Source organism: Sanguibacter inulinus (assembly GCF_013415325.1).
Taxonomy (GTDB): Bacteria; Actinomycetota; Actinomycetes; order Actinomycetales; family Cellulomonadaceae; genus Sanguibacter; species Sanguibacter inulinus.
The window spans coordinates 1-115,343 of record NZ_JACBYE010000005.1 but is presented as its reverse complement, the minus strand read 5'-3'; the positions used below and the strand labels follow the sequence as shown (position 1 = coordinate 115,343).

General features: G+C 70.4%; 105 protein-coding genes and 1 riboswitch (1 of these 106 running past the window's edge). Of the genes, 21 read left to right on the top strand and 84 right to left on the bottom strand.

From position 1 onward, the window contains the following. Positions 1-1,128: the 3' portion of an apolipoprotein N-acyltransferase gene (gene lnt, locus HZZ10_RS03720; RefSeq protein WP_179912455.1), read on the top strand. Its footprint begins 489 nt before the window's first position; 1,128 of the gene's 1,617 nt are visible here — the last part of the coding sequence; the start codon falls outside the window, past its left edge; it ends in the stop codon at positions 1,126-1,128. Between the two features lie 136 nt (positions 1,129-1,264). Beyond that, a complete protein-coding gene (locus tag HZZ10_RS03715; RefSeq protein ID WP_056132805.1) occupies positions 1,265-2,080 on the top strand; it encodes a polyprenol monophosphomannose synthase in 816 nt (271 codons plus the stop codon). Between the two features lie 80 nt (positions 2,081-2,160). On the opposite strand, the gene HZZ10_RS03710 is transcribed toward HZZ10_RS03715, so the two are convergent. The 3 genes from HZZ10_RS03710 to HZZ10_RS03700 form a co-directional block, all read right to left on the bottom strand. Further along, positions 2,161-2,619, bottom strand: a complete 459-nt coding sequence (locus HZZ10_RS03710) for a GatB/YqeY domain-containing protein (RefSeq protein ID WP_179912454.1) — start codon at positions 2,617-2,619, stop codon at positions 2,161-2,163. Between the two features lie 156 nt (positions 2,620-2,775). Beyond that, complete coding sequence (locus HZZ10_RS03705) at positions 2,776-3,120, bottom strand: RNA polymerase-binding protein RbpA (RefSeq protein ID WP_056132797.1); 345 nt, start codon at positions 3,118-3,120, stop codon at positions 2,776-2,778. Between the two features lie 485 nt (positions 3,121-3,605). Then, positions 3,606-4,121, bottom strand: a complete 516-nt coding sequence (locus tag HZZ10_RS03700; RefSeq protein WP_179912453.1) for a hypothetical protein — start codon at positions 4,119-4,121, stop codon at positions 3,606-3,608. A gap of 198 nt (positions 4,122-4,319) precedes the next feature. Between HZZ10_RS03700 and HZZ10_RS03695 the strand changes: the two genes are divergently transcribed. Continuing rightward, on the top strand, positions 4,320-4,634 hold the full coding sequence (locus HZZ10_RS03695; protein ID WP_056132791.1) for an ArsR/SmtB family transcription factor: 315 nt from the start codon (positions 4,320-4,322) through the stop codon (positions 4,632-4,634). Positions 4,635-4,798: 164 nt separating this feature from the next. On the opposite strand, the gene HZZ10_RS03690 is transcribed toward HZZ10_RS03695, so the two are convergent. The 3 genes from HZZ10_RS03690 to HZZ10_RS03680 all read right to left on the bottom strand — a co-directional run bounded on the left by HZZ10_RS03690 (position 4,799) and on the right by HZZ10_RS03680 (position 7,773). Next, positions 4,799-5,398, bottom strand: a complete 600-nt coding sequence (locus HZZ10_RS03690; RefSeq protein WP_179912452.1) for a DUF1349 domain-containing protein — start codon at positions 5,396-5,398, stop codon at positions 4,799-4,801. A gap of 59 nt (positions 5,399-5,457) precedes the next feature. After that, a complete protein-coding gene (locus HZZ10_RS03685; protein WP_179912451.1) occupies positions 5,458-6,432 on the bottom strand; it encodes an LLM class flavin-dependent oxidoreductase in 975 nt (324 codons plus the stop codon). A 66-nt stretch (positions 6,433-6,498) separates the two neighbouring features. After that, positions 6,499-7,773: an MFS transporter gene (locus tag HZZ10_RS03680; protein ID WP_228086968.1), complete on the bottom strand. Its 1,275-nt coding sequence runs from the start codon at positions 7,771-7,773 to the stop codon at positions 6,499-6,501. Positions 7,774-7,831: 58 nt separating this feature from the next. On the opposite strand from HZZ10_RS03680, the gene HZZ10_RS03675 reads away from it, so the two are divergent. The 8 genes from HZZ10_RS03675 to HZZ10_RS03640 all read left to right on the top strand — a co-directional run bounded on the left by HZZ10_RS03675 (position 7,832) and on the right by HZZ10_RS03640 (position 18,461). Further along, entirely contained in the window at positions 7,832-8,374 is a 543-nt protein-coding gene (locus HZZ10_RS03675; RefSeq protein ID WP_179912450.1) for a TetR/AcrR family transcriptional regulator, read from the top strand. Between the two features lie 48 nt (positions 8,375-8,422). Continuing rightward, entirely contained in the window at positions 8,423-8,884 is a 462-nt protein-coding gene (locus tag HZZ10_RS03670; protein ID WP_179912449.1) for a helix-turn-helix transcriptional regulator, read from the top strand. A 5-nt stretch (positions 8,885-8,889) separates the two neighbouring features. After that, a complete protein-coding gene (locus HZZ10_RS03665; RefSeq protein ID WP_056132771.1) occupies positions 8,890-9,300 on the top strand; it encodes a VOC family protein in 411 nt (136 codons plus the stop codon). A gap of 293 nt (positions 9,301-9,593) precedes the next feature. Further along, positions 9,594-11,987 carry an ATP-binding cassette domain-containing protein gene (locus HZZ10_RS03660; protein ID WP_179912448.1) on the top strand — a complete coding sequence of 798 codons (2,394 nt, stop codon included), beginning with the start codon at positions 9,594-9,596 and terminating at the stop codon, positions 11,985-11,987. Positions 11,988-12,131: 144 nt separating this feature from the next. After that, positions 12,132-13,592, top strand: coding sequence for a glucuronate isomerase (uxaC, locus tag HZZ10_RS03655; RefSeq protein ID WP_228086965.1), 1,461 nt, complete (start codon positions 12,132-12,134; stop codon positions 13,590-13,592). Between the two features lie 102 nt (positions 13,593-13,694). After that, the gene (locus HZZ10_RS03650; protein WP_179912447.1) at positions 13,695-15,140 is read left to right on the top strand and encodes a glycoside-pentoside-hexuronide (GPH):cation symporter; all 1,446 of its coding nucleotides are present in this window, start codon (positions 13,695-13,697) and stop codon (positions 15,138-15,140) included. Positions 15,141-15,204: 64 nt separating this feature from the next. Next, positions 15,205-16,878: a UxaA family hydrolase gene (locus HZZ10_RS03645; RefSeq protein WP_308507472.1), complete on the top strand. Its 1,674-nt coding sequence runs from the start codon at positions 15,205-15,207 to the stop codon at positions 16,876-16,878. A 95-nt stretch (positions 16,879-16,973) separates the two neighbouring features. After that, positions 16,974-18,461 carry a tagaturonate reductase gene (locus HZZ10_RS03640; RefSeq protein WP_179912446.1) on the top strand — a complete coding sequence of 496 codons (1,488 nt, stop codon included), beginning with the start codon at positions 16,974-16,976 and terminating at the stop codon, positions 18,459-18,461. Between the two features lie 33 nt (positions 18,462-18,494). Here the strand turns inward: HZZ10_RS03640 and HZZ10_RS03635 are convergent, their stop codons facing one another. Together HZZ10_RS03635 and HZZ10_RS03630 are read right to left on the bottom strand one after the other, a co-directional pair. After that, positions 18,495-19,502: a LacI family DNA-binding transcriptional regulator gene (locus HZZ10_RS03635; protein ID WP_179912445.1), complete on the bottom strand. Its 1,008-nt coding sequence runs from the start codon at positions 19,500-19,502 to the stop codon at positions 18,495-18,497. An 87-nt stretch (positions 19,503-19,589) separates the two neighbouring features. Then, a complete protein-coding gene (locus tag HZZ10_RS03630) occupies positions 19,590-20,387 on the bottom strand; it encodes a CPBP family intramembrane glutamic endopeptidase (RefSeq protein ID WP_179912470.1) in 798 nt (265 codons plus the stop codon). A gap of 206 nt (positions 20,388-20,593) precedes the next feature. Here HZZ10_RS03630 and HZZ10_RS03625 point away from each other — a divergent pair, with 206 nt between their 5' ends. Genes HZZ10_RS03625 through HZZ10_RS03615 form a run of 3 tightly spaced genes read left to right on the top strand, consistent with a single transcriptional unit; the run spans position 20,594 to position 22,272 of the window. After that, positions 20,594-21,373, top strand: a complete 780-nt coding sequence (locus HZZ10_RS03625; protein WP_179912444.1) for an alpha/beta fold hydrolase — start codon at positions 20,594-20,596, stop codon at positions 21,371-21,373. A gap of 57 nt (positions 21,374-21,430) precedes the next feature. Further along, the gene (locus tag HZZ10_RS03620; protein WP_179912443.1) at positions 21,431-21,766 is read left to right on the top strand and encodes an ArsR/SmtB family transcription factor; all 336 of its coding nucleotides are present in this window, start codon (positions 21,431-21,433) and stop codon (positions 21,764-21,766) included. Further along, complete coding sequence (locus HZZ10_RS03615) at positions 21,763-22,272, top strand: SRPBCC domain-containing protein (protein ID WP_179912442.1); 510 nt, start codon at positions 21,763-21,765, stop codon at positions 22,270-22,272. Before HZZ10_RS03620 ends, HZZ10_RS03615 begins: the two co-directional genes overlap by 4 nt. Positions 22,273-22,347: 75 nt before the next feature. Here the strand turns inward: HZZ10_RS03615 and HZZ10_RS03610 are convergent, their stop codons facing one another. From HZZ10_RS03610 to HZZ10_RS03600, 3 genes are all read right to left on the bottom strand, one after another. Beyond that, positions 22,348-22,914: a dihydrofolate reductase family protein gene (locus HZZ10_RS03610; protein WP_179912441.1), complete on the bottom strand. Its 567-nt coding sequence runs from the start codon at positions 22,912-22,914 to the stop codon at positions 22,348-22,350. 243 nt (positions 22,915-23,157) lie between these two features. Then, positions 23,158-23,898 carry a hypothetical protein gene (locus HZZ10_RS03605; RefSeq protein WP_179912440.1) on the bottom strand — a complete coding sequence of 247 codons (741 nt, stop codon included), beginning with the start codon at positions 23,896-23,898 and terminating at the stop codon, positions 23,158-23,160. Positions 23,899-24,073: 175 nt separating this feature from the next. Continuing rightward, positions 24,074-24,730 (bottom strand): hypothetical protein, encoded by a 657-nt coding sequence (locus tag HZZ10_RS03600; protein ID WP_179912439.1) that lies wholly within the window; start codon positions 24,728-24,730, stop codon positions 24,074-24,076. A gap of 99 nt (positions 24,731-24,829) precedes the next feature. On the opposite strand from HZZ10_RS03600, the gene HZZ10_RS03595 reads away from it, so the two are divergent. Beyond that, the gene (locus HZZ10_RS03595; protein WP_228086963.1) at positions 24,830-26,158 is read left to right on the top strand and encodes a phospholipase D-like domain-containing protein; all 1,329 of its coding nucleotides are present in this window, start codon (positions 24,830-24,832) and stop codon (positions 26,156-26,158) included. Here the strand turns inward: HZZ10_RS03595 and HZZ10_RS03590 are convergent. The 3 genes from HZZ10_RS03590 to HZZ10_RS03580 all read right to left on the bottom strand — a co-directional run bounded on the left by HZZ10_RS03590 (position 26,142) and on the right by HZZ10_RS03580 (position 30,356). Beyond that, positions 26,142-26,582: an SRPBCC family protein gene (locus tag HZZ10_RS03590; protein WP_179912438.1), complete on the bottom strand. Its 441-nt coding sequence runs from the start codon at positions 26,580-26,582 to the stop codon at positions 26,142-26,144. The genes HZZ10_RS03595 and HZZ10_RS03590 overlap by 17 nt on opposite strands. Positions 26,583-26,624: 42 nt before the next feature. Next, a complete protein-coding gene (locus HZZ10_RS03585; RefSeq protein WP_056132738.1) occupies positions 26,625-26,807 on the bottom strand; it encodes a hypothetical protein in 183 nt (60 codons plus the stop codon). 150 nt (positions 26,808-26,957) lie between these two features. Then, a complete protein-coding gene (locus HZZ10_RS03580; protein WP_179912437.1) occupies positions 26,958-30,356 on the bottom strand; it encodes a pyruvate carboxylase in 3,399 nt (1,132 codons plus the stop codon). Positions 30,357-30,541: 185 nt separating this feature from the next. Here HZZ10_RS03580 and HZZ10_RS03575 point away from each other — a divergent pair, with 185 nt between their 5' ends. Then, entirely contained in the window at positions 30,542-31,315 is a 774-nt protein-coding gene (locus tag HZZ10_RS03575) for a ParA family protein (RefSeq protein ID WP_179912436.1), read from the top strand. Positions 31,316-31,439: 124 nt separating this feature from the next. Here the strand turns inward: HZZ10_RS03575 and HZZ10_RS03570 are convergent, their stop codons facing one another. The 7 genes from HZZ10_RS03570 to clsA form a co-directional block, all read right to left on the bottom strand. After that, complete coding sequence (locus HZZ10_RS03570) at positions 31,440-32,018, bottom strand: MerR family transcriptional regulator (protein ID WP_179912435.1); 579 nt, start codon at positions 32,016-32,018, stop codon at positions 31,440-31,442. Positions 32,019-32,235: 217 nt separating this feature from the next. After that, positions 32,236-33,015 carry a transcriptional regulator FtsR gene (ftsR, locus tag HZZ10_RS03565; RefSeq protein WP_056132726.1) on the bottom strand — a complete coding sequence of 260 codons (780 nt, stop codon included), beginning with the start codon at positions 33,013-33,015 and terminating at the stop codon, positions 32,236-32,238. After that, positions 33,012-33,515 carry an FHA domain-containing protein gene (locus HZZ10_RS03560; RefSeq protein ID WP_056132722.1) on the bottom strand — a complete coding sequence of 168 codons (504 nt, stop codon included), beginning with the start codon at positions 33,513-33,515 and terminating at the stop codon, positions 33,012-33,014. Before HZZ10_RS03560 ends, ftsR begins: the two co-directional genes overlap by 4 nt. Positions 33,516-33,696: 181 nt before the next feature. After that, a complete protein-coding gene (locus tag HZZ10_RS03555; RefSeq protein WP_179912434.1) occupies positions 33,697-34,926 on the bottom strand; it encodes a DUF881 domain-containing protein in 1,230 nt (409 codons plus the stop codon). Further along, complete coding sequence (locus tag HZZ10_RS03550; RefSeq protein WP_012866819.1) at positions 34,923-35,255, bottom strand: small basic family protein; 333 nt, start codon at positions 35,253-35,255, stop codon at positions 34,923-34,925. Before HZZ10_RS03550 ends, HZZ10_RS03555 begins: the two co-directional genes overlap by 4 nt. 45 nt (positions 35,256-35,300) lie before the next feature. Continuing rightward, the gene (locus HZZ10_RS03545) at positions 35,301-36,167 is read right to left on the bottom strand and encodes a DUF881 domain-containing protein (protein WP_056132717.1); all 867 of its coding nucleotides are present in this window, start codon (positions 36,165-36,167) and stop codon (positions 35,301-35,303) included. Further along, positions 36,164-36,742: a cardiolipin synthase ClsA gene (gene clsA, locus HZZ10_RS03540; RefSeq protein WP_308507471.1), complete on the bottom strand. Its 579-nt coding sequence runs from the start codon at positions 36,740-36,742 to the stop codon at positions 36,164-36,166. The genes HZZ10_RS03545 and clsA overlap by 4 nt, the downstream gene beginning before the upstream one ends. A gap of 330 nt (positions 36,743-37,072) precedes the next feature. On the opposite strand from clsA, the gene HZZ10_RS03535 reads away from it, so the two are divergent. After that, positions 37,073-38,905, top strand: coding sequence for a DEAD/DEAH box helicase (locus HZZ10_RS03535; protein WP_179912433.1), 1,833 nt, complete (start codon positions 37,073-37,075; stop codon positions 38,903-38,905). 155 nt (positions 38,906-39,060) lie between these two features. Here the strand turns inward: HZZ10_RS03535 and HZZ10_RS03530 are convergent, their stop codons facing one another. The 7 genes from HZZ10_RS03530 to ribD form a co-directional block, all read right to left on the bottom strand. Then, positions 39,061-39,531, bottom strand: coding sequence for a PH domain-containing protein (locus tag HZZ10_RS03530; protein ID WP_179912432.1), 471 nt, complete (start codon positions 39,529-39,531; stop codon positions 39,061-39,063). Positions 39,532-39,568: 37 nt separating this feature from the next. Further along, the gene (gene hisG / locus HZZ10_RS03525; RefSeq protein WP_056132708.1) at positions 39,569-40,417 is read right to left on the bottom strand and encodes an ATP phosphoribosyltransferase; all 849 of its coding nucleotides are present in this window, start codon (positions 40,415-40,417) and stop codon (positions 39,569-39,571) included. 38 nt (positions 40,418-40,455) lie between these two features. Next, positions 40,456-40,719, bottom strand: coding sequence for a phosphoribosyl-ATP diphosphatase (locus HZZ10_RS03520; RefSeq protein ID WP_012866813.1), 264 nt, complete (start codon positions 40,717-40,719; stop codon positions 40,456-40,458). Between the two features lie 76 nt (positions 40,720-40,795). Continuing rightward, entirely contained in the window at positions 40,796-41,263 is a 468-nt protein-coding gene (ribH, locus tag HZZ10_RS03515; RefSeq protein WP_056132700.1) for a 6,7-dimethyl-8-ribityllumazine synthase, read from the bottom strand. After that, entirely contained in the window at positions 41,260-42,633 is a 1,374-nt protein-coding gene (ribA, locus tag HZZ10_RS03510; RefSeq protein ID WP_179912431.1) for a GTP cyclohydrolase II, read from the bottom strand. The genes ribH and ribA overlap by 4 nt, the downstream gene beginning before the upstream one ends. After that, the gene (locus HZZ10_RS03505) at positions 42,630-43,232 is read right to left on the bottom strand and encodes a riboflavin synthase (RefSeq protein WP_179912430.1); all 603 of its coding nucleotides are present in this window, start codon (positions 43,230-43,232) and stop codon (positions 42,630-42,632) included. The genes ribA and HZZ10_RS03505 overlap by 4 nt, the downstream gene beginning before the upstream one ends. A gap of 131 nt (positions 43,233-43,363) precedes the next feature. Continuing rightward, complete coding sequence (ribD, locus tag HZZ10_RS03500; protein WP_179912468.1) at positions 43,364-44,425, bottom strand: bifunctional diaminohydroxyphosphoribosylaminopyrimidine deaminase/5-amino-6-(5-phosphoribosylamino)uracil reductase RibD; 1,062 nt, start codon at positions 44,423-44,425, stop codon at positions 43,364-43,366. A 151-nt stretch (positions 44,426-44,576) separates the two neighbouring features. Then, a riboswitch (FMN riboswitch) is annotated at positions 44,577-44,700 on the bottom strand. Positions 44,701-44,807: 107 nt separating this feature from the next. On the opposite strand from ribD, the gene HZZ10_RS03495 reads away from it, so the two are divergent. Beyond that, positions 44,808-45,398 (top strand): GNAT family N-acetyltransferase, encoded by a 591-nt coding sequence (locus HZZ10_RS03495; protein WP_179912429.1) that lies wholly within the window; start codon positions 44,808-44,810, stop codon positions 45,396-45,398. Between the two features lie 20 nt (positions 45,399-45,418). Here the strand turns inward: HZZ10_RS03495 and rpe are convergent, their stop codons facing one another. From rpe to HZZ10_RS03250, 49 genes are all read right to left on the bottom strand, one after another. After that, positions 45,419-46,081: a ribulose-phosphate 3-epimerase gene (rpe, locus tag HZZ10_RS03490; RefSeq protein WP_056132690.1), complete on the bottom strand. Its 663-nt coding sequence runs from the start codon at positions 46,079-46,081 to the stop codon at positions 45,419-45,421. A gap of 151 nt (positions 46,082-46,232) precedes the next feature. Next, positions 46,233-47,786 carry an RsmB/NOP family class I SAM-dependent RNA methyltransferase gene (locus tag HZZ10_RS03485; RefSeq protein WP_179912428.1) on the bottom strand — a complete coding sequence of 518 codons (1,554 nt, stop codon included), beginning with the start codon at positions 47,784-47,786 and terminating at the stop codon, positions 46,233-46,235. Further along, on the bottom strand, positions 47,783-48,730 hold the full coding sequence (gene fmt, locus HZZ10_RS03480; protein WP_179912427.1) for a methionyl-tRNA formyltransferase: 948 nt from the start codon (positions 48,728-48,730) through the stop codon (positions 47,783-47,785). Before fmt ends, HZZ10_RS03485 begins: the two co-directional genes overlap by 4 nt. 85 nt (positions 48,731-48,815) lie before the next feature. After that, positions 48,816-49,475, bottom strand: coding sequence for an HAD family hydrolase (locus HZZ10_RS03475; protein ID WP_179912426.1), 660 nt, complete (start codon positions 49,473-49,475; stop codon positions 48,816-48,818). Then, the gene (locus tag HZZ10_RS03470) at positions 49,472-51,748 is read right to left on the bottom strand and encodes a primosomal protein N' (protein ID WP_179912425.1); all 2,277 of its coding nucleotides are present in this window, start codon (positions 51,746-51,748) and stop codon (positions 49,472-49,474) included. Before HZZ10_RS03470 ends, HZZ10_RS03475 begins: the two co-directional genes overlap by 4 nt. Before the next feature lie 185 nt (positions 51,749-51,933). Further along, on the bottom strand, positions 51,934-53,127 hold the full coding sequence (metK, locus tag HZZ10_RS03465) for a methionine adenosyltransferase (RefSeq protein WP_179912424.1): 1,194 nt from the start codon (positions 53,125-53,127) through the stop codon (positions 51,934-51,936). Between the two features lie 43 nt (positions 53,128-53,170). Beyond that, entirely contained in the window at positions 53,171-54,487 is a 1,317-nt protein-coding gene (locus tag HZZ10_RS03460) for a bifunctional phosphopantothenoylcysteine decarboxylase/phosphopantothenate synthase (RefSeq protein WP_506344872.1), read from the bottom strand. Between the two features lie 33 nt (positions 54,488-54,520). After that, the gene (rpoZ, locus tag HZZ10_RS03455; protein WP_056132679.1) at positions 54,521-54,808 is read right to left on the bottom strand and encodes a DNA-directed RNA polymerase subunit omega; all 288 of its coding nucleotides are present in this window, start codon (positions 54,806-54,808) and stop codon (positions 54,521-54,523) included. Positions 54,809-54,929: 121 nt separating this feature from the next. Beyond that, positions 54,930-55,529 carry a guanylate kinase gene (gene gmk / locus HZZ10_RS03450; RefSeq protein ID WP_179912467.1) on the bottom strand — a complete coding sequence of 200 codons (600 nt, stop codon included), beginning with the start codon at positions 55,527-55,529 and terminating at the stop codon, positions 54,930-54,932. Positions 55,530-55,531: 2 nt separating this feature from the next. Then, complete coding sequence (gene mihF, locus HZZ10_RS03445) at positions 55,532-55,843, bottom strand: integration host factor, actinobacterial type (protein ID WP_056132673.1); 312 nt, start codon at positions 55,841-55,843, stop codon at positions 55,532-55,534. Between the two features lie 190 nt (positions 55,844-56,033). Further along, a complete protein-coding gene (gene pyrF / locus HZZ10_RS03440; protein ID WP_218928397.1) occupies positions 56,034-56,930 on the bottom strand; it encodes an orotidine-5'-phosphate decarboxylase in 897 nt (298 codons plus the stop codon). Between the two features lie 65 nt (positions 56,931-56,995). Further along, positions 56,996-60,319, bottom strand: coding sequence for a carbamoyl-phosphate synthase large subunit (gene carB / locus HZZ10_RS03435; protein ID WP_179912421.1), 3,324 nt, complete (start codon positions 60,317-60,319; stop codon positions 56,996-56,998). A gap of 3 nt (positions 60,320-60,322) precedes the next feature. Continuing rightward, positions 60,323-61,585 carry a glutamine-hydrolyzing carbamoyl-phosphate synthase small subunit gene (gene carA / locus HZZ10_RS03430; protein WP_179912420.1) on the bottom strand — a complete coding sequence of 421 codons (1,263 nt, stop codon included), beginning with the start codon at positions 61,583-61,585 and terminating at the stop codon, positions 60,323-60,325. Beyond that, entirely contained in the window at positions 61,582-62,148 is a 567-nt protein-coding gene (locus HZZ10_RS03425) for a PH-like domain-containing protein (RefSeq protein ID WP_179912419.1), read from the bottom strand. Before HZZ10_RS03425 ends, carA begins: the two co-directional genes overlap by 4 nt. Next, positions 62,145-63,482, bottom strand: coding sequence for a dihydroorotase (locus tag HZZ10_RS03420; protein ID WP_056132657.1), 1,338 nt, complete (start codon positions 63,480-63,482; stop codon positions 62,145-62,147). The genes HZZ10_RS03425 and HZZ10_RS03420 overlap by 4 nt, the downstream gene beginning before the upstream one ends. Then, positions 63,479-64,546: an aspartate carbamoyltransferase catalytic subunit gene (locus HZZ10_RS03415; RefSeq protein WP_179912418.1), complete on the bottom strand. Its 1,068-nt coding sequence runs from the start codon at positions 64,544-64,546 to the stop codon at positions 63,479-63,481. Before HZZ10_RS03415 ends, HZZ10_RS03420 begins: the two co-directional genes overlap by 4 nt. Continuing rightward, complete coding sequence (gene pyrR, locus HZZ10_RS03410) at positions 64,543-65,196, bottom strand: bifunctional pyr operon transcriptional regulator/uracil phosphoribosyltransferase PyrR (RefSeq protein WP_218928386.1); 654 nt, start codon at positions 65,194-65,196, stop codon at positions 64,543-64,545. The genes HZZ10_RS03415 and pyrR overlap by 4 nt, the downstream gene beginning before the upstream one ends. Positions 65,197-65,412: 216 nt before the next feature. After that, the gene (locus HZZ10_RS03405; protein WP_179912417.1) at positions 65,413-66,798 is read right to left on the bottom strand and encodes an MFS transporter; all 1,386 of its coding nucleotides are present in this window, start codon (positions 66,796-66,798) and stop codon (positions 65,413-65,415) included. 70 nt (positions 66,799-66,868) lie between these two features. Next, on the bottom strand, positions 66,869-68,593 hold the full coding sequence (locus HZZ10_RS03400; protein ID WP_179912416.1) for an AMP-binding protein: 1,725 nt from the start codon (positions 68,591-68,593) through the stop codon (positions 66,869-66,871). 171 nt (positions 68,594-68,764) lie between these two features. After that, the gene (nusB, locus tag HZZ10_RS03395; RefSeq protein ID WP_056132643.1) at positions 68,765-69,181 is read right to left on the bottom strand and encodes a transcription antitermination factor NusB; all 417 of its coding nucleotides are present in this window, start codon (positions 69,179-69,181) and stop codon (positions 68,765-68,767) included. Between the two features lies 1 nt (position 69,182). After that, a complete protein-coding gene (gene efp, locus HZZ10_RS03390) occupies positions 69,183-69,746 on the bottom strand; it encodes an elongation factor P (protein ID WP_179912415.1) in 564 nt (187 codons plus the stop codon). Positions 69,747-69,868: 122 nt separating this feature from the next. Next, on the bottom strand, positions 69,869-70,501 hold the full coding sequence (locus tag HZZ10_RS03385) for an RAD23 family protein (RefSeq protein ID WP_228086959.1): 633 nt from the start codon (positions 70,499-70,501) through the stop codon (positions 69,869-69,871). Positions 70,502-70,592: 91 nt separating this feature from the next. Continuing rightward, a complete protein-coding gene (locus HZZ10_RS03380) occupies positions 70,593-71,216 on the bottom strand; it encodes a SatD family protein (RefSeq protein ID WP_179912414.1) in 624 nt (207 codons plus the stop codon). Between the two features lie 161 nt (positions 71,217-71,377). Next, positions 71,378-71,812 carry a type II 3-dehydroquinate dehydratase gene (locus HZZ10_RS03375; RefSeq protein WP_056132634.1) on the bottom strand — a complete coding sequence of 145 codons (435 nt, stop codon included), beginning with the start codon at positions 71,810-71,812 and terminating at the stop codon, positions 71,378-71,380. 72 nt (positions 71,813-71,884) lie between these two features. Continuing rightward, positions 71,885-72,448 carry a hypothetical protein gene (locus tag HZZ10_RS03370; RefSeq protein ID WP_179912413.1) on the bottom strand — a complete coding sequence of 188 codons (564 nt, stop codon included), beginning with the start codon at positions 72,446-72,448 and terminating at the stop codon, positions 71,885-71,887. Between the two features lie 206 nt (positions 72,449-72,654). Continuing rightward, a complete protein-coding gene (gene aroB / locus HZZ10_RS03365) occupies positions 72,655-73,824 on the bottom strand; it encodes a 3-dehydroquinate synthase (protein WP_373367312.1) in 1,170 nt (389 codons plus the stop codon). Then, complete coding sequence (locus HZZ10_RS03360; RefSeq protein ID WP_218928391.1) at positions 73,821-74,393, bottom strand: shikimate kinase; 573 nt, start codon at positions 74,391-74,393, stop codon at positions 73,821-73,823. The genes aroB and HZZ10_RS03360 overlap by 4 nt, the downstream gene beginning before the upstream one ends. Further along, on the bottom strand, positions 74,390-75,577 hold the full coding sequence (gene aroC, locus HZZ10_RS03355) for a chorismate synthase (protein ID WP_179912411.1): 1,188 nt from the start codon (positions 75,575-75,577) through the stop codon (positions 74,390-74,392). Before aroC ends, HZZ10_RS03360 begins: the two co-directional genes overlap by 4 nt. A 104-nt stretch (positions 75,578-75,681) precedes the next feature. Then, a complete protein-coding gene (locus HZZ10_RS03350; protein ID WP_179912410.1) occupies positions 75,682-76,362 on the bottom strand; it encodes a hypothetical protein in 681 nt (226 codons plus the stop codon). Next, on the bottom strand, positions 76,359-77,087 hold the full coding sequence (locus HZZ10_RS03345; protein ID WP_179912409.1) for a fimbrial assembly protein: 729 nt from the start codon (positions 77,085-77,087) through the stop codon (positions 76,359-76,361). Before HZZ10_RS03345 ends, HZZ10_RS03350 begins: the two co-directional genes overlap by 4 nt. After that, entirely contained in the window at positions 77,084-78,151 is a 1,068-nt protein-coding gene (gene pilM / locus HZZ10_RS03340; protein ID WP_179912408.1) for a type IV pilus assembly protein PilM, read from the bottom strand. Before pilM ends, HZZ10_RS03345 begins: the two co-directional genes overlap by 4 nt. A gap of 102 nt (positions 78,152-78,253) precedes the next feature. Next, positions 78,254-79,039, bottom strand: coding sequence for a prepilin peptidase (locus HZZ10_RS20000; RefSeq protein ID WP_179912407.1), 786 nt, complete (start codon positions 79,037-79,039; stop codon positions 78,254-78,256). Continuing rightward, positions 79,036-80,880: a hypothetical protein gene (locus HZZ10_RS03330; protein ID WP_056132610.1), complete on the bottom strand. Its 1,845-nt coding sequence runs from the start codon at positions 80,878-80,880 to the stop codon at positions 79,036-79,038. The genes HZZ10_RS20000 and HZZ10_RS03330 overlap by 4 nt, the downstream gene beginning before the upstream one ends. Beyond that, positions 80,880-81,671 (bottom strand): PulJ/GspJ family protein, encoded by a 792-nt coding sequence (locus tag HZZ10_RS03325; protein ID WP_162246147.1) that lies wholly within the window; start codon positions 81,669-81,671, stop codon positions 80,880-80,882. Before HZZ10_RS03325 ends, HZZ10_RS03330 begins: the two co-directional genes overlap by 1 nt. Then, positions 81,668-83,242, bottom strand: a complete 1,575-nt coding sequence (locus tag HZZ10_RS03320; RefSeq protein WP_179912406.1) for a type IV pilus modification PilV family protein — start codon at positions 83,240-83,242, stop codon at positions 81,668-81,670. The genes HZZ10_RS03325 and HZZ10_RS03320 overlap by 4 nt, the downstream gene beginning before the upstream one ends. A 110-nt stretch (positions 83,243-83,352) precedes the next feature. Continuing rightward, entirely contained in the window at positions 83,353-83,772 is a 420-nt protein-coding gene (locus HZZ10_RS19790) for a prepilin-type N-terminal cleavage/methylation domain-containing protein (protein WP_179912405.1), read from the bottom strand. Between the two features lie 153 nt (positions 83,773-83,925). Then, positions 83,926-84,363: a type II secretion system protein gene (locus tag HZZ10_RS03310; RefSeq protein WP_056132601.1), complete on the bottom strand. Its 438-nt coding sequence runs from the start codon at positions 84,361-84,363 to the stop codon at positions 83,926-83,928. Next, entirely contained in the window at positions 84,360-85,586 is a 1,227-nt protein-coding gene (locus HZZ10_RS03305; protein WP_056132598.1) for a type II secretion system F family protein, read from the bottom strand. Before HZZ10_RS03305 ends, HZZ10_RS03310 begins: the two co-directional genes overlap by 4 nt. A gap of 1 nt (position 85,587) precedes the next feature. Next, positions 85,588-86,736 carry a type IV pilus twitching motility protein PilT gene (locus tag HZZ10_RS03300; RefSeq protein ID WP_156382753.1) on the bottom strand — a complete coding sequence of 383 codons (1,149 nt, stop codon included), beginning with the start codon at positions 86,734-86,736 and terminating at the stop codon, positions 85,588-85,590. 766 nt (positions 86,737-87,502) lie between these two features. After that, positions 87,503-89,176: a GspE/PulE family protein gene (locus HZZ10_RS03295; protein ID WP_179912404.1), complete on the bottom strand. Its 1,674-nt coding sequence runs from the start codon at positions 89,174-89,176 to the stop codon at positions 87,503-87,505. Positions 89,177-89,320: 144 nt separating this feature from the next. Then, positions 89,321-90,277: a shikimate dehydrogenase gene (locus HZZ10_RS03290; RefSeq protein WP_179912403.1), complete on the bottom strand. Its 957-nt coding sequence runs from the start codon at positions 90,275-90,277 to the stop codon at positions 89,321-89,323. After that, the gene (gene mltG / locus HZZ10_RS03285; RefSeq protein WP_179912402.1) at positions 90,256-91,425 is read right to left on the bottom strand and encodes an endolytic transglycosylase MltG; all 1,170 of its coding nucleotides are present in this window, start codon (positions 91,423-91,425) and stop codon (positions 90,256-90,258) included. The genes HZZ10_RS03290 and mltG (HZZ10_RS03285) overlap by 22 nt, the downstream gene beginning before the upstream one ends. Before the next feature lie 158 nt (positions 91,426-91,583). Further along, the gene (gene mltG, locus HZZ10_RS03280; protein ID WP_179912401.1) at positions 91,584-92,636 is read right to left on the bottom strand and encodes an endolytic transglycosylase MltG; all 1,053 of its coding nucleotides are present in this window, start codon (positions 92,634-92,636) and stop codon (positions 91,584-91,586) included. A 353-nt stretch (positions 92,637-92,989) separates the two neighbouring features. After that, the gene (ruvX, locus tag HZZ10_RS03275) at positions 92,990-93,493 is read right to left on the bottom strand and encodes a Holliday junction resolvase RuvX (RefSeq protein WP_179912400.1); all 504 of its coding nucleotides are present in this window, start codon (positions 93,491-93,493) and stop codon (positions 92,990-92,992) included. Further along, a complete protein-coding gene (alaS, locus tag HZZ10_RS03270; RefSeq protein ID WP_179912399.1) occupies positions 93,490-96,177 on the bottom strand; it encodes an alanine--tRNA ligase in 2,688 nt (895 codons plus the stop codon). The genes ruvX and alaS overlap by 4 nt, the downstream gene beginning before the upstream one ends. Positions 96,178-96,423: 246 nt before the next feature. Further along, on the bottom strand, positions 96,424-96,783 hold the full coding sequence (locus HZZ10_RS03265; RefSeq protein WP_179912398.1) for a hypothetical protein: 360 nt from the start codon (positions 96,781-96,783) through the stop codon (positions 96,424-96,426). Further along, positions 96,783-97,157: a DUF948 domain-containing protein gene (locus HZZ10_RS03260; RefSeq protein ID WP_056132571.1), complete on the bottom strand. Its 375-nt coding sequence runs from the start codon at positions 97,155-97,157 to the stop codon at positions 96,783-96,785. Before HZZ10_RS03260 ends, HZZ10_RS03265 begins: the two co-directional genes overlap by 1 nt. 291 nt (positions 97,158-97,448) lie before the next feature. Next, positions 97,449-98,075, bottom strand: coding sequence for a 30S ribosomal protein S4 (gene rpsD / locus HZZ10_RS03255; RefSeq protein ID WP_056132569.1), 627 nt, complete (start codon positions 98,073-98,075; stop codon positions 97,449-97,451). 220 nt (positions 98,076-98,295) lie between these two features. Further along, positions 98,296-99,696: a replication-associated recombination protein A gene (locus HZZ10_RS03250; RefSeq protein WP_179912397.1), complete on the bottom strand. Its 1,401-nt coding sequence runs from the start codon at positions 99,694-99,696 to the stop codon at positions 98,296-98,298. A gap of 89 nt (positions 99,697-99,785) precedes the next feature. On the opposite strand from HZZ10_RS03250, the gene HZZ10_RS03245 reads away from it, so the two are divergent. After that, positions 99,786-102,044 carry an MMPL family transporter gene (locus HZZ10_RS03245; RefSeq protein ID WP_179912396.1) on the top strand — a complete coding sequence of 753 codons (2,259 nt, stop codon included), beginning with the start codon at positions 99,786-99,788 and terminating at the stop codon, positions 102,042-102,044. An 83-nt stretch (positions 102,045-102,127) separates the two neighbouring features. On the opposite strand, the gene HZZ10_RS19995 is transcribed toward HZZ10_RS03245, so the two are convergent. The 3 genes from HZZ10_RS19995 to hisS all read right to left on the bottom strand — a co-directional run bounded on the left by HZZ10_RS19995 (position 102,128) and on the right by hisS (position 106,166). After that, positions 102,128-102,937, bottom strand: coding sequence for a GNAT family N-acetyltransferase (locus HZZ10_RS19995; protein ID WP_056132560.1), 810 nt, complete (start codon positions 102,935-102,937; stop codon positions 102,128-102,130). Beyond that, entirely contained in the window at positions 102,934-104,706 is a 1,773-nt protein-coding gene (aspS, locus tag HZZ10_RS03235; RefSeq protein WP_056134110.1) for an aspartate--tRNA ligase, read from the bottom strand. The genes HZZ10_RS19995 and aspS overlap by 4 nt, the downstream gene beginning before the upstream one ends. A 65-nt stretch (positions 104,707-104,771) precedes the next feature. After that, on the bottom strand, positions 104,772-106,166 hold the full coding sequence (gene hisS / locus HZZ10_RS03230) for a histidine--tRNA ligase (RefSeq protein WP_179912395.1): 1,395 nt from the start codon (positions 106,164-106,166) through the stop codon (positions 104,772-104,774). 283 nt (positions 106,167-106,449) lie between these two features. Between hisS and HZZ10_RS03225 the strand changes: the two genes are divergently transcribed. Next, on the top strand, positions 106,450-108,177 hold the full coding sequence (locus HZZ10_RS03225; protein WP_179912394.1) for a DUF349 domain-containing protein: 1,728 nt from the start codon (positions 106,450-106,452) through the stop codon (positions 108,175-108,177). 104 nt (positions 108,178-108,281) lie between these two features. Next, on the top strand, positions 108,282-108,887 hold the full coding sequence (locus tag HZZ10_RS03220; protein ID WP_179912393.1) for a hypothetical protein: 606 nt from the start codon (positions 108,282-108,284) through the stop codon (positions 108,885-108,887). Positions 108,888-109,021: 134 nt separating this feature from the next. On the opposite strand, the gene HZZ10_RS03215 is transcribed toward HZZ10_RS03220, so the two are convergent. Genes HZZ10_RS03215 through secD form a run of 4 tightly spaced genes read right to left on the bottom strand, consistent with a single transcriptional unit; the run spans position 109,022 to position 115,248 of the window. Next, positions 109,022-111,349 carry a RelA/SpoT family protein gene (locus HZZ10_RS03215; RefSeq protein ID WP_056134107.1) on the bottom strand — a complete coding sequence of 776 codons (2,328 nt, stop codon included), beginning with the start codon at positions 111,347-111,349 and terminating at the stop codon, positions 109,022-109,024. Positions 111,350-111,395: 46 nt separating this feature from the next. Further along, positions 111,396-111,935: an adenine phosphoribosyltransferase gene (locus HZZ10_RS03210; RefSeq protein ID WP_179912392.1), complete on the bottom strand. Its 540-nt coding sequence runs from the start codon at positions 111,933-111,935 to the stop codon at positions 111,396-111,398. Further along, positions 111,932-113,047, bottom strand: coding sequence for a protein translocase subunit SecF (gene secF / locus HZZ10_RS03205; RefSeq protein ID WP_179912391.1), 1,116 nt, complete (start codon positions 113,045-113,047; stop codon positions 111,932-111,934). The genes HZZ10_RS03210 and secF overlap by 4 nt, the downstream gene beginning before the upstream one ends. After that, positions 113,047-115,248 (bottom strand): protein translocase subunit SecD, encoded by a 2,202-nt coding sequence (gene secD, locus HZZ10_RS03200; RefSeq protein WP_179912390.1) that lies wholly within the window; start codon positions 115,246-115,248, stop codon positions 113,047-113,049. Before secD ends, secF begins: the two co-directional genes overlap by 1 nt. Positions 115,249-115,343: the final 95 nt, after the last annotated feature.

Below are 115,343 nucleotides of genomic sequence, written 5' to 3'. Positions count from 1 at the left end.
CTCGTCTCCTTCGCCGTCGCGGCGGCCGGTGCGCTGCTCGCCGTCGCCGTGCTCGCCATGCTCCGCGTCCAGCTCATCACTGTCGGGGCGTCGCTGATCGCCGCCGTCGCGATCCTCGCGGTCGGCCTCGCGGTGCCTCTCGGCACGCAGGCAGAGTCCGGCACGCTCGCCGTCGGCGCCGTCCAGGGCAACGTGTCCAAGCCCGGCCTAGACGCCTTCGAGAACCGCCGAGAGGTGCTCACCAACCACGTCGACGGGACGTACTCGCTGCTCGACTCGGTCGACCAGGGCGACCTGGACATCGTGCTCTGGCCCGAGAACGGCAGCGACTACGACCCCCAGGTCGACGCCGAGGCCGCGCGCGACATCGACGACGCGGCCGCGGCTGTCGGAGCACCCATCCTCGTCGGCGCGCAGGAGTTCCCCGAGAGCGGCGGCCGGTACAACGTCGGGCTGCTCTGGGAGCCCGGGGTCGGCGTCGTCGACAGGTACGCCAAGCAGCACCCGGCGCCCTTCGCCGAGTACATCCCGATCCGTGAGCTCGTCCGGCCGTTCTCGTCGGCCGTCGACCTCGTGACGAACGACATGATCGCCGGGACTGAGGTCGGCGTGGTCGACCTCGACTCCGAGCGGTTGGGCCGTACGGTCTCGATCGGCGACGTCATCTGCTTCGAGATCGCCTACGACGGCCTCGTGCGCGACTCCGTGGCAGCCGGCGCCGAGATGCTCGTCGTGCAGACCAACAACGCGAGCTTCGGCCCCACGGCCGAGTCCACCCAGCAGCTCGCCATGTCCCAGATCCGGGCGATGGAGACGGGCCGCGCGACAGTCCAGATCTCGACCGTCGGAGTCAGCGCCGTGATCGCCCCGAACGGGACGATCGTCTCGCGCACGGGTCTGTTCACCCACGAGCAGATGATCGAGGACGTCGCTCTGCGGACCTCGACGACGCCCGCCGTCGCCATCGGTCCTGCGGTCCCGTGGGTCGTGCTCGCCGCGACGCTGGCACTCCTCGTGGCCGCGGTCGGTGCCGGTGCCCAGCGCCGCCGCGAGCGGGCCGCCGAGGTCACCGGCCGAGGAGCTCCGCGGTCTCGCCCGTCCGCAGGCCGCTCGGCTCCGAAGAAGTAGTGACAGGGACGACTCGCGGCCGGCGGGCGCGCGAGGGCGCACCCCCGGCTACAGTCCTGGGGGTGCGCACAGCGCGCACGGCCTCGGGAGCGTCACCGAGCACGACCGAGAGCCGGCACGGCGAGCAGGGAGCAGGATGGATCCGCAGGTAGACCGCGTCCTCGTGGTCGTCCCCACGTACGACGAAGCACTCACGGTTCCCACGCTCCTCGCAGGGATCCGCGAGCACGCACCCGGCGTCGACGTGCTCGTCGTCGACGACGCGAGCCCCGACGGGACAGGGGACATCGCCGAGGCCCTCGCAGCGCAGCGCACGGCCGACATCGCGGCGGCCGACCTCACGTCCGAGGGGTCGCTCGGTGCCGTCCACGTCCTGCACAGGCAGGGCAAGCAAGGACTCGGGACCGCGTACATCGCCGGGTTCCGCTGGGGCCTCGAACGCGGGTACGACGTCGTCTGCGAGATGGACGCCGACGGGTCGCACCGCCCCGAAGACCTCCCACGGCTGCTCGCGGCGTCGTCCGCCCAGCCGCACCCTGCCCTGGTGCTCGGGTCACGCTGGGTGCCGGGCGGGTCGGTCGTCAACTGGCCGCGGCACCGCGAGGTGCTCTCTCGCGGCGGCAACACCTACGTGAGGGTTGCGCTCGGGCTCCGCCTCGGCGACGCCACAGGCGGCTTCCGCGCCTACAGGGCCGAGACCCTGCGAGGACTCGACCTCGGCTCCGTCGCGTCGCAGGGGTACTGCTTCCAGGTCGACATGGCGTGGCGGGTCGCCCAAGCCGGCGGCCGCGTCGTCGAGGTGCCCATCACCTTCGTCGAACGGACGGCGGGGGAGTCGAAGATGAGCCGCGGGATCGTCCAGGAAGCACTGCTGAAGGTCACCGTGTGGGGTGTCGCGCACCGCGCGCAGCAGCTCCGCGGGCTCGTCACCGGACGCCGACGCAGCAGGTGAGGCGTGGCGGCAGGTGAGACGACCGCCTACGCCGCGTCTCCCGGCGGCGTTAGTGCGGGACGCCGCCGGGACGTGCGCCGTCAGCTCGTGAGGGCTGCGCGCACCTTCTGCGACAGGGCCTTGCCGTCGACACGGCCGAGCCCGGCTGCGGCCGCCTGCACGGCCTTCATGACTGTGCCCATGTCCTTGGGGCCGCTCGCCCCGGTCGACGTGATGGCGTCGGCCACGAGGGCGTCGACCTGCTCGGCGGAGAGCGAGGCGGGCAGGTAGCCCTCGATGAGGTCGGCCTCGGCAGTCTCGTTGGCGGCGCGGTCGTCAGCCTTGGCGTCGGCGAAGATCTGCGCGCTCTCGCGGCGCTTCTTGACCTCCGAGGTGAGGACGGCCTGCACCTCCTCGTCGGAGAACTCCCGTGCCACAGAACCCGACTTCTCAGCCGTCCGGACGGCTCCGATGATCTGGCGGAGGGTGCCCGTCGTGAACGTGTCACGGGCCTTCATGGCGGTGGTCAGGTCTGAGGTGAGGCGCTCGAGCGTGGTCATGTGACTATCATGCCCGGCTGCGGCAGGGTCCGGGGACGACGAAGGCCGCACCCTCACATGTCGTGACGGTGCGGCCTTCGTCGTGCGGTGCTGCGGGCCAGCGCTCTCGACGACTGCTCTCGATCGACGCTGCCGACCTCGGCGGGTGCCTGGTGCTCAGGCGCTGCGGCGGAGCTTGCCAGCGCGCAGCAGTGCGAGACGCTCGTCGAGGAGCTCCTCGAGCTCCTTCATCGAGCGACGCTCGAGCAGCATGTCCCAGTGGGTGCGCGGCGGCTTGCCGGACTTCGCCTCGGGCCTGTCGGCGTCGCGGAGCAGAGCCTCTTCGCCGCACCGGCACTCCCAGACGACCGGGACCTCAGCCTCGGTCGAGAACGGGAGGATGATGGTGTGCCCGTTCGGGCAGTCGTAGTGGGCCTGGAACCGCGGGGCGAAGTCGACGCCCTCGTCAGATTCCATGCTCTTGGCGCCGATGCTCATGCCGCGCAGCGAGCGGTCTGCCATGTGTCCTCCAGATGTCTGCGGTCCCGGTCGTGCAGCTGACGGGTCAGCGTGCGTCCGGGCGGGTGTCCTGCTGAGTAGAACGGGTCGTGTGGTCGAGATGTTCCTGACGCGCGTGAAGGTCTCGTGAACCAGCAGACTGTGCAGCAGCGAGGCTGCGAGCCGGTGGGGGAGAGACCAGGACGACGCCGAGGTCAGCGTGCGGGCCTGGGCTCCTGGTGCGGCGTCGCGCGACTCGCGCCCGCCTGGCACTCAGGTCTCAGAACCGAACCACTGTACCGTGCCTGCGGTCGCTCTCGCATGCTGGGAGCGAGTCGCACCGGTCACAGCATCGGCACGGTCACGGTATCGACCCGGCAGCGCCAGCACGGTCACGGTATCGACCCGGCAGCGGCAGCACGGTCACGGTATCGGCCCGGCGCAGCGCCGGCTCGATCGCAGCATCCGCTCAGGCAGAGTCCCAGCTCATGGTGCCGACCGACCGCTCGTCATCGGTCGCAGCTCGCCCGGTCGAGCGGCACGGCGCGGTCGCTCCCGACCGCGGCCATGAGGTCGACCGTCCAGCCGGCGTCGTCTGCGACCTTCCACAGGGCCCTCGCCCACCGCTTCTCGAAGGCTCCGAGCCCACCACCCGAGGGTCGGCTGATCGCGACCAGGACTATCAGACCGTCGGGGTGCTGGGCGAGGACCGTCGAGACGACGTCGACGATCTCGGCGACGGGTCCCGACGAGGGCAGCCCGGGGAGGCCGTCGAAGGGGATCGCGAGAGGGACGACCTGCCGCGCCCCGTCGAGGAAGGTGAACCACAGCACCGGTGACGAGGACAGTCGCGGTCCGACCAGACCGACCAGGTGGTCGAGGACCTCTCTCCCGGTGATCAGCGTCGTCCCCGGCTGGCAGGGAACCTCTGGCCTCGGCCGGGTCAGCAGATCGGTGCTCTGGGTCGCAGGGAGCCGTGCGTCGTAGCCGGTGTCGTGGATGGGACGTGCGTCGTCGTGTGTCATGCGGTCGACCCTGCTGTGGTCGGGCCCTCCGGGACCACGACGAGTCGGCCCCCTGTGTAAGGACACCTCCGTCCACAGCTCTCGCGCGACCAGAATTGCCTGGAACCCGCCTGAGCAGAGGTGGCCAGCGTCCGGACGCTGGTCAGGCACTGCGTACGATGGAGCGCCCACCCCGCACCACCCAGGAGACGCTGACCCATGACCGAAAGCAGCGGCGAGTCCGCTCTCGCACGGTCTTTCAAGGCCCTCTCCGACCCGAGCAGGCTCCGGCTGCTCTCGCTCGTCGCCGCTCACGACGGGGGAGAGGCGACTGTCGTCGACCTCACCGAGCCGCTCGGGCTCAGCCAGCCGACGGTGTCCCACCACCTGAAGATCCTCGTCGAGGCCGGCCTGCTGACTCGCGAGAAGCGCAGCGTGTGGTCGTACTACGCGCTCGTCCCGGGCGCGCTGGGCACGCTCGGGCGGTATCTGCGGGACGCGGACGCCGCCTGGTCGCCAGCCGAGAACGGCTGAGCCACCCGGCACAGGGCTGACCTCTGCGGCACGAGGCTGATCTCAGCGGCACACGGCCGATCCCTCGAGCCGCCCGACCACCGCTCCGACCGCGCGCCTCCGACTCAGCGCGGAGACCGCTCGGCCGGTCGACCGCCTCCCCTCGAAGACCTGCGCCGCCATCGTCAGCTGCCGTCGCGCAGGTCGGCGAGCCTGTCTTCCCTGTAGACGATCTCGTCGAAGCGCGCGACGCACCGCTCACCCATCGGGGCCTGGGACAAGAACCCGACAGTCGGGACCTGCGTCGAGCCGATGCGGAACACGCGGACGAAGTCCCACCTCGTCCCGTCGACCGAGGAGTGGAAGGCCCAGGCCTCGCCGACACGGCTGAGCCGCAGGTAGACCTCACCACCGGTGACCAGCACGGAGTTGCAGTCGTCGGAGTATCCGTCGGTCACGACGCTGACGACCATCACGTCGCCCTGCGGCGACCGCTCGAAGCAGAGCTTTGCCCAGTGGTCGGCGTCGATCCACAGGCACAGCGCACCGGCGTCGAAGGTCGACCGGGGCGCGTCGACCCGGACCCTCGCCGAGAGCGTGAGGTCGCCGGTCGGCTGGAAGCCGAGCGCGGCCGCTCGGTGCTGCTGCGGTCCTCCGGTCGGGTCGTTGCTCCAGTCGACACCCGCCGCGGCGGTCAGGACGAGGGTGCCGTCGTCGTCGATGTGGGCGTCGCCCTCGAGAGGCGCCCAGGAGAGCGGTGGGAGGCCGGGGATGTGGAGTGCCACGGTGCAGTCCTTCGTACGGTCGGGTGATCGGTGCGGCGAGCCCGCGTACGGGTCGACGCCTAGAGGATGCTAGCGAGCGAGCCCAGTGCCTGGACAGGGTCGTCCCCGACGGGCTGCAGGACCACGCAGTCAGCCCCCGCCGCACGCATCCGGGCGAGCGACGCCCTGGCGTCGTCCCTGGTCCCGCTGACCGTCAGGGCGTCGACCCACGCGTCGGGGAGCGCGGCGACGAAGTCTGCCCGGGAGGCGGAGCGAGCCCGCAGCGCGACGATCTCGTCGGCGAAGGGCAACGGCCGCAGGTGGGCTTCCCAGCCCGGCTCGCCGATCCACTCGAGCCCTGGACGGACCGCCTGACGAGCAGCGTGGGCGTCGACGTCGACAGCGGCTGCGTTGTACGCGACGACGCGGTGCTCAGCCGTGCCGATCTGCTGGCGGGCCTGGGCGATGTACTCGGGTGCCGACGGCTCGGCGAGCACGGTCCCGTCGGCCACCCGTCCGGCGAGCGCGAGGGAACGCGGACCACGGACCCCGGCGAGGATCGGCGGCGCCGTCCGCGGCCCACCCTCGAGCTGCACGGCGTCCAGGTGCACGTAGCGTCCGTCGACGCTCACCGACTCGCCGGACAGCAGACCGCGCAGCGCGGTGACGTGCTCCTCGAAGGAGGTGAGGATGCTCTCGGGCCAGGCGCCCACGCTCTGCATCCACGCAGGCATGCCGTGCCCGATCCCGAGGTGCAGGCGGTCCCCGAAGAGGTCGACGAGCGTCGCTGCCTCCATCGCCGTGAAGGCGACGTTGCGCGCCGAGGCTGGCAGGATCCCGACCCCGACCCGGATGCGTGAGGTGACCGCGAGCGCGGCCGAGGCCTGCGCGATCCCGCCGCGGAACCCGAGGTCTTCGACGACCCAGAGCTCGTCGAAGCCTGCGTCGTCTGCGGCGCGGGCGAAGTCGAGGATCTGGTGGGCCGGGAGGTCCCGGGGGAGCATGATGCCGATCTCAGGGAGTGCGCTGTCCGGGGTCGCGTCGTCACGAGTCATGGGTACTACCGTACACATGGTGGCGGGGGCCGGGAAGGGCTCTGGGCACCACCCGCGACCTCGCCCTCAGCCGGGCGAGTCTCCGGTCTCGGCAGAGGCGACGGCCGCTCCGGGAGGCACCGGCGCCCCGTCCGACGTCGCCCGGCCCCGAGGCCTCGCGGCCGACGTGAGCAGCGAGGCGAGGGCCACGACGACGAGCACGACGACCATCGCCCCACGGAGCCCGTAGTGCTCTCCGAGGAAGCCGAGCAGGGGTGGGCCGACCAGGAAGGCGACGTAACCGGCCGTCGCGACGGCGGCGACCGAGGAGGTCGGGTCGTCGCTGTCGCCTGCGGCCGAGAGCGTCACGGGGAACCCGAGCGCGGCACCGAGGCCCCAGAGGATCACGGCGCAGCCTGCGACGACCACGTTGTCGGCGAACACCACGAGGGCGATGCCGGCGGCCGAGACGAGGGCGCTGACGCGCAGGACCGCGACGTTGCCGAAGCGGGCGAGCAGCGGCTCGCCCGAGAACCGGCCGATGGTCATGGCGGCCGCGAAACCCGTGAAGATGACGGACCCGAGGGTCTCGGACATGCCGTGGCCGTCGACCATGAGCAGCGGCAGCCAGTCGCTCGCCGAGCCCTCGGCGAGGGCGAGGGCGAGGACGATCAGCCCGAGCATGAGGATGCGGCTCTGCTTCCAGACGGAGAGCTGCTCACGCCAGGTGGACGAGGCTTCTGTGCCCTTGCGGGCGAGCCCCGTCGTGGCCGGTACGGTCGGAACGGCCCACAGGGCGGCCGCGGCGCCTGCCACAGCGATCGCGGTGAGGTGCCAGACGACCGGGAAGTCGACAGCGGTGAGACCGATGCCGACGGTGGCCCCGACCACCGTGCCGAGGCTGTAGCACCCGTGCAGCATCGGCAGGACAGACCGGCCCGAGGCGTTCTCGATGTCGGCACCCTCGATGTTGATCGCGATCTCGGACATCCCCACGCCACCGCCGACGAGGGCGAGGCCGACGAAGACGCCCGCCGTGAGACCCAGGCCTGACGCGATGCCCACGAGCGCGAGCCCCACGACGAGGCTGGTGCCCCCGATCGCGATGGTCCGCCGGGCGCCGTGCGCCCTGACGACGGAGGCAGAGGACAGGACACCCGTCATCGAGCCGACCGAGAGCCCGAAGAGCACGAGGCCCATCTGCCCGGTCGAGGCGTCGAGCAGGTCGCGCACGGCCGGGGTGCGGACGACCCAGGAGGCCATCGAGACGCCGACGACGAGCATGAACACGAAGACGGCCGTCCGTCGACGGCGGAGCTCGGGGCTGAACGGCGGGCGGGTGCCGACGGGGGTGCTGTGCATGTGTACGAGCGTACCGTCGGGGTCGTGGCTGCGAGGGCGGGTCTGAGAGGATGGCCCGATGGCCAGGCGATTCGACCCCACACGACGAGACCGGATCGTCGACGTGACCATCGAGGCCGTCGCCGAGCTCGGGGTCGCCGGCATCTCGGCGAGGCGCATCGCCGCCCGCGCGGACGTCCCCCTCGGGTCGATGACCTACCACTTCACCGACATGGACGAGCTGCTGCACGAGGCGTTCACGCGCTTCTCGCTGTCTGTCGCGACCCGCTTCGAGGCTCGGCTCGTGGCCGCGACCACCGTCGACGAGGCGAAGCAGGCCGTCGCGACGCTCGTCCTCGACGACCTGGCGCAGTCGCCGCGCGAGCTGGTGCTGACCCACGAGCTCTACACGCTGGCCGCCCGGGACGCGAGGTACCGGAGCATCACGCGCGAGTGGATGCGCCGCAGCCGCTCGGCGCTCGAGCGGCACTTCACCCCGGACGTCTCGCGCCAGCTCGACGCCCTGATCGAAGGGCTGACCATCCACCAGGCTCTCGACACCGAGCCTCACGACCCGCAGGTCACCGTCTCGGCGATCGACGCGATCTGCCGCGGAGCCTGACGGACCGGTCCTTCCCGCCGCCACCTCGGACGTGGCACGATCGGTGCCGTGACAGCCAGGGCATCGGGCGAAGACCAGCTGCGCGACCTGGCGCGGCTGCGGCGGGTGCGCGACAGGATCGACCGCGACTACGCCCAGCCCCTCGACGTCGAGGCGCTGGCACGTGGCGCGAGCATGTCGGCAGGTCATCTCAGCCGCCAGTTCCGCGCGGCCTACGGGGAGTCGCCCTACTCCTACCTCATGACCCGGCGGATCGAGCGGGCGATGGCCCTGCTGCGGCGCGGGGAGATGAGCGTGACCGACGTCTGCTTCGCCGTCGGCAGCTCGTCCCTGGGGACCTTCAGCACCCGGTTCACCGAGCTCGTGGGCATGCCCCCGAGCGCCTACAGGAAGCGGGCGGCATCTGCGGCGGGCCTGGTCGCCGGCGAGCTCCCACCGTGCATCGCCAAGCAGATCACCCGACCCGTCAGGAATCGAGAAGCACCGACCGTCGCGGCAGACCTAGCGTGAGCCGCATGGACCTCATCATCCACTGGACCTTCCTCAACCACGACGATGCCGACGCGGCCCTGGCCTTCTACCGCGACGCCCTCGGTTTCGAGCTGCGCAACGACGTCGGCTACGGCGGCATGCGGTGGCTCACCGTCGGCCCTCCCGGGCAGCCGGAGACCTCGGTCGTCCTGACCCCACCAGCCGCGGACCCGGGCATCACCGACGACGAGCGCCGCACGATCACCGAGATGATGGCGAAGGGGACCTTCGGGCACCTCGTGCTCGCCTCCTCCGACATGGACGCGGCCTTCGCCCAGGTCCAGGCCAGCGGCGCCGAGGTGGTCCAGGAGCCGACCGACCAGCCCTACGGGGTCCGCGACTGCGCCTTCCGTGACCCCGCAGGCAACCTCATCCGCATCAACCAGCTCGGCTGAGGGTCGGTGCCGCACCGGCACCTCACCGGCACCTCACCAGCACCGTCGGAGCACTCCTGACGAGACTGACCTGGCCCGATGCACAGCCCTCACGACGGGTGTTCCGCCTGGGGGCACAATCAGACATACTTCTCAGTCAGGGTCCGGCGCATCGCTCGGACCTGGTCAGCACGCTCGAACCTGGCGAGCACCGAGAGACCACCCAGCGGGCGTCCGTCGGGTACGCCAGCGGAGCGCCACAGCCGCCGCGGCCGCCCGAGGCACCGCCGATCCACTCCACAGACAGGGACACGATGGCCACGAGCACGACGACAGGGACCGCCCCCGGCACGCAGCCGCACGCGGCTGACACCCACGACCTCATCAGGGTCCGGGGTGCCCGCGAGAACAACCTGCAGGACGTGAGCCTCGACCTGCCCAAGCGCCGGTTGTCGGTCTTCACAGGGGTGTCAGGGTCAGGGAAGAGCTCGCTGGTCTTCGCCACGATCGCCGCCGAGTCGCAGCGGATGATCAACGAGACGTACAGCGCGTTCCTCCAGGGGTTCATGCCCAGCCAGGCCCGACCCGACGTCGACCTGCTCGAAGGGCTGACCACCGCGATCATCGTCGACCAGGAGCGCATGGGCGCGAACTCGCGCTCGACGGTCGGGACCGCGACGGACGTCAACGCCATGCTCCGCATCGTGTTCAGCCGGCTGGGCCAGCCCCACGTCGGCTCGCCCCAGGCCTTCTCCTTCAACGTCGCCTCGATCAGCGGCGCCGGCGCCGTGACCATCGAGCGTGGCGGGTCGACCGTCAAGGAGCGGCGCAGCTTCAGCATCACCGGAGGCATGTGCCCCCGGTGCGAAGGCATGGGGACAGTCAACGACATCGACCTCACCCAGCTCTTCGACGACTCGAAGTCGCTCAACGAGGGGGCGCTGACCATCCCCGGCTACACGGCCGACGGCTGGGGGGTCAAGATCTTCACGGGCTCAGGCTTCCTCGACCCCGACAAGGCGATCCGCGACTACACGAAGAAGGAACGGGCGGACTTCCTCTACAAGGAGCCCGTCAAGGTCAAGGTCGGCGACATCAACATGACCTACGAGGGCCTGATCCCCAAGGTGCAGAAGTCGTTCTTGTCCAAGGACCGCGAGGCGATGCAGCCGCACATCCGTGCCTTCGTCGACCGTGCGGTCACCTTCACCACCTGCCCGGACTGCGACGGCACCCGCCTCAACGAGGGGGCGCGGTCGTCCAAGGTCGCCGGGCTGAACATCGCCGAGGCGTGCTCGATGCAGATCAGCGACCTCGCGACCTGGGTCCGGGAGCTCCACGAGCCGTCGATGACACCGCTGCTCGACGCGCTGCGCGACACCCTCAACTCCTTCGTCGAGATCGGTCTCGGGTACCTGTCGCTCGACCGGCCCGCCGGGACGCTGTCCGGGGGAGAGGCCCAGCGCACCAAGATGATCCGCCACCTCGGGTCGTCGCTCACCGACGTCACCTACGTCTTCGACGAGCCGACGATCGGGCTGCACCCGCACGACATCCAGCGGATGAACCGCCTCCTGCTCCAGCTGCGGGACAAGGGCAACACCGTCCTGGTGGTCGAGCACAAGCCTGAGATGATCACCATCGCGGACCACGTGGTCGACCTCGGTCCCGGCGCAGGGACCGCCGGCGGCCAGATCTGCTACGAGGGCACCGTCGACGGTCTGCGCGAGAGCGACACCCTCACCGGACGGCACCTCGACGACAGGTCGCGCGTCAAGGAGACGGTCCGCCCGCACCGCGGCGCGATCGAGATCCGCGGCGCGAGCGCGAACAACCTCCGCGACGTCGACGTCGACATCCCGCTCGGTGTCCTCGTCGTCCTCACCGGCGTCGCCGGGTCGGGCAAGAGCTCTCTCGTGCACGGCTCGATCCCCGCGGGCGCCGGCGTGGTCTCGATCGACCAGACCGCGATCCGCGGGTCCCGCCGGAGCAACCCGGCCACCTACACAGGGCTCCTCGAGCCGATCCGCAAGGCCTTCGCCAAGACGAACGGCGTCAAGCCTGCGCTGTTCAGCGCCAACTCCGAGGGCGCGTGCCCGGTGTGCAACGGCGCCGGTGTCATCTACACCGACCTCGGCGTCATGGCGAGCGTCGCGTCACCCTGCGAGGTCTGCGAGGGGAAGCGGTTCCAGGCCTCGGTCCTCGAGTACCACCTCGGCGGACGCGACATCTCCGAGGTGCTCGCGATGTCCGTCGCCGAGGCCGAGCAGTTCTTCGGCGCGGGGGAGGCGCGCACCCCTGCCGCGCACGCGATCCTGGTCCGTCTGGTCGACGTCGGGCTCGGGTACCTGCGTCTCGGGCAGCCGCTGACCACGCTCTCGGGTGGTGAGCGCCAGCGTCTCAAGCTCGCCACGCACATGGCCGAGAAGGGCGACGTCTACGTGCTCGACGAGCCGACGACGGGCCTGCACCTCGCCGACGTCGAACAGCTCCTCGGGCTCCTGGACAGGCTCGTCGACTCCGGGAGGTCGGTCATCGTGGTCGAGCACCACCAGGCCGTCATGGCGCACGCCGACTGGATCATCGACCTCGGACCGGGAGCCGGTCACGACGGCGGCAGGGTCGTCTTCGAAGGAACCCCCGCCGACCTCGTCGCCCAGCGGTCGACACTCACCGGGGAGCACCTAGCCGACTACGTGAAGAGCTGACCTGAGGCACGAAAGTCCGCCTAGAACCACCTGAGGCGGACTTTCGTCCCGGGGAAGAGCGCCCTTCGACCAGCAGGATGCAAACGTGTGCATCGACAGATGCCCATGAGTGCAGACCTACGAGTCGCGGACCGAGGACGTTCTATGACACCCCAAGCCCAGATGCCCCAGAGCAGCACCGCAGCACCAGCACCGCTCACGCTCCACCCCGACAGGGCGCTCCCGACAGACCCGCGCCAGCGCGACGTCGCCCGGCAGATCTACGCGGAGACCCGTTCCCTCCCGATCATCTCGATGCACGGCCACGTCGAGGTCGAGGCCTTCGCAGACAACCTGCCCTTCGCCGACCCGGCCCAGCTGCTCGTGGTCCCCGACCACTACGTCACCCGCATGCTCGTCTCGCAGGGGGCAGCCCCTGAGTCCCTGGGCGTCCCGCGGGTCGACGGCGGCCCTGTCGAGACCGACAGCCGGGAGATCTTCCGCAGGTTCTGCGCGGGCTGGCACCTCTACAGGGGGACACCCTCCAGGTACTGGCTCGAGCACGAGCTCGTCGAGGTCTTCGGGATCGACCAGGTGCCCTCGGCGGCCACGGCAGACACGATCTTCGACACGATCGCCGCGCGCCTCGCCGAGCCCGACTTCCGACCGCGCCAGCTGCTCGACAGGTTCGGCATCGAGCTCATCGCGACGACCGACGCCGCGACGAGCACGCTCGAGCACCACGCCCGGCTCGCGGCAGAAGGCCTGGGGGACCGGGTGGTCCCGACCTTCCGTCCCGACGCCGTCGTCTACCTGGACCGCCCGACCTGGCGCGCAGACATCGACGAGCTCGGCACGGTCTCCGGGATCGACACCGGGCACTACGCCGGCTACCTCGCCGCCCTGCGCCAGCGCCGTGAGGCCTTCGTCGCCGCAGGCGCGCTGGCCAGCGACCACGGGCACCTGAGCGCCGACACCACACCGCTCTCCGACACCGTCGCCGCCGAGATCTACGCCCGCGCGCTCGAGGGCGCCGTCGAGCCCGCAGAGGTGCAGGCCTTCGCCGCCCACATGCTCTTCCAGATGGCCGCGATGGCCGCCGAGGACGGGCTGGTCATGCAGATCCACCCCGGGGTCCTGCGCGACCACCACGACGCCGTCTACCAGGCGCACGGTCAGGACAAGGGCTTCGACATCCCCGTCGCCACGGAGTACACCCGTGCTCTGCGGCCGATGCTGCAGGCCTTCGGCACGCACCCCGGCTTCCGCGCGATCCTCTTCACCGTCGACGAGACCGTCTACAGCCGCGAGCTCGCGCCGCTCGCCGGCGCCTACCCGTCCCTGCGCCTCGGCGCCCCGTGGTGGTTCCTCGACTCGCCCGAGGGGATGCGCAGGTTCCGCGAGACCGCGACCGAGACAGCGGGCTTCTGGAACACCTCGGGCTTCGTGGACGACACCCGGGCCTACGTCTCGATCCCGGCTCGGCACGACCTCTCCCGCCGCATCGACGCCGGGTTCCTCAGCAGGCTCGTGACCGAGCACAGGCTGACGCACGACGAGGCCGTCGAGACCGCGGTGGTCCTGGCGCACACGCTGCCGCAGACCTCGTACGCCAGGCGTCCCTGACGCCTGTCCCGGGTCGTCGGCCACAGCGTCGACGGCCCGGGAACCGCACTGCACCCCGCGAATCCCCCCTCGAAGCCCCCTTCCTAGCACCCAAGGACCCCCATGACCTCCGCACCTGAGGCAGCGCCGCCCAGCTCGCGTCCCGCAGCCGACCTGCACGGCAAGCTCTCGCTCCGCTCCAAGATCGCCTACGGCCTCGGCGACATGGGCAACGGCTTCATGTTCGACCTCGGACAGGCCTATCTGCTCAAGTTCTACACCGACGTCGCCGGCATCCACCCGGCCGCAGCAGCCGGCGTCTTCGTCTTCACCAAGATCTTCGACGCCTTCATGGACCCCGTCGCCGGGATCTTCGTCGACCAGCGCAAGGGCGGCGGCCGCCACGGACGCTTCAAGCCCGTGATGATGTACTCCTCGATCGCGCTCGCCATCCTCACCGTCGTCACGTTCCTCACGCCCGGCGGCACCGACGGCGTCAACCTCGTCTACGCCTACGGGTCGTACATGGCGTGGGGCGTCCTGTACTCCTTCACCAACGTGCCCTACGGCTCGCTCGCCTCCGTGATGACACAAGACCCCGAGCAGCGCGCCCAGCTGGCCTCGTTCCGCCAGGCAGGCTCGGTCACCGCCCTGCTCGTCACCGGCATCGCCTTCATGCCGATCGTGCACGCCTTCGACAACGAGCGCGTCGGATTCGCGACAGCCGCCGGAGCGATGGCTGTCGTAGGGATCATGGGCTTCTACGCGACCTTCCGCGGCACCCGCGAGGTGGTCCCGGTCGCACGGTCGACCGAGAAGATCACGCTCCGGGGCTTCGCGACCACCATCGGCCAGAACCGGGCGCTCCTCGTCCTCATCCTCATGACGGTGTTCTCCATCTCGGCGTACAACATCAAGCCCGCGATGATCGTCTACTTCACCGACTACAACCTGCAGAACCAGGACCTGCTGTCTGTCGTGAACTTCTTCGGCATCGGCTCGTCGATCCTCGCCATCCTCACGATCCCCTTCCTGGTCAAGCGCTTCGGCAAGAAGCAGGTGGCGATCTCCGGCTTCGCGCTGGCGGCGGTCGCCGACGGGCTCAACTTCCTGCTGCCGACCAACACCGTGGTGTTCACCATCCTGTACAGCCTCTCCTTCGTCGGGATCGCCCTGCCCAACGGGATCACCTGGGCTCTCGTCTCCGACGCGATCGACTACGGGCACTGGCGCTCCGGCGTCCGCCGCGAGGGCATCACGTACTCGATGTTCAACTTCTCCCGGAAGATCGCCCAGGCCGTCGCCGGCGGCGCCGCAGGGTTCGGGCTGTCCCTCATCGGCTACGTCCCGAAGTTCACCTCCGACCCGGCGATGGCGGACCAGGCTGACGGAATCCTCCAGGGGATCAAGTCGCTCCAGACGCTCTACCCGTGCATCGCGCTGACCATCGCCGGCGCCGTGCTGTTCTTCCTCTACCCGTTGACCGACAAGCGCATCACCGAGCTCGTCGCCGAGACCCGCGAGCGCGAGGCGGCGACAGCGGTCTCCGACGAGCCAGGTGCCCGCTGACGCGCGAGGAGCGCGTGAGGCCTCAGGCGAACCAGCCCACCCATCCCGAGCACAGGAGCTCTCCGTGACAAGCACCACCCCCGCACCAGAACCCGCAGCCCCCGACGTCATCGCCCACGCCGGCGGCACCCACGACATGGGCACCCCCACCGGCTCGACCGGGACCAGCGTTCTCGGCGACGACGGCCCGTCGCGCCTGACCAGCAGCACCCTCGCCCTAGCCGACTGCACCCTGCGCCTGGCGGAGGGAGACGAGGTCGTCGTGGCGATCCGCGACCTCCACGCAGGGACGCGACTCACCGCAGACGACGACACCCTGGTCCTGCGGTCCGACGTCCCGCGCGGCCACAAGCTCGCGGTGCGGGACGTCCCCGCCGGCGGGCAGGTCCACAAGTACGGCCAGTCGATCGGGCGGGCGACGGCTCCTGTCGTCGCGGGTGACCACGTCCACGTCCACAACCTCGGCATGGACGCCGCCGCCGCAGAGCACGAGCTCGCGACGGTCCACACCGAGCTACCCGTCCCGACAGGCCCGACCCGGACCTTCGACGGGTACCACCGCGCCGACGGTCGTGTCGGCACCCGCAGCTACGTCGCGATCCTCACCTCCGTCAACTGCTCGGCCTCGACAGCCCGGATGATCGCGGACAAGGTCACCCCGCTGCTCGTGGACTACCCGAACATCGACGGAGTCGTCGCGCTGACCCACCAGAGCGGCTGCGGCATGATCCCGGCGTCGTCGGGCGGGACGATGTTCCAGCGGACCCTGCACGGCTACGCCGCGCACCCCAACGTCAGCGGGCTGCTGGTCCTCGGGCTCGGCTGCGAGATGATCCAGGTCCAGTCGATCACCGACACGCTGCCCATCGCCACAGACACCCTCGTGGAGTCCCTCACCATCCAGGACCAGGGCGGCATCCGCGCGACGGTCGAGGCCGGCGTCAAGGCTGTCGCGGCGATGCTGCCGATCCTCGACACCCGTCGTCGCGCGCCCGCGCCGATCTCCGAGCTCGTGCTCGGTCTCAACTGCGGAGGGTCAGACGGCTACTCGGGCATCACCGCGAACCCGGCCCTCGGCTACGCCTCAGACCTCCTGGTCGCGGCTGGCGCCACCTCGGTCCTCGCCGAGACCCCTGAGGTCTACGGGGCCGAGCACCTCCTCACTCGGCGGGCCGTGTCCGAAGACGTCGCCCGGACGCTCCTCGAGCGGATCAGCTGGTGGGAGAAGTACGCCGAGGAGGGCGGCGGCAGCCTGGACAACAACCCGTCGCCCGGGAACAAGGAGGGCGGTCTGACGACCATCCTCGAGAAGTCTCTCGGTGCCGTCGCCAAGGCCGGTCACGCCGACCTCTCGGCCGTCTACCAGTACGCCGAGCCGATGACGACCCGCGGTCTCGGCTTCATGGACAGCCCCGGGTACGACCCCGTGTCGGTGACGGGCCTGGTCGCCGGGGGAGCGACGGTCGTCTGCTTCACCACGGGCCGTGGGTCTGTCCTCGGCTCCCGTCCGGCACCGACCATCAAGCTCGCGACGAACACGGAGATGTTCGAGCGGATGTCGGACGACATGGACCTCAACTGCGGTCGCATCGTCGACGGCACCTCGACCCTCGCGGAGGTCGGGCTGGAGATCTTCGAGTGGATCATCGCCGTGGCCTCGGGCCGCACGACGGCGAGCGAAGAGCTCGGGCTCGGTCAGGACGAGTTCGTGCCGTGGCAGCTCGGCACCGTCACGTGAGCGCCCGCAGGGCTGAACCGACGACCCAGGCGCCCGGGACCACAGCCGCGCCCGGCTCCCGCACGCCATCGACCGACGACCCAGAGGACACACCCATGCAGCCGCTCGACAGCACCACGGTCCGCCGCACAGCCCGACCTGTCACCGTGCTCCAGATGGGCGGCGGGAACTTCCTGCGCGGCTTCGTCGACTGGATGATCCACGTCGCCGACGAGGCTGGCGTCATGGACGCCGGTGTCGCAGTCGTCCACGTGACAGACCGGCCCGACCCCGCCTTCGAGCTGCTGCGAGCGCAGGACGGGCTCTTCCACGTCACGCTCGAGGGCATCAAGGACGGGCAGCCTGTCCGCGAGATCACCCGGGTCGAGTGCGTCCAGGAGGTCGTCGCCGCGCACACCGAGTTCGAGCGCTACAGGGACCTCTACCTGGGCGCGGACCTGCGGGTCCTGGTGTCGAACACGACCGAGGCGGGGATCGTCTGGGTCGAGGACGACGACATCACCGCCCGTCCGCCAGCCTCCTTCCCGCTCAAGGTCACGGCCCTGCTGCACGACAGGTTCGAGCACTTCGGTGGTGACCCCACCAAGGGGCTCGCGATCGTCCCGTGCGAGCTCATCGAGGACAACGGGTCGACCCTGCGGGAGTACGTGCTGCGGCACGCGGCCGCCGCCGGTCTGTCCGAGGAGTTCCAGCAGTGGGTCCGAGAGTGCTGCACCTTCAGCGACACCCTCGTCGACCGCATCGTCCCGGGCTTCCCGCGTGACGACATCGCCCGTATCCAGGCCGAGACAGGCTTCGACGACCAGGTCGTCGTCAAGGGTGAGTACTTCCACGTGTGGGCGATCAGCGGGGGAGAGGCTGTGCGTGAGGTGCTGCCCCTCGACAAGGCCGGGCTCGACGTGCGGTTCATGGAGGACATCGCGCCGTTCCGCGCCCAGAAGGTCCGGGTGCTCAACGGCTCTCACACTGCCCTCAGCGCCGTCGGGCTCCAGCTGGGACACGAGAGCGTGCGAGAGGCCTTCGAGGACCCGGCTGTCCGGCGCTACGTCGACGAGCTCGTGGCCGACGAGGTCCTGCCGACCATCGACGGGGAGCCTGAGGTCCTCCGCGAGTTCGCGGCCGGGATCCTCGAGCGTTTTGGCAACCCGTTCTTGCACCACCGACTGGCGGACATCGCGCTCAACGCCGTCTCGAAGTGGCGCACCCGGAACCTCCCGGTCTACGTCGACAGGGTCCGGGCGGGGGAGAGCGCACAGCTCACCGTGCTCTCGCTCGCCGCTGTGCTGCTGCTGCAGTCCGGGGCGGCCGCCGTCCCGGGCTTCGTCCCCGTGGACGACGCCGGTGCACTGGCGCTGCTCGCCGGCGGACCCGGTGCCGGTGGGGACGGAGGCGCCGGGGACGGAGCTGACGAGGCTGCCGTGTGGGTCGGGCGAGCTGTCCGTGGTCTCGACCTTGCCGCAGGGCTCGACCCGGTCGAGGCTGACGTGCTGATCGCTCGCACCGCAGAGATGGTCGAGTCGCTCACGACCGAGGGTGCACGCGCCACCCTCGCCAGGGTGCTCGCCGAGACCACCGTCGGCTGACGGGGCTGGCCCCACCCGCGATCGACCGCGGTCTCACGCTCCGGCGTGAGGCCGCGGTCCTGTGCTCTCCCTGACCACCAGAGACGTGGGGATGTCGAGCGGCGGGCCCTGGGGCCTCTCCCCGGACAGGTGCGCGTGCAGCCGGTCGACCGCGACGGCACCCGCGTGCCGCAAGGGGATCGCCACCGATGTGAGGGCGGGGGTGATCAGGCCGGCCATGACGATGTCGTCAAAACCGACCACGCTGATCTCACCCGGGACGTCGACACCCTGCCGGACGAGCCGGGCCAGCAGGCCCACCGCCATGACGTCGTTGGACACGAGGACTGCGCTCACGCCGGAGCGCATCGTGGCGTCAGCGGCGCTCGCTCCACCGTCGACGGTGGGCGCGAAGGTGCCGATCTCGACGCCGGACAGGCCGTGCTCGTGCGTCGCGACGTGGAAGGCCTGACGACGGTCTGCGTTGGACCGGCTGCTCCCTGTCGCCGAGACGAACCCGATGTCGCGGTGCCCGAGCCCTTGGAGGTGCTCTACGGCCTGCCGCACGCCGCCCGCGTTGTCGAAGGTCACGGGTGGCACGGCGCCCGGCGCGTCGGCACCGGCGCCGCGGTTGACCAGGACCATCGGTTGCAGCCTGGCGGCTGCAGCGAGCTCGGTGTCGCTCATGCGGGGCGAGCAGAGCACGAGGGCGTCGACGTTCCGCGCGAGGGTCGTCACCAGCTCGACCTCGGTCGTCGGGTCTTCGTCGCTGTCCGCGAGCAGGACGGAGTACCCGACGTCACGGGCGCGGTGCTGCACGCCCCGGACGATGTCGGAGAAGAACGGGTTCGACAGGTCGGGGACGACGATGCCGAGCGCGCCGGTGCGCCCGGTCTTGAGCGTGCGGGCTGCCCTGCTCGGCACGTAGCCGATCTGCTCGGCGAGCGTCAGGATGCGGTCGCGCGTCGTCTCGTCGACCTTCTCCGGCCTGGAGAACGCCCGCGAGATGGTGGACGGGGAGACCCCGGCGAGGGCGGCCAGGTCACGGATCGTCGCTGCCATGACCTGCGTGCTCCTCGCGTCCGGGCAGTCCTGGGCGGCCTGCGACTCACCACATCGTAGGGGGAGCGGCCGGCCGTCTGGTCCAGGTCAGCCGGGCGACGTGACGAAGACGTCGAAGAGCTCCGGGTGGTGGGCGTGCACGAGGACACCGAAGACGACGAGGTCGAAGAGGAGGTGCACCGCCACCACGTAGGTCAGCGACGCGCTCTTGGCGAAGATCCAGCCCTGCACGAGCGCGAAGGGCACAGTCAGCAACGGGCCCCACTCGCGGTAGCCGAGCTCCCACAGGAACGAGACGAAGACGACCGACTGCAGGACGTTCGCGGTCCAGGGCCCGAAGTGCGCGCGCAGCAGGGCGAAGACCGTGCAGATGAAGAACAGCTCGTCCCAGATCCCTACGGCGTTGACACCGAGGAACAGCCGCGCGATGTCCTGGTCGCCGTCGAGGTCGGGCCAGTTCTGGTACGCCCCCGACCCGATGAAGTACGGCGGGAGGATCAGGTAGCCGATGACGACGACAGCGACGAGGTAGACGATCTGCAGGCGGGTCCAGCGTCGACCCGTCGCGACAGGGAACGTGATCGACCGCTGCCCGAACACCCAGCGGGAGAGCCCCCACGGCACGAGCACGGCGAGGGACAGCGCGATCGTGAAGCGCAGCATGCCAGCGTCGGAGAGGTCGGCTTGGAGGGAGATCGTCGAGATGATCGCCATGCCGAGACCGATCAGGCCGAGGTCCCGTCCGAGCCGGCGGTCCACGGCGAGCGCGAGCGCGATGCCCAAGACGAGCGGGACGAAGCCGAGAGGTCTGACGTGCACGGCGAAGATCAGGACGGCCGAGCCGCAGACGAGCGCTGCGGCGAGCAGCCTGGCTGGGGAGCCCACAGACCATGGACCGAGCTGGACCTGGGCGGGCGCTGTGGGCGTCGTCGTCACCCCGCCCAGGGTGCCACGGGGCCACGGACGTCGCGCGTCGGACCTGGCTCGGTGCCCCCAGTGCGGGGTGCCCGGTGCTCGCCGGGCTGGACCGGGCAGCCTGCCTCGCGGCCGATGACGGGCCGTGGTCGTGGTCGTGGTCGTACGCTCGCACCATGGAGTACGACGTCCGCGGGACGAGGGTGCACTACGTCGAGCGCGGCCAGGGTCGGCCCGTGCTCGTGCTGCACGGCGCGGGCGTCGACCACCGCGAGACTCTCGCGGCCTTCGACCCTGCGCTCGCCCGGCACGGTGGGCTCCGGCGGCTGTACCCCGACCTGCCCGGCGCAGGACTGACGCAGACCGCCGAGACCGTGAGCAGCGCAGAGGACGTCCTCGACGTCCTGACCGCGCTGGTAGACGAGATCGTGGGGGACAGGCCGCTGATCCTCGCCGGGCACTCCGCCGGCGCCTACTACGCCCACGCCCTCGCCGACCGGGCGCCCCAGCGCGTCGCCGGTCTCGTGCTCGTGTGCCCGCTGCTGCCAGGCAGGCACGACGTCCCGCCGCTCCAGCCCGTCGTGGCTGACGACGACCTGGGTGACGCCGATTTCCGCGCGTACTTCGTGGTCCAGACCCCGGCCATGCTCGCGCGGTACAGGGAGGTCGTCGCACCTGGGGTCGCCGCGGTCGACGCCCCCACGGCCGAGCGCATCGGAGCGCGCTGGGAGCTGGCGACCAGCGACGAGACCTACGCAGGTCCGGTGCTCGTCGTCGCAGGGCGCCAGGACTCGACCGTCGGCTACGCCTCGGCGATCGACCTGCTGGGCCGGTATCCCCGCGCGACGCTCGTGGTGGTCGACGGTGCCGGGCACGCGCTGCCCCACGAAGCGCCCTCGGTGCTGGGTGGGATCGTCGACGGCTGGCTCACGGATGCCGTCGAGGCCCGTGGCTGAGCCGCTGTCCCATCTCTAACACTATGCCTGGGGGCTAAGTATGCGTATGCTGCACAGATGAGCCAGCACGCAGACACTCTCGACGAGATCTTCGTCGCCCTCTCGGACCCGACGAGGCGTCAGGTCGTGCGGCACCTCGGTCGCGGCCCTGCGAGCGTGGGGGAGCTCGCCCGCCCGCACCCGATCACCCTCCCCTCGTTCATGAAGCACGTGCGGACCCTCGAGTCCTGCGGCCTCATCCAGACCGAGAAGTCAGGCCGCGTACGGATGTGCACGCTCGACAGGTCACGTCTGGCCGTGGTCGACGACTGGTTGTCGGACCAGCGGCGACTGTGGGCCGACCGCACGGACCGCCTCGAAGACCTCGTGACCCACCTGGAGGAGACACCATGACCACGCCGACGATCGACCCTGAGCTCGACCTCACCATCGAACGTGTGATCCACGGCCCACGGTCCAGCGTGTGGCGCGCCTGGACGGAGCCCGCACTGCTGGAACGCTGGTGGATCCCTGCACCGATGGTCACGCGCGTCGACACCCTGGACGTGCGCCCGGGCGGCGGCTTCGTCACCCAGATGAGCGAGGACGGGGCGACCTTCGTCCCGCACACCGACACGGTGTTCCTGGTCGTCGACGAGGGTCACCGGCTGGTCTTCACGAACGCCGTCAACAGCTCGTGGCGCCCGACCCGGCCCGAGCCTGTCTCGATGACCGCAGAGATCATCCTGGTCGACCACCCCGAAGGGACCGCCTACACGGCCGTCGTGCGGCACGGCGACCCTGCACAGCGCCGCCTGCACGAAGACCTCGGGTTCTTCGACGGCTGGGGCACTGTCACCGCGGCGCTCGCGACCCTCGTCGAGCAGGGCGGGGCCGTCGAGCAGGGCGGGGCAGCCTGACCGCGACGGCCCAGCGGGGGAGTCGCAAGCACGCAGCAGGGGAGTCGCGCCGTTCTTCTGCTCGCGAGAACGCCGTCAGTCCTTGCGGACGGCGTAGCGGAGCCAGACCACCCCGCTGTCGAAGCGGTGGTCGTCGAGCAGGTCGAGGTTCAGCGGCAGGTCAGCGGGCAAGAACCGCAGACCGTCGCCGACCGACACGGGGGAGACGTAGGGCTGGACCTCGTCGACGATCCCAGCGCGCAGGGCGTGGGCCGCGAGCGTCGGGCCTTCGATGGTGACGTCGTGGTCGAGGGCGTCGACCATCGCCCGCACAGCCTGGGGGTCGAACGTACGTTCGAGGGTCGTCTTGGCCGTCGAGGTGGAGTCGAGCGTCGTCGAGTAGACGATCTTCTCGGCGCTCTGCCACACCGTCGCGAAGCGCCTGACGAAGTCTGGGTGCGACGGGTCGTCGAGCGCCGTCTCCCAGAACGTCATCATCTCGTAGATGCGCCGGCCGTACAGATACGTGGTCGCAGACGCGAACTTCTCCGCGATGAAGTCGTGCAGCTGCTCGTCGGTGCTGGCGCCCCAGTCGGTGTTGCCCGAGGCGTCCGACGCATACCCGTCGAGCGACGAGATCATGGAGTAGATCAACCGTCCCATGAGGTTCACTGTAGGGAGCCGCGTCAGTACGGTCTAGAGGCATGGTCGAGGTCATCGTCGAAGCTTCGGACCGCCACGAGAACGGCCTGATCAGAGCCCCTCTCGGCTACTTCCCCGTAACGCCGATAATGTACGTTATGACATTATGGCGATCGTCTGGCCCCCACGACCCTCTCCGGAGAGCCGACCCGGCGAGATCTTGCCGGGTCGACCCTCCGACAGATGTCGACGACAGCCGCCGCCTCACGACGAAGACGAGTCCAGAACCAGCACGCCTGCGTCATCGGCAGCGAACCCCCAAGACGTCAGCCATTCGGGACCGTGATGCGCGACAACTGTTGACCAGCCCAGATCTTCCACGGCATACACAGCGTCCATCAGCAACGCTCGCGTGACTTCGTGGGTGACGCCGGACGCGACGTCAAAGCTGCACACGGCGGGCGGATCTCCAGACTCTACGGATATCGCTCCGAGAATGTGGCCCGACTGGTCCGTGGAGATTGCGTATCGCCACAGGAGCAGCCTCCCCTCCTCCCTGACGCTCTGAGGTCTCGCGGCCTCAAAGCCCGCTGCCTGGAGTCTCCGCGTGTCCGAGTCACCAGGTTCAACGTCACGGATGTGGAACGCAGCGGTGGCGGGATCCTCCTTCAGGTCAAGCCAAGTCACTCCCTCGCTCCTGCTCCGAGGCGCTCTCCGTGTAAGGCCTGTCAGCAGCTCCTCCATGACGGTGACGCGAACTGCGTATTCGACCCACTCGTCAATCGTCCCGGGGTCCCATCGAGTCCAGATGGGATCCCTCGACGAGTTCGGTATGGCAAGCTTCACCCCGAAGATCGTCGGATTGTGTTCCCACCAGAAAGTGATCTGAAGCTCGCCAGCTTCCGCGACCACGGATCTCAATCGGAATTCCACCCCAGCCCCGGGATGCTCCAGCTTCTCCTTCGCCAGGGAGAGCACCTCTTGCACATCGATCGACTCGTCCACGGCTTTCAATCCAATCCTGAGAGTTCAGCGAACAAGAGAGACGCACGCCGCTACCCTGCGTTGACTGCCCCCTTGACCCAGTCAGGACACCACGTGACGCCTTCGTAGTAGGTCGCCATGACACCCTTCGGGCCCCCAATGACATTGTGGCGATATGGAGAGGCCAGGCTCGACCTCAGTCGCACTCTCCCGGAAGCTCTGCGTCACGGTCGACGAGCAGCACCTCGAAGCTGGCCTCACGCAAGCGATCGACCAGGTCCGTGCTGCACGAGATGTACAGCGAGTCGTGGTAGATCGGGCAGGCCAGCAAGAACGACCCGTCGTCCGGCCACACGAACACCGGCAGCCTCAGGTGCTCGTCGTCCGCGGTCCGGGCGCCGAGCCACGAGACCGGTGCTCGGTGCGGCACCAACCCTCCAGACCGTCGAGCCAACCCGGTGAGCCACGGCGGACAGCCGGTGTCGAGCCCGTCGGTCTCTCCGGCGTAGCCCTCCCACAGGAAGAACCAGCACTCGTCCGGAGTCGCGGTGTGCTCGCCGAGGACAGCGGCGAGCGCGACAGAGAACACCCGTCCGGGCGTGGCGTACGCCATCCTCAGACCGGTGCGCCCCACCGACTCCAGGCAACGCTCGAGATCTGACCACCGCACGTCTGGCGTCAGCACGCTGTCGGCCGCGCCCGTCGTCTCGTCGTGAGCGACGTCGAGCGCGGCGACCTGCGCGGCGACCTGGGCCACGAGCCCCTCCCAGGGCCACCGGCTGTCGCCCGGGCCGTGCAGAGGGAGGAAGATCCGTGCCGCGACCTCGTGCGTGGACGTCGTGAAGGCACTCACCCGCAGGTCCTCGGGCCCCAGGCTAGGGACGACGCCCATATGCCCCCACCCCCTCCCCTGCGACCACGACGCGCGCCCGTCCGTGGTGCGCTCCAGCCCATGCTAGACGAGCGCTACGGCGCGGATCAGCGCGTCACCAGGCCGAACGCCCCGCCGCCGTCTAAGGTCGTCGGTGTGGACGACCTCGAGCACACAGCCATCCGATTTGCGCAGAAGACGCTCAAGCGAGCCATCGTCCTGTCCGCCGTCACACCCTTCGTGGTCGCCGGCGGCGTCGTGGCCCTCGACCACTGGTCCAAGCGCAAGAAGTCGCGCAAGGCGGTCTTCCCGCACTCGAGGCCCGTGAGCTCGACTGTCGAGACGACAGGGACCACGATCTACACCTTCGGTGAAGACGTCTACGCCGCCATGCTCGAGGCGATCGAGGGCGCGACCGAGCGCATCTTCATCGAGACGTACATCTGGAAGGGCGACGAGGTCGGCCGCCAGTTCAAGGACGCGCTCATCGCGGCGCACGAGCGTGGCGTCGAGGTCTTCGTGGTCTACGACGGCTTCGCCAACGCCGTGGTCCCCCGGTCGTTCTTCAGGTTCCCCGAGGGCATCCACGTCTTGGAGTACCCGATCTTCCGCCCGCAGGTGCTGCTCATGGACCTCAAGCACACCGGCCGAGACCACCGCAAGATCTTGGTCGTCGACGACGAGGTCGGGTTCGTCGGCGGGTACAACATCGGCACGCTCTACGCGACGCAGTGGCGCGACACGCACCTGCGGGTCACCGGGACGGCGGTGTGGGAGCTCTCGAGCGCCTTCGTCGACTTCTGGAACCTCAACCGCAAGGACAAGCACCCGGCGATCGACTCCCCCGGCACCATCACGTGGGTCCCGGGCTTCCAGGCTGCGCGCAACGCGCCGGCCCGTCGGGTCTACCCGATCCGCAACCTGTACCTCGAGGCCTTCCGCAGGGCGACGAGCCACATCTACCTCACGCAGGCGTACTTCATCCCCGACCGTGAGCTGCTCGAGGTCCTCGTCGCCGCGGCGCGCCGCGGGGTCGACGTCAGGCTCATCGTCCCCGAGGCGTCGAACCACGTGCTCACCGACTGGCTGTCCCGCGGGCTCTACTCCCAGCTGCTCCGCGCCGGTGTGACCATCTGGTTGTTCCGCAACGCGATGGTCCACGCGAAGACCGCGACAGTCGACGGGCGCTGGACGACCATCGGCACGGCGAACATCGACAGGCTCAGCCTCACCGGCAACTACGAGATCAACATGGCGATCTACGACACGGGGATCGCCGCGCAGATGGAAGACATCTTCGCCCTCGACCTCACCAACTGCCGCGAGCTGCAGCTCGACGCGTGGGAGGCCCGCTCCCCCGTCGCGAAGATCGGCGAGCTGCTGCTCACCCCGCTCAGCCCTCTGCTGTGAGCACCCGCTCCATGGTGTCGAAGAACCCCCGGTAGCCCTCGGCGAGCTGGGCGTACTGCTCGTCGGTGAACCCGCTGTTCATCTGGGTGAAGATCATCTCGGTCCCGCCCTCGACCGCGACGAGGTCGACGGTCAGCGGCGCCCCGGGATCGGTCCCAGGCGCGTCGGTCATCGTCAGGACCAGCCGGTTCGGCGGGTCGACCTCGACGAAGGTGCCCTCCCAGTGGATCTGGTGCCCGTCGGGCAGGTGCATGACCGCGCTCCACGCGCCGCCGGGGCGCACGTCCATCGAGAGGGTGTCGAGCGGGACGTCCACGGCGTCGGTGCCGAACCACACCGAGAACACCTCGGGCATCGTCCAGGCCGCGAACACGCTCTCCGGGGTGACGGGGAAGGTCCGGGTGATCGTCAGGCCGTCAGTCATGGAGCGCTCCTCGGAGGGTGTGGTGGTGCGGTCAGGTGGTCGTCAGACCCTGTCGGCGTCGGCGATCTCCTCTTCAGGACGCGGCGGCACCGTCTCGTCGGCCTCGATGACGGGCACCTCGTCGTACTCCGGGTGCTCGTCGCGGATGGCCTCGGCGGCAGCCTGCAGGCTGTCGGTCTCGCTCGCGGGGGTGGCGCTCGGCTCGGGGACTGTGCTCTCGCTCATGATGCTCTCCTCAGCTGGTGGGACAGACCTTCACGCTAGACACCCCTGCTCACCTGCGCCACCGCGCAGGCGGGGACTGACTCCCCCACGCCACCGCGCACGCGGGGACAGACTCCCCGCGCCGCCGCGACGCGAGACCGCACCTGCTCGTCAGCCGACGACGAGCACGAGGTCGCCGCCCTCGAGCTGCTGCACCCCACCGATCGCCAGCCGCTGGACGACGCCCTCGACGGGGGTGGTGATCGCCGCCTCCATCTTCATCGCCTCGACCGTCGCCACGGTCTGGCCGGCCTCGACCCTGTCTCCCTCGGCGACCACAGGGGTCACGGCCCCCGCGAAAGGTGCTCCGATCTGCCCTGGGACCTGCGGGTCTGCCTTGTCTGCCACGGACCCCGAGACCTCGATGCTGCGGTCACGCACCGGGATCGGACGGATCTGCCCGTTGAGCGTGAACATCACGCTGCGGATCCCGCGCAGGTCAGGTTCACCCACGGCCTCGAGCCCGACCAGCAGCCGGACCCCACGGGCGAGGGCGATCTCGACTTCCTCGCCGCGCTGCAGCCCGTACAGGTAGGTGCTCGTCTCGAGGACGCTCACGTCGCCGTAGGCGGCGCGCGTCGCGCGGAAGTCCTTCGTCGGACCGGCGAAGAGCAGCTGGTTGAGCCGGTCCCGACGCTGCGCCGAGTCTCCCGCCAGGGCCGCGAGGTCCTCGTCAGAGAGCGGGGTGACCCCGGCCCGGACCGTCCGCCCGGCGAGGGCGCGCGTCCGGAAGGGCTCGGGCCAGCCACCGGGCGGGTCGCCGAGCTCGCCGCCGAGGAAGGCGATGACCGAGTCGGGGATGTCGTAGTCCTGAGGGTTCTCCGCGAAGTCCGCAGGGTCCGCGCCGCGCGCGACGAGCTGGAGCGCGAGGTCACCGACCACCTTCGACGACGGGGTGACCTTGACGAGCCGCCCGAGGATCCGGTCGGCCGCGCCGTAGGTCGACTCGATCTGCTCGAACCTGTCACCCAGACCCAGCGCGATGGCCTGCTGGCGCAGGTTCGACAGCTGGCCACCGGGGATCTCGTGCGTGTACACACGCCCTGTCGGGCCCGACAGCCCCGACTCGAAGGGGCTGTACAGCCGGCGCACGGCCTCCCAGTACGGCTCGAGGTCGCAGACCGCGGCCAGGGACAGCCCCGTGTCGCGCGGGGTGTGCTCGAGCCCGGCGACGAGCGCCGACATCGACGGCTGGCTCGTGGTGCCGGCCATCGCGGCGCTCGCCACGTCGACGGCGTCGACACCTGCCTCGACCGCGGCCAGCAGCGTGGCCATCTGCCCGCCGCTCGTGTCGTGGGTGTGCAGGTGGACGGGCAGGTCGAAGCGCTCGCGGAGCGCCGTCACGAGACGCGTGGCCGCGGCCGGGCGGAGCAGACCGGCCATGTCCTTGATCGCGAGGACGTGCGCACCGGCCGCGACGATCTTGTCGGCCAGAGCGAGGTAGTAGTCGAGGGTGTAGAGCGTCTCGTCCGGGTCCAGCAGGTTGCCCGTGTAGCAGAGCGCGACCTCCGCGACGGCGGTCCCGGTCGCCCGGACGGCCGCGATCGCCGGGGCCATCTGCTCGACGTCGTTGAGGGCGTCGAAGATCCGGAAGATGTCCACGCCCGTCGCCGCAGCCTCCTTGACGAAGGCCTCGGTCACCTCGGTCGGGTACGGGGTGTACCCGACGGTGTTCCGGCCGCGCAGCAGCATCTGGATCGCGACGTTCGGCAGCGCCGCACGGAGCTTCGCGAGCCGCACCCAGGGGTCTTCACCGAGGAACCGGAGCGCGACGTCGTAGGTCGCCCCGCCCCAGGCCTCGACCGAGAGCAGCTCGGGGGTGAGCCGTGCGACGTAGGGCGCGACGACCTCGAGGTCGTGCGTGCGGACGCGGGTGGCCAGCAGCGACTGGTGCGCGTCACGGAAGGTCGTGTCGGTGACCGCCACCGCCGTCTGATCGCGCAGTGCGCGGGCGAATCCCTCGGGACCGAGCTCGAGCAGGCGCTGCCTGCTGCCCGGGACGGCAGGCTCGGTCACGTCGACGGCCGGGAGCTTGTGCTTCGGCTCGATCGCGCCCGTCGAGGCACCGTTCGGCTGGTTGACCACGACGTCGCCGAGGTAGGCGAGCAGACGGGTCCCACGGTCGGCGCTCTCCCGCGCGGCGAGGAGCTCCGGACGCTCGTCGATGAACGACGTCGAGACGTCGCCCTCGACGAAGGCCTCGTCGGCCAGCACGGCCTGGAGGAAGGGGATGTTCGTGCGGATGCCGCGGATGCGGAACTCGGCGAGGGCACGCCGAGCACGTCGCACGGCCGTCGGGTAGTCGCGGCCGCGGCAGGTGAGCTTGACGAGCATCGAGTCGAAGTGCCCGGAGATCTCAGACCCGGCCGTGGCCGTGGCCCCGTCGAGGCGCACACCTGCGCCGCCCGGGGACCTGTAGGCGACGATGCGCCCGGTGTCCGGCCGGAAGCCGTTCGCCGGGTCTTCTGTCGTGATGCGCGTCTGCAGGGCCGCGCCGTTGACCCGGACGTCCTCCTGCCGGATGCCGAGGTCTGCGAGGCTCTCCCCTGCGGCGATCCGCATCTGCGACGAGACGAGGTCGATGTCGGTGACCTCTTCGGTCACCGTGTGCTCGACCTGGATGCGCGGGTTCATCTCGATGAACACGTGCTGACCGGCCCGCTCCCCCACGGTGTCGACCAGGAACTCGACGGTCCCGGCGTTCTGGTAGCCGATGGCGCGGGCGAACTTCACGGCGTCGGCGCAGAGCGCGTCACGGATCGCGGGGTCGAGGTTCGGTGCCGGGGCGATCTCGATGACCTTCTGGTGCCGGCGCTGGACCGAGCAGTCGCGCTCGAAGAGGTGCACCACCTCGCCGCTGCCGTCCGCGAGGATCTGCACCTCGATGTGGCGCGGGCGCAGCACGGCCTGCTCGAGGAACATCGTCGGGTCGCCGAAGGCGCTGTCGGCCTCCCGCATCGCCGCCTGGAGCGCCTCGCGCAGGTCTTCGGGGCGGTCGACGCGGCGCATGCCACGGCCACCACCACCGGCGACGGCCTTGGCGAAGATCGGGAAGCCGATGCGCTCGGCCGCTGCGACGAGCTCGTCGAGGTCGGCCGAGGGCTCGCTCGACTCGAGGACGGGGATGCCCGCCTCCCGTGCGGCTCGCAGCGCGCGGACCTTGTTGCCGGCGAGCTCGAGCACCTCGGCGGGTGGACCGATGAAGGTCAGCCCGGCGTCGACGCAGGCACGGGCCAGGTCAGGGTTCTCGGACAAGAACCCGTAGCCGGGGTACACGGCGTCGGCGCCAGCACCCTTCGCGACCCGGATGATCTCGTCGATGTCGAGATACGCGCGGACGGGGTGCCCCTCGTCGCCGATGAGGTACGACTCGTCGGCCTTGAGGCGGTGCTCGGAGTTGCGGTCCTCCTGCGGGAACACCGCGACGGTGCGCGCACCCATCTCGTAGGCGGCACGGAAGGCGCGCACGGCGATCTCCGCTCGGTTGGCGACCAGCACCTTGGTGAACACGCAGACATCCCATCGTTCGGGGGCTCGACAGCCTGGACGGCTGGCCCGATCCTCCCACGGACAGTCCCGAGGTGGGTGAAGCCTTCCGACCCACGGACGGTGATCGCCCGGAAGCACCCGATCACCCCTGGTCGCAGGGCTCTGGGCCCTTTCGTCCCACCACCTCGCACCGCTACAGTTGCCGCGTGCCAGTGCTAGGTGTCTGCAGTCTGAAGGGCGGCGTCGGCAAGACGTCCGTCACCCTGGGTCTCGCCTCCGCCGCCGTGGCCGCGGAGATGCGCACCCTGGTCGTCGACCTCGACCCCCAGGCGGATACGACCCTCGCCCTGGGCGCGACAGGTGCCGCGGCACAGGACGTCGCAGCCGTCCTGGACAACCCGGCCCGGTACGTCGTCGACTCGGCGATCGCCTCGTCAGCCTGGGACCCCGACCTGCTCGACGTCCTCGTGGGGTCCTCGGAGTCGGTCCGTCACGACGGTCCGACCTACGAGCACAGGCTCCAGAACCTCTCGAACGCGCTGAGCCCCCTCGACGAGTACGACCTGGTCCTCGTCGACTGCCCGCCCTCGCTCGGTGGCCTGACCCGGCAGGGACTCACGGCGTGCACCCGCGCCCTCGTGGTGACCGAGCCCGGGCTCTTCTCCGTCACGGCTGCGGCGCGCGCCTTCCAGGCGATCGACGCCCTGCGACGTGGCCCGGCGCCCGGGCTCCAGCCGCTCGGCGTGGTCGTCAACAGGGTGCGGGCGCGCTCCTCCGAGCAGACGTACCGCCAGCAGGAGCTCGACGGCATGTTCGGGCCGCTGATCCTCTCCCCCGCGATCCCCGAGCGCGCAGCCATGCAGCAGGCGCAAGGGGCTGGTCGGGCGATCCACGACTGGCCCGGCACCTCGGCGAGCGAGCTCGCGCAGGGCTTCGACGCTCTGCTGGCCCGGGCTGTGCGCGCGATGTCGGAGGTCTGAGACGCTCCACGCCTGAGCCGCCATGCGCCGATCAGTCGGGCGCCGAAACGGACGCTGCGACCGTGGCCCCAGTGCCGACCTGGTCCGGCCAGGGCCTCTGGGGTGCTCGGTCAGCCAGCCCCTGTCAGCCGGCGGTGCGGGCCTGGCGGCGTGCCGACAGCTCGTCGGGGACTGCTGCAGCCGGCTCGAGGCGCTCTGTCGGCAGGGTCGCGAGGGTGCCCTCGACCTCACGCCACACACGGCCGACGGCGATCCCGAAGACCCCCTGGCCGCCCTGCACGAGGTCGATGACCTCGTCGGCCGAGGTGCACTCGTAGACCGAGGCGCCGTCGCTCATCAGGGTGATCTGTGCGAGGTCGTCGACCCCGCGCTCACGCAGGTGCATCACTGCGGTGCGGATCTGCTGGAGCGAGACCCCGGTGTCGAGCAGACGCTTGACGACCTTGAGGACGAGGACGTCCCGGAAGCTGTACAGACGGTGCGTGCCAGAGCCTGTCGCAGGACGGACCGTGGGCTCGACCAGACCGGTACGGGCCCAGTAGTCGAGCTGGCGGTAGGTGATGCCAGCAGCACGGCACGCGGTCGGACCGCGGTAGCCGATGGACTCGTCCAGGTCAGGGAGGTCCTCGTCGAAGAGGAGTCCCTGCGTGCGTCGGGGAGCGGGCGTCCCACCAGGGACGCCTTCACGACCGGTTCCGCTCACAGCTGCCTCCGTCTCGATGCCTCCACCTGGACCGCGCCGCAGGCTGCTGCCCGACGCCGTGCGTCGGTGCGCCTGCCGCTGTGCGACGGACCCCTGGTCGCGTCGGCGGGACGTGCCCGCCGAGCACCCGGTTCGTGGATGACCATGCTCACGCTAGGGGTCCGCGGTCACCGGGTCAACGACCGTCGGCGGACGACTTCTGGCGTGTCGGCCAGCGTCAGCGCGGGAGCTCGTCGATCCCCTGGCGGACCCACACCGTGTGCAGGCGCGCCATGAGCTCACCGAGCTCGGACGCCGTCGCCGCAGCCTGTCCCCGGGCGGCCGGTGACTGCTGACCGCGCAACGGCGAGACGACCTGGTCGACGAGGGTCACGTGCCTGTCGGCAGCCGACCGGAGCGTGCGCAGGTGCCGCGCCTCGATGCCGTAGACACCGAGCTGGGCGGCCGTCTCGACGACGTCGCGCGCGAAGGCGTCAAAACGACCGCCGGCGTCAGGACGCAGCACACCGGCGTTGACGAGCTCTTCGACGAGCGCCACCGGCACCCCGCACTCGGCGGCGAGCAGGTCGGAGCTCGACGGCCCACGACCAGTCGTCGCGGTCTGGCCACCTCGTGCGACGAGCCGCGGGATGAGCGGCCTGTCGCTGCTCGCCACACCCTCGTCGAGGGCGCTCAGCTTGTCCTTGATGACCTTGAGCGGCAGGTACCTGTCGCGCTGCTCGATGAGCACGAAGCGCAGTCGCTCGACGTCGGCAGGGCTGTACTTGCGGTACCCGGACGAGGTCCGGACCGGCTCGACGAGCCCCTGCTCCTCGAGGAACCTCAGCTTCGAGTGGCTGATCGCCGGGAACTCCAGGCGCAGGCTGGCCAGCACGTCGGAGATCCGCATCGTCGCCTCGCGCGAGATGCCGTGGGGCCAGGTGTCGACGACCTCGGGAGCGGCTGCGTCGTCGCCCTGGTCCCTCGTCGGGTCGTGCGTGGGGCGCGCTGCGGTCACTCGGCGGCCGGCCCGTCGCTGGTCGCCTCGTGCTGGCGGGGGCTCGGGTAGAAGAGCATCCGGTACTTGCCGATCTGCACCTCGTCACCAGCCTTCAGGAGGGCCGAGTCGATGCGCTCACGGTTGACGTACGTCCCGTTGAGCGACCCGATGTCCCGGACCCTGAAGTCGTCGAGCTCGCGGACGAACTCGGCGTGCTTGCGCGAGACCGTGACGTCGTCGAGGAAGATGTCCGACTTCTCGCTGCGGCCCGCGACGGTCTTGTCGTCGTCGAGGAGGAACCTCGACCCGCCGCTCTGGCCACGGCGCATCACCAGGAGCGCTGACGTACGCGGCAGGGCGGCCACGGCCGCCTGCTCCTCGGCAGTGAGGCCTGGTGCTGCGGAGACGTCGTCCTGCAGACCGCTGCCGAAGCTGATCGTCGTGTCTCCGAGAGCCCTCTGGGCGGCAGCACGCGACTGGTCCGGCTGGCCCCCGGGGACTTCAGTGCTGCTACTCATGTCGCCTCCTGATCATGCGGTCCCGCGGTCGTCCACGGGTCTCTCTCGGCACTGACTGCGCTACCGGTCCGGCAGGCATCTGATCTGCACAACCTTAGATGGTCCGTCTAGGTGACGAAACCACCTCGACCCGCCCGTCTCACCCGTGCCGACCTGCTGGAGAGCACCGACGGGGCAGATCTCACCCGTCTGTCGCGGGCTTCGCGAACTGGGGGTCGGCCGGGTCGCGGACCGACCGGATCTGCACGAGCTCCTTCTGGGCGATCGTCGTGCGGCCACCGCTCGTGGTGATCGAGGCCATCGCCCCGCCCGGGATCGCCATCGCCGGCTCGAGGGTCTGCGGGTCGCCGATGACAGTCCAGCGGTAGGGCGGGGCCACGACGATCCCGTCGACCGAGACCCCCGAGGCCGTGTCCTCGAAATAGCTGCTGGTCACCATGCGGATCCCGTTGACGTCGATCGCCTCGGCGCCGGCGTTGCGCAGCTCTTCGAGGACGTTGAACAGGCGCGCAGCCGAGATCGGCGAGTCACCCTGCACGATCTGGATCTCGAGACCGGGGCCCTCGGCCGGCAGGCGACCGGAGAGGATCCCCTGGATCTCGGCGTTCTTCTCGGCGAGCTCGACGGCCGCCTGCTGGGAGTCCGAGCCGGACCTCAGCTCGAACTCGGTCTCGCGCAGCGACGACGCCTCGCGCTCGAGGCTGTCGGATCGCTTGCTCACGTCGTCGAGGATCCGCACGAGGTCGGACTGGCGCAGGCCGGAGAACTCGTCCTGCTGGTTCTGCTGCAGCTGGACCACGAGCGCGAAGCCGAGGACTGCGCAGAGGACCGCTGCGAGCACCTGCGCCCGCGTCATCCGGGGACGGAAGGCCGACCGGAGACGGCTGCCCGGGGTCATCGCGGCGCGGGCGGCGCGACGCGCCTCCTCCGGGCTCTGCGGAGCCTGCTCGGAGCCCGACTCAGACGGGTCGGGACTCGGCGCGGCGGTCGTCGAGGGCCTCGCTGCTGATCCGCTGGCAGCAGGGCGCGGGGCTGGCGACGCGGCGGCCGGACGACCAGGGCGTGCGGCCGCGGCAGGCGTCGAGGATCCCGCCTTCTTGACGGGTGGTGGCCGCATGGCTGTCTCGCCGTCGTGGGCAGGGTTGGGCACGACCCTGACGACGCTCAGCGGGAGGACGACCTCGATCTCGTCGGTGTCCGGGTGGGTCTCCGCCCGGCTGCGGGGCGCGGTCGCCCCGACGGGGATCGAGGGCGGAGGCGTCGCGGCGGCGGGAGTCTCGGCGACGGCTGCATAGGCCTCACCGGCAGCAGTCTCGGTCTCGCGGGCGACGTCGGGCTGCACCTGCGCGTCGGGCGTGGCCTCGGGAGTGTCACGCGTGCCCTCGTCGGGGCCTCCGGTCGGCGTGCTCATGCCTTGAACAGGTGACGGCGGATGGCCGCAGCGTTGGAGAAGATGCGGATGCCGAGCACGACCACCACGCCTGTCGAGAGCTGCGTGCCGACGCCGAGCTGGTCACCGAGGAACACGATGAGCGCGGCGACCACCACGTTCGACAAGAAGGACACGAGGAAGACCTTGTCGTCGAACATGCCGTCGAGCAGCGCGCGCAACCCGCCGAAGAGCGCGTCGAGCGCAGCCACGACGGCGATGGGCAGGTACGGCTGGAGGTACACGGGCACCGTGGGCTCGAGGAGCAGCCCGGCGACCACCCCGATCAGCAGACCGAAGACCGGAATCACGTGTCACTCCCCCACCCAGTAGTTCCTGACGCCTCGGTCAGCATGTCAACCCTCGTCATTATCCTTGCCGACGGGGCCTGCGTAGAACAGCACGCGTGTCGGCCCCGCAGGCACTGTGAGCTCGTCGCTCGACGAGACGTTCGTCTTGATCCCGTACTGCGACCCGAGAGCGCTCAGCTGCCGGGCCGCGGAAGAGCGCGCCAGGCCGGTCTCCAGGTCGTTCGTGCCACCGATGGCGACCACCTCGTACGGGGCGCTCACACCGACCAGGTCGACGAGGATCGCGCTCCCGGCGCTGCGGATCGCCGTCGTGGACGTGAGGCGCTGGTCGTTGACGGCGATCGCCTCCGCGCCGGAGGCCCAGAGGGCGTTGACCAGCATCTGCAGGTCCGAGTCCTGCACGAGCGCCGCCGGCTCGTCGGCCGCGTTGGGCCCGTTCTCGACGGTGACCACGATGCCCTGGCCGCGGGCCGCGATCGTCCCGTTGGAGAGCCCGTCCTGCGTGAGCTGCTCGACAGCCTCCGGGTCGGAGGACGACAGCGCGGCGTCCCGCAGCTCGTCGATCGACGCCTGGAGGTCGGTGTTCGTCTGCGTCCGCTCGGCGAGCTGCGCACGACGGCTCGTGATCTCCTCGACGAGGAGCTCGCGCGCCGCGACGACCCCGGGTTGGGGTGCACGCAGCTGCTGGGCCGCGCTCGCCGTCGAGAAGCCGAGCACGACAGCCAGGACGAGCAGCCAGATCACGGTCCGGTTCCGGCGCGGCGGCGCCTCGCCCCGCGCCTTGCGACGTGCTGCCTCCGCATAGCCCGCGTCGAGGGGTCGGTGCATCACCTCGTTGAGGAGGGTCATCGAGGCGTCGACGGGTGGGCGCTTCGCCAGGCTCGGGTCGTCCACGTGGTGGCCCGGCGTCACGACGGTGCCCCTGCGGCAGCGCGGTGCTCGGCGACGAGCTCGCGGGCCTGCACCACGTAGAGCGCACCCGAGGCCCAGTAGAGCCCCACGCCCCACCACGCGAAGGCCCAGCCTGCGGCGTGCGCGACCGCGCCGAGCGTCCCTGACGACTCCGCGAGCAGCAGCAGCGGGAAGGCGTAGAGCAGGGCGAAGGTCGCCGCCTTGCCGAGGAAGTTCACCGGCAGCGGCCCGTAGCCGAGGCGCGTGAGCGTCGGCAGGAGGCAGGCCATGAGGACGTCCCTGGACAAGATCACGACGAGCAGCCACAGCGGGACGACGTCGCGCCACGCGAGGGCGACCAGCGTGACGAGGATGAACAGGCGGTCGGCGGCAGGGTCGAGCACCTGGCCGAGCTTCGACACCTGGTCGAGCCGGCGGGCGACGGCGCCGTCGAGCCAGTCGGTGAACCCGGAGAAGGCGAGCACGAGCAGGGCGGCGACGTCGTGGGAGGTGATGATGAGGACGGCGAACACCGGCGCGAGGGCCAGGCGCAGCATGCTGATGAGGTTGGGGACCGTGAGCACGCGTGTGCTCACCTGCTGCTCGTTCACCTCGGCCACCGCTGCCTGCCCCTCACCGTGCGCGTCCCTGCTGTGCTGTCATCTTAGGGGGCGGCACCGTCACGCCCTCCCCTGCTGCGTGCGCGACCAGCACCTTGTGGTCGAGGTCACCGCGCCCGACGCTGGTCTGCGACACCCTCCAGGGCGTACTGTGGAGCCATCCCTCGGAGTTTGTCGCGGGTCCCGCGTGTGCGTGTGTCAGTGGCCGGTCACGGCCCAGTGTGTGTGTTTCGGGATTGCGACTCCAGATCGACAGGTCGAGCTGACCTCCGCTTCCCCCACACCACTGAACGGTTGTAGTCCTCCATGACGTCTTCTGACACCTCTGCGCCCGAGAGCGCCCTCACCACCCCCATCCCTGCTGCTGAGGCAGTCACCTTCGCGGACCTCGGCCTCCCCGCCGAGCTGCTCTCCGCGGTGCTGGACCTCGGGTTCACCATCCCGTCGACCATCCAGGAGAAGGCCATCCCGGCCCTCCTCGCAGGCAACGACATCACCGGTGTCGCCCAGACGGGTACGGGCAAGACCGCGGCCTTCGGGCTCCCGATGCTCGCCGCCGTCGACCCCGAGCTGCGTCGCACCCAGGCCCTCGTCCTGGCCCCGACCCGCGAGCTCGCCATGCAGGTCGCCGAGGCCATCGAGACCTTCGCCAAGCACCTCCCCGGCATCGAGGTCGTCCCCGTCTACGGTGGCTCGCCCTACCCGCCCCAGGCTCGTGCGCTCTCCCGCGGCGCGCAGATCGTCGTCGGTACCCCCGGTCGTGTGATCGACCACCTCGAGCGTGGCACCCTCAAGCTCGGTGACATCCGCTTCCTCGTCCTCGACGAGGCCGACGAGATGCTCCGCATGGGCTTCGCCGAGGACGTCGAGAAGATCTTCGGCGCCGCTCCGGTCGAGCGTCAGGTCGCCCTGTTCTCCGCGACGATGCCCCCGCAGATCCGCCGCGTCGCGCAGCACCACATGCGCCAGCCCGTCGAGATCGCCGTGTCGCGCCAGTCGTCGACCGTCACCTCGGTCACCCAGCAGTACGCGGTCGTGCCCTTCCGTCACAAGGTCGGCTCGCTGACCCGCGTGCTCGCCACCTCCGACGCCGACGCCGCGATCGTCTTCTGCCGCACCCGTGGCGCAGCAGAAGAGGTCGGCTCCGCCCTCATCGAGCGTGGCATCTCCGCCGCGACCATCTCCGGTGACGTGGCGCAGAAGGACCGCGAGAAGATCGTCGAGCGCCTCCGCGCCGGCGCCCTCGACGTCCTCGTCGCGACCGACGTCGCGGCCCGTGGCCTCGACGTCGACCGCATCGGTCTCGTCGTGAACTTCGACATCCCCGGTGAGCCCGAGGCCTACGTCCACCGCATCGGCCGCACGGGCCGCGCCGGACGCACGGGTGTCGCGCTCTCCTTCGTCACCCCGAACGAGCGCGGTCGACTCAAGCAGATCGAGCGTACGATCCGTCAGCAGCTCGTCGAGATCGAGATCCCGTCGCCCGCCGACGTGTCGGCCCACAAGGTCGCCACGCTCCTCGGCCGCGTGGACGCCCGTCGTGACGCCGGCCGCCTGTCGATGTACAGCGACCTCATCCGCACGCACATCGACACCCACGGCACCGACCCGGCCGAGCTCGCCGCGATCCTCGCAGCCCTGGCCGTCGGCGACGACGGCCCCCAGGCTCGCGAGGAAGAGGCAGCCTTCGAGGCGCAGCGCGCCGAGGCCCGTGACGCCCGCAAGCGTCGTGACGACGACCGCGCCCCGCGCGAGCGCCGTGACAACGACCGTCCGTCGCGCGGTGTCCGCCGCGAGTCGACCGGCACCCGGTACCGCCTCTCCGTCGGTCACACGCACGGCGCCCAGCCGAGCGGCATCGTCGGCGCGCTGACCAACGAGGGTGGCCTCTCGGGCAAGGACCTCGGCAAGATCGACATCTTCCCGTCCTTCTCGCTCGTCGACATCAGCGCCCCGCTCGACTCCGAGACGATCGACAAGATCTCCCGGGCCCGCGTCGCCGGCAAGGCGCTGCGCATCAAGCTGGACGACGGCCCCGCGCCGACCCGTCCCGCCGCTGGCGGCCCGCGCAACAGCGCACCGTCCGGCCGTCGCGAAGAGCGTTTCGACCGCAAGCCGCGCACGGACGCCCGCTACTGAGGCGCTCCTGACCGGTCGTCTCTGCGGGGACGACCGGTCATAGGCACCGCGCACAGCACGACAAGAACCCCCTGCCTCTTGAGGCAGGGGGTTCTTGTCGTCTCGCTGACGGGCGGGGCTGACCGGCCTGCGGGTCCGAGCGCGTGCTGCTGGTGTCAGACCGCGGGGCCCGAGCCGTCCTGCTCCTGGCCCTCGCCGTGGCGGACCACGAGGGCTGCGAGGCGCCGGGCCTCGCGCACCGCGTACTCGCCGTCGGCTCGTTGGACGGCCATGACCGGCCAGGTCGTGCCGTCGGAGATCTCGAGGAGCACCCAGGGGTCGCCCGAGCCGAACCGCACTGCGAGGACCTGCGTCCACTCGAGGGTGCGCACTCGCAGGAGGTTGCGGACCGTGACGCCGTGCTCGTCCACGCGGGCGCGGACCGTGGCCTGACGCCAGAGGAAGACGCACCCGGCGACCAGGACCACCGAGGTGCCGAGGGCGTCGGCGGGCTCGTAGCCACGGCCGTCTGTGCCAGGAGCCTGCCAGAGGACGAGGAGTCCCCCGAGCACGATCACGACGATCGCACCCCAGGCCACGTAGCGGACGAACCGTGGCCTGAGGTCTGCGTAGACGTCACGTGCCATGGGCACTCCTCTCCGACCGGTCAGACGGCCGGGACCGTCAGAGCCTGCAGGCGTGGATCGAGGTCACCAGGATCGCACGGGCGCCGACGTCGTACAGCGCGTCCATCACCTGGTTGGTCTCGGCGCGGCGGACCATCGCGCGGACGGCGGCCCAGTCTCGGTCGTGCAGCGGGGAGACCGTCGGCGACTCGAGGCCCGGGGTGATCGCCACGGCAGCGTCAACGAGGGACGCGGGGACGTCGTAGTCCATGAGGACGTACTCGTGCGCGGTGAGCACACCCTGGAGACGACGCGTCAGCGTGTCGAGACCGGCGGGCGACTCGACACCCTTCCGGCGGATGAGCACGGCCTCGGACCTGAGGATGGGGTCTCCGAAGATCTCGAGCCCGGCGGCACGCAGCGTGGTGCCGGTCTCGACGACGTCGGCGATGACCTCGGCGACACCGAGACGCACCGAGCTCTCGACGGCACCGTCGAGGTGCACGATCGCTGTCGGGGTGATGCCGTGCTCGGCCAGGTACTGGCCGACGAGCACCGAGTACGAGGTCGCGACGCGACGTCCTTCGATCTGCGCGATGTCGGTGATCTCACCGGTCGGCGCGGCGAAGCGGAAGGTCGAGCGGGCAAAACCGAGCGGGAGGTGCTCCTCGGCGTCGGCGGCCGAGTCGAGCATGAGGTCGCGGCCGGTGATCCCGGCGTCGACGGTCCCGGCACCCACGTACACGGCGACGTCGCGCGGGCGGAGGAAGAAGAACTCCACGTCGTTGTCGGGGTCGGCGAGCACGAGCTCGCGGGTGTCACGACGCTGGCGGTAGCCAGCCTCGCGCAGCATCTCGGAGGCGGGCTCGGACAGGGACCCCTTGTTGGGGACGGCAATACGCAGCACAGGAGGACTCGCGTTCGTGAGAGAGGACGGGCGGTTCGTCAGAGGTAGGAGTACACGTCGTCGAGGGTCAGCCCCTTGGAGACCATGAGCACCTGCAGGTGGTAGAGGAGCTGGGAGATCTCCTCGGCCGTCTCGGCGTCGCTCTGGTACTCGGCGGCCATCCAGACCTCGGCGGCCTCTTCGACGATCTTCTTGCCGATGGCATGGACCCCTGCGTCCAGCTGAGCCACTGTGCCGGATCCGGCGGGTCGGTCAACGGACTTGGCGGTGAGCTCTACGAACAGCTCTTCGAACGTCTTCACGCCGACTACCTTAGTCGCCGGATCCGCTCTGCACCGACCGGTGTCCGACGGGTGGCACCCGTCGGACACCCCGGGGTCAGAGCGAGCGGAGCGCGAGGACGGTGGCGATCGCCGCCTCGACGGCCTCGGCGCCCTTGTCCTCGGAGCTGTCGGGCAGCCCGGCACGGTCCAGGGCCTGCTGCTCGGTGTCGACGGTCAGGACGCCGAAGCCGACGGGCACACCCGTGCGGACCGCGACGTCCGTCAGCCCGAGGGTCGTCGCCTGGCAGACGTAGTCGAAGTGCGGGGTACCCCCACGGACGACGACACCGAGGGCGATGACGGCGTCGTAGCCGGCCTCCGCCGCACGGGCCGCCGCGACCGGCAGCTCGAAGGAACCCGGCACCCGGACCTCCTTGACGTGGGTCACGTGCGCGGCGACGAGCGCGCGCCGAGCACCCTCGAGGAGACCGTCCATGATCTGCGTGTGCCACTGGGCGGCGACGACGACGACCCGCAGGCCCGTCCCGTCGACCGTGATGCTGGGTGCTCCTGCGCCGCTCATCGTGCGTCCTCCGTCTGCTGTGTGGTGCTGGTCGTGGTGGTGGCTTCGGTCCCCTGGGTGGTCGTGTCCCCCGCGGCCTGGGCGGCGAGGACGTCGCTCTCGGCGACGATGTCGCTCTCGGCGACGACGGTGTCGAGCACGTGGCCCATGAGCTCCTTCTTCGTGCGCAGGTACCGCTCGTTGTGGTGGGAGTGGCCGACCTCGAGGCGGACGGTCTCGGTGACCTCGACGCCGTGCGCAGCGAGCCCCGTGGACTTCGCGGGGTTGTTGGTGAGCAGCCGGACACGCTGCAGACCGAGGTCGACGAGGATCGCCGCCGCTCCCCCGTACTCGCGCCGGTCCGCAGGCCAACCGAGGTCGAGGTTCGCCTGCACGGTGTCCCGGCCTGCGTCCTGGAGCTCGTAGGCGGCGATCTTCGCGAGCAGACCGATGCCACGGCCCTCGTGGCCCCGCAGGTACACCACGGCGCCGCCCTCACGGGCGACGGTCTCCATCGACGCCTCGAGCTGAGGACCGCAGTCGCAGCGCAACGACCCGAAGGCGTCCCCGGTGAGGCACTCGGAGTGCACCCGGACGACAGGGACGTCGTGCGGGGCCTCGACGCCGACGGGCACGAGCGCGACGTGCTCGGCGCCCGTGCGCATGTCGCGGTACCCGTGGATCCTGAAGGTGCCGTGCGCCGTCGGCAGGTCGGCGACGGACGTCGCGTGGACCCGTTCGCCCGGGAGCGGGAGCGGCTCGGCCTCGACGACGGGGTCGTGCTCGCGCCGCCAGGCGATGAGGTCTTCGATGGTCAGCAGCGCGAGCCCCTCACGCTCGGCCAGCGCGGAGAACTGCGGCATCCGCATCATGGTGCCGTCGTCGTTGACGAGCTCGGCGATCCCGCCGACCTCGCCGAGGCCAGCGAGACGCACGAGGTCGACCGCCGCCTCGGTGTGCCCAGCGCGGTGCAGGACACCGCCCGCGACAGCGCGCAGCGGGAGCACGTGGCCCGGTCGGATGAGGTCTCCCGACCCTGAGGCGGGGTCGGCCAGCACGCCGAGGGTCCGGGTGCGGTCAGCGGCCGAGATTCCTGTCGTGACCCCCGTCGCCGCGTCGACCGTGACCGTGTAAGCCGTCCGACGAGGGTCCTGGGACTGCGGGACCATGAGCGGCAGCTCGAGCGCATCAGCCCGCGACGCGGGCATCGGCGCGCAGAGGTACCCCGACGAGTGCCGGATGGTCCAGGCCACCCACTCGGTGCTGACGGTCGACGCTGCGAAGACCACGTCGGCCTCGTTCTCCCGGTCCGGGGAGTCCGAGACGAGGACCGGGCGTCCAGCGCGGAGCTCGTCGAGAGCCTCCTCGACTGTCGCGAGACGGGCGCTCATGCTCGTGCCCCGAGCAGACGCTCGACGTACTTCGCGATGACGTCGACCTCGAGGTTCACGGCGTCGCCGACCACGAGGGAACCGAGGGTGGTCGCCTCGAGGGTGGTCGGGATGAGCGAGACCCCGAAGGTCGTCGCGGTCACGCTCGTGACGGTCAGGGACACCCCGCTCACAGTGATCGAGCCCTTCTCGGCGACGTACCGCGCGACGTCGGTGGACGTCTCGAAGACGAGGTCGTCCCACCTCTCCCCGGGGGTACGGCTCACCAGCGTGCCGACGCCGTCGACGTGCCCCTGGACGATGTGCCCACCGAGCCTGGCGTCGGCCCGCATCGCGCGCTCGAGGTTGACCCGCCGTCCGACGGCCAGCGAACCGAGGGCCGTGCGGCTCAGCGACTCCGGCATGACGTCGGCGGTGAACCCGCCCTCGGGGAGCGACGTGACGGTCAGACAGACCCCGTCGACCGCGATCGAGTCCCCGAGCCCGGCGTCCGAGACGACGAGCGGGCCCGAGACGGTGAGGACGGCGTCGCTGCGCGTGCCGTCCGGGAGCTCGAGGGCCGTGACGGTCCCGAGCTCTTCGACGATTCCTGTGAACATCTGCTTCTCCTGGTCGGTGGTGCAGGCCGCTGACGGCGGCCGAGGTGGTGAGGCCACGCCCGCGCGGGAGACGGGCGAGACCTAGGGACGAGCGGAGGGCTCAGCACGCTGTGCGCGGAGCCGCTCGACCGTCAGGGCGGTGGTCGCACGGCCCGGGCCACGACGAGGACGTCCTCACCGAGACGCTCCACGGTGCTCGTGGACCATCGGACGGCGTCGTCGATGCTCTGGCCACCGAGCGACCCGACGACCCGTCGGCCCTCGCCCACGAGCACGGGCGCCACGTAGGAGTGGATCTCGTCGACCATGCCGGCCGTGACGAAGGCCGTCGCGACAGTCGGACCACCCTCGACGAGCACGTGCCGCACCTCGAGCGCGGCGAGCCGTGCGAGAGCCTCGTGCACGTCGTGGGTGGTGAGGTGGATGAACCTCCCGTCGTCACCGCGGATGCGGGCGTCGTCCGGGACGGGGCGCTCCCCCATCACGGCACGGAGCGGCTGGTGGACCGGTGTGGTCGACGACCTCTCGTGGTCCTCAGCCTCGCCCGTCGCCGGACGCGCTGTGAGGGTCGGGTCGTCTGCGGCGACGGTCCCCGAGCCGACGAGGATGGCGTCGACGGTCGCTCGGACGCCGTGCGCGTGGCCGCGGGACTCCGGTCCGGTGATCCACCGGCTCGATCCGTCGGCGGCAGCGACGCAGCCGTCGAGGCTCGTCGCCGTCTTGAGCGTCACGAAAGGACGCCCGAGGCGGACCGAGGCGAGCCAGACCCGCAACAGCTCTTCACCGGCGTCGAGCATCAGCCCGGTGCGGACCTCGACACCGTGGGCGCGCAGGTGCTCTGCCCCGCCGGCTGCGACAGGGTTGGGGTCGCTCACGCTCACCACGACCTCGCCGACCCCCGCGTCGAGCAGCGCCTGCGCGCACGGACCCGTCCGGCCCGTGTGGTTGCAGGGTTCGAGGGTCACGACTGCTGTCGCTCCACGGACGTCGACGCCCGCGGCCTCAGCACGCGCAAGAGCGTCAGCCTCGGCGTGAGGTGTGCCCGCACCGCGGTGCCACCCGACGGCAAGGACGTCACGCGCGAAGATGCCTGGCGCGTCTGGTCCTGGGGCGGGCGCCAGCAGCACGCAGCCGACCTGCGGGTTGGGGCCGTGCGCGGGGCCCCGGCGAGCGAGGTCGAGGGCGTACGCCATCGCCTCGTCGAGGGTGAGTGGTGCTGCGTCCACGGAAGTCGCCTGTCTCTGCCTGTCGGTGCGGACGCGCTCCGGGGCAGGACGAGCGTGCCCCCGGAGGGTGCACGACATCACGGTGCGCCTGAGGCGTCGTGAGACACCGGCGCACCGCCACGAGACTCTTCCCATCCGGACTTTGACCGTCGGTCCTGGAGTTGCACCAGATCAACCGCACCGAGGTGCGGGTCGCGGACTGTTACCGCCGGCTCGGATTTTCACCGACCCCAGAGCACGTGTACTTGCTGGGGTCCACTATGCCACGAGCCCCGGACAGTCGTCTGGGTCGTCTGCCCGCGGCGCAATTCCCTGGCCAGGGACCTCACCCTCGGAGCAGGATGAGCCGATGCCCGACGACAGCACAGCCCTCAGCCAGGACGACAGACCGCATCGCTCCCCCGTCTGGACCGCCGACGTGCCCGGCGCGTCCGGGACCCGGCTCGTCCGGCTGCCGACCGACGCCGTCGACGCCCTCGCGGCCGGCGATCTCGCGACAGCCCAGGACGCCGTCGGCGACGGCCTGCGCCTGACCCCGTTCCTCGTGAGCCCGGAGTGTCGACGAGTCTGGGCTTACCGCAGTCGCCAGCTCGCTCGCACGCCCTCGGACGCGGCCTGGGTGACGCGGCTGCTGGTCACCCCGGCGGGCGAGGTCGTCGGACGAGCCGGCTTCCACGGCGCCCCGGAGAGCGGCACCGTCGAGGTCGGCTACGAGGTCGACCCAGCGCGCCGCCGGAGAGGCCACGCCCGCGCTGCCCTGCGCATCCTCCTCGACGTCGCACGCCGTGAACCGGACGTGCGGACGCTACGTGCGACCGTCAGCCCTGACAACGAGGCCTCTAGGTTGCTCGTCGAGGCGCACGGCCTCGTCGTCACCGGCGAGCAGTGGGACGAGGAGGACGGACTCGAGACGATCTTCGAGGTCGGGGTCGAGGCGTAGGTGAGGCGGCCGCTGCGCGGCTAGTGCCTGTGCGCCGACGCCATCGTGCGCAGGGTGTCGATCTCAGCCGGGATGTCCTCGGCTCCGTAGACGGCAGAGCCCGCGACGAAGACGTTCGCACCGGCCTCCGCCGCACGGTCGATGGTCGAGCGCGAGATGCCGCCGTCCACCTGCAGCCAGACGTCGAGGTCGGCCTCGCCGATCGCGCGGCGGGCCCGCTGGATCTTCGGGAGCGTGCCCTCGATGAAGGACTGGCCGCCGAAGCCGGGCTCGACGGTCATCACGAGGATCATGTCGATCTCCGAGAGCAGGTCGAGGTACGGCTCCACGGGCGTCGCCGGCTTGAGTGCGAGCCCGGCGCGCGCCCCGAGACGGCGCAGCTCGCGGGCGAGCCTGACCGGTGCGGCTGCTGCCTCGGCGTGGAAGGTCACCGACTGCGCGCCGGCCTCGGCGAAGCCCGGTGCCCAGCGGTCCGGGTCTTCGATCATCAGGTGCACGTCGATCGGGATCGGCGACACCTGGACGATCCGCTCGACGACAGGCAGGCCGAGCGTGAGGTTCGGGACGAAGTGGTTGTCCATCACGTCGACGTGCGCGTAGTCGGCGGTCGAGATCGCCTGGAGGTCACGCTCGAGGTTCGTGAAGTCCGCCGACAAGATGCTGGGTGAGACGAGTGCACTCATGCGGCCCACACTAGGCCGTGCAGCACGACGATCCCAGCCGAGCAGCAGCCCGGACAGGCCGCACAGGTCACCGTCGGGCCCGGTGACCTGCAGGCCCGGTCGCCCACAGACCCGGCCGTCTACAGACCCGGTCGTCTACAGACCCGGTCGTCTACAGACCAGTGCGGCGCAGCAGCGTGAGGTGCATCGCGTCCGTGCCGTGCAGGTGCGGCCACAGCTGGACGTCGAGGCGCTCGGCGAGCGGGACGTCGGTGCCGGCGATCTCCGTGACGAGGGCGCGCGCGTCGAGCATCTCGACCGAGCCCTCGGGGAGCGCGGCGAGCACGTCCGAGACGACAGCACGCGTCTCGGCGAGGTGCGGCGAGCACGTCACGTAGCCCACGACTCCCCCGTCGCGGACGGCGTGCAGTGCCGACGTGAGCAGCTCCCGCTGGAGCGCGGCGAGCACCTTGACGTCCGCGGGCGAACGGCGCCAGCGCGACTCGGGACGCCTGCGCAGCGCCCCCAGCCCCGTGCACGGTGCGTCGACGAGGACGCGGTCGTAGGCACCGGGCTCTTGCTCGCCGATGTCACGACCGTCCCACACCTGCACCCGCTCGACGGAGTCGGCCGGCACGGCGACGAGCGCCCGGTCGACGAGGTCTGCGCGGTGCGGCTGCACCTCGTTGGCCACGACCCGCGCGCCGCGCGTCCCGGCGATCGCCGCCAGGAGCGCAGCCTTGCCGCCGGGGCCCGCGCACATGTCGAGCCAGCGAGCGTCGGCCCCCTCGACAGGCGCCTGGGTGAAGGCGAGGGTGACGAGCTGGCTCCCCTCGTCCTGCACCCCGGCGAGCCCGGCGCGGACCGCAGGCACAGCGCCCGGGTCGCTGCCGTCGAGCACCACCGCGGTCGGCGTCAGACGCCCGGGGCGAGACTCGACCTGCTCGCCGAGCTCTTCCTGCGTGACCAGACCAGGACGGGCGACGAGGGTCACCCGAGGAGCCGCGTTGTCGGCCTCGAGCAGCGACCCGAGCTCGTCAACGGGACGCCCCGAACCCACGAGCGAGTCGCGCAGCGCCCGGGTGATCCACTGCGGGTGGCTGTCGACCACAGACATCCGGGCGATCTCGTCCGTCTGTGCCGCCTCGACGGTCTCGAGCCACTCTTCGAGCTCGGTGCGCGAGATCTTGCGCAGCACGGCATTGACGAACTGCGCGCTGCCGGCGCCGACACGCTCACGCGCCAGACCGACAGTCTCCGAGACAGCCGCGTGCGAGGGGACGCGCATGCCCAGCAGCTGGTGCGCGCCGAGGCGCAGGACGTCGAGGACCGGGGCGTCGATCTTGTCGAGAGGGCGGTCCACGCACTCGGCGATGATCGCGTCATAGCGACCGCGCAGCCGCAGCGTGCCGTAGGCGAGCTCGGTCGCGAAGGCGGCATCACGGCCGGAGATGCTGCGGGACCGCAGCATCGGCGGCAGCACGAGGTTGGCGTAGGCATCGGAGTCGGCGACCTCGCGCAGCACGTCGAAGGCGACGAGACGGGCGGAGTCGGTGCCCTTGCGGCGCTCGCTCGGGGCGAGCGAGCCGCGGTGGCCCTCTCCGCGGGCACGAGCGCCGCCGCGCTCGCGACCCTTGGCGTCGCGTCGGTCGTCGGAGCCACGCCGGTCGTCAGCGCTGCGTCGGTCGTCGGTGCCGCGCTGCGGGGTACGGTCGTCGGCGCTCATGCGGAGGCCTCCTGGCCGAGGCGGATACCGTCGCCGAGGCGGGCCCCGCGGGCCCAGTCGGCGGCGTTCATGGGCTTCTTGCCTGCGGGGCGGACCTCGCCGAGCTCGACGGGCACAGTCGCCGTACCCACCCGCACAGCCGACTTCGTCACCTGGACCTCACCCGGCGCGAGGGACACCTCGAGGGGCTCGTCGAGCGGGTTCACCGGGCCGAGACCGAGACGGGAACCGTCGGGCAGGGTCGTCCAGGCCCCGGGGGCGGGGGTGCAGCCGCGCACCAGACGGTCGACGGCGTGGGCAGGGTGGGTCCAGACGACCCGGGCGTCGTCGACGGTGAGCTTCGCGGCCAGGCTCACGCCGTCGGTCGGCTGCGGCACGGGGATCATGTGGCCGTCCTCGATCGCGTCGAGGGTCGCGACGAGCAGTCCTGCGCCTGACCTGGACAGCCTGTCGAGCAAGTCGCCCGAGGTGTCGCGGCGGCGGATCGTCTCGGTCGCGGTGCCGAGGACGGGTCCGGTGTCGAGGCCTTCCTCGATGAGGAAGGTGGTCGCGCCGGTGACCTCGTCGCCCGCGATGACGGCCCGCTGGACGGGCGCCGCACCGCGCCAGGCGGGCAAGACCGAGAAGTGCAGGTTGACCCAGCCGTTGCGGGGTACGTCGAGGACGGCCTTCGGCAGGATCTCGCCGTAGGCGACGACAGGCGCGCAGTCGATCTGCAGGGCTTCGAGACGCTCGACGAAGCCCTCGCTGCGCGGGCGGTCGGTGATGACCTCGATACCGGCCTCCTCGGCACGCTGACGCACCGGGCTCGGGACGAGCTGTCGTCCGCGCCCTGCCCGTGCGTCAGCACGGGTCAGCACGGCGACGACCTCGTGCCGCGACCCGATGAGGGCCTCCAGGGCAGGGACAGCTACGGCCGGGGTCCCGGCGAAGAGCAGACGCATGCCCCCAGTCTACGAGGGCGACAGCAGGGGCCTGACGCACGGTCGGCCACGGAGCCGGGTGCCCTGGCCTGAGGCTCGCATGTCCTCAGCCCAGCAGCCCCAGCCTGACGAGCTCGAGGCGCAGCGCCTCGGCCGAGGTGAAGTGCACGGCGTGCAGCCCGACGCTCCGAGCGGCCTCGACGTTGCGAGGTGAGTCGTCGACGAACACCGTGCGTGCCGGGTCGAGCGCGAACCTGTCGATCGCCAGCCGGAAGATCTCAGGGTCCGGCTTGGCGAGGCCGACCTCGCCGGACACGACGATCCCCTCGAGCAGGCCGATCGACGGGGCCGCGGGGACGGCGTGGTGGAAGAGCTCGGCCGACCAGTTGGTGAGCCCGTAGAGCCTGGTGCCCGTCGCGAGGAGCTCGTCGACGATCTCGGCCGAGCCTGGGACCGGACCGGTGAGGCTCGCTGCGAAGCCGTCCACGTACCTGTCGACGAGGTGGGCGTGCTGCGGCCAGCTCTCCTCGACGAGGGCCCTGAGCTCGGCCCACGGTCGCCCGGCATCCTGCTCGTGGTTGCGCGCCAAGAAGTCGGTCTCGGCGAAGAACGCGTCGACCTCGTCGTGGCTGAGCCCCTCGAAGGGTCCGTAGGGGTCCCAGCCGACGAGGACGTTGCCCAGGTCGTAGAGGACGGTGTCGACGACGGGGACCGCTTCGACCACGCGGACCGCTTCGATCTCAGGGGCACTCTCGGCGCTGGTCACAGCATCTCCTTGGGGTCGAGGACGACAGTGATGAGCCCAGCCTCTCGGCGGGCGCTCGCGACGGCGAGGGCAGCCGCGAGGTGGCGGGCGAGCTCGCGCCCTCGGGCGACCGGGACACGCAGGATGGCACGGACCTCGGCCTCGAGGCCTCCCCCGGCGCGCGACCGCGCGGTCCCGCTGCCGGGCTGGACAGCTCGGCTGACCGCGGGTCGACCGGTGCGGCCGACCGACGGCGCGCGCTCGGGCTGGGCGGCCACGACGGGCTCGGGGAGCTCGACAGGCCCGAGGACGGACCCTCCCTCGGGGAGGGTCACCCTGGAGAGGAAGAGCGCCACGGCGTGCCGGTCCCCGGTGACCGACGCGATGCGGACGGCCGGGGGCATGCTCAGCTCAGCCCGCTCGTCGAGCTCGCGTCCGGCCAGGCCCGCAGGGTCCCAGCGGACCAGGGCGTTGGTGGGGGTCGGGGCTGCGTCGCCGACGAGCAGCAGCCGCCCGCCGAGCCGGCTCGGTCGCACGAGCGCCCCGGCGGTGATCCAGCGGTGCAGAGCCTCCTGGTCGGTGTAGAGACCGACGTGGCTGGTCGAGACCGCTGCGTCGAGCAGCACCCCGACGGAGTAGCCCGAGGGGGCGACAGGCTCGGCACCGGGCGTCGAGACCACGAGTGCTGGCTTGTCGGGCACCTCGGAGAGGATCCCGGAGGCAGACCGGGCGCCCGAGACCCGCACGGTGGCACCCGGGAAGGCCTTGCCGAGCTCTTCAGCGGTGCGGTCGCTGCCGACCCGGACCGACCGGAGGCCTGTCGCGGAGCACTCGGGGCAGCGCCAGCCGCCGGCGAGAGCGCCGCACCACGAGCACTGCGGGACCGCGTGCGCTCCGTGGAGGGCGAGCGGGCCGTTGCAGGCCGTGCAGCGGGCAGCCGTCCTGCAGCGGACGCAGGCGACGACGGGCAGGTACCCAGCCCGCGGGACCTGGACGAGCACGGGGCCGTCGAGCAGCCCCTTCGTGATGGCCTGCCACGCAGCCCCGGGCAGGCGCGCAGCCCCGGCTGGTCCCTCACGGGCGACCTCGACCGAGGTGAGCGCCTCGACGCGAGGGGTCTCGGTGCGCACGGTCTGGCGGTCGGCGACGATCTCGCGCGCCCACCCGCTGCGGACGAGGGCCTCGGCGTGGATCGACCGGCTGAGTCCGCCGACGAGCACCGCGCAACCTGTCTGCTCGGCCCGCAGCGCGAGGACCTCACGCACGTGCGGGTACGGCGCCCGACGCTCCTGGTGCATGGCGTCGACGTCGTCCCAGCACACGGCGAGCCCGAGGTCGGCGACGGGCGCGAAGGCCGCAGCCCGGGTACCGATGACGATCTGCGCCTCGCCGCGCAGGGCGGCGAGGAAGTTGCGGTAGCGCGGCGTCGGTCCGAGGTCGGCGGTCAGCGGGACGAAGCAGGGTGCCTCCGGCTGCTCGGCAGCGTGCTGGGGCGACCACCCGGGCACGCCAGCCTCTACGAGGGCCTGGGCGAGCCTGTCGACGTCGTGGGCGTCCGGGAGGACGACGACGGTGCCCCGGCCGCCGGACGCTGTCGCGAGAGCCGCCTGCGCCAGCGCCGCCGGCCACCCGGCCGTCCGGCCCTGGCCGGGGAGCGCGGTCCAGACGGCGCGCGGAGAGTCCCCTGCCCGCAGGCGCCCGAGGAAGGCGTCACCGCCGCGGTAGACGGACCAGGCCGTCACGCTGCCGGCTGTCGTAGCCGTCGGGACCGGGGCGGTCAGGTCCGGCTCCGCGCCAGTCGCTCCGGGCTCACCTTCCGCCCCGGACGCTACCCGCGTCTCGAGGGCTGTCGGCTCCTTCTCGACGCGGGCGAGCCGCGGCGGCACAGCCAGCCGCAGGACGTCGCTCAGCGAGCCCGCGTAGTAGTCCGCGACCCGGCGCGCGAGGTCGGCGACCTCAGGGGTGAGCACAGGCTGCGGTGAGACGACCTTGCGGATCGCGACCAGGTTGCCCGTGTGCGTGGTGCTCGCGGCGCGCTCCATGACGTAGCCGTCGACGTCTTGAGCGCCGAAGCGCACCTTGACCCGGACCCCGGGCTGGGCGTCGTCTGACAGCGCCGCCGGGACCGTGTAGTCGAAGAGCCTGTCCAGGTGTGCAGGTGCGACGTCGACGCACAACCGCGCGATCGGCAGGTCGGTGGCGAGCGCGAGACCTGTCTCCGACCTCGACGGGACCGGCCTGGGCGCAGAGAGGCCTGGCAGCATCTGCTGCTCGCTCTCGGGCTGGGCGGTCACCCGTCTCCTTCGTCTCGTCTACGGCTCCCCGGGCACGTCGTGACGACAGCCTCGGGCACCAGGTCTCCTCCTACCCTAGGAGACCGGACCGACAGCCTCGTCCAGCGCGCGGGTCCTGTGCACGGAGACCGCCGAGACCGCGCTGTGGACGAGCACGCGTCCTGCTGCGCCTCAGGAGACGAGCGTCAGACGGCGGACTGGAGGTCGGCGACCCTGTCGGTCCGCTCCCAGGTGAAGTCGGGCAGCTCACGGCCGAAGTGACCGTAGGCCGCGGTCTGCGCGTAGATCGGGCGCAAGAGGTCGAGGTCACGGACGATCGCGCCTGGACGCAGGTCGAAGACCTCCTTGATCGCCGCCTCCAACCGTGCGCTCGGGACGGTCTCGGTGCCGAAGGTCTCCACGTAGAGGCCCACGGGGTGCGCCTTGCCGATCGCGTAGGCCACCTGGACCTCGCAGCGGCGGGCGAGCCCTGCGGCCACGACGTTCTTCGCGACCCAGCGCGTGGCGTAGGCGGCGGAGCGGTCGACCTTCGACGGGTCCTTGCCGGAGAAGGCGCCGCCGCCGTGGCGGGCCATGCCGCCGTAGGTGTCGACGATGATCTTGCGTCCGGTCAGACCGGCGTCACCCTTGGGCCCGCCGACGACGAAGGTCCCGGTGGGATTGACGATGAGCCGGTGGTCGGCGGAGGAGAGGTCGAGCTCGGCCAGGACCGGGGCGACGACGAGCTCAGCGACGGCTGCGCGCAGCTCGTCCTGGCGGACGTCGGGGTCGTGCTGGGTCGACAGGACGACGGTGTCGATCGCGACGGCCTGCTGACCGTCGTAGGCGACGGTCACCTGGGTCTTGCCGTCAGGACGCAGACCGGCGAGCGTGCCGTCCTTGCGCACCTGCGCGAGGCGCTCGGCGAGACGGTGGGCGGCGAAGATCGGCAGCGGGAGCAGCGTGGCGGTCTCGTCGGTCGCATAGCCGAACATGAGGCCCTGGTCCCCGGCGCCCTGGGCGTCGAGGGGGTCGACCTCACCGCTGTCGACGCGCATCTCAAGAGCCTTGTCGACACCCTGCGCGATGTCCGGCGACTGCTGGCCGATCGAAACCGAGACCCCGCAGGAGTCCCCGTCGAAGCCGATCGAGGACGAGGTGTAGCCGATCTGCTTGACGACCTGACGGACGATCTGCGGGATCTCGACGTAGGCCTCGGTGGTCACCTCGCCGGCCACGTGCACGAGGCCCGTGGTCACGAGAGTCTCGACCGCGACACGGGAGGACGGGTCCTGCTCGAGGAGGGCGTCCAGGATGGAGTCGGAGATCTGGTCGCACACCTTGTCCGGGTGTCCTTCGGTCACGGACTCGGACGTGAACAGGCGCAGAGACTCAGTCATGCCGGACAGGATACGGGGAAGGTGGTCGGGCTCGTGCAGCAGGTCAGTCGTGTGAGACAGAAGTGCCTGCGGCTCCGCGCACCGCGACGACCTGGTCGAGGACCGCAGCCGCGACCTCGCGCTTGCTGCCCTCGGCGGACCCGAGGGCCTCGCCGTCGGCCGTGAGGATCGTCACCGCGTTCGTCGGGGCACCGAAGCCGAGGTCGTGACCGACCTCGTTGAGCACGAGCAGGTCTGCCTTCTTGCGACGCGCCTTGGCGCGCCCGTGGAAGAGCACGTCCCCGTCGGCGTCGCCCGTCTCGGCGGCGAACCCGACGATCGTCTGGTGCGGCGCACGCCTCTCGACCAGCCCCGCGAGGATGTCGGGGTTGACGACCAGCTGGATAGGAGCGACCACGCCGTCGGACGTCTTCTTGGTCTTGTGGTCACCGACGCTCGCCGGACGGAAGTCGGCGACAGCCGCGCTCATGACGATCACGTCTGCCGCGAGCCTGTGCTCGTCCACGGCCTCGGCGAGCTGGGCCGTGGTCTCGACGTGGACGACGCTCACACCCTCAGGGTCGGGGAGGATCACGTTGGCGGCGACGAGGACGACCTCGGCCCCGCGGTCGCGGGCTTCTTCGGCGACGGCGTAGCCCTGCATCCCGGTGCTGCGGTTCCCGAGGAACCTCACGGGGTCGATGGGCTCGCGCGTGCCGCCTGCGGTCACGACGACCCGGGTGCCCGCGAGGTCGCCGCTCTCCCCCGCTGTGGCGGGCGTCGGCTGGCCGTCAGCGGCGCCGCTCTCGGCGGCCTCCAGGCGCGACGACGTGCTGCTGGTCGGCGTCTCGACGAGAGCTAGTGCGGCCTCGGCGATCACCTGAGGTTCGGGAAGGCGGCCCGGTCCGGTGTCGGCACCGGTCAGACGCCCCGACGCAGGCTCCAGCACGTGAACGCCACGCTCGCGCAGCGTGGCGACGTTGGCGACGGTCGCCGGGTGCAGCCACATCTCGGTGTGCATCGCCGGGGCGACGAGCACCGGGCAGCGTGCCGTGAGGAGGGTGGCGGTGAGGAGGTCGTCAGACCGGCCTGTCGCCATCCTGGAGAGCAGGTCCGCGGTCGCAGGTGCGACGACGACGAGGTCGGCCTGCTGCCCGAGCGAGACGTGCGGGACGTGCGGGACGTCCGCGAAGACCTCGGTCGAGACAGCGCGGCCTGAGAGTGCCTCCCAGGTGGGAGCCCCCACGAAGCGGAGAGCCGCGGCTGTCGGCACGACGGTGACGTCGTGCCCAGCCTCCGTGAAGGTGCGGAGCAGCAGGACGGCCTTGTAGGCCGCGACCCCGCCGCTCACGCCGAGGACGATACGCATGCGCTCGGGCACCCTCTCAGCTCTTCGCGAGTGTCTAGCGGTCGGTCAGGACGCGTCCGCGTCGGCGGCCGGCTGCTCGATCGGGTTGATCGTGAGGAGGCCGGCGTTGATCTCGCGCATGGCGATGGAGAGCGGCTTCTCCTGGTTGCGGGTCTCGACGAGCGGGCCGACGAACTCGAGGAGCCCCTCGTGCAGCTGCGAGTAGTACGCGTTGATCTGACGGGCGCGCTTGGCCGAGTAGATCACCAGGGCGTACTTGGAGTCAGCGCGGTCGAGCAGGTCGTCGATGGGCGGGTCGGTGATGCCCACAGGGGCGGCAACGGTTCCAGACACGGGTCAACTCCGAGGGTGGTGAGGATGGATCAATGGACCAGTCTACTCGGTCGCGGGCGCGCCGAGGCCTGCCGCGTGGCCGCACCGTCGTGTGACGTGCGACCCCGCGGCGGGACGAGGCTCAGCGCCCGACGACGGGGTGCGGGGTGAGCCCCATGACCGAGACGAGCTCGTCGGCCGCGCGCTGGACGTCGTCGTTGACGATCACGTGGTCGAACTCGGAGGCTGCGGCCATCTCGACCTTGGCCGTCGCGAGGCGGCGCTCCCGCTCTTCGGGCCCCTCGGTGCCACGCCCGACCAGGCGACGCTCGAGCTCTTCCCAGCTGGGCGGGGCGAGGAACACGAAGCGGGCCTCGGGCATGGAGGCACGGACCTGACGAGCCCCCTGGAGGTCGATCTCCAGGAGGGTCGCCACGCCCGCGTCGAGCTTGTCCTGCACAGGCCCCCGCGGGGTCCCGTAGCTGTTGCGACCGTGCACCACGGCCCACTCGAGGAGGTCGCCGTGGGCCACCATGTCGGCGAACTTGTCAGGTCCGACGAAGAGGTAGTGGACGCCGTCGACCTCGCCGGGGCGGGGCTGGCGTGTCGTCGCGGAGACGGACAGCCAGATGTCGGGGTAGCGCGCGCGGATGTCAGCAGAGACCGTGCCCTTGCCGACAGCCGTGGGTCCGGCGAGGACCGTCAGGCGCGACGACGTGGGTGCGGGGGGCGTTGCAGGAATGATCAGCCGAACCTTTCGACGAGCGCCGCTGCCTGGTGCGGTCCGAGCCCACGGACACGTCGGGACTCGGCGATGCCGACCTCCGACATGATGGCGCGGGCCTTGACCTTGCCGACTCCCGGCAGGGACTCGAGCAGCGACACGACTTTCAACTTCCCGATGACGTCATCGGTGCGTCCTTGCTCGATGACTTCGGAGAGGACCCCTGAAGAGTACTTCAGACGGTTCTTCACCTCAGCACGCGCCCGCCGGGCGGCGGCCGCCTTGTCGAGCGCAGCAGCGCGCTGCTCTGGGGTCAGTTCAGGTAATGGCACTCCGGTCACCTTCTTCGGACGAGCGGAAACGTACTTGCGAAACTAGCCACGTTTGGGCTGGTCGGCAACGGGAACGTGGCCTGGGCCACACTCGGGGTGCCGGTAGGTCGCGATTGAGCCGAAACGTGACGACGCCGGGGCCTCGTGCGTGAGGTCCCGGCGTCGTCGTCTGTGCTGGGTGCGGTCCTGCTCAGCGGGTCGCGAGGGCTCCACGAGCCTCGTCGGCCGCGGTCTTGGCCGCGGTGCGCAGGGCTGCGACATCAGGTCCGGCGGCGAGGACCCCGCGGGAGGACGAGGCGAGGACCTGCGACCTCGCATCGCCGAACACCGCGGCGAGCTCCTCGGCACCGGCGCCCTGGGCACCGACACCGGGTGCCAGCAGGGGGCCGCGCACGGCCGCCAGGTCGACCCCAGCGGTGCGGGCAGCGTCGCCGATCGTCGCACCGACGACCAGGCCGATCGACCCGAAGCCACCGCTCCCCCAGTCGGCTGCGCTCTCTGACGCCTCTGAGCCGGGCGCCTCGAGGTCGACAGCGCCGAGCTCGACGGCGCCGAGCTCAGCAGCGTTGAGCTCGGCGGCGAACCGCGCCACCTGCGCGGCCACGCTCTCCCCACCTGCGGAACGCGCGTGCTGCACCTCGTGACCTTCGGGGTTCGAGGTGAGGCACAGGACGAACAGCCCGCGGCCTGTCGCGAGGGCGAGCTCGACGGCAGGCGTGAGCGACCCCGGTCCGAGGAAGGGTGAGACCGTGAGGGCGTCACCCGCGAGGGGCGACCCGTCGGCGAGGTACGCCTGGGCGTACCCGGCCATCGTCGAGCCGATGTCACCGCGCTTGGCATCGACGATGGTCAGTGTCCCGGCCTCGCGAGCCGCGGCGATCACCTCTTCGAGGACCGCGACCCCCTTCGACCCGTGCCGCTCGAAGAGTGCCGACTGCGGCTTGAGCGCGGCGACCCGCCCGCCGAGGGCATCGACGACAGTCAGTGCGAAGGTCCGCAGGCCGTCCGCGTCGTCGGACAGTCCCCAGGTGTCGAGCAGACCGGGGTGCGGGTCGATCCCTGCGCAGAGCGGGCCGTGCTCGGCCATGGCCGCGGCGAGCCGCGCCCCGAAGGGGGCGCGGCTGCCGGCTGGTCCTGCGGTCGGGGTGCCCGTCACCGGGCGCCCTGCACGGTGACGTACTCCTGGAGGCTGCGGACCGTGAAGGGCCCGGCCAGGACGGCCTCGATGCCCTGGACGGCCGCGGCCAGCTGGGAGACCGTCGTGATGATCGGCTTGTCGGCGGCTGTCGTCGCTGCGCGGATCTCGTAGCCGTCGGCGCGTGCGCCCTGACCCGAGGGGGTGTTGACGACCATGTCGACCTCGCCGTCGGTGATGAGGTCGACGATGGTGGGCTCACCGTTCTCACCGCGTCCGGCCGAGTGCTTGCGCACGACGGTCGAGGTGATGCCGTTGCGGCGCAGGACCGTCGCGGTCCCCTCGGTCGCGAGGATCTCGAAGCCGAGCTCCGCGAGGCGCTTGACCGGGAAGACGATCGAGCGCTTGTCGCGGTCGGCGACCGACACGAAGACCGAACCGCTCGTCGGCAGGCCGCCGAAGGCCGCCGCCTGGGACTTCGCGAAGGCCGTCGGGAAGTCGTCGTCGAAGCCCATGACCTCACCCGTCGAGCGCATCTCCGGGCCGAGCACGGTGTCGACGGCCACGCCGTCGGCGGTGCGGAAGCGCTTGAAGGGCAGCACGGCCTCCTTGACGGCGATGGGCGCGTCGAGGTCGAGGGTCGCACCGTCACCCTCGGCGGGCAGGACGCCCGAGGCGCGCATGTCGGCGATCGAGTGACCGACCATGAGCAGCGCGGCCGCCTTGGCGAGCGGGACGCCGGTGGCCTTGGACACGAAGGGCACGGTCCGCGAGGCGCGCGGGTTGGCCTCGAGGACGTAGAGCACGTCGGAGACGAGGGCGAACTGCACGTTGAGCAGACCGCGCACGCCGACGCCCTTGGCGATGGCCTCGGTCGAGCGGCGGATGCGCGCGATCTCGGCCTCGCTGAGCGAGACCGGGGGCAGCACGCAGGCGGAGTCGCCCGAGTGGATTCCGGCCTCTTCGATGTGCTCCATGACGCCGCCGAGGAACATCTCCTCGCCGTCGTAGAGGGCGTCGACGTCGATCTCCATCGCGTCGTCGAGGAACCTGTCGATGAGGATCGGGGCGAGGTGTCCCCCGGCCTTGGCGACCTCGCCGAGGGCGCGCTCGACGTAGCCTGTGAGCTGCTCCTCGGAGTAGACGATCTCCATGCCGCGCCCGCCGAGCACGTAGGACGGGCGGACGAGGACCGGGTAGCCGATGCCGTCGGCGATCTCGCAGGCCTGCGCGAGGGTCGTCGCGGTGCCGAAGGCGGGGGCCGGCAGACCGGCCTCGCCGAGGACGCGGCCGAAGACCTCACGGTCCTCCGCGGAGTCGATGGCCTCGGGCGAGGTGCCGAGGATCGGCAGACCGGCGTCGGCGAGACGCTGGGCGAGGCTCAGCGGCGTCTGCCCGCCGAGCTGCACGATGATCCCCTTGATGGGGCCCGCGGCGAGCTCGGCCTCGTAGACCTCGAGGACGTCTTCGAAGGTCAGCGGCTCGAAGTAGAGGCGGTCGGCCGTGTCGTAGTCGGTCGAGACGGTCTCGGGGTTGCAGTTGACCATGACGGTCTCGTAGTCGCCCTTGAGGGCGAGGGCTGCGTGCACGCAGGAGTAGTCGAACTCGATGCCCTGACCGATGCGGTTCGGACCCGAGCCGAGGATGATCACGGCCTCGCGCTCGCGCGGCTTGACCTCGGTCTCGGCGTCGTAGGACGAGTAGTAGTACGGGGTCTCGGCCTTGAACTCCGCGGCGCAGGTGTCGACGGTCTTGAAGACCGGGCGCACCCCGAGGGCCTTGCGGACCTCGCGGACCGTCGCCTCCCCCGCGGAGCGGCTGCCGCCGATGCCGCGCAGCGACGCGATCTGCGCGTCGGAGAGGCCGTGACGCTTGGCACGGTCGAGGACCACGCGGGTGAGCGCCGGTGCGGCGGCGACCTCGGCGGCGATCTCGTTGACGAGCTGGATCTGGTCGAGGTACCAGGGGTCGATCTTCGTGGCGTCGAAGACCTGCTCGATGGTCGCACCGGCACGCAGGGCCTGCTGGGTCTGCACGAGGCGGGACTCGGTCGGCCGGGCGATCTCGACGAGGAGCGCGTCGAGGTCGGCGCCCGTGGGCACCTCCCCGTCCCAGTGGAAGGTCGCGCCGGACTTGTCGATCGAGCGCAGCGCCTTGCCGAGGGCCTCGGTGAAGTTGCGGCCCATGGCCATCGCCTCGCCGACGGACTTCATGGTCGTGGTGAGGGTGTCGTCGGCCGCCGGGAACTTCTCGAAGGCGAAGCGCGGCACCTTGACGACCACGTAGTCGAGCGAGGGCTCGAAGGACGCCGGGGTCGACCCGGTGATGTCGTTGGGGATCTCGTCGAGGGTGTACCCGACGGCGAGCTTCGCGGCGATCTTCGCGATCGGGAAGCCCGTGGCCTTCGAGGCGAGGGCCGAGGAGCGCGAGACGCGCGGGTTCATCTCGATGACGACCACGCGGCCGGTCTCGGGGTGCACGGCGTACTGGATGTTGCAGCCACCGGTGTCGACGCCGACCTCGCGGATCACGGCGATGCCGATGTCGCGCAGGTTCTGGTACTCGCGGTCGGTGAGCGTGAGCGCCGGGGCGACGGTCACCGAGTCACCGGTGTGCACGCCGACGGGGTCGACGTTCTCGATCGAGCAGATGACGACAACGTTGTCCGCCTTGTCGCGCATGAGCTCGAGCTCGTACTCCTTCCACCCGAGGATCGACTCCTCGAGGAGCACCTCCGTGGTCGGCGAGTAGTGCAGGCCCTGGCCGACGATGCGGCGCAGGTCCTTCTCGTCGTAGGCGATGCCCGAGCCCAGGCCACCCATCGTGAAGGAGGGGCGAACGACCATCGGGTAGCCGAGGTCGTCCGCCGCCGCGAGGGCCTCGTCGACGGCGTGGATGATGACCGAGCGGGCGGACTCGCCGCCGCACTTCTCGACGACCTCCTTGAACTGCAGGCGGTCTTCGCCCTTCTGGATCGCGGCGATGTTCGCGCCGATGAGCTCGACGTCGTACTTCGCCAGGACACCGGCCTCGTCGAGGGCGATCGCGGCGTTGAGGGCCGTCTGCCCGCCGAGGGTCGCCAGGACGGCGTCAGGGCGCTCCTTCGCGATGATCGAGGTGAGCACCTCGGTCGTGATGGGCTCGATGTACGTGGCATCGGCGAACTCGGGGTCCGTCATGATCGTCGCCGGGTTGGAGTTCACCAGGACGACACGGATGCCCTCCTCCTTGAGCACCCGGCACGCCTGGGTGCCCGAGTAGTCGAACTCGCACGCCTGGCCGATGACGATCGGCCCGGAGCCGATGACCAGGACGGAGTTGATGTCTGTTCTGCGAGGCACTGGTCAGTTCTCCTTCTGCGACGTGGCGGTCTGGGTCCCCGCGGCCGAGAGGCCTGCGGCGGACGACGCACCTGACGTCATGAGGTCGAGGAAACGGTCGAAGAGGTACGAGGCGTCGTGCGGGCCTGCGGCTGCCTCCGGGTGGTACTGGACGGAGAAGGCCGGGATGTCGAGGCACTCGAGACCCTCGACCACCTGGTCGTTGAGGCCGATGTGCGACACGATCACGCGCCCGTAGCGGTCGGTGTGCGGCGCGACGGTCTCGGCGCCCACCGGGGCGTCGACGGCGAAGCCGTGGTTCTGCGACGTGATCTCGACCTTGCGGGTCGCGAGGTCCATCACCGGCTGGTTGATCCCGCGGTGACCGTAGGCCAGCTTGTACGTGCCGAAACCGAGGGCCCGCCCGAGGATCTGGTTGCCGAAGCAGATGCCGAAGTACGGCAGGCCGCGGTCGAGGACCTCACGGAGCAGCTCGACCTCGTGGGTCGCCGCCCCGGGGTCCCCGGGGCCGTTGGAGAAGAACACGCCGTCGGGCGAGAGCGCCACGACGTCCTCGATCGTCGAGGACGACGGCAGCACGTGCACGCGGATGCCGCGCTCGGCGAGACGCTGCGGCGTCATGGCCTTGATGCCCAGGTCGATCGCGACCACGGTCTTCAGCGGAGCCTTCCCCGCGAAGTCGCCGAGGGGTTCGATGACATAGGCCTCGTCGGTGCTCACCTCGCCGGCCAGGTCGGCGCCCTTCATCGACGGGGCCGCGAGGACCTCCGCGACCAGGTCGTCGATCGACCGCGGGTACCCGCCGACCAGCAGCGCGTCACCGGAGAACACCGCGCCGCGCATCACACCGCGCTCGCGCAGGTGACGTGTCAGCGCGCGGGTGTCGATGTCGGAGATGCCGACGACACCCTGACGGACCAGCTCGTCCTCGAGGGTGCCCACGGCACGCCAGTTCGACGGACGTCGGGCAGGGTCGCGCACCACGTAGCCGCTCACCCAGATCTTGCCGGACTCCGGGTCGTCGTCGTTCACACCCGTGTTACCGATGTGCGGCGCCGTCATCACGACGATCTGCCGGTGGTACGAGGGGTCGGTCAGCGTCTCCTGGTAGCCGGTCATGCCGGTGTTGAAGACGATCTCGCCGACCGTGGTGCCGTGCGCGCCGTAGGCACGACCGGAGAAGGTGCGACCGTCTTCCAGGACGAGGAGCGCTGCGTCGGAGACGTCGGTCTCGGGGGTCTTGGTCGCGTGGAGCTGCGTAGTCACTCGGACTCCTTGATGTCGGTACGAGAGTCGGGGGAAGAAGGAGACGACGACGCGAGCGCGCTCACGGCGTCGAGGAGGAGGGGGCGGTCGGCCTTGCGCTGGGTCCGCACGCCGGTCTCGAGGGCCGTGCGCTCACCCGTCGGCGACAGCGTCGACCACGCGATGACCACGAGGCCCTCGCCGCCGACGTACTTGCCGGCCATACCCGAGGTGCGCGATGCGCCCGTGAGGTCGGCCACCGGGACGAAGAGGTCGGAGGCACCCGCACGGGCGACCACCACACCCGCGTCGAAGACCTGCACGACGGCCTTGGCCCTGTACCCGAGGTCGCGCGCAGCGACCCTGTCGAGCCAGTCGCCGGCCGTGGTCGTCGACACGTACGTGCCCTCGATCGGCGCCGTGCGTGCGGCACCGAGCTCTGCCTCGGCAGGCACCTCGGCGAGCGTCGACACCTTGGTCGCGCTGCGCGCCTGGAGCGAGCGCCAGCCACGCCACATGATCACCAGCAGCAGTGCGCCGACAGAGAGCATGATCGCCACGGCGACCGGAAGAGGCAGGTTCATCGAGCCACCTCGGCCTGCTCGACCGGACGGCCCTCGAAGACCGTCGCCCGACCCCGCAAGAAGGTCGCCACGACAGCGCCGGGCAGCTCGTGGCCGCCGAAGGGCGAGTTCGCGCTCGCGGTCGCCTGCTCGGCGGGCACCACGACGCGGGTCGCGGACGGGTCGACCAGCACGACGTTGGCGGGCTCGCCGACCTCGAGCGGACGACCCTGCGGACGGGCACCCTCGTCGATGCGACCGATGCGCGCCGGCGCTGTCGAGAGCACACGGGCGACGTCGGCCCAGGTCATGCGACCGGTGTCGACCATGGTCTGCTGGACGACGCTCAGCGCAGTCTCGAGGCCGGTCATGCCGAAGGCCGCCGCAGCCCACTCGCAGTCCTTGTCCTCGCGGGTGTGCGGGGCGTGGTCTGTCGCGACGATGTCGATCGTCCCGTCGGCCAGACCCTCACGGACGGCCTCGACGTCTGCGGCCGTGCGCAGCGGCGGGTTGACCTTGAAGAGCGGGTCGTAGCCGCGGGCGAGCTCGTCGGTGAGGATCAGGTGGTGCGGGGTGACCTCGGCCGTCACGTTGATGCCCCGGGCCTTGGCCCAACGGATGAGGTCGACAGACCCGGCGGTCGACAGGTGGCACACGTGCAGGCGGGAGCCGACGTGCTCGGCGAGCAGCACGTCGCGGGCGATGATCGCCTCCTCGGCGACAGCCGGCCACCCGGCCAGGCCGATCTCGGCCGAGACGACACCCTCGTTCATCTGGGCGCCCTCGGTGAGGCGGGGCTCCTGGGCATGCTGGGCGATCACCCCGTCGAAGGACTTCACGTACTCGAGCGCGCGGCGCATGAGGACCGGGTCCCACACGCACCTGCCGTCGTCCGAGAACACCCGGACCTGGGCGGCCGACGAGGCCATCGAGCCGAGCTCGGCGAGGTGCTCCCCCGCCAGGCCCACGGTCACGGCGCCGACAGGGTGGACGTCCGCCCAGCCCGCCTCGGTTCCGATGCGCCAGACCTGCTCGACCACACCGGCGGTGTCCTGGACCGGGGTCGTGTTGGCCATCGCGTGGACGGCCGTGAACCCGCCGACGGCCGCGGCGCGGGTCCCCGACGCGATCGTCTCGGAGTCTTCCCGGCCAGGCTCCCGCAGGTGGGTGTGCAGGTCCACCAGGCCCGGGAGGGCGACCAGCCCGGAGCAGTCGACGACCACGGTCTCGTCGGAGCCGTCCGCGCTGAGCGTGCCAGCCGGGGCGACAGCCTCGATCACACCGCCGGCGAGGACCATGTCGACACTGTCGCCACCGAGGGGCGACACGTGGGAGAGGAGATACCTGGTGGTCATGACTGTCCTGCTTCCTTTGGGGAGACACCGTTCTTGTCAGAGGCACCGTGCTTGTCGGACGCCTCGTGCGTCACGTCTCCTGCGAGCAGGAGGTAGAGGACGGCCATGCGGACCGCGACACCGTTGGCGACCTGCTCGACGATCACCGCGCGCGGCGAGTCCGCCGCCTCCGCCGAGATCTCGAGCCCACGGTTCATCGGGCCAGGGTGCATGACGATGGTGTGGTCCTCGAGCAGCCGCAGGCGGCGCGCGTCGAGACCGTAGTTGCGGGTGTACTCGAGAGGGCTCGGGAAGAACCCGCCGCCCGAGCTGCTCATGCGCTCGCGCTGCACGCGCAGCATCATCACCGCGTCGGGCTTCCCGTCACCGAGGACACCGTCGAGGTCGTAGGACACGTCGCAGGGCCACGCCTCGACCCCGACGGGAACGAGGGTGGGCGGCGCGACGAGCGTCACCCGGGCACCGAGGGTGGTGAGCAGCTGGACGTTCGAGCGGGCCACGCGCGAGTGCAGGACGTCACCCACCACGGCCACGTGCAGACCGGAGAGGTCCTGACCCGTCCCGGCGCCGAGCAGCGGTGCGCTCGCGGGGTCCCGCGCGTCGCGGCGCTCCCCCGTGAGGTGGCGGCGGATCGTGTACGCGTCGAGCAGCGCCTGCGTCGGGTGCTGGTGCATGCCGTCGCCCGCGTTGATGACAGCCGAGTCGACCCAGCCCGCGTTGGCCAGCGTGTGCGGCGCCCCGGAGGCCTGGTGCCGGATGACCACGGCGTCGGCCCCCATGGCCTGGAGCGTCAGCGCGGTGTCCTTGAGGGACTCCCCCTTGGACACGCTCGAGCCCTTGGCGGAGAAGTTGATGACGTCGGCCGAGAGGCGCTTGGCGGCTGTCTCGAAGGAGATCCGGGTGCGGGTCGAGTCTTCGAAGAAGAGGTTGACCACGGTGCGCCCGCGCAGCGTCGGGAGCTTCTTGATCTCCCGCGACTGCGTGGCGGCCATCTGGCCGGCGGTGTCGAGGATGCGGATCGCCTCGGCGCGCGACAGGTCCGCCGTCGTGAGGAGGTGCTTCACAGCCCTGCCTCCTCTGCCTGCGTCTCGGCTGCCACCGGCGCCTGGCTGATGAGGACGGCGTCGTCTCCGTCGATCTCGGCGACCCGCACGTGGACGCGCTCGGACACCGAGGTCGGCAGGTTCTTGCCGACGTAGTCCGGGCGGATCGGCAGCTCGCGGTGACCACGGTCGACCAGCGCGGCGAGCTGGACGGCGCGCGGTCGCCCGATGTCGCTGATCGCGTCGAGGGCTGCGCGGATGGTGCGGCCGGAGTAGAGGACGTCGTCGACGAGGACGACCACCTTGCCGTCGATCCCGCCTGCGGGCAGCGTGGTCGTGCCGATCGCGCGCGGTGGCTGGCGGTGCAGGTCGTCGCGGTGCATGGTCACGTCGAGGGTGCCGACGAGGCTCGTGGCGTCGAGGCCGGGCTCGACCTCGGCGAGGCGCAGCGCGAGCCGCTCGGCGAGCGGGACACCCCGGGTCGGGATCCCGAGCAGGACCACGTCGGCGCCGCCCTTGTTGCGCTCGAGGATCTCGTGGGCGATGCGGGTCAGCGCCCGGGCGATCTCGGGGGCTCCGAGGACCTCGGTCGGCGCTGGGGGCACGACGGGTGGGGACTCGAGGGGGGACGACGCAGGAGCGTCGTGGGGCACAGCAGGGCCAGATGTCATCTGGCGACCTCCTTCTCCGCCTCTCTGGACGGCTCTTAAAGGATGTCTTGCAGGACGTCACCCACCTTACAGCGACCCCGGGCGGCGCCCGTGCGGGGTGGCGCATGGTGAGACGACCTGTCCCTGCTGCGGGTCGTCAGGCTGCCGCCGGGCGCTCTGGCGCCGTGCTCGTCGAGATGCCACGGACGCACCGTCACTCGGAGACCGGGCGTTCTGTCAGGCGACTGCCGAGCCCTCTGCCCCGGCTGTCGTAGGGGCGTCCCGGACGCCGAGCCAGCTCACCAGCCCGCCGAGGGCGAGCAGCACGGCTGTCAGCACCAGGGCTCTGTGGAACCCCGCAAGGTCGAGCGTCGGGCCGAGGACCACCCCGGCGCAGGCGATGACCACCAGCCCGGCCACCCGCGAGACCGCGTTGTTGACCGCGGAGCCGATGCCGGCGTCCTCGGGCGGGACCGCAGCGAGGATCGACGCCGTCAGGGGAGCCACCGTCGCGCTCAGACCGAGCCCGAAGAGCAGCACACCCGGCAGCAGCTGGGTGAGGTAGTCCGCGTCCTGCGTGGTCGTCAGCATGAGCAGGTACCCGGCGGCGGCGAGCAGCGGGCCGGCGGTCATGAAGACGCGCGCACCGTAGCGACCTGCCAGCGACCCGGCGCGGGACGACAGCACGAGCATGAGGAGCGTGACGGGCAGCATCGCCAGACCGGCCGCCGTCGCGCTGTAGCCGGCGACCTGCTGCAGGAACAGGACGACGACGAAGCCGCCGAAGGCGAGCGCCCCGTAGACGAAGGCCGTGGTGAGGTTGCCGGCCGAGAAGTTGCGCACGGCGAAGAGCCGCAGCGGCAGGACAGGGTCGGGCACGCGCCGTTCCCACAGCACGAAGACGTCGAGCGCCGCGACGCCGAGGAACAGCGGTCCCCAGACCAGCGGGTCGTCCCAGCCGAGCCGTCCTTGCTCGATGAGCGCGAAGACCGTGCCGGCCAGACCCAGCGCGACGAGGGCCGCGCCTGCGACGTCGACACGGCGCGACCTGTCCCGCTCACCCCGGGCGGTGCCCCGCAGCAACCAGGCTGTCACCGCGACGGGGAGCACGTTGACCGCGAAGACCCAGCGCCACGACGACGTGTCGACGAGGATCCCTCCGAGCAGCGGCCCGGCGATCATCGCTGTCCCCGTCCACGCCGTCCAGGTTCCGATGGCCCGCCCCTGCGCCTCGCCGCGGAAGGTCGCGACGATCATCGCGAGGGAGCTGGGGACCAGGAGCGCCCCGGCAGCGCCCTGGACAGCGCGGGCGACCACGAGGACCACCCCTGTCGGGGCGACAGCGCAGGCGAGCGACGCGAGACCAAAACCGACCAGCCCCCACGAGAGGACACGCCGTCGGCCGAGGACGTCGGAGAGCGACCCGGCCACGAGGATCAGCGCACCGAGGGTCACGAGATAGGCGTCGACGACCCACTGCTGGAGGGCGAGCCCGTCGAGCACTCCCCCGTCGAGGTCACCGGCGATCGCGGGCAGGGCGACGTTGACGACCGACCCGTCGAGGAACACGACGAAGGACGCGAGGATCGCGACCACGAGGACACGGCGTTCGGCAGGCTTCACAGGCTCACGCTAGACCCCGGGGTGTCCGCGTGCTGCTCCTCGGCTCTGCGGTCTGACGACCCGGGGGCCGTCAGGTCCCCGAGATCACCCTGTCGCGCACGACCCTGCGCAGGACCTTGCCGATCTGCGACCTGGGCAGGTCCTTCATGATCACCAGCTGCTTGGGCAGGGCGTAGCGGGCGACGTTCTTCTCGCACCAGGCCCGGACGGCCTCGAGGTCGACACCCGTGGCGTCGCGTGCCAGCACGAGGGCCGCGACGACCTTCTCCCCCAGGTCGCCGCCCGGGAGACCGACCACGGCGACGTCCTCGACGCCGGGCATGGTCCGCAGGCAGTCTTCGACCTGTGACGGGAAGACCTTGAACCCTCCGGTGATGATCATCTCCTTGATGCGGTCCACGGCCTGGACGAACCCGCCGTCGTGCATGACGACCACGTCACCGGTCCGCACCCAGGTCTTGCCCTGGAGCTCGACGAGCGACTCGGCAGTGTCCTCCGGGCGCTCCCAGTAGCCCGCGAAGACCTGCGGTCCGCTGATGAGCAGCTCGCCGCGCTCCCCGGACCCGAGGATCTTCGTCGGGTCGTCCTGGTCGACCACGAGGATGTCGGTCGAGGGGAAGGGCAGACCGAGCATGCCCGGCCGACGCTGGTCGGAGAGAGGGCTGCCGAGGGCGACCGGGGAGGTCTCGGTCATGCCGTACCCCTCGATCGCGAGACCGCCGGTCACCTCTTCCCAGGCCTCCGCCGTCGCGAGCGGGATCGGCATCGCACCGCAGATGGCGTACCGGAAGCTCGTGAGGTCGGCGCCGGACTCCTTCGCCGCCGCCGACAGCCTGTCGAGCATCGGGGGCACCGCGGGCAAGAACGACCCGGGCAGGCGCTTCTGGGTCGCCAGGACGGACGTCACGTCGAACTTGGGGAACAGCACGAGCGTCGCGCCGATCCGCATCGCGTAGGTGAGGCAGAGCATGAGACCGAAGGCGTGGAAGAACGGGAGCACGCCGTAGACGACCTCGTGGCCGTCCTCCTCGACAGACTCACGCTCCGCCCCGGTCCACTCGGTGCCCTGCACGACGTTGGCCACGAGGTTGCGGTGGGTGAGCATCGCGCCCTTAGGAGTCCCGGTCGTGCCACCCGTGTACTGCAGGAGAGCAAGGTCTTCGGACTCCGGGTACGGGTGGTCGGCGGGCAGCGGCGACGACTTCGAGACCAGCTCGTGCCAGTAGGTCGTGCCCGAGGGCAGGGCGGCACGCATCGTCGCCCGGAGGGCCTTGGCCTTGCTGATCGGGAGGGAGAGCGCCAGGCGCTTGAGCGTGGGCAGGTCGCGAGACATGTCGACGGCGATCACCGTCCGGACCGGCGTCTGCGCCTGGACCTCGAGGACCCTGACCGCTGTGTGCTCCCAGCAGATCGCGACCACGGCGCCAGAGTCCGTGAGCTGGTGCGCGAGCTCGCCGGCGGTGTACGTCGGGTTGTGCTCGACGACGACAGCACCGATCCGCAGCGTCGCGTAGAAGGCGACCACGTGCGAGGCGAGGTTCGGGAGCGCGATCGCGACCCTGTCACCCGGGCCGACACCGAGGTCGAGCAGGGCGCTCGCAGCGCGGCGGACCTGGTCGAGGAGCTCGGCGTAGGTGGTCGTCGAGCCCATGAAGTCGAGGGCCGGCCTGTCCGGGAAACGCTCGGCGGCGCGCTCGAGCGAGGCTGTCAGCGGTTCGTCGGGCACGGTGATGTCGTGCGCGACTCCGGGCGCGTAGGAGGACAGCCACGGGCGGTGTTCGATCGACGAGGTCACCCGTCGAGAATAACCTACGGACCCGTAACCTACGGGGCCGTAGGTCCCGAGAGGCCCGACGGTCGCAGAACCTCCCCACCTGCTACGACTCCTCGCCACAGGACGCACGCAGGCCCGGACCGTGAACGGTCCGGGCCTGCGCGCGGTGGCGTCTCCCTCGAGGACGAGAGGTCAGGCCAGGATGGTCGGCTTCAGCTCGAGGATGCGGCCGAGGAGACCGTTGACGAAGACCGGCGAGTCGTCGGTCGAGAGCGACCTGGACAGCTCGACGGCCTCGTCGATCGCGACGGCGTCCGGGACGTCGTCGTTGAAGAGGATCTCCCACGTGCCGATGCGCAGCAGCGCACGGTCGACGGCGGGCATGCGGTCGAGCGACCACTCGTGCGAGTACGTCTCGAGGAGCTCGTCGATCCGGTCGAGGCGGTCGATGACCCCCTCGACGATGTCGGCGGAGTACTGCGGCAGGGCTGCCTCGGTCCCCGGCTCGGCCACCCGGTCCGCGAGGAGGGTGATCGGGTCGAGGTGACGCTGCTCGGCCTCGAAGAGCACGTCGAGCGCGCGCTTGCGGGCCTTGGTCCTGGCTCCCACGTCAGTCGTTCACTCGGCCGAGGTAGCTCGAGTCGCGGGTGTCGACCTTGACCTTGGTGCCCTGCTCGAGGAACAGCGGGACCTGGATCACGTGACCGGTCTCGAGGGTGGCGGGCTTGGTGCCACCGGTCGAGCGGTCGCCCTGGAGGCCCGGCTCGCTGTAGGTGATCTCGAGGACGACCGACGGCGGCAGCTCGATGTAGAGGACCGTGCCCTCGTTGGTCGCGACGTTGACGACCTGGCTCTCGAGGAGGAAGTTGGCGGCGTCGCCCACGACCACCTCGGGGATGTTGATCTGGTCGTACGTGGTCTGGTCCATGAACACGTAGTCCGTGCCGTCCTTGTAGAGATACTGCATGTCGCTCTTGTCGACGGTCGCAGTCTCGATCTTCAGGCCGGCGTTGAAGGTCTTGTCGACCGTCTTGCCCGAGGTCACGTTCTTCATCTTGGTGCGGACGAACGCGCCACCCTTGCCGGGCTTGACGTGCTGGAAGTCGATGACGGTCCAGAGCTGGCCGTCGAGCTTGAGCACAGTGCCGTTCTTGATGTCGTTGGTGGTAGCCACGGTGGTCTTCCTGTCGAGTGTTCAAGGATCAGGCACCCGACGACCGGACGACGAGCCCCGGCACCGGCGAGGTGCAGGGCTGATCAGGGAGCGGACCGCACGAGAGCGTGGGCCAGTCTACCTCAGCCGATCCACCACAGACCGAGGACCCCGAGACCAGCAGCCCAGACGATCGAGGCGAGCGTCCCGACGACGAAACGCTCCGAGGCCCCTGGGTTGTCCTTGAGCTCGGGGTACCTGCCCAGCCCCTTGATCGCCACGAGGATCGCGATGCCACCCGGATAGCCGACGAGGATCAGGCCCGTCACCGCGAGCCGCTCGAGGATGCCGATCCAGGTTCCGCCGCGCAGGGCGGCGACGGCGGTGGGGCCGGTCGGGCCGGGATCGGCGGGGCTCGAGGCGGCACCCGCCTGCTGTCCGGTGCCGGTCGGGTCTGCGGCACCGGGGGCAGAGGTGCCCGTCGGCGGACCGGCGGTCGAGGTGGCTGGGCCCGCGGGATCACTCGGGGCACCTCCCCGGGCTCCGCTGGCCGACTCGGCAGCACCTGTGCGCGCGGCGAGGTGCAGCACGCCACGCGTGACGTAATAGCCACCGACGATGCTCAGCACGATCAGCCCTGCGGCGATCGCCAGGGCGACACCGATGCTCGTCTGTGCGTGCACCGGTGGGTGCCCGTCGGGCAGATAGGGCTGGACCTCCGCGAGGAGGGTGGCGAAGTTCCCGATGCCGAGCACCGTGCCTGTCATCAGACCCATCAAGACATCTCCCCTGCAGTCGACTGAGCCGCACGCTACACGCAGGGTCCGTCACAGGGAACGCTGCGACGGATGGGACTGCGCGTCGCGCTCAGATGGTGTCGAGCTCGCCGAGGAGCCTGGCGACCACGGGTCGGGCGGCACGCTCTTCGGCCCAGAGGGCGGCGCGCACGCGCTGGCTCACGGCCTGCTCGCTCACCCCGAGCCTCCGCGCGACCTCGCGCTGGGTCGCGTCAGCACCAGACCTCTCGAGGTCGACCAGGAGGTCGACGACCTCCCAGCCAGCGGTAGACCGGCGCTCGACCACCGCGCCGAGCAGGTGGACGACCGCCTCGACGTCGGCTGACGCCGGGCCGTCCCCACCCTGGACCGCGACGGGGACAGCCGAGGAGCGCCGCTTGGCACGATCGATCGCGGCGCGGGCCCTGACGAAGGCGGGTCCGGAAGCCTCGCGGCTGTGCTCTGGGAGCGGGTCCTGCACCTCCCCCACGCCGACGCCGGCCCGCCATCCGCCGAGACGGACGATCTCCAGCACGAGCGCGAGAGCCGTCGAGGGCGACGAGACGACAGCCTGGACCTCGTCCCCGACGGTCCGCTCGAAGGGCAGCTCGATGCCGTCGAGGCGCGCACCCCAGATCTCCGCGCAGGCCAAGAAGTCGGGGACCTTGTCCCCGCGGGTCGTGCTGCGCTGCTGGTCTACCGTGAGGACGAACATGGCTCAAGGCTAAGCGCTTGATCCTTGGTGTTCAAGGATGTGTTCTGGACTTCAGGTCGAGGTGCTGAGCTGTAACGGGCGTGTGCATGCGCTTGGCACACTATTTTTGAAGCATGTCAGAGGCGGTCTCTCAGGTCGACTCCGGACCTCAGCCCAGCGGTTCAGCCGGCGAGAGCGAGCAGCGCCAGCCTGTACGAGTCGAAGCCGAATCCCGCGACGGTCCCCGTGGCGACAGGCCCGACGACCGAGAGATGGCGGAACTCCTCCCGGGCGTACGGGTTGGAGATGTGCACCTCGACCAGGCGCAGTCCTCCCTTGGTCACCTGCGCGGCCGCGTCGCGGAGTGCGTAGGAGTAGTGCGTGAACGCAGCCGGGTTGAGCACCACGTCGCTGCGCGTGTCGACGGCCTCATGCAACCAGTGGACCAGCTCGGACTCGTCGTCGGTCTGGCGGACCTCGACCTCGAGACCGAGCTCGCTCCCCCACCGGGCGCCGGACTCGACGAGGTCGGCGAAGGACAGAGAGCCGTAGACCTCTGGCTCTCGTACGCCGAGTCGTCCGAGGTTGGGGCCGTTGAGGAGCAGCACACGTGTCATGCCCGGGAGCCTAGTACGCGAGTCCCCCGACGGGAGACCTGTGCCCACGGACACCGGACGGGAGGCGGCGCGTCAGGTTGCCGCTGTCTGAGCCTCGACGATCGGAGGGCGCCGCTCGGCCGACTCGACGGCGTTGCCCGCCCACCACTCGCGGTGCCCGTCGCTCGACCGGACACGCACCGGGCCGCCGATGCCACGGCCGCGACCCGTGCGGCGGAAGATCTCCACGGTCACCGGACCCGTGATGTCCCCGTGCTCAGCACCACCCGGGAGCGTGAGGTGCAGGTACGGCAGACCCTGCGCATCGCGGTCGTCCCAAGCGACCACCTGGCGTCCCTGGCTGTTCCCGCTGCCGAGGCCGCGGGCGCTGCGCACCTCGACAGGGATGCCGCGGGCAGCGACCGCCCAGCTCCGGCGGTCCGAGACAGCCATGAGCAGCACCCCGACGGCGAAGGGTGCCAGGAGCAGCACGAAGAAGGCGCACGCCCACCCCGCAGTCTCGCCCCAGAACGTCACGGCGCCGACGACCACTCCCGCGGTCGCGGCCCAGAGCAGCGCCACCCCGATCCACAGGCTCGAGGAGAGCGAGGAGCGTGCGGCCCGGAACGAGGCGTCCGCGGTGAGTGGAGTGGTCATGCCGTCATGCTGCACGGCCGGGCGCCCAGGCGCACCCTGCCGCGGTGGGGAGTCCTGCCCTGCGCCCTGAGCACGGACCTCTTCACCCCCCTCGACACTCTCGACGAGCCGCCGGGCACAGCGCGCTCTTCTGCCACGACGACCGCGCCTGACCGACGGAACACCGCTCTTCGACGAGAACGGCGGCGCGTCGACCGGAGCGTCGGCTAGAGCGAGATGGCCCTGCTGGTCGGTGCGTCTGCGCTGATCTCGGCGTAGGCGGCGGCGAGCAGCGTCGGGTCGGGGCCTTCGAGCCGGGTCGGCTTGCCGATGCCGTCGAGCACGACAAAGCGCAGCAGGTCGCCACGGGACTTCTTGTCGCGGCGCATCACGGCGAGCAGCTGCTCCCAGCGGTCGCCGCGGTACGTCAGCGGCAGACCGACCGACGCGAGGATCGACCTGTGGCGGTCGACGACCTCGTCGTCGAGGCGACCGGCGAGACGTGCGAGCTCGGCGGCGAAGACCATGCCCACCGACACAGCAGCCCCGTGACGCCAGGCGTAGCGCTCGACCTGCTCGATCGCGTGGGCGAGGGTGTGCCCGTAGTTGAGGATCTCGCGGAGCGAGGCCTCCTTGAGGTCTTCGCTGACGACGCGCGCCTTGACGGCGACGCTGCGCTCGACGAGCTCACGGACGACGTCCCAGAGATGGTCGTCGATGCTCGCGGGCCAGGTGCCGAGGGCTTCGGCGTTGGCCTCGACGAGGTCGAGGATCACCGGGTCGGCGATGAACCCTGTCTTGATGATCTCGCCGAGCCCCGCGACGAAGTCCCAGCGCGGCAGCGTCTCGAGGGCGACGAGGTCGCACAGCACGCCGACGGGCGAGTGGAAGGCACCCACGAGGTTCTTGCCCTCAGCCGTGTTGATGCCCGTCTTCCCGCCGACAGCGGCGTCGACCATCGCGAGCAGGGTCGTCGGGATGTGCACGACCGAGATGCCGCGCAGCCACGTGGCGGCGATGAAGCCGGCGACGTCGGTCGTCGCTCCCCCGCCGAGCGAGACGATCGCGTCGCTGCGGGTGAAGTCGGACTGGCCGAGCACCTGCCAGCAGAAGGCGACGACATCGACAGACTTCGCTCCCTCGGCGTCGGGGATGACGGCGAGGAGGGCCTCGTAGCCCTGGGCGAGGAGGTCTTCACGGACGACGGCGGCCGAGGCCTCCATCGCCTCGGTGTGCACGACGAGGACCTTCTTGACGCCGGTGCCGAGCAGGCGCGGCAGCTCGCCGAGCAGCTGCTTGCCGATGAGCACGTCGTAGGAGTGCTCTGCGTCGACGCGCACGACGGAAGGGGACGGCGCAGTGGCGGTCTCGGGCGTGGCAGTCGTCTCGTCGGTCACGACGGGTCCTCCGGTGGGGTGGGACGGACCAGGGCCTCGTGGATCTCACGGGCGACCTGGGCGGCGGTCTTGGCGTCGGTGTCGACGCGGTGCGTGGCGATCCGCTCGTACACGGGGCGGCGCGCCTCCATGAGGCTCGCCCACTTCGCACGAGGGTTGCCGAGCAGCAGCGGGCGCGCCTGGTTGAAACCGACGCGGGGCGCGACGTGGGTGAGGCTCACGTCGAGGAACACGACGGCGCCGCCGTCGTGCGTGTACGCCTCGAGGGCGGCCTGGCTCAAGGTGTCGAGGACGGCTCCGCCCCCGAGGGCGAGCACCCCCTCGTGGACGGCCAGGGCTGTCGTCACGGCCTCGCGCTCGAGAGCACGGAAGTGCGGCTCGCCGTCGTCGACGAAGATCTCGGCGATGGCCTTGCCGGCCGTCACCTCGATGTCGGTGTCGGTGTCGCGCAGGTCGACGCCGAGCAGCCCGGCGAGCAGCCGGGCCGTGGTCGACTTGCCGGACCCGGGCGGGCCGACGAGCACCACACGCGGGCTCTGCGCCCCTGCGCCAGTCGGTGACACGATCAGCGCAGCAGCTCGGGGATGGCGGCCAGGTACGCCTCGGCGTTCCGGCGGACCTCGCCGACGGAGTCGCCGCCGAACTTCTCGAGGACCACGTCGACGAGGGTCAGCGCGACCATCGCCTCGGCGACCACGGCTGCCGGCGGAACGGCGCAGACGTCCGAGCGCTGGTGCTGGGCGGTCGCCGGCTCCCCCGTCGCGACGTCGACAGTCGCGAGAGCGCGCGGGACCGTGGAGATGGGCTTCATCGCGGCGCGGACCCGCAGGACCTCACCGTTGCTCATGCCGCCCTCGATACCACCAGCACGGTTGGTCCGGCGGCGCAGACGGCCGTCCTCGTCGCGGTCGATCTCGTCGTGGGCCTGCGAACCGCGGCGGGCGGCCGTGCGGAAGCCGTCGCCGACCTCGACACCCTTGATGGCCTGGATCCCCATGAGGGCCGCGGCGAGCTTCGCGTCGAGGCGACGGTCGCCGTGCGTGTACGAGCCGAGGCCCGTCGGGACGCCGTAGGCGAGGACCTCGACGACGCCACCGAGGGTGTCGGCGTCCTTGTGGCACGCGTCGATCTCGGCGACCATCGCGTCCGAGGTGGTCTTGTCGAAGCAGCGGACCGGGTCGGCGTCGAGGTACGCGACGTCGTCTGGCGACGGGAGCACGGCGTCCTCAGGAGTGAAGACCGGGCCGATGCTCGTCACGTGCGACACGAGACGGATGCCGAGAGCCTGCTCGAGGAACTTCGCGGCGACGGCGCCGAGGGCAACACGCGTCGCGGTCTCCCGGGCGGAGGCGCGCTCGAGCACAGGACGAGCGTCGTCGAAGGCGTACTTGCGCATGCCCACGAGGTCGGCGTGGCCCGGACGCGGACGGGTGAGCGGCGCGTTGCGCGCACGGTTCAGCAGCGCCGGGTCGACAGGGTCGGAGGCCATGACGTCGACCCACTTGGGCCACTCCGTGTTGCCGATCTCGATCGCGAGCGGACCACCCTGGGTGATGCCGTGCCGCAGACCGGCGAGGATGCGCACCTCGTCCTGCTCGAACTTCATCCGGGCGCCGCGGCCGTAGCCCAGACGACGGCGCGCGAGCGCGTCCTGGATGTCGGAGGTCAGCACCTCCACACCTGCGGGGACACCCTCGACGATGCCCACGAGTGCAGGGCCGTGCGATTCACCTGAAGTCAGCCAACGAAGCATGCGGACATCTTCCCACGGACCAGGGCCGACGACGCCGGGCGCCCGAGTGTCGGACGCCCGGCGGGGCGAGGTGTGCCGGGCGCCGACACTCGGTACCAGCCAGGTCAGCTGGTTGTCACCGCAGGCTCCTCGGCAGTGGGAGCCGCCGGCGCAGGTGCGGCATCGGCGTCCAGGACGTAGACGTAGCCGCTGATGACGATCTCCGCATCACCCTTGGCCGTCGCGGGGCGCCCACCGCTCGCGCCGGTCTCGTCCTGGCCGGTGAGGGAGACACCGGTCGCGAGGAAGAGCCTGGACGTCGCGGTCTGGAGAGCCTTGACGTACTCGAGCGTCGCAGTGGGGTTACCGAGGACGGTGACCGTGACCGGGACCGCGTAGAGGCCCACCGGCGCCCCGGTCACGGCCGCGACTCCAGGGATGGCGGCCAGCGACGCGAGGACCGGCGTCGAGGTCGACGTCGTGACGTCGACGACGAACGCACCCGTGCCGAGCGAGACGTTCGCAAGCTCGACGTTGAACGCCGCCTGCTCGAAGGTCGCGGGAATCTGGCTCTGGAGCCCGGCGAGCGTACCGCGGAACTCGTCGATCTTCTCGAAGTCTGACTTCAGCTGTGCGATCTGCACCTCGAGCAGATCGTTCCGGTCCGCCTCCTGGACAGCCTGCTCGCGGGCCAGGCTCGCCTCGTCGAGCTGCGGGGAGATCGCCAAGAACCAGGCGATCGCGAGCAGCGCGGTCGAGATGGCCGCCGTGCCGATGATCCACGGGGTCGATGCTGACGTCTTCACTTGGAATCTCCTTCAGGGCCGAACCGGCCAGAGAGCGCGTCGACGCTCAGCTGCACGGTCGAGGTGACCTCGTAGTAGACGACACCGTCTTCCTCGCCGACCGTCTGGGTCAGCACCTGGGCGTCGTGCATGCCCTCGATGCTGTTGAGCATGTCGATCCAGGCTGCGGTGTCCGGCAGCGTGGGCGACCTGTGTGTGATCGCGACCGACGCGATCCCGGCCCCCACCAGGGGGTCTGCTGGGACGGGCGGACCTTCGAGCGGGTTCATCGCGGTCGTGGCGAACCCGGTGAGCTGGGAACCGGCCGGCATCTGGAGCAAGACAGCGTAGAGGTAGTCGCTCCAGAGGATCTCGCTGCCCATGCCGACTGTCCTGGCGAGCTCGGCGTTCGCGATCTGCCCCTTGATCTGCGGCACCTCGGAGTACGTGCTCTGCTCCTGCTGGAGACGGAGAGTCTCCGCCTGGACCGTCTCGAGCTCGGACTGGGCTGAGCTCACCGAGAGCATGCTCGCCACGTACCCGAGCAGAGCCACGATCAGCACGACACCGAGGACGAGCAGGAGCCACACCTTGACACGCTGGAGAGCGCGCCCCGCGCGGACCGAGGCTGGGAGCAGGTTGACCTGAGGCAGCGAAGGGGCGCCGGCGATCATGCCGGTCGATGCGGCCCCTGGTGCCTTCTTGGCCTTCTTCACGGAGAAGCGGGGCTGTGTGTCGGTGCTCATGCTGCGACTCCGAAGGCCAGGCCGAGCGGGACGCTCAGCACGTGCTGTATCGCCTCGAGCTCAGGGCCCTTCGGCATGTCAGGACCGGTCTTCATGGTCGACAGCGGCAACGCGACCGAGACGCCGACGCGGGCTGCGGAGGAGACGTACTGCCCAAGACCTGAGAGCTGGGCTGCGCGGCCGGTGAGCAGGACCATGTCGAGAGCCTCCCCCGGGTGGTTCATCGCGAAGTAGGAGAGCGTGCCCCGGACAGCCTCGACGAGGACGTGGCCGACCTGGGCGACGGCTTCGGCTGCTGGTCGCAGCTCCGGCGGGACAGCCAGGCCGATCCCCACCTGTCGCTTGATCTGCTCCGCCTGGGTGTCCGAGACCCCCATGGCGGACGAGACCGCGTCGGTCATGTCCTGGCCGCCGGTGGGCAGGACACGGACGAACTGCGGCATGCCGCGCGAGACGATGACGACCGTCGTGATGCGGGCGCCGATGTCGACGAGGGCGACGGTCCTGTCGACCCATGGCCCGCGTGCGAGGCTCCGCGTCAGTGCAAGAGCTGTGAGGTCGACCATGACAGGACGCAGCCCGGCAGCCGTGACGGCAGCCACGTTCGACTCGACGGTGTCTTTCGTCGCGGCGACTAGGAGCCCGTGGACGACGGGGCCGTGCTGACCCTCGGACGTGCCCGTCGGGACGTAGTCGAGGAGCGCGTCCTCGACCGCGACCGGGATCTGGTCCTGCACCTGGTAGGGCAAGGACTGGCGGATCTGGTCGAGGGGCATCGCCGGGAGGTCGAGGTCACGGACGAGGACGCGCTGGTTCCCGACACCGATGACGACGTCCTTCGACCGGAACTTCGTCTCGCGCCACAGCTGCTTGATCGCCGTCGCCACGACGTTCGGTTCGACGACCTCGCCGTCACGGATGGCACCAGCTGGCAAGGGGACCTCACCGAACCGGACGACCTCGGGCGTCTTCGTGGCTGCGGGGCCCTTCGGCCCGAACTCCACCTCGACGGCACGCACGCTGGTGCTGCCGATATCTAGCCCGATCACTCGTGACTTCGCCACCGCACATCTCCTTCACCGGACCCCGGATAGGTCCGGAAGGAGTATCGACGCCTGTCAGGCTGGTCTTGAGCCGGGTGTGAGGCCCGCTCCACTCTTCACCCGTCAGGTGAAGGTCGAGAGGTACGCGTCCCAGACCCGCTCACCGACGACCATGCCGACCACGGCACCCAAGAGCATCCACGGTCCGAAGGGGATCGCCGTCTTGCGGCCCGCGGACCGAGCACCGAGCAGCGCGATCGAGAACACCCCGCCGAGCAAGAATCCCGCGAACCCGCCGACGACCAGGGTGCCCCAGCCAACCGACGCCAGATAGGCGCCGAGGATCGCCGCGAGCTTGACGTCCCCGAGGCCCATCCCGGGCGGGTAGACGATCACCAGCAGCAGGTAGAAGGCGAAGAGCACGACAGCTCCGACAGCCGCCCGGAGCAGCGATGACCAGTCCCCGCTCCCCCACGCGGCCACCGCGAGCAGGACTGCGACCACGGGGTACGAGCCGACGACGATCACGTTGGGCAGGCGCTGCGTCTCGATGTCGATGAGAGTGAGTGCGATCGCGATCGCGACGCCGTAGAGGTACGCAGGCAGGGTCCACGCAGGACCGACGGTGAAGGCGACGACGGCGAAGGCCACCGCAGTCCCTGCCTCGACGAGGGGGTACCGGGCCGAGATGGGCTCGCGGCAGTCGCGGCACCGCCGTCCGAGCAGGACCCAGGAGAGCACGGGAACGTTGTCCCGGGAGCGGATCTGCGTGCTGCAGGCCGGGCAGGCGCTCGGCGGCGAGACGACAGACTCGCCCCGCGGGACGCGCCAGACGACCACGTTGAGGAATGACCCCACGGCAAGGCCGAGCACGCCGGCGAGGAGCGCGACGAAGAGGTCCGTGGTCACCCTGTCTTCAGCCTCCCGTCGGTCTGCAGCTCTCCGCTGTACCGCGACGACCACTCAGAGTTGGCCCAGTGCGGGAAGTACGGCGGCGCAGAGAACTTGAGCCGCAGATCATACGTGTAGAGCTTCTCGTAGCCGGTCATGCCCGGCCCGGTCCCAGACCCCACAGCCCCTCGCCAACGCTGCGCAATCGATCCGGTGACCTGCAAGGTGCCCTTCTTGGGGCCGATGTTGTACCTCTGGACGAAGAAGGAGTGCTGGAGCGTCTGGATCGAACCGGCGATCTGGATTCCGCTCGTCGGGACGATCTGGTTGGTCGTCGGGTCGGTGTAGCGCTTCGGCCAGGTCCCGTCGTTGACGTAGCTACCGGTCCCCGCCTCGTCCTCGTTGGCAGGGGTTGCCCAGCTCCACGAGTTGTTGCGGCCGGTCGCGCTGACCGTCACCATCCGCGGGTGCATGACCTCGACGGAGTTGGTGGCGACCAGGCCGAGCATGTCTTCACCGAACCGGCCTCCGGCGAGCACCACGTCGCCCGTCGCGATGACCGACTGCTCCGCAGCGACGGTCAGTCGGCCCTTGAGGACGCCCTCGACGTAGAGGTTCCCCTCGCCGTTCAACCTTGTGGCGTCGGTCATGTTGAGGTCGTACGTGTACGACGCGCCGCTGCGCGGAGTGAGGTTCTGGGCATAGGTGCCCAACGGCAGCTTGCTGCCCGCAGGACCGCCGATCTCACCGCCGTAGAGCTGGCGGCGGTCAGCCGACGGCGAGGATGCGACGTAGACGACCTGCTCGTGCGGGACCGGTACGGTCGCGCCGTTCGCCGAAGCCAGAGCCGAACCGGTACCGCAGCTCGGCACCTTGCCGTCGGGCGTCGGGATCGCGATCTTGGCGCCGGAGAAGTTCGAGTCCTTGCTCCAGACCGTCATGGTCCCGCCAGCGTTGAAGATGATCCTCGTCGCACCGTAGTAGTGGCATCCAGGGTAGGTCGCAAACTCTGCGGACGTGTCCTGCAGGTAGAGGGCGCTCGAGTACACGGGCTGCTTACCAAAACGACCCGTCGATCCGCTGCGCAAGCACCTGTTCCACGTCGAGGTCGTCGCGGTCACGTTGACGCAGCTCGAGTTGGCCGACTCGATGCCCATCTGGAACTGCGCGTTGCTCGAGAGGATCGCGTCGTTGGAGAACACACGTCCGTCAAGCGTGTCGTTCGCGATGAAGGTGATCTCGGAGCACCCCGACCGCGTCTGCCAGAAGTACTTCGCCAGACTGTTGCCACGCTTCCCGCAGCTGTCGTTCGGCGCCCCGTTGGGGTAGCTGATCTTGTTGGCCGGGTCGGCTGACTCGAAGTCCGTGTAGTACACGAAGTCCGTCGAGCCTCCCTTGCCGACAGCAGCCTCGATCGTGCGGTAGACGCCCTTCGACCGGCCGGTCGAGGTGACCATGACGGTCCCGTCGGTGAGGGCCTTGGAGGAATCGACGGAGTAGTGGAAGTGCGGTGCGTCCGCCGCCTGGGTCCCTGGGCTGACGGCCTGCCACCCGGCCGGGGTCGAGGCCGACCAGCCGCAGGAGTTCACCGTGGTCATCGGACCCTTCAACGCGACGTTCGCGCAGTCCACCCGCGCGTAGTACGAGTCGTTCCGGTTGAGCTGGCTGATGTAGTCGTCGATGCCAGCCTGGGCTGCCGACATCGCGCTCGAGTAGTCCTGGTCGTGGCGGGCGAAGCGCTCGCTCTGCATGACGTACGCGAGCCCGGCGAGCACGAGCACCATGAGAGTGACCATGGAGCCCATGACGAGGACCATCGCCATGCCGGAGTCGTCCGCGGCGCGGGGTGTCCTCTTCATCACTCAGTTCCCGTCTTGATGAGCGACTGCGCGTTCGGCAGCAGCACCCGCTGGATGTAGGTGGTCGGCTCTGCCCTGTAGGAGCCCTTGCCCTGGACGGCCACGGTGAGCTCGACGGAGAGCACCTTGCCGAGCTGGTCGGCAGCCAGGGTGCCGTTCGAGGGCAGCGTCATCTTGGCCCCGTCGGCGTCGAAATACGTGAAGACCGGCTTGCTGGTCTGGACCCCCCGAGCGAGGACGCGGGTCTTGATGGTCGCTGCGCATCCCGCTCCCCCCGTGCAGTACGCGTACCCGGAGGCCCCGGGGTTCGGTGAGCTGGGTCGTTGGACGGTCTCGACGAGCTCACCCGCACGAGCCCCTGTCATCACCTCGTAGGTGACCCGGCTCGGCCCGACGGAGTTCTTGGGGTTGTCGAGGTTCGAGTAGAACTGCACCTTCGCGGTGGACCCTTGGACGAACCCCGGGCTGGTGCAGCCGGCACAGGTCGCCGCCAGCTGGCTCGGTGTCACCGCGGCCCGCAGCGTCTTGGTCATGCTGGCGACCGCCACCCGGGCCGCGTCCACCTGGTCCTGGCGGGAGATGTTCTCCTGATTGGTCCGCTGGACACCGATGACCAGGGCTGCGGTCATCGCGGCGACCAGCGCGGTGACGATCATGGTCACCATGAGCTCGACGAGGGTGACCCCTCTGTCGTCGGCGGAACGTGAACGGACCCGCCCCAGCAGCGTCGGCTGCCGCGTCGCCTGCACTAGACCGCGCCCGGCAGGACGGGTCTCGAGATCTGTGGTCACGGCTGCGCTCCAGGTCCGGTCCAGGTGAAGGTCGTGTCGGCGCCGTACGGGACGGCGACGAGGCCTGTGCTCGAGCACGGCTGGTCGGTCGCGGGTCTGCCACCCGCGTCCTGTGCAGCGAAGACGTACCAGTCCCCCGCAGGCAACGTCACGGTCGCAGTCGGGCCGGCACCGATGATGACTGCCGCACCCTCCGGGTCGGCTGGCAGGCACGCGTCGTCGGCCGCGTGAGCGGGGACCGCCCAGAGGGGACCCTGGTCGGCCGGTGCCTTGGTGATCGTCAGCGTGCTCGGCTTCCAGACGACCTCGGTCGCGCCACCTGCACTGAGACTGACGGCCGCCGGTCCGGGAGAGCAGCCGACGAGGTCGCTCTGAGCCGCGAAGCTCCACGACCCAGGAACGAGCTCGAACCCAGCCGGGTCGACCGCGATGGCCCCAGGTGCAGCGCAGTCGGTGACGCCAGGCCGCATCGCGAGGATCGTCGTCCCGGCGGGAGCACCCGTGATCGAGCCCTGGGCGAGGATGATGGGGACGTCGAGACGACCGGTCCCGCCCGGGGTTAGGACCACCGACGGGTAAGAGCTCGGGGCAGTCGTCCCGTAGAACGCCCCGTACGTCGTGGGCCAGAGGCCGCCGATCGTCGTCCGGACTCCGGAGAGGACGTGCGAGGTGAGCCCGCTCGACCCCTGGAACACAGACTGGTAGACGCTGAGCGAGCTGCCGGCGACGTCCGCGTCGACCACGTCGCCGCCGACCACGGTCAGCTGGAGCGAGGCGGCACGGTCGTAGGCCATGTCGATGGAGGAGTTGAGCTGCCCCTGGGTGACGTTGCCGACGAGACGGGTCGGGGCGGCGTTGCCGGCCATGTCGACATGACCGGGATCGGACAGGCGGACGGAGTACGACGTCCCCGTAGCGCCGGTCTTCGGGCGGACCTCGACGACGGCGCAGCCGGCATCGTCGGTGGTTCCCGACCGGGACTCCCCGGTCGAGAAGACGGTGACCGTCCGACCCGGGTTCGGGCCGCCAGCAGCATTCGTGACCTTCACGGCGACATACGACGTGGTGGTGGACAGACCGACACCCTTGGGCGGAGCCAGGTTCGTCGTGTTGACGACAGGCTTCGTCTGCCCCATCGACGGCCACGTGACCTCGACACGAACATTCATGGTGGGGTACTTCACGAGGGACCCGCCCTCGCAGGCCGAGGCCGCGGAACCTGTGACGTTCCAGGCGACCGAGCGCTTCACGGTGTACGGCTTGCCGTCGACGACGAGGGCTGAGCCAGCAGCACCGAAAGAATGGGGGTTGATCACGGTCCCCGCAGTCATGAGGTCCAGCGGACCCTGCTCCGACTTCATGAACTGCTCGCGGACGTAGTCGACCTCGCGGGCCGCCAGGTTCGAGGCAGCGACGCGGGCGCGGTTGTTCACCGTCGACGCCTGCGTCTGCAGCACGATCGCGAGGACCGTGGACGTGAGGATGCCGAAGAGCACGACCGCCACGACGACCTCGATGAGGCTGGTGCCGCGGTCGCGCGGACCGTGCACGTCCGAGCTGGGGAACTTCATGGGGGCCTCTCACGTCAGCCGATGTCGTCGAGTCTTCTCAGCGCGTGTGGGGCGGGGGCACACGGCCCACGCCCCACACGGTCAACCGTCGATCGTCTCCAGGGAGAAGATCAGCAGACGCCTTCCTGCAGGCCACCCGCAGCCGAGTACTTGTAGCCGGTCTTCGACTTGTCACCCTTGGGGTTGGTGACCGCGACGCACCAGTCCTCGGATGTCGTGCCCTTCAAGCCCGTCAGCACCACGTTGGCGCTCGCGTTGCCGATCTTCACGTCGTTGAGCTGGTACTCGCCACCGACCGCCGTCTGCTTGATCGTGGGGGCCGTCGCACTGTCCACGAAGTAGGTGGCGACCTCCTTGCCGATCGTCGACACGTCAGCCTTGGCCGCAGCGTCCTGGGCCTTCTTCTGCTGGTTGAGGAAGAGGGGGATCGCGACGGCGGAGAGGATGCCGATGATGATGATGACGACGAGCAGCTCGATGAGCGTGAAGCCCTTGTCGCTGTTCTTTGCCGCATTGATGCGAGCGAGCATGATGCGCTCCGGTTTCTGTGACGAGGTAAGGGGTAAGTCCCGGTCGCGATCGTTCCCGTCCGGGTTCACTGCTGGTATCGGCACCGGGGCTCTACGCCTTGAGCACAGAATCTGCGTCTTCGCCATTCTTCACCCGCTGACCAGCGCGGAGGCTCAGCAGAGCCCCTCGGAGAAGCCCTCTTCCGCGGAATAACGCAGGCCGTCGGCGCTGGCTCCCCCGAGATCGTTGACAACAGCGACGCACCAGTCGTTGCGCGAGGTGATGGTCGTGCTCGCATGCAGCACGACGTGCTCCGAGCCTGCGGCGATCTTCTGCGTCCCGAACAGATATCCGCGCGACGAGTCCTGGGTCAGTGCGGGCGCTTCTTCGTGGTCGACGAACCAGGTGACGAGCTCTTTGCCGAGCAGCGCGACGTCGGCAGTCGCTGCGGCGTCTTGTGCCTTCTCCCGCTGCGACAGGAAGACCGGGATCGCGATGGCCGCGAGCAGGCCGAGGACGATGATCACCACGAGCAGCTCGACGAGGGTGAATCCACTGTCAGGTCGCACCCGCAGAGCACGGCTCGTCTGCGAGGTGCGGAGACCCTTCATCCGACGAGCTCGAAGATCTTGAAGATCGGCATGTACAGCGCGATGATCATCGATCCGACGATCGCTCCGAGGAAGACGATCATGATGGGCTCGATGAGGCTGGTGAGCTGCTCGGTTGTCGACTCGACCTCCTGGTCGTAGAACTCGGCGATCTTCTCGAGCATCTCGTCGAGCGCGCCGGTGTCTTCACCGACTGCCATCATCTGCACGACCATCGCGGGGAACACGTCGTGCTGCGCGAGCGGTCCGCTGAGCGACTTACCGCTGCGGACGGAGAGCTGGACGTCCTTGATCGCGTCCGCGATGACGACGTTGCCGCTCGTCTCACCGACGATGTCGAGCGCCTGGAGGATCGGGACACCTGCGTGCAGCATGGTGCCGAAGTTGCGCGTGAAGCGCGCGATGGCCACCTTGCGGAACAGCCCCCCGAAGACCGGGATCTTCAGCTTGATCGGGTCGAGCGCGTACCGCACCTTGTCGTCGTTCTTGTGCTTGTTCCACCAGAACGAGCCCGCGACGATCAAGAGCGCGAGCGGGATCGCGGCGATCTTCAAGACCTTCGAGAGGAAGACGAGGATCTTGGTCGGCGCCGGGAGGTCGCCGCCGAGGTTGGTGAACATGTTCTCGAAGACGGGCACGATGAACAGCAGCATGCCGGTCACTGCGAGGAGCGCGATGCAGAGCACGACGACCGGGTACGTCATCGCAGACTTGATCTTGGCGCGAAGCTTGACCTCGGACTCGAAGTTCTCGGCGACCGAGACGAGCACCTGGTCCAAGAACCCGCCGACCTCTCCGGCGCGGATCATGTTGAGCATGATCGGCGGGAAGACCTCGACGTGGCGTGCGAGGGCGTCGGACAGCGACGAGCCGGCCTCGATGTCACCGCGGACCGTACCGAGCACCTTGCTGAGGGTCGGGTTCTCGGTCTGCTCGGTGAGGATCGAGAGCGCACGCAGCAGGCTGAGCCCCGAGTTGATCATGGTCGCCAGCTGGCGCGCCATGATCGCGAGGTCCTTCATCTTGACGGTGCCGCCCTTGCGGCCGAAGGTGATCTCGCGCTGCAGACCCGTGTTCTGGACCTCGGAGATCGACAGCGGGGCCACGCCCATCGTCTTGAGGCGGTTCGCGACGGCGATCTCGGTGCTCGCCTCGATCCGCCCCTTGATGAGCTTCCCCTTGGGGTCGCGCAGCGTGTACTCGTAGGTGCGCTGGCCAGCCATCTCAGAAGCCCCCGATGTTCGTGGCGGCCTGCTGGAGCGCAGCGCCACCCTGGTTCATGCGGGCCTGGCGCCCGGTGAGCTTGTTGAAGTCCTCCATGTGGTGGCACTTCTCGAGGCCGGTGTCGTACGTGATCTGGTTGGTCCGCACGAGGTCGGCAAGGTGCTGGTCCATCGTGTGCATGCCCAGCTGCTGGCCGGCCTGCATGGCCGAGTAGATCTGGTGGGTCTTGCCCTCGCGGATGAGGTTGCGGATCGCCGGCGTGCCGATCATCACCTCGGTCGCGACGATCCGGCCCGGCCGTCCCGTGCGCTTGCAGAGGGTCTGGGACACGACACCCTGCAGGGCACCGGCGAGCTGGGTGCGCACCTGCTGCTGCTGCTCGGGCGGGAACACGTCGATGATGCGGTCGACCGTCTGGGCGGCATCCTGCGTGTGGAGCGTCGCGAAGACGAGGTGACCCGTCTCCGCCGCCGTGAGGGCCACCGAGATCGTCTCGAGGTCACGCATCTCACCGACGAGAATGATGTCGGGGTCCTGTCGCAGCACGTGCTTGAGCGCGCTCGCGAAGCTGTGCGTGTCGGTCCCGACCTCGCGCTGGTTGACGATCGACTTCTTGTGACGGTGGAGGAACTCGATCGGGTCTTCGACCGTCATGATGTGGTCGGCACGGGTCCGGTTCGCGAGGTCGACGATCGACGCGAGCGTCGTCGACTTGCCCGAGCCTGTGGGACCTGTGACGAGGACGAGCCCGCGGGGCAGGCCTGCGAAGTTCGCGACGACCCCCGGGACCCCGAGCTCTTCGAGCGGCTTGATCTCGTACGGGATGACACGGAAGGCCGCACCGACGGACTCGCGCTGCTTGTAGAAGTTCACGCGGAACCGGGCCAGCCCGCGGACCGAGTACGAGAAGTCGAGCTCGAGCTTCGACTCGAAGGCTTCACGCTGGCGCTGGGTGAGGATGTTGTAGAGCGTGCGCTGCAGGTTGTCCTGACCGATCTCGGCCTCTCCCTCGAGCGGGACCAGCGAGCCCGTGCGACGGATCACCGGAGGCGCGCCGACCGTGAGGTGCAGGTCCGAGGCGTTCGCCTCGACCATCGCCCGGAGCAGGCCGTCGAGGTCGAGGTCACCGGCCTCGGCCTGGCGTGACATCCCCATCCGGGCGCTGCCTGCGGCGGGCTGTGCGGCAGGAGCAGTCCGCGCTGGGGGCCCGGCAGGGCGCTGAGCGGTTGCAGCAGTCTGGACCGGCTGTGAGGTCGGCGCCGATCCGGTCGGGGAGCCGCCTCCGACGTGGCTCGCCGAGACCGGCGGTGAGAGCGGCGCCGAGTGCGGCTGACCCGTCGGAGCGGCCCACTGGTTCGTCTCCTCAGGGGCTACGTCGAGGACCCGGACCGTCGGTGCCGGAGCAGGCTCGTTCCGGGGGCCACCCCACCGAGGGCCTGACGTCTGAGCGGCGAGTCCTTGTGCTTGTGGGGCGGCAGCCTGGACATGTCCAGCTGGGGCGGTCCCGGCCCCGGGAGCCACACCGGACACCACACGCACCGGAGCGGCAGGAGGCTGGGCCAGGTAGGCCGGGGCTGCAGTGGGAGCGGGAGCTGCGATGCCGAAGCCCTCAGCAGTGACCGCTGGCACCGCAGAGCCGAACCCCTGCATGTCTGCAGCAGGCCGCTGTCCGCCGGACGGGGCACCGACAGGAGCGACACCGCCGTCCTGCTCTGGGGTGTGGCCGTAGAGCGAGCGTCGCGTCGGTGCGGCTCCGTCCTGCGGCGCCGTCCGCATCCTCAGCGGCGCAACCTCGGACCCTGCAGCACGGGGAGCCTCCTGGAACGGAACGTCGACGTCACTCACAGATCTACCTCTCACCGGGGCACCGCACCGAATGCGCGACGCCACCTCATCGGCGCTCTGCGCCCCCGACTTAAGCCACGACGCGGAGGATCTCTTCGATCGACGTCTGCCCCGCCACGACCTTCATCCAGCCGTCGTCGCGCAGGCTGCGCATCCCCTGTGCGAGCGCCGTCTTGGCGATGTCAGCCGACGAGGACCCGGCGACAGCGTGCCGCTCGATGTCCTCGGTGACCCGCATGACCTCGTGCAGCGCGAGCCGCCCGCGGTACCCGGTCCCTGAGCACGTGGTGCAGCCACCCGGCCTGTGCAGCACAGGCTTCGCCTCCCCTTCAGCCCAAGGGAACCGCGCAGCAACGAGCTCGACCTCGCTCGGCTCGTACGGCACCTTGCACTTGCCGCACAGCCGCCGCGCGAGACGCTGCGCGACGATGCAGTCGATCGCCGACCCGACGAGGAACGGTTCGATCCCCATCTCGACGAGGCGCGTGATCGCCGACGGTGCGTCGTTGGTGTGCAGGGTCGAGAGCACGAGGTGACCTGTGAGCGCTGCCTCGATGGCGATCTGCGCGGTCTCGTGGTCGCGGATCTCACCGAGCAGCACGACGTCAGGGTCGGAGCGCAGGATGGACCGCAGCGCCCCGGCGAAGGTCAGGCCGGCCTTGGGGTTGACCTGCACCTGGTTGATGCCGGGCAGGCGGTACTCGACGGGGTCTTCGACGGTGATGACGTTGATCTCCGGCTTGGAGACGGCGTTGAGCGTCGCGTAGAGCGTCGTGGACTTGCCCGACCCTGTCGGGCCGGTCACGAGGATCATGCCGTAGGGCTTGTTGTACGCCTCGGAGTAGACCTCGTAGTTCTCGTCGCCGAAGGACAGGTCCCGCAGGTCCAGGCTGGCCGTGGAGTTGTCGAGGATACGCATGACGATCTTCTCGCCCCACACTGTGGGCAGCGTCGCGACGCGGAGGTCGATCTTGCGCCCGTTGTGCGTGACGGACATGCGGCCGTCCTGGGGCTTGCGGCGTTCCGCGATGTCGATGTCGGAGAGGATCTTCACCCGGGAGACCACTCCCCCGGTGATGTTCTTGGGCGAGCGCTGCATCTCGTGGAGCACGCCGTCGATCCGGTAGCGCACCCGCAGGTCGTGCTCGCTCGGCTCGATGTGGATGTCGGAGGCGCGATCGGTGATGGCCTGCGTGACGATGAGGTTGACGTACCGGACGATCGGTGCGTCGTCGTCGACGGAGTCGCCGATCTTCGTGAGGTCGACGTCGTCAGCGCGCATCTCCTCGGAGAAGGCGCTCGTGAGGTTGTCCATCTCGTCGTCCGCACGGACGAACCTGTCGATCGCGCGCGAGAGGTCTTCGTGCGTGGCGACGACGGGCAGCACCTGCATGCCGGTCGAGGAGCGGACGTCGTCGACCGCGAGCACGTTGCCCGGGTCGGCCATGGCGAGCACGATCGCGTCGCCCTCGAAGGCGATCGGCAGCACCGTGTACCGCCGGCAGACCGCCCCGGTGAGCCGGCCGACGGCAGCGCGGTCGACGGGGAAGGTGTCGAGGTCGACGAACTGCATGCCGACCTGCGCGGCCAGCGCCGAGACGAGCTGCCCCTCGGACAGCACACCCAGCTCGACGAGGACACGACCGAGGCTGGTGCCGCGGACCACCTGCTCGTCGAGGGCTGCCATCAGCTGGGCCTCGCTGACGAGTCCTTCCTCGAGCAGGATCTCTCCGAGCTGCTTCATGACCACTCCTCACCTCGCTGCCGCAGGAGGTCCCGCGGCAGTCTTGACGTGAAAGGTGTCTCGGCACGACGAGGACCGACCTTGAGCAGGAGTAGCGCACGTCACCCTGACGATGAGACGGGGACGAGGGCCGGCAGCCGTCCCTCAGTGCGCGAGGGCCGCCTCGAGCGCGTCGTCCATCGCCTGGACCGGCGCGACGTGCCCGGTCATGAGCCGGACCTGCTCGGCGGCCTGGTGCAGCAGCATGCGCTGCCCGGGGACGGCCGTACCGCCGGCGTCGCGCCAGGCGGCTGAGAGCGCGGTGACGCGCGGGTCGTACGCGACGTCCAGCAGGACACCGTGGACAGGCTGACCCAGCGCGAGGATCTCCTCAGCGACGTTGTCTGCACCGTGCGCGGGGAGCGTCGAGACGACGACGTCGGCTCGCACGGCCGCAGCCGCTGCCTCGGGGATCGGGTGGAAGCGTGGCACGAGGCCCATGCGGTGCGCTGCGCGCTGCAGGTCTCCGGTGCGACCGAGCGAGCGGACGTACACGTCTGCTGTCGGGACGCCGAGCTCTGCGAGAGCCGCCAGGGTCGAGGCCGCCGTGGCACCGGCACCGAGGACGACAGCACTCCGCAGGCCGGGGTCCCGCGTGCTCCCTGTGCTCGCAGCTGCGCTGGTCGAGGCAACTGGACCGGACCCGGCGACCGGGTGCCCGTCGTCGCCCCCGCGCGAGCCCGCCGGCGCACCGCCCTCACGCAGAGCAGCGACGAGCCCGTAGACGTCGGTGTTCGCGCCCACCAGCGTCCGCGAGGCACCGGCCCCTTGGAAGACGACGGTGTTCACCGCACCCGTGACGACAGCGAGAGGATCGACGTGGTCGAGCATCCCCATCACGGTCTGCTTGAGGGGCATCGTCAGGCTGAGCCCCTTCCACGAGTCGTCGAGACCTGCGAGGAAGGACTCCAGCGTGTCCTCGGTGACGTCGACGGCCTCATAGCCCCAGTCGTCGAGTCCCAACGAGTCGTATGCCGCCCTGTGGAGGACGGGCGAGAGCGAGTGCCCGATCGGGTGGCCGAGGACGGCGGCGCGCGATCCTACTGCCGCGCGTCCAGCCATGCCTTGTACTCCTTGCGGTTCTCGTTGTGCTCGTCGTTCGTCTTCGCGAACTTCGTCTCGCCCGTGTCCGGGTTGACCGTGACGAAGTAGAGGTAGTCCGTCGCCGGGGCGTTCAGGACCGCCTCGATCGACGTGCGGCTCGGCGCGGCGATCGCCGTCGGCGGCAGGCCGGTGTTGAGGTACGTGTTGTACGGAGAGTCGATCGCGCGCTGTTCTGCCGTGGTCGTCGCGTCCGCCGAGGTACCCACGAGGTAGTGGATCGTCGAGTCCATCTGCAGGCGCATGCCGTCGGCGATGCGGTTGTTGATGACCCCGGCGACGAGCGCCTGGTCCTCCGCGCTGATGTTGCCCGACTCCTGCTGGACGATCGAGGCCTCGGTGAGCACCTGCTGGCGGTCTGCCGCAGGGACTCCGAGCTCGTCGAGGGTCGCCACGGTCCCGGCGACCATCTCGGCGATCATCTCCGTCGGCGCCGTGTCTTCGCCGAACTGGTACTGCTTGGGCGCGAGCCAGCCCTCGTAGCTGCCGCCGGCCTCGGCCGGCAGACCGGTCGCAGCGACGTCAGCCATCGCCGTCTCGAAGTCGGCCTCGGGGATCCCGGTGACCTCAGAGAGCTTGGTGACCGTCGTGGCGACGCTGTACCCGGGGCGCTGGTCGACGAGGAAGTCCGAGCGGTTGCCGGTGTCGAGCAAGAACTCGACCGCACGCGCAGCGGGCATCTCCTCGCGCAGCGTGTAGGTCCCCGGCTGGATCGAGCCCGCAGCAGGGTTGGCGGTGTACGCGGAGACGAAGGCCGGCACCGAGGCCACCACGTTGGCGTCGAGCAGAGCCTGACCGATCGCGGTCCCCGTCGCGCCCTGCGCCACGGTCACCTGGACGGAGCCTGTGCCGGGCCCGGGGAAGTCCTGGGCTGCCTCGTCACGGCTCAGCGGGTTGAGCCCCGAGAAGAAGTCTCCTCCGCGGTCCCAGACGACGTAGCCGATACCACCGAGCACGGCGAGGGAGAGGACCACGGCGACCAGGGCGCGCCGACGGCGCTTCGCGGCACGGCGACGTGCTTCGCGCAGCGCCCGCTTCTGAGCCCTGGAGAGCTGTCGCTCGTCCTCCGGCTGCTCAGAGACGGCGGGTCCTTCGAAGAGATCGTTCACCGGATGGAGCCTCCACTGTCATGACGAATGTCCTGCGCCCCCACAGACAATCTGACAACCTACTGCACCACGCCACAGATTGACATCTGACGTCAACCCGTCGGCGGGCCGCGCCCGCACCCTCAGGATACGTCCTGCGCGCTCCGGCCAGACTGGGCTCAGGCGTTCGCGTCCCGCCACGCCTGCAGCGCCTTGAGGCTGTCCTGGTACTCGGTGTACGTGTCGGAGAACTCCACGACCTTCGCGACGGGGTCGACGACGACGAAGTACCGGGCCGTGGTCTCGGCCGGCGCGACGGCCGCCTGGAGGGCCTCAGGGCTCACGGTCGAGATGGGCGAGGGCGGCAGACCGACGTGCAGGTACGTGTTGTACGGGAGGTCGGTCTCACGGTCTTCCTGGGTCACCGGGGCGTCGTCGGCGAGGCCGAGCGCGTAGCGGACCGTCGAGTCCCGCTGCAGCACCGTGTCGCTCTCGACACGGTTGGAGAGCACCCCCGCGACGGCCGCCTGGTCCGCGGGGAGCACCTGCTCCTCCTCGACCAGGGAGCCGAGAGTCAAGACCGCGAGGCGGTCCTCAGGAGCGACGCCCGCGGCGTCCAGGGTCGAGACCGTCGAGGCGATCATCGCCCGGATCATCTCGACCGGCGTCGTGCCGAGGGTGAAGTGGTAGGTCCCCGGGGCGATCCAGCCTTCGTAGACCCCTCCGGCCTCGGCAGGCAGACCCGTGCCGGCGACGTCGGCGAAGGCCTCGTCGAGCTGCGCCACGGAGACACCGGTGATGCGGGCGAGCTCGGTCTTGATCTCGGGCACGGTCAGCCCCGCCGTCACCTCGACGGTGAGGTCGGCGAGGTTCTCCGGGTCCAGGAGCGCCGTGATCGCGTCGGCGGCCCGCATCTGCCGGAAGACGTTGTAGGTCCCCGGGGCGATGCTCGCCGCGTCGGGGTTCTGGCCGTAGGCGGCGACGAAGACCTCGACCGAGCTGACGACGCCGGCATCCACCAGCGAGGCACCGAGCACCTCGGGCGTGACGTCTGCGGCGACGGTCACCTGGACAGGTTCCCCACCAGGCCCTGGGAAGTCCTCGACGGGTGCCTCTGTCGTCGCGACCAGCGTCGGCTGCTCGTCGGCAGAGAACATGTCGGCCCCACGGGTCCACATGACGTAGAAGACCGCGCCGACCACGAGGATGCCGACCAGGACAGAGAGGAGCACGCGCTGACGGTGCCGGGCCGCAGCGGCACGCTCGGCCCGCTGGGCGTCGCGTCGAGAGGGCACCGCACCGTCGCCGGTCGCCGTGCCTGGTCCCTCCGTGCCCCGCTCGTCCACGCTGGTCGCTCTCTCTTCTCTCGTGTCGTGCTCGTCGTCGCGCCGTCGTCGCACAGTCCGCTCGGTCGCTGTGCCGTCACTGCGTCGTGCTGTCGTCGTCCTGGCCGTGCCTGCTCTCCACCGCACCGAGGTCACCGTGGTCACCCGCGTCGTGGCTCCCTCTCGACCCGCCCGTCGGGATCGACCTCAGGGCCGTGGTCCGCGGTCGCCGCCTCTCAGCGGACTCCGCCCGGTCAGGCTCAGACCTCGACGAGCTCACCCGGTCGACGGTGCGACCCGCGCTCGAAGTCGAGCGCGGACTGCAAGATCACCACGGCAGCCACCTGGTCGACCACGGCCCGGTGCTTGCGGCCGGCCCGACCAGAGGCGTGCAGCGCATGGTGCGCGGACACCGTGCTCATCCGCTCGTCGACCAGACGCACCGGGACCGGTGCGACGAGACGAGCGACCTGGACAGCGTACGCACGTGCCGAGGCCGACGCTGCACCCTCGGCGCCCGAAAGGTGCCGTGGGAGCCCGACGTACACAACCTTCACACCACGCTCGACCACCTGCTCCGCGAGCACTGCAAGATCTGTCGGCACAGCAGCAGGGTTCTTGGTCGCCGTGACGAGGTCGCGCGGGAGCGTCTCGACGGGGGTCGCGATGAGCCCGTCGGGGTCGCTCACAGCGACCCCGACGCGCACGCTCCCGACGTCGACGCACAGGCGCGCGCCACGTTCGAGCGGCTGCTCCTCGCTCACGCCAGCTGCGCCGCGACGCCGTCGCGCAGACCGGCCAGCGCAGCGGGCACGGCGGTGACGTCCTGGCCACCACCCTGTGCCATGTCGTCCTTGCCGCCGCCGCCACCACCGAGGACACCCGAGGCGGCCTTGACGAAGGCACCAGCCTTGAGGCCACGCTCGCGTGCGGTGGCGTTCGTCACGACGACGACCAGCGGACGCTCCTTGCTCACACCGGCGACCGCGACGACAGTCGGCGCAGACTCGCCGAGGCGACCGCGGACGTCGAGGGCGAGGGCGCGCAGGTCGTCGGCCGAGGCCACCTCGCCGGCGTCGTGGGTCACGACGCGGGCGTCGCCGACCACCTCGGCCGAGGCGGCGAGCTGACCCGCAGCAGCGAGCAGCTGCCCCTGACGGACTGCGGCGAGCTCCTTCTCGGCCTCCTTGAGGCGCGTGATGAGACCGCCGACACGGTCCGGGAGCTCCTCCGTGCGGACGTTGAGCATGCCCGTGAGCTGCCCGACGAGAGCGTGCTCCTTGGCCTGGAAGCCGTAGGCACCGTCACCGACGAGGGCGTCGACACGCCGGACGCCCGAGCCGATCGACGCCTCGCCGAGCAGGGTCACCAGACCGAGCTGCCCGGAGCGCTTGACGTGGGTGCCCGCGCAGAGCTCGCGCGACCAGTCGCCGCCGATCGAGACCACGCGGACCCTGTCGCCGTACTTCTCACCGAAGAGGGCCATCGCGCCGAGCGCACGGGCCTCGTCGATGTTCATGATCTGCTCGGTGACCTCGAGGTCTTCGGCGAGCTGGGTGTTGACCCGCTCCTCGATCTCGGCCAGCGCGCCCTGAGGCACGGCCTGGCTCGACCTGAAGTCGAAGCGGATGCGGCTCGGCGCGTTCTCCGACCCGGCCTGGGTCGCGTCCTTGCCGAGCGACTCCTGGAGCGCCTTGTGGATCATGTGCGTCGCCGAGTGCGCACGGCTGATCGCCTTGCGACGGGCTGTGTCGATCGTCGCGGTGCCCGACTCCCCCATCGTCACCGTGCCGTCGACCACGCGGCCGCGGTGCACCGACAGGCCCTTGATGGGCGCCTGGACGTCGTCGACCTCGATGGTCGCACCACCGTCGAGCACGATGGTGCCCTGGTCGGCGAGCTGACCACCGGCCTCCGCGTAGAAGGGTGTGCGGTCGAGGATGACCTCGACCGAGGCCGGGGCTGTCGCGACAGGTCCTGGGACGCCGTCCACGATCAGACCGACGACCGAGGCACGAGCCGTGGTGTCGGTGTAGCCGAGGAACTCGACAGGAGCACCCAGACCGCTCTGGAGGGTCTCGTAGGCCGCCTTGTCGGCGCCGCCCGTCCGCTTGGCCAGAGCGTCGGCACGGGCACGCGAACGCTGCGCCTGCATGAGCGACCTGAACGCGGTCTCGTCGACGGCGACCCCGTGCTCCGAGGCCATCTCGAGGGTCAGGTCGATCGGGAAGCCGTAGGTGTCGTGGAGCTGGAAGGCCTCGGCACCGCCGAGGACCGCCTTGCCCGCACCGGCCGAGGAGAGCGCCGAGCCGACAGCGTTCTCGAGGATGGTCGTACCCGCCGTGAGGGTGCGGCGGAAGGCCTCTTCCTCGGCGTAGGCGATCGAGGTGATGCGGTCGAAGTTCTCACCGAGCTCGGGGTACGAGGCCTTCATGACCTCGATGCTGGCCGGCACGAGGGCGGGCAGAGCGGGCTCGTCCACGCCGAGCAGGCGCATGGCGCGCACCGAGCGACGGATCAGGCGGCGCAGCACGTAGCCGCGGCCCTCGTTCGAGGGGCGGATGCCGTCGCCGATGAGCATCACGGCAGAACGGATGTGGTCGGCGACGACACGCATGCGCACGTCGTCGTCCTCGACAGCGCCGTAGGCCTTGCCCGAGAGCTCCTGGGCCACCTGGATGACCGGGAAGACCTCGTCGATCTCGTACATGTTGTCGACGCCCTGGAGCAGGAACGCGACGCGCTCGAGGCCCATGCCGGTGTCGATGTTGCGCGAGGCGAGCGGGCCGATGATCGGGAAGTCGTCCTTGGTGCCGCCGTCGGCACGCTCGAACTGCATGAAGACGAGGTTCCAGATCTCGATGTAGCGGTCTTCGTCGACGACGGGGCCACCCTCGGCGCCGTACTCGGGTCCGCGGTCGATGTAGATCTCCGAGCAGGGCCCGGCCGGTCCACGGGCACCCGTGGACCAGAAGTTGTCACGCATGCCGCGGGACTGGATGCGCTCGTCCGGCAGCCCGGCCACGCGCTTCCAGATCTCGCGGGCCTCGTCGTCCTCGTGGAAGACCGTCACCCACACGAGCTCGGGGTCGAAGCCGAGCTTTCCGTCATCCACGGATCCCGTGATGAAGTCCCAGGCGTAGGCGATGGCCTCTTCCTTGAAGTAGTCCCCGAAGGAGAAGTTGCCGTTCATCTGGAAGAACGTGCCGTGCCGGGTCGTCTTGCCGACCTCTTCGATGTCGAGGGTGCGCACGCACTTCTGCACGCTCGTCGCCCGCTTCCACGGAGCCGTCTGCTGCCCGGTCATGTACGGGATGAACGGCACCATGCCGGCGATCGTGAAGAGCGTCGACGGGTCCGGCGAGATCAGGGACGCCGACGGGACCACGGTGTGCCCGCGGTCGGCGAAGTAGGTGAGCCAACGCTGGCGAATCTCGGCGGTGCGCATGAAGTCCTCTGGCTGGGCGATGGGGCGGCGGACGGCACGACGAGGTCGTGCCGCAGACGGGCGTCGATCAATCTTAGTCTCCGTGCGTGCTCTGACGAGGCAGGGCGCTGGAGGGCAGAACAGGGTGGGGCACCACAGGGCGCCTGAGTGTTGTGCAGCGGACCGTGGGACAGCGGTGCCATCGGTGCCGTTGGTGCCTGTGAGGACGGCAGCTGCGCGAAGAGCTCCGCGTGGCGCCTCAGAGCGTCAGAACGAGTAGCCGAGCTCGTCGTCCTCGGGGTCGTCCAGGTCGCGGTGCCGGCCCGGGGCGCGGTGCCCGGGAGCAGGACGTGGGGCGTCGCGACGGGCGCGGAGGTCGTCGGCCGAGCCCTGCGTGCGGGCCAGCAGCGAGTCGCTCAGCTGCTCGGCACGCTCGTCGCGCGCAGCGCGGAAGTCGTCGAGGAACGCCGAGGCGGCCTCGGAGAGCCTGACGCCCGTCGCCTGGGCTGTCGCGGTCGCCTGGTCGACCAGGGTCGCCGGTGCGTAGCGGCGGACCACCTGGCGGCCCTTGACGACCACGACCACGGTGAGCGCGACCCCGGTCCCGAGCCAGAACAGCCGCGACATCAGCTGTCCTTCCCGGTGCCGCGGACCTTCGAGGCAGCCTGGCCGAAGGCCTTGCGCACCCCGTAGGAGAAGGCGGCGACCTTGACCACAGGAGCGCCGAAGGCTGCCGCGTACAGGCCCGTCAGCGCCGAGACGTTCTGGCTGACCTCGGCTGCCGACGTCGTGATGGTGTCGACCTTGACCAGCTGGGAGTTGGCGCTCGCGACGGTCTGCGCGGACTCGTCGAGGATAGGGACCGAGTGCGCGGTCAGGTCCTTGATGCTCTCGGTCGTGGTGTCGAAGACCTTGCCGAGCTTGACGAGCGGGACGGCGAGCAGCCCGACGAGAGCGACGAACGCGACGGCCGCGATGAGTCCTGCGATGTCACCGATCACTGAGTACTCCTGCACTGTTCTCCGGGCCGCTCCGGACCCGGGACGAAGACGACCAGGGGCCCTGCCCCCACCCGCCTGTTGGCTGGTGCGACCTTACCCGCCCACGGCGGTCCGATCCATGCGAGCACCTGTGCGCGAGGCAGGCCGCCCGGCGCCATGCTGCCCCGGCGGCACCAGGGCAGACCAGGAGCGGGCACGCGGGTCGGCGCAGCTCCCCCACCTGCGCCTGGATGCACGACGCCCCGCCCGCAGAGTCTGCGGACGGGGCGTCGTGGATGGAGCAGGTGCGGGTCAGCGCGAGTAGTGCTCGACGACCAGCTGGACCTCGCAGGTCACGGGGACCTCGACACGCTTCGGTGCACGCGAGAGCACGAAGGAGAGCTTCTCGAGGGAGACCGTGAGGTACGGCGGGACGGCCGGGAGGACGTCGCGGTGGGCACCGGCAGCGGCGACCTGGAACGGCGTCATGGCCTGGCTCTTCGGCTTGACCTGGACCGTCTGGCCCGGCTTCACCTTGAACGAGGGGCGGTCGACGATCTTGCCGTCGACGAGGATGTGGCGGTGGACCACGGCCTGGCGGGCCTGGAGCGTCGTGCGGGCGAAGCCGGCACGGAGCACGAGGGCGTCGAGGCGGGTCTCGAGGATCTCGACGAGAGCCTCACCGGTCAGACCCGGAGCCTTGCGAGCGTCCTCGAACGCACGGGCCATCTGCTTCTCGCGGAGGCCGTACTGGGCGCGCAGACGCTGCTTCTCACGAAGACGGACCGCGTAGTCCGACTCGGTGCGGCGGCGGGCACGGCCGTGCTCGCCGGGCGGGTAGGGACGCTTCTCGAAGTGCTTGACGGCCTTCGGGGTGAGCGCGATGCCCAGCGCGCGGCTCAGGCGGACCTGGCGGCGCGAACGGGTCACTGAAGACATAGAGAGTTCTTCCGTTCCTGTCGTGGATGTCGATCACACGCCGCTGCGGTGCAGCAGCGTGCGGGACCAGCCGACGGAGACCCACGATCGTGCTCGAGCGGGTCTCACCGGGCCGAGGTCCCAGGCGGTCGCCCCAGAGGGCAACCTGAGAAGTCTAGCACCGGGGACGGGCAGCTCCGGCCGGAGTGGTCGGAAAGGTCGGAAGGACGAGACGACCCGCTCAGCCCGGTTCGCCGCGCAAGATCTTCTTGACCCGCTCCATGCGCTCCGACACCGAGCGCTCGAAGCCACGGTCGCTCGGCCTGTAGTACGTCGTGCCGACGAGGTCGTCCGGGAGGTACTGCTGGGTGGCGACGGCGTGCGGGGCGTCGTGGGCGTACCTGTAGCTCTGCCCGTGCCCGAGAGCCTTGGCCCCCGAGTAGTGGGCGTCCCGCAGGTGCGGCGGCACCGTGCCGACCTTGCCGGCCCTGACGTCGGCGAGGGCCGCGTCGATCGCCATGTAGGCCGCGTTGGACTTCGGGGCCGACGCGATGTGCACGACAGCCTCGGCGAGGATGATCCGCGCCTCGGGCATGCCGATGAGCGCGACGGCGTTCGCCGCGGCCGTCGCGGTCTGCAGCGCGCTCGGGTCCGCCATGCCGACCTCTTCGGCTGCGGCGATGACGATGCGCCGCGCGATGAACCGGGGATCCTCCCCCGCAGCGATCATCCGGGCGAGGTAGTGCAGCGAGGCGTCGACGTCGGAACCACGCATGGACTTGATGAAGGCGCTGATGACGTCATAGTGCTGGTCGCCGTCCCGGTCGTAGCGGACAGCGGCCACGTCGATCGCGCGTTCCATCGTCGCGAGGTCGACGACCACAGGCGGGTCGTCGGCACCAGCGACGGGCTCACCAGACCTGTCGTGGTCGGAGAGCGCGGCCCCGGCGGCCGCCTCGAGGATCGTCAGGGCCTTGCGCGCATCTCCCCCGGCGAGCCGCAGCAGGTGGTCCTCGGCGTCGTCGTCGAGGGTGACGGTCCCGCCGAGCCCTCGCTCGTCGGCGACAGCACGCCGTACGAGCACCCGCACGTCGTCGGTCGTCAACGGCTGGAGGGTCAGCAGCAGGGAGCGGGAGAGCAGCGGGGAGTTGACCGAGAAGCTCGGGTTCTCGGTCGTGGCCGCCACGAGCGTGACCCAGCGGTTCTCGACGCTCGGCAGCAGCGCGTCCTGCTGCGACTTGGAGAACCTGTGCACCTCGTCGATGAACAGGACGGTCTCCGACCCCCCGGTCGCGAGCCGCCGCCGGGCGTCCTCGATCACCGAGCGGACGTCCTTGACACCCGCGGTCACAGCCGAGAGCTCGACGAAGCGCCGCCCAGAGCTGGTCGCGATGAGGTACGCGAGCGTCGTCTTGCCGGTGCCGGGCGGACCCCAGAGGATCACCGAGCCCGGTGCGGCACGTCGGGAAGAGTCGTCGGCGGGCTCGACGAGCCTGCGCAGCGGCGAGCCCTGGACGAGCAGGTGCTTCTGCCCGGCGACCTCGGCGAGGGAGGCCGGGCGCATGCGGACGGCGAGCGGAGACCCGGAACCGACCCTCGGGACACCGCTCACGTCCTGCGTCGTCGAGTCGAACAGGTCCATGGCTCCAGCCTAGGCGCTCCCACCGACGCCGGCGGTCGACCCCGCACGCCGCAGACCTCTCGCGTAGCCCTCGACCCCTCCGGGATGGGATGCTGGCCAGCGTGTTCGAGAACCTAGGACGTCGCGTGAGCGACCACCCCCGCACCACCATCTCCGTCTGGGCCGTGCTGACGGTCCTGGGCATCGCGCTCGCGCTCTTCGGGGTGCACGGCGAGAGCCTGTTCTCGAGGCTCACGACGGGTGACCCGACGGTCGCCGGGTCGGAGAGCTCGGAGGGTCAGGAGATCCTCGCGGCGATCGGCGATGACGGCGAAGACGTGACGCTCATCGTCGATGGTCTGCCTCCGACGGCCGACGGTGTGGCGGAGGCGCTGCAGCCCGCCCTCGCGGCCGTGCTCGCGGTCGACGGGGTCGAGACCGTCCTCGACCCGGTCTCGCTGCCTGACGGCCCGACGAGCGACGCCGGGAAGCTGCTGACCGCGGCCGACGGCGACGGCTTCGTGGTGATCGTCTCGCTCGACCCGGCACTGAGCGAGGACGAGGCGTCGGCGACTGTCACGGCTGTGGTCACCGCCCTGGACGCGACGACCGCGGCCCTCCAGGGGCTCGAGCCCGCCGCGACGGGTCTTGTCGGGTCCACATCGCTCATCATCGATGCGATCACCCACCAGGTCGAGCAAGACCTCGCGACGGGCGAGGCCGTCGCGCTCCCGGTGGCGCTGCTCATCATGGTCCTCGTCTTCGGCGGCTTCCTCGCCGCGGCCATGCCCATGGCGGGGGCGCTCGCCTCGATCGGCACCGGGCTCGGTGTGCTGCTCGGGCTCTCGTACCTCATGGAGGTCGACGCCTCGATCGTCAACGTCGTCACGGTCCTCGGGCTCGGGCTGTCGATCGACTACGGCCTCCTGATCGTCTCGCGGTTCCGTGAAGAGCTCACCCGCCTCGACGGCCTCGAGAGCACCGAGGCCGCGGACGCACCACGACGTCGCAGCCGCAAGGACACCCGGGTCGCCGACGCGCTGGTCCGCACGATGGCCACAGCAGGACGCACCGTCGCCTTCTCGGCGCTGACCGTCGCCATCTCGATCGCCGGGCTCATGGTCTTCCGCCCCGACATCCTGCGGGCCATCGGTGCTGGCGGGCTCTCGATCATCCTCGTGGCTGTCGCGACAGCCCTCACCCTCGTGCCGGCGCTGCTCAGGCTCGCCGGTCGTCGTCTGGTCCGGCCCGGGCTGCTCACCAAGGTCCCGGGCGCAGACCGCGTGCTGCGGCACACAGCCGCTGTCGACACCGACGAGGGCGTGTTCTCCAGGCTCGCGGCACGCGTCCAGCGGCGACCAGCCTGGGTGGCTGCCGGGTGTGTCGTGGTGCTGCTCGGGCTCGCCTCGCCGGTCCTCGGGCTGCAGATGCGCAACTCGGGGATCGAGATGCTGCCGACGTCCTCCGACCAGCGGCAGTTCGTCACGCGGCTCGCCGAGCAGTTCCCCTCGACCACCTCCCCCGAGATCGTGGTGGTCGCCCAGGCGCCCGCCGCCGACGTCGCGGGCTGGGCTGCCGACGTCGCCGAGATCGAGGGTGTCGACACCGTGGGCGCGCCCACGACCGAGGGTGAGTACTCCGTCGTCGGGGTGACCCTCGAGTCGGGCGACGCCGGCGGCGAGCAGGCTGTCGACGTCGTCACGAGCATCCGTGATCTCGACCCCGCCTTCGCCACGTGGGTCACCGGCCAGGCGGCCGCGCAGGTGGACTTCGTCTCGGCGCTCGGAGACAGGGTCTGGTGGGCCGTGGCGATCGTCGTCCTGGCCACCTTCGTGCTGCTGTTCCTCATGACCGGGTCAGTGGTGATCCCCCTCAAGGCGCTGCTCACCAACGCGATCTCGATCTCCGCGTCGATGGGGATCCTCGTCTGGGTGTTCCAGGAGGGGCACCTGTCAGGTCTGCTCGGCTTCACGTCGACGGGCGGGATCGAGACCTTCGTCGTCGCGCTCGTGGTGGCCTTCGCCTTCGGGCTCGCGATGGACTACGAGGTGTTCCTGCTCTCGCGGATCAAAGAGCTCTACGACGAGGGAGTCGACCCGGAGACCTCGGTGCGCCTGGGGCTCCAGCGCTCGGGCCGGATCATCACCTCGGCCGCGGCGATCATCATCGTGGTCTTCGCAGGGTTCGTGCTCGGCGACCTGCTGATCATCAAGCAGGTGGGCTTCGCGCTGGCCGTCGCCGTCTTCATCGACGCGACCCTCGTCCGGATGCTGCTGGTCCCGGCGACCATGACCCTCCTGGGCCGGTGGAACTGGTGGGCTCCGGCTCCGCTGCGGAGGTTGCACGAGCGGCTGGCGATCATCCACTGAGCGGGAGCCTGTGAGCTGGTGGGGCCTCGCGCGGAGACCCCACCAGCATCACCTGCTCGTCCTGAGGCGCACGCCAGGCCGGCTCAGCCTGGAGCGCGCCGCACCGACATGAACTGGTGGTCGAGGCTGAACCCGAGCCGCTGGTACACACGCCGGGCGCGGTCGTTCGTCGCGTAGAGCCCGAGGTGGACCATCGGACCGCCGACACGAGGCGTCCGCCGCAGACCGTCGTCGACGGCCGCTGCGAGCACGAGACCGGCCAGCCCTCGGCCACGGTGCGCAGGGTCGACACCGAGCGAGACGAGGTGCGGGGGCGCGCCGGGGAAGATGTCGAGAGCACCGACGGTCGCGACGAGAGCCCCGTCCTCGCTCTCGCGCACACCCCACCAGCCGGTGAGTCTGGGGTCGCCGGGCAGCGTCGACGCGATCGGGTGCGCCCTGTCGAGGCAGTCGGTCACGAGCGCGTCGGTCTCCGGACCCGGGGTGAACCTCTCGACCGTCACCTCACGCGACCCGGACCCGTCGGGCAGGACGACCGGCGCGTCGGGCAAGACCAGCGGTGCGCGGGTCGACATCCAGTCCCACTCCGACGTCGTCGTCGACGGCCCGGCGAGCTGGTCGCGGACCTCGCCGTCGACAAGCTCCCACGACCCCCGGGCGAGGGTGAGCGTCTGCGGCGCGGGCGCGGCGAAGGCCGCCGCCGACTGCGTGAGCAGCCGGGCGACGGCCTCCGGGCGTCCGATGCCGACGAGCGAGCGACCCGGGTGGCCGTCGAGGACCAGCACGCACGCCTCGTCGTCGCAGGCGTGCGCGTGGAGCTCGTCGTCAGCGCGTTCCCCCACCAGGTAGGGGTCCGCGTCCCACGGGGTCGGCAGCGAGCCGACGGTCCTCACTCGACAGGAGCCTTCGGGACGCTGTCGACACCTGCTTCCTTGCGCTGCTGGGCCGTGATCGGCGCAGGAGCCTGGGTGAGCGGGTCGAAGCCGCCACCGGACTTCGGGAAGGCGATGACGTCGCGGATCGACTCCGAGCCCGTGAGCAGAGCGAGGATGCGGTCCCAGCCGAAGGCGATCCCGCCGTGGGGCGGTGCACCGAAGGCGAAGGCGTCGAGCAGGAAGCCGAACTTCTCCTGCGCCTCCTCCTCGCCGATCCCCATGACCGCGAAGACGCGCTCCTGGACGTCGCGGCGGTGGATACGGATCGACCCACCACCGATCTCGTTGCCGTTGCAGACGATGTCGTAGGCGTAGGCGAGAGCCTCGCCCGGGTTCTCCTCGAAGGTGTCGATCCACTCCGGGGTGGGCGACGTGAAGGCGTGGTGGACCGCGGTCCACGCGCCCTCGCCGACAGCGACGTCGTCGTCCTCACCCGTGGGCTTGAACAGCGGGGCGTCGACGACCCAGACGAAGGCCCAGGCGCTCTCGTCGATGAGCTCGGCCTTCTTGCCGATCTCCAGACGAGCCGCACCGAGGAGAGCACGCGCGTCGGTCGGCTTGCCAGCAGCGAAGAACACGGCGTCACCGGGCTTGGCGCCCGTCGCAGCCGCGAGGCCCTCGCGCTCGGAGTCCGAGAGGTTCTTCGCGACGGGGCCGCCGAGCTCGCCGTCCTCGGTGAAGGTGACGTACGCGAGGCCCTTGGCGCCGCGCTGCTTGGCCCACTCCTGCCAGGCGTCGAAGCCACGGCGCGGCGTCGAGGCACCGCCGGGGAACACGACGGCACCCACGTACGGCGCCTGGAACACGCGGAAGGGGGTCTCGCTGAAGTACTCGGTCAGCTCGACGAGCTCGAGACCGAAGCGCAGGTCCGGCTTGTCGGAGCCGTAGCGCTCCATCGCGTCCTTGAAGGTCATCCGCGGGATCGGCGTCGGGATCGTGACCCCGATGAGGTCCCAGAGGGCGACGACCAGCTGCTCGCCGAGGGCGATGACGTCGTCCTGCTCGACAAAGCTCATCTCGACGTCGAGCTGGGTGAACTCCGGCTGACGGTCCGCACGGAAGTCCTCGTCGCGGTAGCAGCGGGCGATCTGGTAGTAGCGCTCCATGCCGGCGACCATGAGCAGCTGCTTGAACAGCTGCGGGGACTGCGGCAGCGCGTACCAGGACCCGGGGGCCAGGCGCGCGGGCACGACAAAGTCGCGGGCACCCTCGGGGGTCGACCGGGTGAGGGTCGGCGTCTCGATCTCGACGAACTCCTGCGCGTCGAGCACGCGGCGCGCGGCAGCGTTGGCCTTGGCGCGCAGACGCAGGGCACGGGCGGGCGCCGGGCGGCGCAGGTCGAGGTAGCGGTGCTTGAGGCGGGCCTCTTCACCGATGGTCTCCGTGCCGTCGAGGGCCGTGGACACCTGGAAGGGCAGCGGCGCGGACTCGTTGAGCACGACGACCTCGGCCGCGACAACCTCGATCTGGCCCGTCGCGAGATTCGTGTTCTCGTTGCCGTCGGGACGGCGCGAGACCTCTCCGGTCACCTGCAGGACGAACTCGGCGCGCAGCGGGTGCGCCACGGCCTCGTCACGGATGACGACCTGGGCCACACCGCTCGCATCACGCAGATCGATGAAGGCGACGCCTCCGTGGTCACGACGACGGTCGACCCACCCGGTCAGGGTGACGGTCGTGCCGATGTCCTCGGCGCGCAGCGATCCGGCGGTGTGGGTGCGTAGCACGAAGAAGCCTCTCAGACGTAGGGTTCCCGTCCGGTCGGACCGGACGGTCGGGGTCGAGTCTAGTGCTAGCCGACGGGCAGGACCCGCGGCCACCAGTCCTCGGCCGAGGGCTCCCACGTCGCGGGGTCGGCCTCGACCTGCTCCCCCGAGCGGATGTCCTTGACCTGGTGCGCGACAGGCTCGCCGTCGTGCCCGAGCCCGGCCGGGAACCAGACGAAGGGCACCCCGCGGCGGTCCGCGTACTTGATCTGCTTGCCGAACTTCGCCGCAGCCGGGGCCACCTCGACCGGGATGCCGCGGGCACGCAGTGCTGTCGCGACGGCCTCGGAGGCTGGGCGGGTCTCGTCGGAGGTCACGGCGACCACGACCGCGCTCGGCACCGACCGTGACGCCTGGACGAGGCCTGCGCCCAGCAGCCGCGAGACGAGCCTGGAGATGCCGATCGACAGACCGACCCCCGGATAGGTGTTCGCCCCGTCGGAGGCGAGGGTGTCGTAGCGTCCGCCCGAGCAGATCGAGCCGAGCTCTTCGTGGCCGACCAGGACGGTCTCGTAGACCGACCCTGTGTAGTAGTCGAGGCCACGGGCGATCTTGAGGTCCGCGACGACGACGCCCGGGGCGCGCACAGCAGCCGCCTCGATGAGCGCACCGAGCTCGACGAGGCCCTCGTCGAGGAGCTCGGACTCGACGCCGTGCGTCTGGGCCAGCGCTCGCACGCGGTCGACGACTGTGAGGTCCTCACCCGAGATCGACGCGAGCTCGAGGCACGCCTGCGCCTGCTCGTCGCTCGCCCCGAGGTCGGCGACGAGAGCCGCCGCGACCTTCTGCGGTCCGATCTTGTCGAGCTTGTCGATGATCTGCAGGACACCGCCGACAGCCTCGAGTCCCAGCCCGCGGTAGAAGCCCTCGGCGACCTTGCGGTTGTTGACGAGGATGCGGACCGGCGGGACGCCCACGGCACGCAGCGCACCGAGCGCCTCGGCCATGACCAGGGGGACCTCGACCTCGAAGTGGTAGGGCAGCGCACCGGCGCCGACGACGTCGATGTCGGCCTGCACGAACTCGCGGAACCGGCCGTCCTGGGGGCGCTCGCCGCGCCACACCTTCTGGATCTGGTACCGCTTGAACGGGAAGGCGAGGTGGCCGGCGTTCTCGAGCACGTACCGCGCGAAGGGCACGGTGAGGTCGAAGTGCAGACCGAGCCCCTGCTTGTCGGCCGCCGAGAGGTTCGCCTCGGCCTGTTCGCCCTCTGTCGCCTGCAGACGCTTGAGCACGTAGACCTCCTTGGAGGTCTCCCCCTTGCGCAAGAGCTGGTCGAGGGGCTCGACGGCGCGGGTCTCGATGCCGACGAAGCCGTGGAGCTCGAAGGTGCGACGCACCGAGTCCAGGACGTGCTGCTCGACGATGCGAGCCGCGGGGAGCCATTCGGGGAAGCCGGAGAGGGGTGTGGGGCGTGCCATGAGACGACATTCTTCCAGAACTCCCGGTCCCCTCCGAGCACGGTGACCGGCCCCCGCCGCTCCCTGCGCGACCCTCGCGAGCCCTCAGGCGCGCGACGACTGTGAAATACGTCAGCACATCGGCGCATACTTCCCTAGACTGTGGGCAGTCCGTGGTGCGGGCGCGGCCTGCGCGCGCTCACGGACGGATCGCACACATCGGCCTGGGGCACCCCAGGCAGTCGCTGGCCCCGCGGGAGCTCGTCTTGCGCGCAGGAGCCATCATCCAAGGAGTTGAGCCCCAATGAGCGAGAGCACCGACAGCACGACGGATGCCGTCCCGGACGCTGCAGCGACAGCAGACGACGCTCAGGGAGCGTCGACCACGCAGCAGCCCCAGGCTGACGAGGCTCCTGCCGAGGCAGCAGCCGTCGCCGAGAAGGTCGAGGACGCACCGGCGGACGACGCGCCGGCCGCAGAGCCCTCGGCCGCAGAGCCGGCCGCAGCCGAGCCGTCCGCGCCTGAGGGGGACGCACCCGCGGACGAGGCGACCACCGCAGACAGCGCCGCACCTGAGGCGCCCGAGGCACCCGAGGCAGCGACCGCCGCCGCAGAGCCGGCAGCGGCTCCCGAGGCACCAGCTGCCTCGTCCCGCCCGACTCCTCGTCCCGTCCCGCGCCCGGTCCCACGTCCCGCGGCGCGTCCGCAGGCCGTCGCGACGCCGAGCGCCGCCACGGAGCAGCCCTCCGCACCGGCCCCTGACGAGAGCGCCCAGACCCAGGCCGCCCTCGCCTTCGGTCGTGTGGAGGAGGACGGCACGGTCTACGTGACCGAGGCCGCTGGAGAGCGCACCGTGGGCCAGTTCCCCGGTGTCTCGACGGACGAGGCCATCGGCCTGTACGTGCGACGGTTCCTCGACCTCCAGGCGAAGGTCGCGCTCTTCGAGGCTCGCCTCGGCACCGCCGACCTCACGACCAAGGAGATCGACTCGACCCTCGCCAAGCTCGGCGCCGAGGTGGCCGAGCCCGCTGCCGTCGGAGACCTCGACGGGCTCCGCGCCCGCGTCGAGGCGCTGCGCACCGTCGCGGCCGGTCGCCGCGCCGAGCTCGAGCAGGAGCGCTCGGCCGCCAAGGCCGTGGCCCTCGCCGCCCGCACCGCGATCGTCGAGGCTGCCGAGAAGCTCGCCTCGACCGACCCCTCACGCATCCAGTGGAAGCCCGCCGGCGAAGAGCTCCGCTCGCTCCTCGACACGTGGAAGGACGCCCAGCGCAACGGACCGCGTCTGGACCGCCCGAGCGAAGAGGCCCTGTGGAAGAGGTTCAGCCACGCCCGGACCACCTTCGACCGTGAGCGCCGGCACTTCTTCGCCGAGCTCGAGAAGCAGAACTCCGGGGCCAAGGCCACCAAGGCTGCTCTGGTCGAGGAGGCCGAGAAGCTCTCGACCAGCACCGAGTGGGGCGCGACGGCAGGTGCCTACCGCGACCTCATGGCCCGGTGGAAGTCCGCTGGCCGTGCGAACCGCAAGGACGACGACGCGCTGTGGGCCCGCTTCCGCGCCGCTCAGGACGCGTTCTTCGCGGCCCGCGACGCCTCCAACGCGGAGATCGACGCCGAGTACGGCGAGAACCTCGTCGTCAAGGAGGCCATCCTGGCCGAGGCCGAGGCGCTCGTCCCCGTGAAGGACCTGGCTCAGGCCAAGGTCACCCTGCGCACGCTGCAGGACCGCTGGGAAGCCGCAGGCAAGGTCCCGCGTGGCGACGTGCAGCGTGTCGAGGGCCGCATGCGCGCCGTCGAGACCGCCGTCCGCGACGCGGAGCAGGCCAAGTGGACGCGGACCAACCCCGAGACGCGTGCGCGCGCCGAGGGTGCGGCCGCGCAGCTCGAGGCCGCGATCGTCGGGCTCGAGGAAGACCTCGCCAAGGCCCAGGCCAAGGGCGACGCTCGCAAGATCAAGGACGCCGAGGCGGCCCTCGAGGCACGCCGGTCCTGGCTCGAGCAGGTCGTCAAGGCTGCCGAGGACGCTCAGGGCTGACACCCGAGCTCCAGAGCGAGACAGCTCAGCACCGGAGGCGGTGCCCGTCCACAGGACGGGCACCGCCTCTGGCGTCTGCTGGCCGTGACGGGCAGGGTGAGCCCGTGCCCCCCACCCTCAGCGAGCTGCTCCGTCACCCGCCCGAGGTGGGACGGATGCTCTCCCCCGCGTCGCTGGGCTGCTCGCGGGTCACCTGGCAGGTGCTCTGCCGCGACGGCGCTGTCGTCGAGCTCCGCCCAGGCTTCGCGCTGCTCGCGGGCGTCACGCCGACCCCTGCCGACCGTGCTCAGACGCTGGTGGGTGCTGTGCCAGCAGGTGTGGTGGTCGCCCGGGCCTGGGCTGTGTGGATCCACGCCGGTGGACCTCCGCCGACCCCGCCGCGACGGGTCGGGGTCGTCTACAGGCCGGGTACCTCACGGCCTCGGTCGATGCCTGGTCTCGAGCCCGTCCAGACGTCGCTGCGTCCCTGGGACGTGGTGCTGGTCGGAGACCTCCCAGTCACCAGCCCGGTGCGCACCGCGATGGACGTCGCCACCTGGTCGACAGGTGCCGAGGCGGCCCGAGATCTCGTCAGGCTGCGGACGAGTGGGGCAGACCTGCTTGCAGGCATGGCGGAGCTCAGGCGCGTCACCGGCTGGCGCGGGTCGCTGCAGGCGGTCCGCAGGATCGAGGCAGCAACCCTGGTCGCTCTCGGCACGTCTGACGTCTAGCCGGACAGCGGTCCCCCGATCACCAGAGAGCCGGTCGACCGGGAGCCGCTCGATCGCCGGACGCTCGAGCGGCAGCCGGAGCGTCCGTCGGTCGAGCGGCCACGGGCCGGGAGCCAGCCGGTCGGAGACTCAGGTCAGGCGTGCACCACGTTCTCGGCAGCCTTGGAGCCGGTGATGCGGTAGACGTCGAACACGCCGTCGATCTTGCGCACAGCCGTGAGGACCGAGGCGAGGTGCCCGGGCTCGGCCATCTCGAAGACGAACTTCGACAGCGCGACCCTGTCGCTCGACGTCGAGACCGTCGCCGAGAGGATGTTGACGTGGTGGTCCGACAGCACCCGGGTGACGTCGGAGAGCAGACGAGACCTGTCGAGCGCCTCGACCTGGATCTGCACGAGGAACAGCGCGCTGCTGCCCGTCGTCCACTCGACGTCGACGATCCGCTCGGGCTGCGACTTGAGAGCCTCGAAGTTCGCGCAGTCCGTCCTGTGCACGCTGACACCCTGGCCGCGCGTGATGAATCCGACGATCTTGTCTCCGGGGACAGGGGTGCAGCACTTGGCGAGCTTGACCCAGATGTCGTCGACACCCTTGACGATGACGCCCGGGTCTCCCGTGCGTGCGCGTCGCTGCGGGTGCCCGGGTCGGGCGATCTCGGCGAGGTCTTCGGCATTGTTGTCCTCGCCGCCCATGGCCTGGACGAGCTTGTGCACGACGTTCGCGGCCGAGAGCTGCCCCTCGCCGACGGCGGCGTAGAGCGCGGAGACGTCGGCGAAACGCATCTCGTGCGCGGTCGTGACGATCGACTCGTGCGAGAGGATCCGCTGGATCGGCAGGTTCTGCTTGCGCATCGCCTTCGCGATCGCGTCCTTGCCCTGCTCGATGGCCTCTTCGCGGCGCTCCTTGGAGAACCACTGGCGAATCTTGTTCTTGGCACGAGGGCTCTTGACGAAGGCCATCCAGTCGCGGCTCGGCCCGGCGGTCTCAGACTTCGACGTGAGCACGTCGACCACGTCGCCGTTGTCGAGCGCCGAGTCGAGCGGCACGAGGCGCCCGTTGACACGCGCACCCATGGTCCGGTGCCCGACCTCGGTGTGGACCGTGTACGCGAAGTCCACGGGGGTCGACCCAGCGGGAAGGGCGACGACATCGCCCTTCGGTGTGAAGACGTAGACCTCGGCGCCGCTGATCTCGAAGCGCAGCGAGTCCAGGAACTCCGACGGGTCGGCGGTCTCCCGCTGCCAGTCGACGAGCTGACGCAGCCACTGCATGTCGTTGCCCGCAGCGTCGGCGCCGTCCTTGGCAGCCTCTTTGTACTTCCAGTGGGCCGCGACGCCGTACTCCGCACGCCGGTGCATCTCGTGCGTCCGGATCTGGATCTCGACAGGCTTGCCGCCAGGCCCGATCACCGTGGTGTGCAGCGACTGGTACATGTTGAACTTCGGCATCGCGATGTAGTCCTTGAAACGCCCGGGGACGGGGTTCCACCGCGCGTGCAGGGCTCCGAGGGTCGCGTAGCAGTCACGCACCGAGTCGACGAGGACCCGGGTGCCCACGAGGTCGTAGATGTCGGCGAAGTCGTGGCCGCGCACGATCATCTTCTGGTAGATCGAGTAGTAGTGCTTCGGCCGGCCGGTGACCGTCGCCTTGATCTTCGACGACCGGAGGTCGGCCGTGATCTGCTCGCGGACGAGGGCGAGGTACTCCTCGCGGGCCGGGGCGCGCTCGCTCACCAGGTGCACGATCTCGTCGTAGACCTTGGGGTAGAGGGTCTGGAAGGAGAGGTCTTCGAGCTCCCACTTGATGGTGTTCATGCCGAGCCTGTGCGCGAGAGGCGCGTAGATCTCGATGGTCTCGCGCGCCTTGCGCTGCGCCGACGACGAGGGCACGAACTTCCAGGTACGGGCGTTGTGCAGGCGGTCCGCCAGCTTGATGACGAGCACGCGGATGTCGCGCGCCATCGCGACGACCATCTTGCGGACGGTCTCGGCCTGCGCGGCGTCCCCGTAGGTGACCTTGTCGAGCTTGGTGACGCCGTCGACGAGCATGGCGATCTCGTCGCCGTAGTCGCGGCGCAGCTGGTCGAGGGAGTAGTCGGTGTCTTCGACAGTGTCGTGCAGGAGGGCCGCGGCGAGCGTCGGCGGGGTCATGCCGAGCTCGGCGAGGATGGTCGAGACGGCGACGGGGTGCGTGATGTACGGGTCGCCGCTCTTGCGCATCTGGCCGCGATGGGCCTTCTCGGCCGTGACGTAGGCACGCTCGATGATCGAGACGTCGGCCTTGGGGTGGTTGGCGCGGACAGCGCGCAGCAACGGCTCGAGGGCCGGCGTCCCGACGGCGTGGCGCGAGCCGAAGCGCACGAGGCGCGACCTGACCCGGCTGGCCGAGCTGATGCCGAGCGGCGGCGTGGTCACGGCCGCGGGCTCGGTGGGCGCGTCTGTCGAGCGGGTGTCCTCAGTCATGCGCGCCTCCTCGTCCGGCATCGGGTCGAGCCCCGAAGATGCGATTCTACGACCCGGCCAGCAGCACCGTGGACACGGAGCGCCCGGCCAGCCTCTCGCGGCCGCCCAGGCCCTCGAGCTCGAGCAGGAACGCGAGGCCGACGACCTCGGCCCCGAGCTGCTCGAGCAGCTCGGCACCTGCCGCGGCCGTGCCACCTGTCGCCAGGACGTCGTCGACGAGCATCACGCGCGCGCCGGCCGGGACAGTGCCCTCGCGGATCTCGACCGTCGCCTCCCCGTACTCGAGCCCGTAGGTGAGGCTGCGGGTGGGCGGCGGCAGCTTGCCGGCCTTGCGCACGGGCACGAAGCCGACACCGAGCCTGAAGGCGAGGGCGGCGCCGACGATGAAGCCACGCGCCTCCATGCCCGAGACGAGGTCGACGTCGTCGGGCACCAGGGCTGCGAGCCTCTCGACAGCCTCGGAGAGCGCCTTCGGGTCGACGAGCAGACCGGTGATGTCCTTGAACATGATGCCGTCGTTCGGGTAGTCCGGGACGTCCCGGACGAAGCCTGAGAGCTCGGCGTCCGACATGGTGCGGGCGGTCATCGTGAACCCTTGCGACGACGCGGCTGGGCCGCGTGACCCTGGTGCGAGCCCGGGCTCAGCTGACCGACGAGCTGGATCTTGGCGTCAGGCGTCCCGGCCACGGGCTGCCCGGAGGCGTCGGTCCCGGCGGCGAGGGCCTCGCGGCGCTTCTCGAGCACGAGCGCCGTGTGCTTCGCGATCGTCGGCTCGCTGGTGCGCAGCGTGACCTCGAGCGGCGTGGCGAGGAAGATCGACGAGTACGTGCCGACGGCCATGCCGATGAACAGCGCGAGGGCGATGTCGCGCAGCGTGCCGGCCCCGAGGATGAACGCACCGATGAAGAGGATCGAGGCCACGGGCAGCAGCGCGACGACCGACGTGTTGATCGAGCGGACCAGGGTCTGGTTGACGGCCAGGTTCGCGCGCTCGGCGTAGGTGCTGCGGGTCTGGTCGGTGATCCCCGCGGTGTTCTCGCGCACCTTGTCGAAGACCACGACGGTGTCGTAGATCGAGTAGCCCAAGATCGTGAGGAAGCCGATCACCGTCGCCGGGGTGACCTCCCAGCCGATGAGCGCGTACACGCCCGCCGTGATGACGAGGTCGTGGAAGAGCGCGACGAGCGCCGCTGCCGCCATGCGCCACGCACGGAAGTAGGCGGACATGACCAGCCCGACGAGCACGAGGAAGACCACGAGTCCCGTGATGGCCTTCTTGGACACGTCGGCGCCCCACGAAGGTCCGATGAAGGAGCTCGTCACCTCGTCGGCGCTCACGCCGTAGGCGGAGGCGAGGGCGTCGCGGACCGCGACCACCTCGTCTTCGCCGAGCTCGGCGGTCTGGATGCGCAGGGAGGTCGCCCCGACGCTCGAGATGCGCGGCTGCTCGGTCGGCGCGACCGAGGCCACGGCGTCCGCAGCCTCCTGCTGGCTGAGGCTCGTCAGACCGGAGACCGTGAACTCAGAGCCGCCGCGGAACTCGATGCCGAGGTTGAAACCACGGGTCAGGAGCACCACGAGGCTGAGCACCACGAGGACGATCGAGACGATGTAGAACTTGCGGCGCTTGCCGACGATGTCGTACGACGTCCGGCCTGTGTAGAGGTCGTTGCCCCACTGGGCGAATCCGACGGCCATCAGAGGTTCCCGTCCTTGCGCTCGTCGGACGCCGGCGTGCCGTCGGTCCGTGTCTCGTCTGCCGACAGTGCGTCGGTCGGTGCTGTCGTGCTCTCGGGTGCCTGGGCCTGTGCCTCGTCGGCGACCGAGCCGGTCGCAGCAGGCTCGGCTGCGGTGGCCTCAGCGGGCGTCGAAGCCTCCGAGGAGGTCGTCGCAGCTGCCGCGGCGGCTGCACGACGCTCGGCGATGGTCATCGCCGGGCGGGCCGCAGCCGGAGCCCCTGCCCCGACCAGCTGCTTCTTCTTCGGGCGCTTGCCCGTGCCCTCGGCCGGGCTCTCGTCCTTGGCCAGGCTCGTCGAGCCAGCGGTCTTCGAGACCGACGGCTGCACGACGCGTCCACGACCCGCGTAGCGGACGCCCGTGGCACCCAGGCGGTGCGGGTCGAGGCCCGAGGCCGGGTGGCCGTCCGCGAAGAATCGCGTCTTGGACAGGAGCTTCATGAGCGGGTGCGTGAAGAAGAACACGACGATGAGGTCGACCAGGGTCGTCAGACCGAGGGTGAAGGCGAAGCCGCGCACCCCGCCGACGGCGAGGAAGTAGAGCACGACGGCCGCGAGGAAGTTGACGGTGTCCGAGGCCAAGATCGTGCGGCGTGCACGGTCCCAGCCGGTGTCGACGGCCGAGGTCAGGGAGCGACCGTCGCGCAGCTCGTCACGGATGCGTTCGAAGTACACGATGAAGGAGTCCGCCGTGATGCCGATCGCGACGATCAGTCCTGCGACACCCGGGAGCGAGAGCCTGTAGCCCTGCGTCCACGAGAGGAGCGTGATGAGCCCGTAGGTGATCACCCCGGCGAAGAGCAGCGAGGCCACGGTCACCAGGCCGAGCGCGCGGTACTGGAACAGCGAGTACACGACGACGAGGGCGAGACCGATGAGACCGGCCAGCATGCCCTTCTCGAGCTGCTCGCTGCCGAGCGTCGCCGAGATCTGCTGCTCGCTCTGCACCTCGAAGGTCAGCGGAAGCGCGCCGAAGTTCAGCTGGTTGGCGAGCGCCGTGGCGGTCTCGCGGGTGAAGGACCCGGTGATCTCCGCGCGACCGTCAGGGATGGTGCTCGTGACGCCCGGGGCCGAGATCACCTGGTTGTCGAGCACCATGGCGAACATGTTCGGCGCCTGGGTGGGGTTCTCGGTCGAGATCCAGGTGGTGTAGGTCGGCAGGGTCGACAGACGCGTGGTGACGTCGGCGAACTTGTCGGTCCCGGCAGCCGTGAAGCGCAGGTTGACCGCCCACGTGTTGAGCGTGACGCCCTGGGAGTTGACCTGGAGGCCTGAGGAGGCGCTGTCGATGTCGGTCCCGGCGATCTCCATCGGGCCGAGGATGTACTTCATCGTGCCGTCGACCGAGCAGACGGCGATCGGCGACGCCGGGTCCTTGGGGGCTGTGCCCGCGGCGCTCGAGTCGGGGGTGCAGGTCAGCGCCTGGAACTCGGCGGCGAGCTCAGGGGTGATCTGCGCGAGGTCGCTCGGGTTCGTCGGCGTCGTGGCCGCCGGAGCCGTGGGCTCGACAGCGGGCTCGGTCGGCTCGACGGCGGGGTCCGCGGGGGCCTCGGTCGCGGGGGCTGTCGCCGGGTCGGTCGCGGTGGACGCGAGTGCCGCGCCCCCGCCTGAACCGGCGGGGTCCGTCGTGGCCTCGCCCGCGGGGTCGGTCGTCGCTCCCTCGGCAGGCTCGGTGGCGGCATCCGTCGGAGCCGCCGTCGTCGGCGCGTCCGTCGGGGCGAGCGGACCGACCGCGGGGTCCTCGACCTCGCCGACGGACGGGGTGACCATCGCGAAGGAGAGGACGGGCCGGAACTGCATCTGCGCGGACTCGCGCACGAGGTCGAGGGTCGCCTCGCTCGGACGCCCCGGGAGGGCCACCACGATGTTGCTGCCACCCTGGCTGGTGATCTCCGCCTCGGAGACTCCCGAGGAGTCGACACGCTGACGGATGATCTCGATCGCCTGGTTGATGTCCTCGGACGTCACCTCCTGACCGTCGGTCGTGACGGGCTGCAGGATGATCTGCGTGCCGCCCTCGAGGTCGAGCGCGAGCTTCGGCGTCCAGGACGCGTCAGACTTCCATGCGCCGATGCCGATGGTCGCGAAGAGGACCAGGACGATGAGCCCGAGCCCCAGGAGGGTCCGTCCCGGGCGGGAGGTGGAGCGGTTGGTGGTGGCCAACGGAGTGTCTCTTCTCGTGCGCGCACCTGGCCTTCGGGCGGCAACAGGCGCTCAGACCACGCCCCGCCCTGCCCGGGCGGGAGCGTGGTCTGAGC

Excerpts from the sequence above, each read along its gene's own strand:
- alaS (WP_179912399.1), bottom strand. The coding sequence starts at position 96,177 with ATGCGCACCGCCGAGATTCGCCAGCGTTGGCTCACCTACTTCGCCGAC.
- HZZ10_RS03370 (WP_179912413.1), bottom strand. The coding sequence starts at position 72,448 with ATGACCACTCCACTCACCGCGGACGCCTCGTTCCGGGCCGCACGCTCC.
- HZZ10_RS03610 (WP_179912441.1), bottom strand. The coding sequence starts at position 22,914 with ATGGGACGGTTGATCTACTCCATGATCTCGTCGCTCGACGGGTATGCG.
- hisS (WP_179912395.1), bottom strand. The coding sequence starts at position 106,166 with ATGGCACGCCCCACACCCCTCTCCGGCTTCCCCGAATGGCTCCCCGCG.
- HZZ10_RS03685 (WP_179912451.1), bottom strand. The coding sequence starts at position 6,432 with ATGACTCGTGACGACGCGACCCCGGACAGCGCACTCCCTGAGATCGGC.
- ribD (WP_179912468.1), bottom strand. The coding sequence starts at position 44,425 with ATGGCGTACGCCCTCGACCTCGCTCGCCGGGGCCCCGCGCACGGCCCC.
- HZZ10_RS03305 (WP_056132598.1), bottom strand. The coding sequence starts at position 85,586 with ATGGCTGGCCAGCGCACCTACGAGTACACGCTGCGCGACCCCAAGGGG.
- HZZ10_RS03375 (WP_056132634.1), bottom strand. The coding sequence starts at position 71,812 with ATGACACGTGTGCTGCTCCTCAACGGCCCCAACCTCGGACGACTCGGC.
- HZZ10_RS03680 (WP_228086968.1), bottom strand. The coding sequence starts at position 7,773 with ATGCACAGCACCCCCGTCGGCACCCGCCCGCCGTTCAGCCCCGAGCTC.
- pyrF (WP_218928397.1), bottom strand. The coding sequence starts at position 56,930 with ATGGCCGAGCACGGCCCGCTCTGCGCAGGGATCGACCCGCACCCCGGT.
- HZZ10_RS03290 (WP_179912403.1), bottom strand. The coding sequence starts at position 90,277 with ATGGCTGGACGCGCGGCAGTAGGATCGCGCGCCGCCGTCCTCGGCCAC.
- rpe (WP_056132690.1), bottom strand. The coding sequence starts at position 46,081 with ATGAGTGCACTCGTCTCACCCAGCATCTTGTCGGCGGACTTCACGAAC.
- HZZ10_RS03385 (WP_228086959.1), bottom strand. The coding sequence starts at position 70,501 with ATGGGTCTGATGACAGGCACGGTGCTCGGCATCGGGAACTTCGCCACC.
- ribA (WP_179912431.1), bottom strand. The coding sequence starts at position 42,633 with ATGAGCGCCCGTCTCGCGACAGTCGAGGAGGCTCTCGACGAGCTCCGC.
- metK (WP_179912424.1), bottom strand. The coding sequence starts at position 53,127 with ATGACTGAGTCTCTGCGCCTGTTCACGTCCGAGTCCGTGACCGAAGGA.
- HZZ10_RS03560 (WP_056132722.1), bottom strand. The coding sequence starts at position 33,515 with ATGAGTAGCAGCACTGAAGTCCCCGGGGGCCAGCCGGACCAGTCGCGT.
- fmt (WP_179912427.1), bottom strand. The coding sequence starts at position 48,730 with ATGCGTCTGCTCTTCGCCGGGACCCCGGCCGTAGCTGTCCCTGCCCTG.
- HZZ10_RS03225 (WP_179912394.1), top strand. The coding sequence starts at position 106,450 with ATGAGCGAGAGCACCGACAGCACGACGGATGCCGTCCCGGACGCTGCA.
- HZZ10_RS03555 (WP_179912434.1), bottom strand. The coding sequence starts at position 34,926 with ATGAGCACGCCGACCGGAGGCCCCGACGAGGGCACGCGTGACACTCCC.
- HZZ10_RS03615 (WP_179912442.1), top strand. The coding sequence starts at position 21,763 with ATGACCACGCCGACGATCGACCCTGAGCTCGACCTCACCATCGAACGT.
- rpsD (WP_056132569.1), bottom strand. The coding sequence starts at position 98,075 with ATGTCTTCAGTGACCCGTTCGCGCCGCCAGGTCCGCCTGAGCCGCGCG.
- HZZ10_RS03310 (WP_056132601.1), bottom strand. The coding sequence starts at position 84,363 with ATGAAGGGTCTCCGCACCTCGCAGACGAGCCGTGCTCTGCGGGTGCGA.
- uxaC (WP_228086965.1), top strand. The coding sequence starts at position 12,132 with ATGACACCCCAAGCCCAGATGCCCCAGAGCAGCACCGCAGCACCAGCA.
- HZZ10_RS03250 (WP_179912397.1), bottom strand. The coding sequence starts at position 99,696 with ATGGACCTGTTCGACTCGACGACGCAGGACGTGAGCGGTGTCCCGAGG.
- secF (WP_179912391.1), bottom strand. The coding sequence starts at position 113,047 with ATGGCCGTCGGATTCGCCCAGTGGGGCAACGACCTCTACACAGGCCGG.
- HZZ10_RS19790 (WP_179912405.1), bottom strand. The coding sequence starts at position 83,772 with ATGCTCGCTCGCATCAATGCGGCAAAGAACAGCGACAAGGGCTTCACG.
- HZZ10_RS03710 (WP_179912454.1), bottom strand. The coding sequence starts at position 2,619 with ATGACCACGCTCGAGCGCCTCACCTCAGACCTGACCACCGCCATGAAG.
- HZZ10_RS03625 (WP_179912444.1), top strand. The coding sequence starts at position 20,594 with ATGGAGTACGACGTCCGCGGGACGAGGGTGCACTACGTCGAGCGCGGC.
- HZZ10_RS03635 (WP_179912445.1), bottom strand. The coding sequence starts at position 19,502 with ATGGCAGCGACGATCCGTGACCTGGCCGCCCTCGCCGGGGTCTCCCCG.
- HZZ10_RS03420 (WP_056132657.1), bottom strand. The coding sequence starts at position 63,482 with ATGACCACCAGGTATCTCCTCTCCCACGTGTCGCCCCTCGGTGGCGAC.
- HZZ10_RS03675 (WP_179912450.1), top strand. The coding sequence starts at position 7,832 with ATGGCCAGGCGATTCGACCCCACACGACGAGACCGGATCGTCGACGTG.
- HZZ10_RS03265 (WP_179912398.1), bottom strand. The coding sequence starts at position 96,783 with ATGTCGCGGCTGTTCTGGCTCGGGACCGGGGTCGCGCTCACCGTGGTC.
- HZZ10_RS03485 (WP_179912428.1), bottom strand. The coding sequence starts at position 47,786 with ATGAGCGCCGACGACCGTACCCCGCAGCGCGGCACCGACGACCGACGC.
- HZZ10_RS03695 (WP_056132791.1), top strand. The coding sequence starts at position 4,320 with ATGACCGAAAGCAGCGGCGAGTCCGCTCTCGCACGGTCTTTCAAGGCC.
- HZZ10_RS03345 (WP_179912409.1), bottom strand. The coding sequence starts at position 77,087 with ATGAGCACCGACACACAGCCCCGCTTCTCCGTGAAGAAGGCCAAGAAG.
- HZZ10_RS03495 (WP_179912429.1), top strand. The coding sequence starts at position 44,808 with ATGCCCGACGACAGCACAGCCCTCAGCCAGGACGACAGACCGCATCGC.
- HZZ10_RS03210 (WP_179912392.1), bottom strand. The coding sequence starts at position 111,935 with ATGACCGCCCGCACCATGTCGGACGCCGAGCTCTCAGGCTTCGTCCGG.
- HZZ10_RS03320 (WP_179912406.1), bottom strand. The coding sequence starts at position 83,242 with ATGAAGTTCCCCAGCTCGGACGTGCACGGTCCGCGCGACCGCGGCACC.
- HZZ10_RS03425 (WP_179912419.1), bottom strand. The coding sequence starts at position 62,148 with ATGAACCTGCCTCTTCCGGTCGCCGTGGCGATCATGCTCTCTGTCGGC.
- HZZ10_RS03650 (WP_179912447.1), top strand. The coding sequence starts at position 13,695 with ATGACCTCCGCACCTGAGGCAGCGCCGCCCAGCTCGCGTCCCGCAGCC.
- HZZ10_RS03715 (WP_056132805.1), top strand. The coding sequence starts at position 1,265 with ATGGATCCGCAGGTAGACCGCGTCCTCGTGGTCGTCCCCACGTACGAC.
- HZZ10_RS03245 (WP_179912396.1), top strand. The coding sequence starts at position 99,786 with ATGCTGGCCAGCGTGTTCGAGAACCTAGGACGTCGCGTGAGCGACCAC.
- HZZ10_RS03295 (WP_179912404.1), bottom strand. The coding sequence starts at position 89,176 with ATGAAGCAGCTCGGAGAGATCCTGCTCGAGGAAGGACTCGTCAGCGAG.
- HZZ10_RS03585 (WP_056132738.1), bottom strand. The coding sequence starts at position 26,807 with ATGAGCGAGAGCACAGTCCCCGAGCCGAGCGCCACCCCCGCGAGCGAG.
- HZZ10_RS03590 (WP_179912438.1), bottom strand. The coding sequence starts at position 26,582 with ATGACTGACGGCCTGACGATCACCCGGACCTTCCCCGTCACCCCGGAG.
- HZZ10_RS03705 (WP_056132797.1), bottom strand. The coding sequence starts at position 3,120 with ATGGCAGACCGCTCGCTGCGCGGCATGAGCATCGGCGCCAAGAGCATG.
- ribH (WP_056132700.1), bottom strand. The coding sequence starts at position 41,263 with ATGAGCGGCGCAGGAGCACCCAGCATCACGGTCGACGGGACGGGCCTG.
- HZZ10_RS03300 (WP_156382753.1), bottom strand. The coding sequence starts at position 86,736 with ATGTCACGCCAGGCCGAGGCCGGTGACCTCGACCTCGACGGCCTGCTC.
- HZZ10_RS03215 (WP_056134107.1), bottom strand. The coding sequence starts at position 111,349 with ATGACTGAGGACACCCGCTCGACAGACGCGCCCACCGAGCCCGCGGCC.
- HZZ10_RS03595 (WP_228086963.1), top strand. The coding sequence starts at position 24,830 with ATGCTAGACGAGCGCTACGGCGCGGATCAGCGCGTCACCAGGCCGAAC.
- HZZ10_RS03505 (WP_179912430.1), bottom strand. The coding sequence starts at position 43,232 with ATGTTCACAGGAATCGTCGAAGAGCTCGGGACCGTCACGGCCCTCGAG.
- pyrR (WP_218928386.1), bottom strand. The coding sequence starts at position 65,196 with ATGACATCTGGCCCTGCTGTGCCCCACGACGCTCCTGCGTCGTCCCCC.
- HZZ10_RS03380 (WP_179912414.1), bottom strand. The coding sequence starts at position 71,216 with ATGTTCGTCCTCACGGTAGACCAGCAGCGCAGCACGACCCGCGGGGAC.
- HZZ10_RS03330 (WP_056132610.1), bottom strand. The coding sequence starts at position 80,880 with ATGAAGAGGACACCCCGCGCCGCGGACGACTCCGGCATGGCGATGGTC.
- HZZ10_RS03640 (WP_179912446.1), top strand. The coding sequence starts at position 16,974 with ATGCAGCCGCTCGACAGCACCACGGTCCGCCGCACAGCCCGACCTGTC.
- HZZ10_RS03530 (WP_179912432.1), bottom strand. The coding sequence starts at position 39,531 with ATGGCACGTGACGTCTACGCAGACCTCAGGCCACGGTTCGTCCGCTAC.
- HZZ10_RS03535 (WP_179912433.1), top strand. The coding sequence starts at position 37,073 with ATGACGTCTTCTGACACCTCTGCGCCCGAGAGCGCCCTCACCACCCCC.
- HZZ10_RS03665 (WP_056132771.1), top strand. The coding sequence starts at position 8,890 with ATGGACCTCATCATCCACTGGACCTTCCTCAACCACGACGATGCCGAC.
- HZZ10_RS03660 (WP_179912448.1), top strand. The coding sequence starts at position 9,594 with ATGGCCACGAGCACGACGACAGGGACCGCCCCCGGCACGCAGCCGCAC.
- HZZ10_RS03620 (WP_179912443.1), top strand. The coding sequence starts at position 21,431 with ATGAGCCAGCACGCAGACACTCTCGACGAGATCTTCGTCGCCCTCTCG.
- aroC (WP_179912411.1), bottom strand. The coding sequence starts at position 75,577 with ATGCTTCGTTGGCTGACTTCAGGTGAATCGCACGGCCCTGCACTCGTG.
- HZZ10_RS03700 (WP_179912453.1), bottom strand. The coding sequence starts at position 4,121 with ATGACACACGACGACGCACGTCCCATCCACGACACCGGCTACGACGCA.